Annotated in this window: 114 protein-coding genes and 3 pseudogenes (2 of these 117 running past the window's edge); 47 read left to right on the top strand and 70 right to left on the bottom strand. The window is 65.2% G+C overall.

Annotated elements, in window-relative coordinates; genetic code table 11:
• The 3 genes from U5809_RS19995 to U5809_RS20005 all read right to left on the bottom strand — a co-directional run.
• Positions 1-567, bottom strand: partial view of a hypothetical protein gene (locus U5809_RS19995; RefSeq protein ID WP_322087822.1) — the 5' portion only. It extends 456 nt beyond the left edge of the window; only the first 567 of its 1,023 coding nucleotides appear in the window; its start codon is at positions 565-567; the stop codon falls past the left edge of the window.
• 117 nt (positions 568-684) lie between these two features.
• Positions 685-1,512 (bottom strand): hypothetical protein, encoded by an 828-nt coding sequence (locus tag U5809_RS20000; RefSeq protein ID WP_322087823.1) that lies wholly within the window; start codon positions 1,510-1,512, stop codon positions 685-687.
• Positions 1,513-1,632: 120 nt separating this feature from the next.
• Positions 1,633-2,220: a sel1 repeat family protein gene (locus U5809_RS20005; RefSeq protein WP_322087824.1), complete on the bottom strand. Its 588-nt coding sequence runs from the start codon at positions 2,218-2,220 to the stop codon at positions 1,633-1,635.
• Between the two features lie 359 nt (positions 2,221-2,579).
• On the opposite strand from U5809_RS20005, the gene U5809_RS20010 reads away from it, so the two are divergent.
• Genes U5809_RS20010 through atsR form a run of 3 tightly spaced genes read left to right on the top strand, consistent with a single transcriptional unit; the run spans position 2,580 to position 5,827 of the window.
• On the top strand, positions 2,580-3,452 hold the full coding sequence (locus tag U5809_RS20010; RefSeq protein WP_085038381.1) for a response regulator: 873 nt from the start codon (positions 2,580-2,582) through the stop codon (positions 3,450-3,452).
• Between the two features lie 49 nt (positions 3,453-3,501).
• On the top strand, positions 3,502-4,005 hold the full coding sequence (locus U5809_RS20015) for a molybdopterin-dependent oxidoreductase (RefSeq protein WP_322087825.1): 504 nt from the start codon (positions 3,502-3,504) through the stop codon (positions 4,003-4,005).
• A gap of 1 nt (position 4,006) precedes the next feature.
• Positions 4,007-5,827 carry a hybrid sensor histidine kinase/response regulator AtsR gene (atsR, locus tag U5809_RS20020; RefSeq protein ID WP_322087826.1) on the top strand — a complete coding sequence of 607 codons (1,821 nt, stop codon included), beginning with the start codon at positions 4,007-4,009 and terminating at the stop codon, positions 5,825-5,827.
• A gap of 75 nt (positions 5,828-5,902) precedes the next feature.
• On the opposite strand, the gene U5809_RS20025 is transcribed toward atsR, so the two are convergent.
• A complete protein-coding gene (locus tag U5809_RS20025) occupies positions 5,903-6,322 on the bottom strand; it encodes a secondary thiamine-phosphate synthase enzyme YjbQ (protein WP_282507949.1) in 420 nt (139 codons plus the stop codon).
• A 10-nt stretch (positions 6,323-6,332) separates the two neighbouring features.
• A complete protein-coding gene (locus U5809_RS20030) occupies positions 6,333-6,659 on the bottom strand; it encodes a thioredoxin family protein (RefSeq protein WP_322087827.1) in 327 nt (108 codons plus the stop codon).
• 277 nt (positions 6,660-6,936) lie between these two features.
• Between U5809_RS20030 and U5809_RS20035 the strand changes: the two genes are divergently transcribed.
• The 5 genes and pseudogenes from U5809_RS20035 to U5809_RS20055 all read left to right on the top strand — a co-directional run.
• The gene (locus tag U5809_RS20035) at positions 6,937-7,647 is read left to right on the top strand and encodes a flavin reductase family protein (RefSeq protein WP_322087828.1); all 711 of its coding nucleotides are present in this window, start codon (positions 6,937-6,939) and stop codon (positions 7,645-7,647) included.
• A 53-nt stretch (positions 7,648-7,700) separates the two neighbouring features.
• On the top strand, positions 7,701-8,033 hold the full coding sequence (locus tag U5809_RS20040; protein ID WP_322087829.1) for a DUF2322 family protein: 333 nt from the start codon (positions 7,701-7,703) through the stop codon (positions 8,031-8,033).
• 75 nt (positions 8,034-8,108) lie between these two features.
• Positions 8,109-8,975: a PASTA domain-containing protein gene (locus U5809_RS20045; RefSeq protein ID WP_415877953.1), complete on the top strand. Its 867-nt coding sequence runs from the start codon at positions 8,109-8,111 to the stop codon at positions 8,973-8,975.
• Between the two features lie 209 nt (positions 8,976-9,184).
• Positions 9,185-9,817, top strand: coding sequence for a LysE family translocator (locus U5809_RS20050; RefSeq protein WP_322087831.1), 633 nt, complete (start codon positions 9,185-9,187; stop codon positions 9,815-9,817).
• A 121-nt stretch (positions 9,818-9,938) separates the two neighbouring features.
• Positions 9,939-10,043 (top strand): annotated as a pseudogene (locus tag U5809_RS20055) (transcriptional regulator); the annotation flags it as partial.
• Between the two features lie 42 nt (positions 10,044-10,085).
• Here the strand turns inward: U5809_RS20055 and U5809_RS20060 are convergent.
• The 3 genes from U5809_RS20060 to U5809_RS20070 form a co-directional block, all read right to left on the bottom strand.
• Positions 10,086-10,784, bottom strand: coding sequence for a YebB family permuted papain-like enzyme (locus tag U5809_RS20060; RefSeq protein WP_322087832.1), 699 nt, complete (start codon positions 10,782-10,784; stop codon positions 10,086-10,088).
• Positions 10,785-10,928: 144 nt separating this feature from the next.
• Positions 10,929-11,498 (bottom strand): hypothetical protein, encoded by a 570-nt coding sequence (locus U5809_RS20065; protein WP_282507958.1) that lies wholly within the window; start codon positions 11,496-11,498, stop codon positions 10,929-10,931.
• Positions 11,499-11,725: 227 nt separating this feature from the next.
• Positions 11,726-12,184: an Lrp/AsnC family transcriptional regulator gene (locus U5809_RS20070; protein ID WP_012365188.1), complete on the bottom strand. Its 459-nt coding sequence runs from the start codon at positions 12,182-12,184 to the stop codon at positions 11,726-11,728.
• A gap of 125 nt (positions 12,185-12,309) precedes the next feature.
• Here U5809_RS20070 and U5809_RS20075 point away from each other — a divergent pair, with 125 nt between their 5' ends.
• The 3 genes from U5809_RS20075 (at position 12,310) to surE (ending at position 14,299) form a co-directional block, all read left to right on the top strand.
• Positions 12,310-13,044, top strand: coding sequence for an AzlC family ABC transporter permease (locus tag U5809_RS20075; RefSeq protein ID WP_059696142.1), 735 nt, complete (start codon positions 12,310-12,312; stop codon positions 13,042-13,044).
• The gene (locus tag U5809_RS20080; protein WP_282507959.1) at positions 13,037-13,345 is read left to right on the top strand and encodes an AzlD family protein; all 309 of its coding nucleotides are present in this window, start codon (positions 13,037-13,039) and stop codon (positions 13,343-13,345) included. Before U5809_RS20075 ends, U5809_RS20080 begins: the two co-directional genes overlap by 8 nt.
• Positions 13,346-13,519: 174 nt before the next feature.
• Positions 13,520-14,299 (top strand): 5'/3'-nucleotidase SurE, encoded by a 780-nt coding sequence (surE, locus tag U5809_RS20085; protein WP_322087833.1) that lies wholly within the window; start codon positions 13,520-13,522, stop codon positions 14,297-14,299.
• A 238-nt stretch (positions 14,300-14,537) separates the two neighbouring features.
• Here surE and U5809_RS20090 read toward each other — a convergent pair whose 3' ends face one another.
• Together U5809_RS20090 and U5809_RS20095 are read right to left on the bottom strand one after the other, a co-directional pair.
• On the bottom strand, positions 14,538-15,359 hold the full coding sequence (locus U5809_RS20090; RefSeq protein ID WP_322087834.1) for an SDR family oxidoreductase: 822 nt from the start codon (positions 15,357-15,359) through the stop codon (positions 14,538-14,540).
• 14 nt (positions 15,360-15,373) lie between these two features.
• Positions 15,374-16,615 (bottom strand): MFS transporter, encoded by a 1,242-nt coding sequence (locus U5809_RS20095; protein ID WP_322087835.1) that lies wholly within the window; start codon positions 16,613-16,615, stop codon positions 15,374-15,376.
• 226 nt (positions 16,616-16,841) lie between these two features.
• On the opposite strand from U5809_RS20095, the gene U5809_RS20100 reads away from it, so the two are divergent.
• Positions 16,842-17,516: a metalloregulator ArsR/SmtB family transcription factor gene (locus tag U5809_RS20100; protein ID WP_322087836.1), complete on the top strand. Its 675-nt coding sequence runs from the start codon at positions 16,842-16,844 to the stop codon at positions 17,514-17,516.
• 37 nt (positions 17,517-17,553) lie between these two features.
• Here the strand turns inward: U5809_RS20100 and U5809_RS20105 are convergent, their stop codons facing one another.
• From U5809_RS20105 to U5809_RS20120, 4 genes are all read right to left on the bottom strand, one after another.
• A complete protein-coding gene (locus U5809_RS20105) occupies positions 17,554-20,193 on the bottom strand; it encodes a GH92 family glycosyl hydrolase (RefSeq protein WP_322087837.1) in 2,640 nt (879 codons plus the stop codon).
• A 67-nt stretch (positions 20,194-20,260) separates the two neighbouring features.
• Complete coding sequence (locus U5809_RS20110; RefSeq protein ID WP_322087838.1) at positions 20,261-22,726, bottom strand: GH92 family glycosyl hydrolase; 2,466 nt, start codon at positions 22,724-22,726, stop codon at positions 20,261-20,263.
• 328 nt (positions 22,727-23,054) lie between these two features.
• Complete coding sequence (locus tag U5809_RS20115) at positions 23,055-23,522, bottom strand: cupin domain-containing protein (RefSeq protein ID WP_322087971.1); 468 nt, start codon at positions 23,520-23,522, stop codon at positions 23,055-23,057.
• A 119-nt stretch (positions 23,523-23,641) separates the two neighbouring features.
• A complete protein-coding gene (locus U5809_RS20120) occupies positions 23,642-24,865 on the bottom strand; it encodes a Zn-dependent hydrolase (RefSeq protein ID WP_322087839.1) in 1,224 nt (407 codons plus the stop codon).
• A gap of 144 nt (positions 24,866-25,009) precedes the next feature.
• Between U5809_RS20120 and U5809_RS20125 the strand changes: the two genes are divergently transcribed.
• The gene (locus U5809_RS20125) at positions 25,010-25,927 is read left to right on the top strand and encodes a LysR family transcriptional regulator (protein WP_322087840.1); all 918 of its coding nucleotides are present in this window, start codon (positions 25,010-25,012) and stop codon (positions 25,925-25,927) included.
• Positions 25,928-25,930: 3 nt separating this feature from the next.
• Here the strand turns inward: U5809_RS20125 and U5809_RS20130 are convergent, their stop codons facing one another.
• From U5809_RS20130 to U5809_RS20140, 3 genes are all read right to left on the bottom strand, one after another.
• A complete protein-coding gene (locus tag U5809_RS20130; RefSeq protein ID WP_021160593.1) occupies positions 25,931-27,283 on the bottom strand; it encodes a pyridoxal phosphate-dependent decarboxylase family protein in 1,353 nt (450 codons plus the stop codon).
• 20 nt (positions 27,284-27,303) lie between these two features.
• The gene (locus U5809_RS20135) at positions 27,304-27,603 is read right to left on the bottom strand and encodes an ArsR/SmtB family transcription factor (RefSeq protein ID WP_059523766.1); all 300 of its coding nucleotides are present in this window, start codon (positions 27,601-27,603) and stop codon (positions 27,304-27,306) included.
• Positions 27,604-27,778: 175 nt separating this feature from the next.
• On the bottom strand, positions 27,779-28,666 hold the full coding sequence (locus U5809_RS20140) for a LysR family transcriptional regulator (RefSeq protein ID WP_322087841.1): 888 nt from the start codon (positions 28,664-28,666) through the stop codon (positions 27,779-27,781).
• Positions 28,667-28,799: 133 nt separating this feature from the next.
• Here U5809_RS20140 and U5809_RS20145 point away from each other — a divergent pair, with 133 nt between their 5' ends.
• Positions 28,800-29,837 (top strand): aldo/keto reductase, encoded by a 1,038-nt coding sequence (locus U5809_RS20145; protein WP_322087842.1) that lies wholly within the window; start codon positions 28,800-28,802, stop codon positions 29,835-29,837.
• 50 nt (positions 29,838-29,887) lie between these two features.
• Here U5809_RS20145 and U5809_RS20150 read toward each other — a convergent pair whose 3' ends face one another.
• Positions 29,888-30,064, bottom strand: coding sequence for a hypothetical protein (locus U5809_RS20150; protein WP_322087843.1), 177 nt, complete (start codon positions 30,062-30,064; stop codon positions 29,888-29,890).
• A gap of 178 nt (positions 30,065-30,242) precedes the next feature.
• On the opposite strand from U5809_RS20150, the gene U5809_RS20155 reads away from it, so the two are divergent.
• Positions 30,243-30,719, top strand: coding sequence for a GNAT family N-acetyltransferase (locus tag U5809_RS20155; protein WP_322087844.1), 477 nt, complete (start codon positions 30,243-30,245; stop codon positions 30,717-30,719).
• A gap of 116 nt (positions 30,720-30,835) precedes the next feature.
• Here the strand turns inward: U5809_RS20155 and U5809_RS20160 are convergent, their stop codons facing one another.
• The gene (locus tag U5809_RS20160) at positions 30,836-31,561 is read right to left on the bottom strand and encodes a class I SAM-dependent methyltransferase (protein WP_322087845.1); all 726 of its coding nucleotides are present in this window, start codon (positions 31,559-31,561) and stop codon (positions 30,836-30,838) included.
• A 193-nt stretch (positions 31,562-31,754) separates the two neighbouring features.
• Here U5809_RS20160 and U5809_RS20165 point away from each other — a divergent pair, with 193 nt between their 5' ends.
• Together U5809_RS20165 and U5809_RS20170 are read left to right on the top strand one after the other, a co-directional pair.
• Positions 31,755-32,744 carry a hypothetical protein gene (locus U5809_RS20165; protein ID WP_322087846.1) on the top strand — a complete coding sequence of 330 codons (990 nt, stop codon included), beginning with the start codon at positions 31,755-31,757 and terminating at the stop codon, positions 32,742-32,744.
• 545 nt (positions 32,745-33,289) lie between these two features.
• Positions 33,290-34,099 carry a TlpA disulfide reductase family protein gene (locus U5809_RS20170; protein WP_322087847.1) on the top strand — a complete coding sequence of 270 codons (810 nt, stop codon included), beginning with the start codon at positions 33,290-33,292 and terminating at the stop codon, positions 34,097-34,099.
• Between the two features lie 34 nt (positions 34,100-34,133).
• Here U5809_RS20170 and U5809_RS20175 read toward each other — a convergent pair whose 3' ends face one another.
• Positions 34,134-35,051, bottom strand: coding sequence for a LysR family transcriptional regulator (locus tag U5809_RS20175; protein WP_322087848.1), 918 nt, complete (start codon positions 35,049-35,051; stop codon positions 34,134-34,136).
• Between the two features lie 110 nt (positions 35,052-35,161).
• On the opposite strand from U5809_RS20175, the gene U5809_RS20180 reads away from it, so the two are divergent.
• Positions 35,162-35,761 carry an NAD(P)H-dependent oxidoreductase gene (locus tag U5809_RS20180; RefSeq protein ID WP_322087849.1) on the top strand — a complete coding sequence of 200 codons (600 nt, stop codon included), beginning with the start codon at positions 35,162-35,164 and terminating at the stop codon, positions 35,759-35,761.
• Positions 35,762-35,942: 181 nt separating this feature from the next.
• Positions 35,943-36,104: pseudogene (locus U5809_RS20185) on the top strand (sodium/glutamate symporter); the annotation flags it as partial.
• A gap of 45 nt (positions 36,105-36,149) precedes the next feature.
• Here U5809_RS20185 and arsH read toward each other — a convergent pair.
• From arsH to leuA, 8 genes are all read right to left on the bottom strand, one after another.
• Positions 36,150-36,872 carry an arsenical resistance protein ArsH gene (gene arsH / locus U5809_RS20190; RefSeq protein ID WP_322087850.1) on the bottom strand — a complete coding sequence of 241 codons (723 nt, stop codon included), beginning with the start codon at positions 36,870-36,872 and terminating at the stop codon, positions 36,150-36,152.
• A gap of 71 nt (positions 36,873-36,943) precedes the next feature.
• Positions 36,944-38,014 (bottom strand): ACR3 family arsenite efflux transporter, encoded by a 1,071-nt coding sequence (gene arsB / locus U5809_RS20195; protein ID WP_322087851.1) that lies wholly within the window; start codon positions 38,012-38,014, stop codon positions 36,944-36,946.
• A 70-nt stretch (positions 38,015-38,084) separates the two neighbouring features.
• On the bottom strand, positions 38,085-38,579 hold the full coding sequence (locus tag U5809_RS20200; RefSeq protein ID WP_322087852.1) for an arsenate reductase ArsC: 495 nt from the start codon (positions 38,577-38,579) through the stop codon (positions 38,085-38,087).
• A 22-nt stretch (positions 38,580-38,601) separates the two neighbouring features.
• Positions 38,602-38,937, bottom strand: a complete 336-nt coding sequence (locus tag U5809_RS20205; protein ID WP_282507985.1) for an ArsR/SmtB family transcription factor — start codon at positions 38,935-38,937, stop codon at positions 38,602-38,604.
• Positions 38,938-39,177: 240 nt separating this feature from the next.
• The gene (locus U5809_RS20210; RefSeq protein ID WP_282507986.1) at positions 39,178-39,582 is read right to left on the bottom strand and encodes a peptide ABC transporter ATPase; all 405 of its coding nucleotides are present in this window, start codon (positions 39,580-39,582) and stop codon (positions 39,178-39,180) included.
• Between the two features lie 137 nt (positions 39,583-39,719).
• Complete coding sequence (locus tag U5809_RS20215; protein WP_322087853.1) at positions 39,720-39,884, bottom strand: hypothetical protein; 165 nt, start codon at positions 39,882-39,884, stop codon at positions 39,720-39,722.
• The gene (locus U5809_RS20220; RefSeq protein ID WP_322087854.1) at positions 39,881-41,047 is read right to left on the bottom strand and encodes a Fic family protein; all 1,167 of its coding nucleotides are present in this window, start codon (positions 41,045-41,047) and stop codon (positions 39,881-39,883) included. Before U5809_RS20220 ends, U5809_RS20215 begins: the two co-directional genes overlap by 4 nt.
• Before the next feature lie 242 nt (positions 41,048-41,289).
• Entirely contained in the window at positions 41,290-42,999 is a 1,710-nt protein-coding gene (gene leuA, locus U5809_RS20225) for a 2-isopropylmalate synthase (protein WP_322087972.1), read from the bottom strand.
• 947 nt (positions 43,000-43,946) lie between these two features.
• Here leuA and U5809_RS20230 point away from each other — a divergent pair.
• From U5809_RS20230 to U5809_RS20245, 4 genes are all read left to right on the top strand, one after another.
• The gene (locus U5809_RS20230) at positions 43,947-44,336 is read left to right on the top strand and encodes a fucose-binding lectin II (RefSeq protein ID WP_282507987.1); all 390 of its coding nucleotides are present in this window, start codon (positions 43,947-43,949) and stop codon (positions 44,334-44,336) included.
• A gap of 118 nt (positions 44,337-44,454) precedes the next feature.
• On the top strand, positions 44,455-45,291 hold the full coding sequence (locus tag U5809_RS20235) for a fucose-binding lectin II (protein ID WP_322087855.1): 837 nt from the start codon (positions 44,455-44,457) through the stop codon (positions 45,289-45,291).
• Between the two features lie 152 nt (positions 45,292-45,443).
• Positions 45,444-46,178 (top strand): fucose-binding lectin II, encoded by a 735-nt coding sequence (locus U5809_RS20240; RefSeq protein WP_322087856.1) that lies wholly within the window; start codon positions 45,444-45,446, stop codon positions 46,176-46,178.
• 211 nt (positions 46,179-46,389) lie between these two features.
• Entirely contained in the window at positions 46,390-47,229 is an 840-nt protein-coding gene (locus U5809_RS20245) for an AraC family transcriptional regulator (RefSeq protein WP_322087857.1), read from the top strand.
• A 45-nt stretch (positions 47,230-47,274) separates the two neighbouring features.
• On the opposite strand, the gene U5809_RS20250 is transcribed toward U5809_RS20245, so the two are convergent.
• Positions 47,275-50,574 (bottom strand): autotransporter outer membrane beta-barrel domain-containing protein, encoded by a 3,300-nt coding sequence (locus U5809_RS20250; RefSeq protein ID WP_322087973.1) that lies wholly within the window; start codon positions 50,572-50,574, stop codon positions 47,275-47,277.
• Positions 50,575-51,072: 498 nt separating this feature from the next.
• A pseudogene (locus U5809_RS20255) lies at positions 51,073-51,354 on the bottom strand (M23 family metallopeptidase); the annotation flags it as partial.
• 109 nt (positions 51,355-51,463) lie between these two features.
• Between U5809_RS20255 and U5809_RS20260 the strand changes: the two are divergent.
• From U5809_RS20260 to U5809_RS20275, 4 genes are all read left to right on the top strand, one after another.
• Entirely contained in the window at positions 51,464-52,333 is an 870-nt protein-coding gene (locus U5809_RS20260) for a mechanosensitive ion channel family protein (protein WP_322087858.1), read from the top strand.
• Between the two features lie 543 nt (positions 52,334-52,876).
• Positions 52,877-53,533, top strand: coding sequence for a sigma-70 family RNA polymerase sigma factor (locus tag U5809_RS20265; protein ID WP_322087859.1), 657 nt, complete (start codon positions 52,877-52,879; stop codon positions 53,531-53,533).
• Positions 53,530-54,252, top strand: coding sequence for an anti-sigma factor domain-containing protein (locus U5809_RS20270; RefSeq protein WP_322087860.1), 723 nt, complete (start codon positions 53,530-53,532; stop codon positions 54,250-54,252). The genes U5809_RS20265 and U5809_RS20270 overlap by 4 nt, the downstream gene beginning before the upstream one ends.
• A gap of 208 nt (positions 54,253-54,460) precedes the next feature.
• Positions 54,461-54,964, top strand: a complete 504-nt coding sequence (locus tag U5809_RS20275) for a fasciclin domain-containing protein (RefSeq protein WP_322087974.1) — start codon at positions 54,461-54,463, stop codon at positions 54,962-54,964.
• A gap of 110 nt (positions 54,965-55,074) precedes the next feature.
• Here the strand turns inward: U5809_RS20275 and U5809_RS20280 are convergent, their stop codons facing one another.
• Complete coding sequence (locus tag U5809_RS20280) at positions 55,075-56,217, bottom strand: branched-chain amino acid ABC transporter substrate-binding protein (protein ID WP_322087861.1); 1,143 nt, start codon at positions 56,215-56,217, stop codon at positions 55,075-55,077.
• A 70-nt stretch (positions 56,218-56,287) separates the two neighbouring features.
• A complete protein-coding gene (locus U5809_RS20285) occupies positions 56,288-57,325 on the bottom strand; it encodes a histone deacetylase family protein (protein ID WP_322087862.1) in 1,038 nt (345 codons plus the stop codon).
• Between the two features lie 129 nt (positions 57,326-57,454).
• Between U5809_RS20285 and U5809_RS20290 the strand changes: the two genes are divergently transcribed.
• The 5 genes from U5809_RS20290 (at position 57,455) to dbpA (ending at position 62,368) form a co-directional block, all read left to right on the top strand.
• On the top strand, positions 57,455-57,943 hold the full coding sequence (locus U5809_RS20290) for an Lrp/AsnC family transcriptional regulator (RefSeq protein ID WP_059237927.1): 489 nt from the start codon (positions 57,455-57,457) through the stop codon (positions 57,941-57,943).
• 77 nt (positions 57,944-58,020) lie between these two features.
• Positions 58,021-58,326 (top strand): hypothetical protein, encoded by a 306-nt coding sequence (locus U5809_RS20295; protein WP_322087863.1) that lies wholly within the window; start codon positions 58,021-58,023, stop codon positions 58,324-58,326.
• A 540-nt stretch (positions 58,327-58,866) separates the two neighbouring features.
• Positions 58,867-60,510 carry a malate dehydrogenase (quinone) gene (gene mqo, locus U5809_RS20300; protein WP_415877954.1) on the top strand — a complete coding sequence of 548 codons (1,644 nt, stop codon included), beginning with the start codon at positions 58,867-58,869 and terminating at the stop codon, positions 60,508-60,510.
• 266 nt (positions 60,511-60,776) lie between these two features.
• Positions 60,777-60,974 (top strand): hypothetical protein, encoded by a 198-nt coding sequence (locus tag U5809_RS20305; RefSeq protein WP_282508003.1) that lies wholly within the window; start codon positions 60,777-60,779, stop codon positions 60,972-60,974.
• Positions 60,971-62,368 (top strand): ATP-dependent RNA helicase DbpA, encoded by a 1,398-nt coding sequence (gene dbpA, locus U5809_RS20310; RefSeq protein WP_322087865.1) that lies wholly within the window; start codon positions 60,971-60,973, stop codon positions 62,366-62,368. The genes U5809_RS20305 and dbpA overlap by 4 nt, the downstream gene beginning before the upstream one ends.
• 21 nt (positions 62,369-62,389) lie before the next feature.
• Here the strand turns inward: dbpA and U5809_RS20315 are convergent, their stop codons facing one another.
• Positions 62,390-63,274: a LysR substrate-binding domain-containing protein gene (locus U5809_RS20315; protein WP_322087866.1), complete on the bottom strand. Its 885-nt coding sequence runs from the start codon at positions 63,272-63,274 to the stop codon at positions 62,390-62,392.
• 122 nt (positions 63,275-63,396) lie between these two features.
• On the opposite strand from U5809_RS20315, the gene hndA reads away from it, so the two are divergent.
• The gene (hndA, locus tag U5809_RS20320) at positions 63,397-64,350 is read left to right on the top strand and encodes a 2-hydroxy-1-naphthoic acid nonoxidative decarboxylase (RefSeq protein WP_322087867.1); all 954 of its coding nucleotides are present in this window, start codon (positions 63,397-63,399) and stop codon (positions 64,348-64,350) included.
• Positions 64,351-64,428: 78 nt separating this feature from the next.
• On the opposite strand, the gene U5809_RS20325 is transcribed toward hndA, so the two are convergent.
• From U5809_RS20325 to U5809_RS20405, 17 genes are all read right to left on the bottom strand, one after another.
• Positions 64,429-65,331 (bottom strand): transporter, encoded by a 903-nt coding sequence (locus U5809_RS20325; protein ID WP_322087868.1) that lies wholly within the window; start codon positions 65,329-65,331, stop codon positions 64,429-64,431.
• A 72-nt stretch (positions 65,332-65,403) separates the two neighbouring features.
• The gene (locus U5809_RS20330; protein ID WP_322087869.1) at positions 65,404-66,225 is read right to left on the bottom strand and encodes an alpha/beta fold hydrolase; all 822 of its coding nucleotides are present in this window, start codon (positions 66,223-66,225) and stop codon (positions 65,404-65,406) included.
• A 36-nt stretch (positions 66,226-66,261) separates the two neighbouring features.
• A complete protein-coding gene (locus U5809_RS20335; RefSeq protein WP_059684940.1) occupies positions 66,262-66,453 on the bottom strand; it encodes a 2-hydroxymuconate tautomerase in 192 nt (63 codons plus the stop codon).
• Positions 66,454-66,467: 14 nt separating this feature from the next.
• The gene (gene dmpH / locus U5809_RS20340; protein WP_322087871.1) at positions 66,468-67,256 is read right to left on the bottom strand and encodes a 2-oxo-3-hexenedioate decarboxylase; all 789 of its coding nucleotides are present in this window, start codon (positions 67,254-67,256) and stop codon (positions 66,468-66,470) included.
• The gene (gene dmpG, locus U5809_RS20345) at positions 67,253-68,299 is read right to left on the bottom strand and encodes a 4-hydroxy-2-oxovalerate aldolase (protein ID WP_322087872.1); all 1,047 of its coding nucleotides are present in this window, start codon (positions 68,297-68,299) and stop codon (positions 67,253-67,255) included. Before dmpG ends, dmpH begins: the two co-directional genes overlap by 4 nt.
• Positions 68,300-68,339: 40 nt before the next feature.
• The gene (locus tag U5809_RS20350) at positions 68,340-69,260 is read right to left on the bottom strand and encodes an acetaldehyde dehydrogenase (acetylating) (RefSeq protein ID WP_322087873.1); all 921 of its coding nucleotides are present in this window, start codon (positions 69,258-69,260) and stop codon (positions 68,340-68,342) included.
• A gap of 40 nt (positions 69,261-69,300) precedes the next feature.
• Complete coding sequence (gene dmpE / locus U5809_RS20355) at positions 69,301-70,083, bottom strand: 2-oxopent-4-enoate hydratase (protein ID WP_322087874.1); 783 nt, start codon at positions 70,081-70,083, stop codon at positions 69,301-69,303.
• 27 nt (positions 70,084-70,110) lie between these two features.
• Positions 70,111-71,622, bottom strand: coding sequence for a 2-hydroxymuconic semialdehyde dehydrogenase (locus U5809_RS20360; protein WP_322087875.1), 1,512 nt, complete (start codon positions 71,620-71,622; stop codon positions 70,111-70,113).
• Between the two features lie 68 nt (positions 71,623-71,690).
• A complete protein-coding gene (locus U5809_RS20365) occupies positions 71,691-72,140 on the bottom strand; it encodes a heme-binding protein (RefSeq protein WP_322087876.1) in 450 nt (149 codons plus the stop codon).
• A gap of 21 nt (positions 72,141-72,161) precedes the next feature.
• A complete protein-coding gene (locus tag U5809_RS20370) occupies positions 72,162-73,106 on the bottom strand; it encodes a catechol 2,3-dioxygenase (protein WP_322087877.1) in 945 nt (314 codons plus the stop codon).
• 18 nt (positions 73,107-73,124) lie between these two features.
• Positions 73,125-73,481, bottom strand: a complete 357-nt coding sequence (locus U5809_RS20375; protein ID WP_060358328.1) for a 2Fe-2S iron-sulfur cluster-binding protein — start codon at positions 73,479-73,481, stop codon at positions 73,125-73,127.
• A 1-nt stretch (position 73,482) separates the two neighbouring features.
• Entirely contained in the window at positions 73,483-74,547 is a 1,065-nt protein-coding gene (locus U5809_RS20380) for a phenol 2-monooxygenase domain-containing protein (protein ID WP_322087878.1), read from the bottom strand.
• Positions 74,548-74,572: 25 nt separating this feature from the next.
• Entirely contained in the window at positions 74,573-74,929 is a 357-nt protein-coding gene (locus U5809_RS20385) for a phenol hydroxylase subunit P4 (RefSeq protein WP_322087879.1), read from the bottom strand.
• 69 nt (positions 74,930-74,998) lie between these two features.
• A complete protein-coding gene (locus U5809_RS20390) occupies positions 74,999-76,549 on the bottom strand; it encodes an aromatic/alkene/methane monooxygenase hydroxylase/oxygenase subunit alpha (RefSeq protein WP_322087880.1) in 1,551 nt (516 codons plus the stop codon).
• Between the two features lie 38 nt (positions 76,550-76,587).
• Complete coding sequence (locus tag U5809_RS20395; RefSeq protein ID WP_059684923.1) at positions 76,588-76,857, bottom strand: MmoB/DmpM family protein; 270 nt, start codon at positions 76,855-76,857, stop codon at positions 76,588-76,590.
• A gap of 35 nt (positions 76,858-76,892) precedes the next feature.
• Complete coding sequence (locus U5809_RS20400; protein ID WP_322087881.1) at positions 76,893-77,888, bottom strand: phenol hydroxylase; 996 nt, start codon at positions 77,886-77,888, stop codon at positions 76,893-76,895.
• A 16-nt stretch (positions 77,889-77,904) separates the two neighbouring features.
• Positions 77,905-78,117 carry a phenol hydroxylase subunit gene (locus U5809_RS20405; protein WP_226127088.1) on the bottom strand — a complete coding sequence of 71 codons (213 nt, stop codon included), beginning with the start codon at positions 78,115-78,117 and terminating at the stop codon, positions 77,905-77,907.
• Between the two features lie 304 nt (positions 78,118-78,421).
• Here U5809_RS20405 and U5809_RS20410 point away from each other — a divergent pair, with 304 nt between their 5' ends.
• Both U5809_RS20410 and U5809_RS20415 read left to right on the top strand, forming a co-directional pair.
• A complete protein-coding gene (locus U5809_RS20410; RefSeq protein WP_322087882.1) occupies positions 78,422-80,110 on the top strand; it encodes a sigma 54-interacting transcriptional regulator in 1,689 nt (562 codons plus the stop codon).
• Position 80,111: 1 nt separating this feature from the next.
• A complete protein-coding gene (locus tag U5809_RS20415; protein ID WP_322087883.1) occupies positions 80,112-80,852 on the top strand; it encodes a GntR family transcriptional regulator in 741 nt (246 codons plus the stop codon).
• 24 nt (positions 80,853-80,876) lie between these two features.
• Here the strand turns inward: U5809_RS20415 and U5809_RS20420 are convergent, their stop codons facing one another.
• The gene (locus tag U5809_RS20420) at positions 80,877-81,701 is read right to left on the bottom strand and encodes a phosphate/phosphite/phosphonate ABC transporter substrate-binding protein (RefSeq protein ID WP_322087884.1); all 825 of its coding nucleotides are present in this window, start codon (positions 81,699-81,701) and stop codon (positions 80,877-80,879) included.
• 301 nt (positions 81,702-82,002) lie between these two features.
• On the opposite strand from U5809_RS20420, the gene U5809_RS20425 reads away from it, so the two are divergent.
• Entirely contained in the window at positions 82,003-83,028 is a 1,026-nt protein-coding gene (locus tag U5809_RS20425; RefSeq protein ID WP_322087885.1) for a fatty acid desaturase, read from the top strand.
• Between the two features lie 185 nt (positions 83,029-83,213).
• On the top strand, positions 83,214-84,416 hold the full coding sequence (locus tag U5809_RS20430; protein WP_322087886.1) for a benzoate/H(+) symporter BenE family transporter: 1,203 nt from the start codon (positions 83,214-83,216) through the stop codon (positions 84,414-84,416).
• Positions 84,417-84,450: 34 nt separating this feature from the next.
• On the opposite strand, the gene U5809_RS20435 is transcribed toward U5809_RS20430, so the two are convergent.
• Entirely contained in the window at positions 84,451-85,338 is an 888-nt protein-coding gene (locus U5809_RS20435; RefSeq protein WP_322087887.1) for an NAD(P)H-binding protein, read from the bottom strand.
• A gap of 135 nt (positions 85,339-85,473) precedes the next feature.
• Positions 85,474-86,397 (bottom strand): AraC family transcriptional regulator, encoded by a 924-nt coding sequence (locus U5809_RS20440; RefSeq protein WP_322087888.1) that lies wholly within the window; start codon positions 86,395-86,397, stop codon positions 85,474-85,476.
• Positions 86,398-86,590: 193 nt separating this feature from the next.
• On the opposite strand from U5809_RS20440, the gene U5809_RS20445 reads away from it, so the two are divergent.
• Positions 86,591-86,782: a hypothetical protein gene (locus U5809_RS20445; protein WP_322087889.1), complete on the top strand. Its 192-nt coding sequence runs from the start codon at positions 86,591-86,593 to the stop codon at positions 86,780-86,782.
• Between the two features lie 25 nt (positions 86,783-86,807).
• Here the strand turns inward: U5809_RS20445 and U5809_RS20450 are convergent, their stop codons facing one another.
• Positions 86,808-87,761, bottom strand: a complete 954-nt coding sequence (locus U5809_RS20450) for a LysR family transcriptional regulator (protein WP_126368243.1) — start codon at positions 87,759-87,761, stop codon at positions 86,808-86,810.
• Positions 87,762-87,861: 100 nt separating this feature from the next.
• Between U5809_RS20450 and U5809_RS20455 the strand changes: the two genes are divergently transcribed.
• The 3 genes from U5809_RS20455 (at position 87,862) to U5809_RS20465 (ending at position 90,726) form a co-directional block, all read left to right on the top strand.
• A complete protein-coding gene (locus U5809_RS20455; protein ID WP_322087890.1) occupies positions 87,862-89,220 on the top strand; it encodes an NAD(P)/FAD-dependent oxidoreductase in 1,359 nt (452 codons plus the stop codon).
• Positions 89,221-89,544: 324 nt separating this feature from the next.
• Positions 89,545-89,979 (top strand): phosphatase, encoded by a 435-nt coding sequence (locus U5809_RS20460; RefSeq protein ID WP_322087891.1) that lies wholly within the window; start codon positions 89,545-89,547, stop codon positions 89,977-89,979.
• A 570-nt stretch (positions 89,980-90,549) separates the two neighbouring features.
• Positions 90,550-90,726, top strand: coding sequence for a hypothetical protein (locus U5809_RS20465; RefSeq protein ID WP_322087892.1), 177 nt, complete (start codon positions 90,550-90,552; stop codon positions 90,724-90,726).
• Positions 90,727-90,827: 101 nt separating this feature from the next.
• Here U5809_RS20465 and U5809_RS20470 read toward each other — a convergent pair whose 3' ends face one another.
• Positions 90,828-91,508: an alanyl-tRNA editing protein gene (locus tag U5809_RS20470; protein WP_322087893.1), complete on the bottom strand. Its 681-nt coding sequence runs from the start codon at positions 91,506-91,508 to the stop codon at positions 90,828-90,830.
• 36 nt (positions 91,509-91,544) lie between these two features.
• Positions 91,545-92,579 (bottom strand): sterol desaturase family protein, encoded by a 1,035-nt coding sequence (locus U5809_RS20475; RefSeq protein WP_322087975.1) that lies wholly within the window; start codon positions 92,577-92,579, stop codon positions 91,545-91,547.
• A 94-nt stretch (positions 92,580-92,673) separates the two neighbouring features.
• Between U5809_RS20475 and U5809_RS20480 the strand changes: the two genes are divergently transcribed.
• Both U5809_RS20480 and U5809_RS20485 read left to right on the top strand, forming a co-directional pair.
• Positions 92,674-93,720, top strand: coding sequence for an AraC family transcriptional regulator (locus tag U5809_RS20480; protein ID WP_322087894.1), 1,047 nt, complete (start codon positions 92,674-92,676; stop codon positions 93,718-93,720).
• A 50-nt stretch (positions 93,721-93,770) separates the two neighbouring features.
• Positions 93,771-94,076, top strand: a complete 306-nt coding sequence (locus U5809_RS20485; RefSeq protein WP_322087895.1) for a hypothetical protein — start codon at positions 93,771-93,773, stop codon at positions 94,074-94,076.
• A gap of 436 nt (positions 94,077-94,512) precedes the next feature.
• On the opposite strand, the gene U5809_RS20490 is transcribed toward U5809_RS20485, so the two are convergent.
• Positions 94,513-94,680, bottom strand: coding sequence for a hypothetical protein (locus U5809_RS20490; RefSeq protein WP_322087979.1), 168 nt, complete (start codon positions 94,678-94,680; stop codon positions 94,513-94,515).
• Here U5809_RS20490 and U5809_RS20495 point away from each other — a divergent pair.
• On the top strand, positions 94,607-96,181 hold the full coding sequence (locus U5809_RS20495) for an EAL domain-containing protein (RefSeq protein ID WP_322087896.1): 1,575 nt from the start codon (positions 94,607-94,609) through the stop codon (positions 96,179-96,181). The two genes, U5809_RS20490 and U5809_RS20495, sit on opposite strands and share 74 nt — an antisense overlap.
• A 16-nt stretch (positions 96,182-96,197) precedes the next feature.
• Here U5809_RS20495 and kdgR read toward each other — a convergent pair whose 3' ends face one another.
• The 3 genes from kdgR to kduI are packed head-to-tail and all read right to left on the bottom strand — an operon-like array spanning position 96,198 to position 98,785.
• Positions 96,198-97,079, bottom strand: coding sequence for a DNA-binding transcriptional regulator KdgR (kdgR, locus tag U5809_RS20500; protein WP_322087897.1), 882 nt, complete (start codon positions 97,077-97,079; stop codon positions 96,198-96,200).
• Positions 97,080-97,137: 58 nt separating this feature from the next.
• Entirely contained in the window at positions 97,138-97,944 is an 807-nt protein-coding gene (gene kduD, locus U5809_RS20505) for a 2-dehydro-3-deoxy-D-gluconate 5-dehydrogenase KduD (protein ID WP_322087898.1), read from the bottom strand.
• Between the two features lie 4 nt (positions 97,945-97,948).
• Positions 97,949-98,785, bottom strand: a complete 837-nt coding sequence (gene kduI / locus U5809_RS20510; protein ID WP_322087899.1) for a 5-dehydro-4-deoxy-D-glucuronate isomerase — start codon at positions 98,783-98,785, stop codon at positions 97,949-97,951.
• Positions 98,786-99,065: 280 nt separating this feature from the next.
• Here kduI and kdgT point away from each other — a divergent pair, with 280 nt between their 5' ends.
• Positions 99,066-100,085, top strand: coding sequence for a 2-keto-3-deoxygluconate transporter (gene kdgT / locus U5809_RS20515; protein WP_322087900.1), 1,020 nt, complete (start codon positions 99,066-99,068; stop codon positions 100,083-100,085).
• 143 nt (positions 100,086-100,228) lie between these two features.
• On the opposite strand, the gene U5809_RS20520 is transcribed toward kdgT, so the two are convergent.
• Entirely contained in the window at positions 100,229-100,603 is a 375-nt protein-coding gene (locus U5809_RS20520) for a nuclear transport factor 2 family protein (protein ID WP_322087901.1), read from the bottom strand.
• Positions 100,604-100,705: 102 nt separating this feature from the next.
• On the opposite strand from U5809_RS20520, the gene U5809_RS20525 reads away from it, so the two are divergent.
• Positions 100,706-101,686, top strand: a complete 981-nt coding sequence (locus tag U5809_RS20525; RefSeq protein ID WP_322087902.1) for a LysR family transcriptional regulator — start codon at positions 100,706-100,708, stop codon at positions 101,684-101,686.
• Positions 101,687-101,783: 97 nt separating this feature from the next.
• On the opposite strand, the gene U5809_RS20530 is transcribed toward U5809_RS20525, so the two are convergent.
• The 5 genes from U5809_RS20530 to U5809_RS20550 form a co-directional block, all read right to left on the bottom strand.
• The gene (locus tag U5809_RS20530; protein ID WP_322087903.1) at positions 101,784-102,701 is read right to left on the bottom strand and encodes a hypothetical protein; all 918 of its coding nucleotides are present in this window, start codon (positions 102,699-102,701) and stop codon (positions 101,784-101,786) included.
• Positions 102,702-102,908: 207 nt separating this feature from the next.
• Positions 102,909-103,973, bottom strand: a complete 1,065-nt coding sequence (locus U5809_RS20535) for a sel1 repeat family protein (RefSeq protein WP_322087904.1) — start codon at positions 103,971-103,973, stop codon at positions 102,909-102,911.
• Positions 103,974-104,017: 44 nt separating this feature from the next.
• On the bottom strand, positions 104,018-105,325 hold the full coding sequence (locus U5809_RS20540; protein ID WP_322087976.1) for a sel1 repeat family protein: 1,308 nt from the start codon (positions 105,323-105,325) through the stop codon (positions 104,018-104,020).
• 2 nt (positions 105,326-105,327) lie between these two features.
• Entirely contained in the window at positions 105,328-107,349 is a 2,022-nt protein-coding gene (locus U5809_RS20545; RefSeq protein WP_322087905.1) for a phospholipase D-like domain-containing protein, read from the bottom strand.
• Complete coding sequence (locus tag U5809_RS20550; RefSeq protein WP_322087906.1) at positions 107,346-110,204, bottom strand: type VI secretion system Vgr family protein; 2,859 nt, start codon at positions 110,202-110,204, stop codon at positions 107,346-107,348. The genes U5809_RS20545 and U5809_RS20550 overlap by 4 nt, the downstream gene beginning before the upstream one ends.
• A 184-nt stretch (positions 110,205-110,388) precedes the next feature.
• On the opposite strand from U5809_RS20550, the gene U5809_RS20555 reads away from it, so the two are divergent.
• On the top strand, positions 110,389-110,691 hold the full coding sequence (locus U5809_RS20555) for a hypothetical protein (RefSeq protein WP_322087907.1): 303 nt from the start codon (positions 110,389-110,391) through the stop codon (positions 110,689-110,691).
• Between the two features lie 113 nt (positions 110,692-110,804).
• Here the strand turns inward: U5809_RS20555 and U5809_RS20560 are convergent, their stop codons facing one another.
• The 4 genes in view from U5809_RS20560 to U5809_RS20575 are tightly spaced (at most 47 nt apart) and all read right to left on the bottom strand, a layout consistent with a single transcriptional unit that may run on beyond the window.
• The gene (locus U5809_RS20560) at positions 110,805-111,011 is read right to left on the bottom strand and encodes a hypothetical protein (RefSeq protein WP_322087908.1); all 207 of its coding nucleotides are present in this window, start codon (positions 111,009-111,011) and stop codon (positions 110,805-110,807) included.
• 9 nt (positions 111,012-111,020) lie between these two features.
• Positions 111,021-111,233 carry a 30S ribosomal protein S21 gene (gene rpsU, locus U5809_RS20565; RefSeq protein WP_034189687.1) on the bottom strand — a complete coding sequence of 71 codons (213 nt, stop codon included), beginning with the start codon at positions 111,231-111,233 and terminating at the stop codon, positions 111,021-111,023.
• 40 nt (positions 111,234-111,273) lie between these two features.
• Complete coding sequence (locus U5809_RS20570; RefSeq protein ID WP_322087977.1) at positions 111,274-111,483, bottom strand: hypothetical protein; 210 nt, start codon at positions 111,481-111,483, stop codon at positions 111,274-111,276.
• A gap of 47 nt (positions 111,484-111,530) precedes the next feature.
• Positions 111,531-111,733, bottom strand: partial view of a hypothetical protein gene (locus U5809_RS20575; RefSeq protein WP_322087909.1) — the 3' portion only. The gene runs 82 nt beyond the window's last position; 203 of the gene's 285 nt are visible here — the last part of the coding sequence; the start codon falls outside the window, past its right edge; its stop codon occupies positions 111,531-111,533.

The raw sequence follows: 111,733 nt of genomic DNA on the forward strand, positions 1-111,733 counted from the left end.
GTTCGCCTGCGTGAGGAACGCGTTCGCGTCAGCGGGCAGCCCCGTCGTCGTGTACGAATAGGTGGCCGACGAACCGCCGTCCTTGCGATAGAGATCGCCGTACGTGAGTGGCCCTTCGTAGCGGTAGCCACTCGCCCCTTGCGTATTGGCCGCGTTGACGAAAGACGTCATGTCGGCCGGCGCCGTCTGCAACTGGTATGTATAGGTCTGCGCGGTGCCGTCGTTCACGAAGACGGATTGCGTGCCGCCATTGCCCGCGCTGTAGTAGTAGTCGCCAAGATAACGGTAGCCCTTCGCGCCTTCGCTGTTGACCAGCGTCAGGAAGCTGGCCTTGTCGGCCGCAACGGGCTGCGCCTCGTAGCGCCACGTCAGCGTGCCGCTTCCCGAACCACCCGACCCGCCGCTACCGCCACTTCCCGTCCCGCCGGAACCCGCGCCGCCGGTTCCACCGCTGCCGCCGTTGTTGCTCGTCCCCGATCCGCCGGACGCGGCGGGCGAGGCATTGTCGTCGCCGCCGCAAGCGGTCAGCGCCAGACAGGTCAATGCGATCATTGCAGCGGCTTTCATCTGGGCACCTCGAAGCAAAAAGGATGAACGAAGCCGGTACGCGCGGACGGCGCCGCGCGCACGGACAGTGGATCTATCGGAAATCGGCCGGCGGCATCGCCCGCCGGCCCGGGGACGTCAGTTGACCTGCAGCTGGCCACCGCGGCCGAGGCCGCCCTTGACGTCCTGCGCCTTGTAGCTGCGCAGTGCGACGACCATCTTGTTGTACGCGTCGATGAACGCGACGACGGTCGCCTTGCCTTCCGGCGTCGACGAGAAACCGGCCAGCGCACCGCCCACGCCGCCGCCGAAGCCGCCCAGCGCGGCACCGTAGTTGGTCGCCGTCGAGCTGCCTTCCGACGCGGCGATCTGCACGGCCGAGCGCACGTCGAACAGCGTCAGCGTGACGACCGATGCCTTCGTCTGCAGGTGGCCGGCCACCGCCGCCACCGCGCTGTTGCCGATCAGCCCGCCGATCATGCTGCCGATGCCGCCGATCGGCGAATCGTTGATGACGATCTGCGGTTCCATGTAGTAGTCGGCCGCGACACGCTGGCCCTTCTGCTGCTTCGAGCCCGCGCGGTATTCGCCCGAGTTGCGCTGCAGTTGCGTGATGCGCGACAGGCGCGCATCGCTCTTCTGGTTGCCGATCGACGTGATCACGAAGCAGTTCGACTGCTGGACGGCCAGGCGCAGCAGCGGGTCGATCGTCGTCATCTTGGTCGCGCTGCCGAACGGGCCCCACCAGTCGGCGTTGCGGCCGTCGTCGACGGCGATCGTGCCGAGCGGCGACGTGCAGCGCTGCAGCCCCGAATCAGCGCCGGCGCTCGTGCCGCCCGCGGCGGCACCGGTCACGCCCGCGTTCTGACCGCCGGGCGTCACTACGCCGCCGCAGCCCGCCACGGACGCGCAAAGCGCTGCAACCAGCGCACCTTGAGTGAGACGATGGGAAAGGTTGGTCTTCATGTCGTTGTCGATCGATTAGAGTCGTTGTTCGGCTTATGTGTTCGTGCGAACTTCGATAAGCCCCCCGGCTGGCGCGCGATGGTGGTCTCCCCGCTGCTGCCCCCGTTGCTTCAGGCCCGGTCAGTAGTACCAGTACGTCTGCTGCCAGACGCCGTAGTACGGATAGCCCGAGTACCAGTAGCCGTAATAGACGTCACGCCATTGCGTGCGCCATTTCCAGTCTTCTTCGTCTTCCTTCTTGGCCTTGCGTGCAAGGTCGAGCAGCTTCTTCGATTCCTTGTCGCCGCGGCCGGCCGCGATCGACAGCCACTTCTCCGCTTCGCGCGCGTCGGAGCCCATTTCCTCGAGGCCGAACAGGTAGAAACTGCCGAGCGCCTTCTGCGCCTGCAGGTCGCCCCGCTCGGCGGCCTCGCGCATCCACTTGAGTGCCTGGTAACTGTCCTGGCGCACGCCGTCGCCGCGGAAATAGCGCAGGCCGAGATCGTAGGCGGCCTTCGGCTGGGTCTTCGCGGTTTGCTTCAGCGCGGCGATGCGCGGATCTTCCCGGTCTTCCGAATCGTCCTTTTTTTGATAGGACACCTGATCTTTAGGACGGTCGGAACAACCTGCGTCGTCGCAGATCCGCACCATGTTGCTGGTGGCGGACGGATCCTGCGCGCACGCGGCCAATAGCAACAGCAGCCCCGGTGCGAGTAAACGGCGGTACATTGGTACTTTCCTCAAGTTTTATTGGCGCCGCAATTCTTCGAGCTTTTCACCCCCGTGAGCTCGCACCCGGTGGCGTGCGGCGCAACGGATACAATCCGTCGACGCCGACACGCACTCCAAGGCTCTCTCAGGTCCTCTCTTCGAATCGTTCCGTCACCGCTTCATTGTTGTCGCTTTTCGTTGTACCGGCTGTTGCCGGCTGCGATCTCCAAACATGACGCGACAAACAAAGGTGACGTGGTGAGCAATAATAATGAAGAAAAACGGCATGTCAAGGTGATTCGCTTTTTCAAAGTTTGCGCGTCACGTCAGTTTTGATATGCTCTCCCTCGCCAAAAACCCCTGGAGACCCCATCGAGATGTCCAACAGCGAGCAGGCCAACGTCGATCTCATCACCGCCAACAAGGTGCGCGACCTACTGAACCGGAACGGCATTCCGCCGCGAAGTCACAACACGACGATCGCGAACGTGCTCGGCCTCAGTTTCTCGGTCGTCACGCGCAAGATGAAAGGCCTGATCCCGTGGAACCTGTCGCAGTTGCAGGACATTGCGACGCATTTCGGCGTGCCGCCCGCGATCCTGCTCGACGACAAGGGCACGCAGCCGGCCGCGGCCGAGATGATCGACGCGACGCTCGTGATCGAGTCGCGGCGCTTTCGCTGCCGCGCCGCGATCTCGACCAAGGCGAGCAGCCAGATCGAGACGGACTTCGTCGCGCTGCAGTGGCAGGGCGAATGGCTCATCACCGAGCGTCAGCACGCGCGCGAGGGCCGCACGTATCCGGTCGACGTGATCGAGCTGCGCTCGACCCAGCCGAACGTGTATGCGGCGCGGATTGCCGTGGTCGACGATTCGCAGGACGTCGCCGAAACAGTCTGTGAATATTTCATCGAAAAAGGCGTGAACGCGATCCCGTACTTCGACGGCGCGACGTTCCGCAAGGCACTGGAGGTCGAGGATTTCGACGGCTACATCCTCGACTGGATGCTCGGCGACCAGACCGCCGCCGAACTCGTGCGCGGCATCCGTTCGAGCGAGAACAGCGGCGCGCCGATCTTCCTGCTGACCGGCAAGATCTCGACCGGCGAAGCCAGCGAAGACGAAATCGCGCACATCGTGTCGCACTACAACGCACGCTGCGAGGAAAAGCCGGTGCGCCTGCCGATCCTGTTCGCCGAAGTGGCGCGCGAACTGAAGATCACGCTGCCGGCCGCGGCCGCCGCGAACTGAGACCAGAAACACAACCCACCACACAACACGACAAGACCGAGGGCATGACATGCGAATTCCGACCATCTGGACCAAGAGCCTGCTGACGGCCTGCCTGCTCGGCATGGCCGCCGCGGCCTGGGCCGCTTCGTCGTTCAGTTTCACCGTCGACGGCAAGATCGACAAGCACAACCAGCAGGGCAAGTCGACTTACGTCTTCTCCGAGCAGGCGCTGATGGCGCTGCCCCAGCACACGATCGTCACGTCGACGAGCTGGACGCCGAAGGCGACCTTCACCGGCCCGCGCCTGTCCGACATCCTGAAGACCGTCGGCGCGCACGGCACGCAGATCGAGTTCCGCTGCATCGACGAGTACACGTTCACGATTCCCGTGTCCGACGCCGATCGCTACGGCGTGATCCTCGCGCGGACGATGAACGGCAAGGTGCTCGACAACGACAACTACGGCCCGCTGTGGATCATGTACCCGCGCGACCAGTATCCCGACGAACTGAAGACGCCGCTCGGCGAAGCCAAGTTCGCGTGGCAGATCATCGGCCTGACCGTGAAGTGAAATGAAACGCGGGCGATGGAAAAATAGAAAAATCATCCTGATCCTCGGCTCGCTGTGGATCATGGGGTTCGCCGCGTGGGCGTTCCTGCTGTGGGACCTCCTCGCCACCTCGGTCAACGAGGGCGTACTCGAAGGGCCCCGCGAAGGCGTGTTCTGGACCGCCGCGCAATACCGGAACGTCTATACGCGATTCGACCGGCAACTGATCCTCTACGCGACGCACGAGGACGACGACTTCGATCACGTCCAGATGCAGCTCGACAGCCTGTCGGTGTCGTTCGGCTTTCTGCAGCGGCCGTCGGAAGTGTCGGAATACTGGCTGCGCATCCCGCGCGCGCGCAACGAGATCGACGCACTCGGCGAATTCATGACGCGTCTGAAGCGCGAGGTGCCGTTGCTGCGCGACGCGCCGCAGCACGCACGGCAGGTGATCGACGAAGTGAGCGCGTACTGGCCGAAGGTCAACGGCCTCGCGAACTATTTCCGCGCGATCGAGATGGCGCAGCGCGACTTCACGTTCCATCAGCTGAAGGAAAAGCAGCGCGCGATCCTGATCCTCGGCATCGTGCTCGGCATCATCCTGTGCGCGCTATTCCTGCTGCTGTTCTATACGATGCGCACGCGTGACGACCTGCTCGAACGGCAGGACGCGGCGCTCGACGCGGAACGCAAGGCGTCCGACCGCGCGTTCGAAATGATCGAGGCGAAAAACGCGTTCCTCGGAATGGTCAGCCACGAGTTGCGCACACCGCTGCAGGCGATCTGCGGATCGGTCGAGATCCTCCTCGCGCGCCCGCAGTCGGACGCGAACCTGAAGACGATCCGGCGGCTGCAGAATTCCGCGCTGTCGCTCGAGGCACTCGTCAAGGACCTGACCGATTACATCAAGCTGCGCTCGACGAAGCGCCTCGCCGAACGGGAAACCGTCGGCATGGCGTCGCTGCTCGCCGAGGTGCTCGATCCGCTGCGCGAAAAGATCGCGGCCAAGCGGATCGCGGTCGCGCAACAGGTCGAGCCGAACGATCTGGCGATCCGTTCCGATCGCAAGCTGCTGCGCCAGGTGCTGTCGAACCTGATCGAGAACTCGGTCAAGTACACGCTCGGCGGATCGATCGACGTGTCGATCACGCTCGCCGACGCGCCGGCCGGCCAGCAATTGAGGATCGCCGTGCGCGACACCGGCGCCGGCATCGCGAAACCACACCTGTCGAAGATCTTCGAGCCGTTCTATCGCGCCAACGACGCGGTCGGGCTGCATGTGGACGGAATCGGCATGGGGCTCGCCGTCGTGCGCGAAATCGTGACGACGCTGCGCGGGCATGTGGACGTGCGCAGCACGGTGGGCGAAGGCAGCGAGTTCGTCGTGACGCTGCCAGCCGAAGTGCCCGGCATCGACACCGCCGGCAACGCGGCCGGAGATGCGCCCGCGCTGCCGCACGCGGCCGCGCACCGCGACCGGCGCGCGCTGGTGGTCGACGACGACGACAACGCACGCGAAACGCTCGGCGCGATGCTGTCGGCGCTCGGCATCGACGCCGATCTGTGCAGCACCGGGCAGGAAGGTGTCGCGCGCTTCGGCGCGAGCCGCTACGACATCGTCGTGCTCGATCTCGAGCTGCCGGACCTGAGCGGCTTCGAGGTCGCACGGCGCATTCGCGCAGTCGCGGTACCCGACGACGACGGCCGGCATCCGGCGATCCTCGGCGTCAGCGCGTATGAATCGGCCGCGCTGCGCGAGAACAAACAGGTGTTCGACGAATTCCTGCCGAAGCCCGTCCACCTGCGTGAACTCGGCGCGCTCGTCGAGAAGCTGCTCGCCTGAATCGGTGCGCCGCGCGCAGACGCACACGGCATGGCGCGCCAGCGCGGCATCAGGCGCTTCCTCTCACCTTCCCGTTTATTCGCCGATCAGGTGCAGCACGATATCGCGCCGATGTGCCGCGCGGCGGTGCTCGAACAGGTAGATCCCCTGCCAGGTGCCGAGCACCATGCGCCCTTGTTCGACCGGAATCGACAACTGCACTTGCGTGAGCGCGGTGCGAAGATGCGCCGGCATGTCGTCGGCACCTTCGGTGTCGTGCTCGTAGCGTGTGTCGTCCTCGGGCGCGAGCGTCGCGAAAAAGCGTTCGAGATCGCGCCGCACCGACGGATCCGCGTTCTCCTGGATCAGCAGCGACGCCGACGTATGGCGGCAGAACACGGTGAGCAGGCCCGTGCGGATCGCCTGCTGGTCGACGAACGCACGCACCTGCGGCGTGAATTCGACGAGGCCGCTGCCACGCGTGTCGACGCCGATATGCGTGATGGCCTGTTGCATCGCCTCGACCTCAGGCCAGCGCGGCGAAGCCGTCGGCTTCGATCTGCTTCGCGTCGGCGGGGCGCACGACGCGCGCCACTTCGACGCCGTCGCGCAGGAACACCAGCGTCGGCCACAGCTTCACGCGAAACGAGCGGCCAAGCGGGCGGCCCGGGCCATCCTCGATCTTCAGGTGCCGCACGGCGGGATGCGTGGCGAACGACGCGACGATCGCGGGCTGCGCGGCGGCGCAGATCCCGCACCAGTTTGTGCCGAATTCGATGACGGTGGTGCCGGCGAGTGCATCGACTTCCGCGCGCGTCGGCGCATCCTCGGTATAGCGTTGCGGCGTTTGCATCGGGGCCCTCGTGTGGAATTCTGGAACGTGAGCGCGTCGGGTCGGCGGGCGCGGTCGGCGATGTCCTACTGTAGCGGAAAAGCAGGCGCGATGCCGGCGCACGCGGAAGCCGGCGGTTGCGATAGTCGGCCGTCCGCCCGACACCGCTCGTGTATGACGCGCAGTTCCCGTCCCCTCATCGCGCCGCCGCCGTCCGAATGACACGACAAGATTCGGAGCGCCGCGCTGCCGCGCGAGGATCAGCATGCGGGCTGATCCGTCAACGAAGGCGCCGACCATGAATGCTCCGCATTGCGTCACCGAACCGAACATCCTTTATTTCGGCACGCCCGTCGTGCTGGTCAGCACGCTGAACGAGAACGGCACGGCCAATCTCGCACCGATCTCGTCCGCATTCTGGCTCGGCTGGCGCGGCGTGATCGGTATCGCCGCCAGTTCGCAGACCACCCGCAACCTGCTGCGTACCGGAGAATGCGTGCTGAACCTGCCATCGGCGGCACAGGCGCACGCGGTCGACCGGATCGCGCGCACGACGGGCACGTATCCGGTGCCCGACGGCAAGCGTGCGAAGGGTTATGTGTTCGAACCCGACAAGTTCGGCACGGCAGGGCTTACCGAAGCGGCGTCGCAAACCGTCGCGCCGCCGCGGGCGCTCGAGTGCCCGGTGCACATGGAAGCGGTCGTCGCGGCGACGCACGGGATCGGAGAAGAAGCGCCCGACCTGCGCGGCCACATTCGCGTGTTCGAGGTGCGCATCCAGCGAGTGCACGTGCATCCCGACCTGCTGATGAACGGCCACTCCGACCGCGTCGATCCGGACAAGTGGTCGCCGCTGATCATGAGTTTTCAGAAGTTTTACGGCCTCGCGCAGCAGCAGGTGCACGCGTCGCGACTCGCCGAGATTCCCGAGCGCGCGTATCGCAGCCCGGATATCGAGCGCTCGCGCGACGCGGGCGCACCAGCCGGTGCGCCGAAGCCGATCGGATAAGATACGGCCGGCCACGTTCTGTGGCCCATGACCGAACCGACGGAGTGTTTTCAGTGATTCAACCGACCCCAGTATTCAAGGACAACCTCGCGCAACTGCCGACCATCGACGGCATCGCGCGCATCGATCTCGTCGGCGCGAACGGCGACGTGGTCGCGACGATCGAGAACCAGCCGGGCAAGCAAGGTTCGCTCGCGGTGTACCACTACCTGAAACAGGCGTTCGGTACGCTCGACGCGAATGCCGCCGAGCACGGTCTGGCCGTGTTCGCGGAGCATACCGTCGACGCGCGCAACCGCCCGGGCGCGCATCCGAACGTCGACCGGCTGCTGGCGATCGTCGCGGGTGGCGACGCGCTGCGGATCAACGTCGTTGCGAAGGACTGATTGACCGGCAACGCACAGGCGCGCCGCCGTTCAACCCGTCGGACGCGCATGTTCCTGTCATCCGGAGACGTTCGCGTGCCCCGCTTCATTGCCCTGCCCTTCATCCGCCGCATCGCATCGGTCGCCGCACTTGTTGCGTGCGCCGCGCTGCACGGCACGGCATCGGCCGAACCGCTTCACACCGCGTCGGAGATCGCCGGCGCATCGCTGGTGCCGATCTCCACGCTGCCGCGCTCGCCTGAGAACGGCACGCTCGACGCGTTCTGCACGCAGTATCGCGTGAAGCAAACGACCAGCGCGGCCGGCCGCGAAGTCGCGAAGCTCGGCTGGATCGTCACGTCCGAGGCGCCGCTCGGCCGCTATCAGGTCGTCACGTTCGCGAGCGGCTTCAAGGCGGGCACCAGTGCGATCTGCTTTGCGCGCAACGGCAATGTCGGCGTCTTCGACGGCACGACGCTCGTCGCGCTCGCGTATACGTCGCGCGCCGCCGGCTGGCAGCTCGGCTCGGCCGATCCGCTGGAAAGCGGCGCGCTGTTGCTCTGGGGCGGCGACGGCCCCGCGCCGCCGGTCGCCGAATTGCGCGACGAGCGCGGCACGCTGCGCCTGACCCGCGTCGCCGCCGAACACACGTTCTGCCACGGCCGCACGGCCGTGCCCAACGTGTACGGCAAGCCGCTCGACGCGGCGCGCAAGATCCTGATCGCGCACGGCTGGCAACCGTTGCGGCCGCGCGAGAAGCCGGACCCGATGGACGGCGCCGCGACGCTCGCAAAACACGGCATCGTCGAGGCCGAAGCGTGCTCGGGCACCGGCATGGGGTATTGCGCGCTGCGGTACCGGAATGCGGTTGGCGTGCTCGGTGTGACGACCGTCGGCGGCGAACCGGACAAGCCGGCCAATAACACCGTGATCGACTATCAGGTCGCGTGCCGCCAGCCGTGACGGCCGCACCGGCCGCGCGTGCATGACGCCTCGCCGGAAGCGCCGCGCGCGACCGGCTTCGCAGGCATTCCGCCATCGCAGGCGAAACGGATGCGTCGACGCACGATCGCATCCGAAGCGCGTGCCGCTGCCTCCGCGTCCGATTGACCGGCCTCGTACGCCCTTCTAAACTGATCTTCCTTTACGCCGTTCCGGCGCAAGGGCCTTCCATGATCGATCTCTCCACGCTCGCGCTGTTCTCCGGCGCGTGTCTCGCGCTGACCGCCACGCCGGGCCCCGACATGCTGCTGATCGCGTCCCGCAGCGTAAGCCAGGGGCGACGCGCCGGCTTCGCGACGCTCGCGGGCATTCAGGCCGGCACCTACTGCCACGCGCTCGCGGCGGCGCTCGGGCTGTCGCAGCTCTTTGTCGCGGTGCCGATCGCGTACGATGCCGTGCGCTTCGCCGGTGCCGCGTATCTGCTGTTTCTCGCCTGGAAGACGTTCCGCTCGAATGCGACCGCGCTGTCTCCTGTCGCGTCGCAGCGTCGCCACTCGAGCGCGACGATCTTCCGCCAGGGTCTGACGACCAACCTGCTGAACCCGAAGATGGCGCTGTTCGTGCTCGCGCTGTTCCCGCAGTTCGTGCGGCCCGAGCATGGTTCGATCGCCGTGCAGATCCTCGTGCTCGCGACGGTGCTGAACCTGATCGGGCTCGTCGTCAACGGCGCGGTCATTCTCTCCGCGAGCCGGTTGAGCCAGCGGATCGGCGCACGCCGCCGCCCGTCGAAACTGCCGCAATACCTGCTCGGCACGGTGTTCGTCGGGCTCGCCGCGCGGCTCGCCATCGCGGGACGGAACTGATCCCGCAATCTCCCGAAACCCTCCCGAAGCATCCGGGCAGGCCCGATATCCGTTCGGCCAGCTAGTCGAATTCGGGCCACCGGCAAACAATCCGGCTCGCACTTCAGCGATGACGCACCGGGAGCTCGAACGCGCGCTCGCGACCGGCCAGCACTCGCCGTCGATCGATACGTTGCGCAAGTACGCGGCCGCGTGCGGCAAGAAGCTCGTGATCTCGTTCGCCTGAATCACGTCAGGGCGCGGCGGCGTCGAATCGGCCAGCCGCTCGTCAAGCGACCGACGGCCCGCCTGCCCGCGCATCGCCGTCACGATCGCGCGTATCCGCCACCACGCGCAGTTCCCCGCTCTCCATCAGGCTCGCGGGCGTCACCGTGCGGCGCTGCCACGGAATCCGGCCGAAATACCAGACCTTCCAGAAGCCGAGCGGATGATCGGGATTCCGGCGCAGCAGCGTGTCGAACGTCTCGACGTCGCCAAGCACGATCCGCGTCGCATCGCGCACGACCTCACGCACGAAACGCGAGCAGAACTGCCGGCTCGACGCGAGATTGAAACCCGTGTCGTAGACCACGCCGATCCGGCGCATCGCCGCGTCGACGATCCGACGCCGCTGCCCGGCATCGAGCGGCTGCTTCAGGCGCGCGATCACGCACGCGCCCCGATCGGAACGCGCAAGGAAGCGCGACATCGTCGTCACGCGCGACAGCGGGAACGTGCTCTCCGCAATCAGCACCTCGCCGCCACGTTCGCCGACGACGATCCCCACGTGATTCGTCCACGCGCGTGTCGCACTGGCCACCTCGAGAAACGGCCGCACTGTCACGCGGATAAACACGATGTCGCCGATCCGCGGTTCGACCGGCAGCGACATGCCATGCGGTTCGGGAGAATCGCCGGAGAAGAGACACCGCATGCCCGCGCCAGGCGGGCGGATCATGAGCGGCCGGCAGCCGGTATCGACAACCATACGGACCTCGCGCGAGTGAACTTGGCGCAAGCATGTCAGCAGGCGCCGCACACCGCATCCGCCGCATGCGCGAGGGTGAGAATCCGTGCCGCCGCGTGGCGAATTCCGATACCGGAGAAACGTGCGATGCGCGCCGCCGGGCCGTCAGCGCGTCGCGCCCAGTGCCACGCGCAACTGCTCCATCAGGTGCGTGTAATACCGCAGCACGTCGTCCTTCGGCACGACATTCGCAGTCGCGAAACGGTCGGACCACACCGGCTTCCATTCGTACGAGCCGTGCACGCTGCGGTCGCCGTCGGGCGCCTGGATCAGCGAGCGGATCCGCGCGTCGCGGCCCGGGCCCGTATGCACATCGAACAACGCGTGGATATACGTGTGATACGCGTCGTACACGGCGTCGTCGAACAAGTAGCGATAGATGTGAAACGTGCGGTCGAGCTCGCGCTTCGCGCGGATCACGTCGTCCGGCGAGATGTCCTTCCAGTAGCCGATCCACGTGTAAAAGCACAGCAGCGCATTGAGCTGCGGCGCGACCGCGTCGTACAGCGCGAGGCGTTTCTCGATCAGCCGCTGGTTGGTCCACTGCACGAGTTCGAGCCGTTTCAGCCGGCGCGCGACGAGCCAGCCGAGACACGCGACCGACAACGGCGTCAGCACGCCGAGCACGAGCTTGACGATTTCCAGCGAATTCCACGGATTGTTGAATGGCTGCATGAATGGCCCGACAAGAAGGAACGTACCCGCGCCTGCGCATGACCCGGCGCGCAGCGCCGCCTGCCCGATCGCATCGACATTGACCGTTAGTTGCGCACGCATCGAACGTCGCGCAACAACACAGGCAACATGCCCGAACCGGCGTGATTCATCAGTCTATCGGACGATTGTCACCGAGCCGTGACCGTTCGTCGACCCGTCGTGCGCGACCGCATGTCCGTGCCGCGCTAGGTCGGCAGCGCCGACGTGAGCTTGACCTTCTGCATCGGAATGTCGGTCTTCACGCTCAGCACGCCCGGGATGCGCGTGAGGGTCTCCATCTGGAAGCGCCGGTAGTCGTCGATATCGGCAGCGACAACGCGCAGCAGGAAATCGCAGTCGCCCGCCATCAGGTGGCATTCGACGACTTCCGGCATCTGCTGGACCGCCTCGGCGAAGCGGTTCACCGATTCCGCGTCCTGCCCCTTCAGCCACACGCGCGTGAAGATCGTCAGGCCCTTGCCGACTTTCGCGGGATTCAGCACGGCCACGTATTTCTCGATCACGCCGGCCTCCTCGAGGAGCCGCACGCGCCGCAGGCACGGCGACGGCGACAGCCCGACCTCGTGCGCGAGCTCCACGTTCTGCATGCGGCCGTCGCGCTGGAGCGCGCTCAGGATCCGGCGGTCGATGGCGTCAAGTTTCATTTGGCATCCGATTCCAATAAATTCCAGAATTCTGCGTTCAATGCCAAATTCTCTGAAATTCATGGCCACAACGCAACCCGATTCGAGTCAAAAAAGCAGACAATCCCTCCCCCGAAGGAGGAGTAATGAGCAGTAGCGTTTCAACGTCGTCAGGGCTTCGCGACAAGCCCGCCTATGTCGCCGAGATGGGTCGCGGATTGCGCGCGGCGCTGCCCGTCATGCTGGGCTTCGTGCCGTTCGCGCTCGTGCTGGGCGCGCAGGCCGCGCAGAAAGGGCTGAGCCTGTTCGAAGTGCCGATGATGACCGGCATGAACTTCGGCGGCGGTTCCGAATTCGCGGCGATCCATCTGTGGACGTCGCCGCCGCACATCGCGCTGATCGTCGCGATGTCGTTCCTCGTGAATTCGCGCCACATCCTGATGGGCGCCGCATTCGAGCCGTATATCCGCCGCCTGCCCCGCCGCCGCGCGTTCTTCGCGCTGTTCTTCATGTGCGACGAAAGCTGGGCGATGTCGCTCGCCGACGCCCGGGCGCGTTCGGCCACGCACATCAGCGTGCCCTATTACGCCGGCATCTGCGTGGGGCTCTACCTGACGTGGATCTCGATGACCACGCTCGGCGCGGCGGTCGGCCCGACGATCGGCAACGTCGAGCAGTACGGCTTCGACATGGCGTTCACGGCCGTCTTCCTGGTGCTGTTGCGCGGGATGTGGAAAGGGATGCGCGCGAGCCGCCCGTGGTTCGTGAGCCTCGTCGTCGCGGCTGCCACGCACCTGGCCGTGCCCGGCGCATGGTACGTCGCGGCCGGCGCCTGCGCGGGGCTGATCGCCGCGCTGCTGTGGGAGCCGCGCGATGCCTGATTTCCCGGATCTCAACACGGTCGTGACGATCGTGTTGATGGCGTCGACGACTTACCTGTCGCGCATCCTCGGCTACGTGCTGCTGCGCAACCGCACGCTGAGCCCGCGCATGGCGTCGGTGATGGAGAACGTGCCCGGCTGCGTGCTGATCTCGGTGATCGCGCCGGCCTTCGTGTCGACGCGCCCGGCCGACCTGCTCGCGCTGGCCGTTACGCTTATTGCGGCGACGCGCCTGTCGATCCTGCCGACCGTCATCGTCGGCGTCGTGTCGGCCGGCGTGCTGCGGCACCTGCTCGGCTGAGCGGTTCCGACCCGCCGCGCACGCGGCACGGCCACCGACGAACGGGCGCGTGATGCGCCCGTTTTCACATCCGCGCCGACCGCGCGACACGACGATTCTCGCGCGGGAATGCTAGCCTTGTGGCTTGCGCCACGCTGCTCCCTCTCCTTACCCATCTCCGCGAGGATCGCTCCGATGCAAGAAAACCGCCCGCTGTTCGATCGTGTGCTGCTCACCAACGACGACGGATTCGACGCCCCCGGCCTTGACGTGCTCGAACAGGTCGCCACGCAACTGGCGCGCGAAGTGTGGATCGTCGCGCCGGCGGAAGACCAGAGCGGCACGTCGCATTCGCTGAGCCTGCACGAACCGCTGCGCGTGCATCGCAAGGGCGAACGCCGCTTCGCGGTGCGCGGCACGCCCGGCGATTGCGTCGCGATCGCAGTCAGCCATCTGATGAAGGATGCGCGGCCCGACGTCGTGCTGTCCGGCGTGAATCGCGGCGCGAATCTCGGCACCGAAACGGTGTTCTCCGGCACGGTCGGCGCCGCGATGACGAGCATGCTGGTCGGTGTGCCGGCCATCGCGCTGAGCCAGGCCTTCACCGACCGCAATGCGGTGCCGTGGGGCACTGCGCTGGCGCTCGCGCCGGACGTCATTCGCCGGCTCGTCGCCGCCGGCTGGGACAGCGATGCGTGCCTCAACGTGAATTTCCCCGCACGGCCAGCCGAGGACGTGCACGGCCTGAAGGTGACGAACCAGGGTGCCGGCACACTGCAGGGCGTCGAGATCGTGTCGGGGCGCGACCCGCGCGAGATCGACTATCACTGGCTGAAACTGGCCCGTGCGCCGCGCGAGGACGATCCGGATTCGGAGACGGTCGCACTCGACGAAGGGTATGTCGCCGTCACGCCGCTGAAGTTCGAACGCACGCACGACCACGCGCTCGCGCAACTACGGTCGCGCCTCGGCTGATCGGCGGACACAGGCAGGAAAGCGCTCGCGCAACTACGGTCGCGCCTCGGCTGATCGGCGGACACAGGCAGGAAAGCGGTCGCGGCAATCGCGTGCAGTACAACTGCGCGCGGCTGTTCGGCCGCGACACTGCAACACTTCAACACTGCATTACGACATCACCGCATCGCCACAACACCGCGACGCTGCATCACCGCATCGCCGCATCGCCGCATCACCGCATCGCCACATCACCGCATCACGTCAAGTTCATTCCCCCATCAAGCATCACGATCTCGCCCGTCACGTAATCGGACGCGACGAGCATCGCGACCGTCTGCGCGATGTCGTCCGGCGTCGCCGCGCGACGCATCGGCGCGCGCTCGCGCCAGAGCTGCTGCGCTTCCGTCCAGTCGGCCGTGAGCGGCGTATCGACGAGCCCCGGCGCGACCGCATTGACGCGAATCGCCGGCGCGAGCGTGCGCGCCAGCAGCCGTGTCGTGTGATTGAGCGCGGCCTTCGCCGCCGCATAGGGAATCGACGCACCCTTCGGCCGCACGCCCGCATGCGAGCTAACGTTCACGACACAACCGGCCCGCCCGCGCGACGCCGCTTCGAGCAGCGCGGGCTGCGCTTCGGCAACGAGCCGGAACGGCGCGATCACGTTGATCTCGTGCATCTCGCGCCACACGTCGGGCGTGGCCGCGGCGAGATCGTCATGCGGAATCACGCGACTGACGCCCGCGTTGTTGACGAGGACGTCGAGCCGCCCGTGCACGGCCAGTGCGTCGCGGATCAGCCGCACGCGTTCGGCGTCGTCGGCGAGATCGGCCTGCACATAGGCCGCGCCGAGTTCGCGCGCCATCGCGCGCCCTGCGTCGGCCGAACTGCGCGAATGCAGGATCACCGCATAGCCGTCCGCCGCCAGGCGGCGCGCGATGGCCGCGCCGATGCCCGAAGTCGATCCGGTGACGAGCGCGACCGGCCGATGCAGGCGCGCCGCGCGCGGCTCGGCGACGGTTTCGGTTTCAGGTTCCGTTTCGGGAATCGGGGCAGAGATCGGCGGAAGCGGCGCGTCCATGTCGGGGAACCCTGTCAGTGGCGTTCCCGCATCATAATCGCGACGACGCCTCCGGACGCGAACGTCACGGCGGCCACCACGAGGATCGCAGCGGCGAAACCGAAGCGGTCGGCCATCAGGCCGGCCGACAACGCGCCGATCGCATAGCCGAGATCGCGCCAGAACCGGTACACGCTCAGCGAGCGCGCGCGCCAGCCGGGCTCGGACGCATCGGACACGGCCGCGATCAGGCTCGGATAGACCATCGCCGTGCCGAGGCCGAGCAATACGCTCGCCACGAGCCACCAGCGGAACTGCCCGGTGAGCGCGGTCAGCGCAAGCCCGGCCGCCTGCACCCACATACCGGCGACGATCAGTCCCTTGCGGCCCCACCGGTCGCTCAGCGGCCCGGTGACGATCTGGCAACTGCCCCATACGACCGGATAAACGGCCTTCAGGATGCCGATTCGCTCGATGCCGAGCCCGAGCGTCGTGAAGAACAACGGGAAGATGCCCCAGCTCATCCCGTCGTTGAGGTTGTTGATCATGCCGGCCTGCGATGCCGCGAACAGGTTCCGGTTGCGAAACGACGTCAGCATGAAGACTTCGCGAAACGACAGCGCGCACGCACCGGTCGGCTGGCCGCTTTCCAGCCGCACATGCTCGCGCGTGTCGCGCACGACGAGAATCGACAGCAGCAGGCCAGCGAACGCGTAGAACACGCCGAGGTAGATCGGCGCCGGCCGCAGCCCGTAGCGGCTCGCGAGATAGCCGGTCGCGAATGCGGTCGCGCCCACCGCGAAATAGCCGGCGAATTCGTTCAGGCCGACCGCGAGCCCACGGCTTTTCGGGCCGACGAGGTCGACCTTCATGATCACGGTCATCGACCACGCGAACCCCTGGCTCAGCCCGAGCAACACGTTCGCGGCGATCACCCATTCCCAGTTCGGCGCCGCAATGATCATGAACGGCACGGGCAGACCGAGCAGCCAGCCGGCGACCAGCACGCGCTTGCGCCCCCACGTGTCGGCAAGCTGGCCCGACACGAGGTTCGCGAATGCCTTGACCAGCCCGAAGCTGACGATGAACGACGTGATCAGCGCGGTCGATTCGAGATGGAACTGCTCGGCGCCGATCAGCGGCACGACCGTGCGCTCGATGCCGACCATCCCGCCGACGAACGCGTTAACCAGCACGAGCAGCGCGAATTGCCGCCAGTTCTCGCGCAGGCCGAGCGTCACCGCGCGCCCGCCTGGCGCGACCGCTACATTTGCCATCGCATCAGCCCCCTGCCGCCTCGCGACCCGCGTTGACCGCGTGCCATCGCGCGGCGGCCCACGATGCGAACGGCACACCGCCCACCTTGCCACCGCAACCGGACAGAGGTGAAATGCGTCCCGTATCGGGATGCCGGAATGGTCTGAGGATCATCGGATTGTCTCCGTTCCGCGAATACGCTAACATTCAATCAATTTGATGAATGATTGATCGAGGAGCGGCCACGTGTCAAGCGCGGGACCCAAGCAAGCGATTTACGCCAGCCTCGCCGAGGTGGCGCAGGCGATCGGCCACCCGAACCGCCTGGAATTGCTCGAGCATCTCGCCCAGCGCGAGCGGTCGGTCGAGGAACTGACGGCCCTGTCCGGGATGACGTTCGCGAACACGTCGCGGCACCTGCAGATCCTGCGGCGCGCGCGCCTGGTCGATACCGAGCGGCGCGGCAAGCACATCGTGTATCGCCTCGCCGGCGACGGCGAGGTCGTCGTGCTGATGAAGGCGCTCGGTCGCGTGGGCGAGCGCAATGTCGCCGAGGTCAACAAGGTGATGGGCGACTACTTCCACGCGCGCGATGCGCTGGAGCCCGTGTCGCGCGACGAACTGACCGCGCGGCTCGCGGATGGTCTCGTCACGCTGCTGGACGTCCGTCCGCAAGACGAATTCGCGCAGGGGCACCTGCCGGGCGCGCTGAACATCCCGCTGTCCGAACTCGATGCGCGCGTGGGCGAATTGCCGGCCGGGACGGAGATCGTCGCCTACTGTCGCGGCCCGTACTGTGTGTTTGCGGTCGAGGCGGTCGCGGCATTGCGCGCGCGCGGCTTCACGGCCGTGCGGCTGGAAGACGGGTTTCCGGAGTGGAAGGCGGCCGGCCTCGCGGTAGAGACCGGCGCCGCTGGATGAAGGAACGTGGCCCGCGTCGAAGCGGGCCGTTTGCCGATTACTTGACGGCCAGCGCCAGCGACGGCGCGAGCGCGCTGTTCGGATCCTGCCCGTTCCAGGTGCCGACCCATGCGTCGTTCGGCGCCGAACCCATCACGAAGTCGAGCGTGCCGCCGGCCTTCATCTCGTCGTAGGTGATGTAGGGCCGATGCAGCGGCGTGCCGTTCAGGCTGACCGACTGGACATAGCGATTCACCGATGACGGTGCGCCCCCGCCGGCCGTGTGCGCGGTCACGGTGAAGCGCCGCGACTTGCCGAACTTCAACGCACCGCCGCCCGCGCCTCCCGATGCGACTGGAATGTCGATCGTCGCTTCCTCGAACAGCGGCGTGCCGAGGTAGAACACGCCGCCCACCGGGTTCAGCGAATAGATGCCGAGCGCGGACAGCACGTACCACGCGGACAACTGCCCGCAATCGTCGTTGCCGGGAATAGCCGAATCGCGCACGCGGCGCGGGTCGGTCAGCGCGGCCTTCAGGCTGTCGCCGCTCAAGAGCGCGCGATCGCCGGCCGTCAGCGTCAGCGAATACATGTCGTCCATCACCGTACGCACGCGATCCTGCGTCTTCGACGGCATGCCCGCGACCGCGTACAGATACGGCAGGTGGTTCGCCGGCTCGTTGCCCGCGAAGAATTGCCCGCTGCGCCCGGTCAGGTCCGGAAAGCCCTGGTTGTTGAGGAAGGTCAGCGGGTTGGCCGGATCGAACGTGCGGTCAAGCTGCGCGATGAACTGGCTCTTGCCGCCCAGCAACGCAACGAGGCCGGGGAAGTCATGGAAGATGTTCCATGTATCGACCCACGAATTCGATTCGGAGAAGTCCGTCTTCTCGGCCGCCGTCGGGTCGAAGCCCGCCACCCAGTTCCCCTGAGCATCCTTCGGCTGCGAGAACTTCCGGCCGTTGTTCAGCACCGGGTTGAACACGTTCCGGTAGTTCTGGCTGCGCTGCAGGTAGGGCCGGTAGTCGGCCGTGCTCTTGCCCGCCGCCTTGCCGACCGCGGCCGTCGCCCAGTCGTCGAACGCATAGTCCTGCGTCGTCGACACCGAGGCGTTGTCGCCGGCATACACGTAGCCGCTCTGCCGGTACTGGTCGAAACCGTGCGCACTCGCGCTCTGCGTGGTCGTCAGCGCGGTCCAGATGTCGTCGATGCCCGCGCTCGTCAGGTGTTTCAGGTACGCATCGGCGATCAGCGGGATCGACGGGTGGCCGGCCATCGTGAAGGTTTCCGTCTGCGCGAGCGGCCACACCGGCAGTTCGCCCTTGCCGTTCTGTTTGAATTGCGTCAGCAACGACTTGACCCAGCCATCGACACGCTCGGGCTGCACCAGCGTCATCAGCGGCGACTCGGCGCGGAAGGTGTCCCACAGCGAGAACGTCGACGAATAGTCGAAGCCTGGATTCGCATGCTTGCTCGTCGTCGGCGGCGACGTCGTGCCGTCGTTGGTCGAATCGGTGCCGACGTAGCTGCCGTCCGCATTGTTGTAGACGGTCGGCGCGAGCATCGTGCGATACAGCGACGTGTAGAACATCGTCCGCTGGTCGGTGCTGCCGCCCTTGATCCGGATCCGGTCGAGCGCGTCGGCCCACACGCGTTCGGCCGCGCCGCGCACCTGGTCGAACGACTTCGCACCGACTTCCGACGCGAGATTGGCCTGCGCATCCGCGATGCTCGACGGCGAGATGCCGACCTTCACCGTGACCGCGCCGCCGCCGTCGTTGCCGTCGGCGAACGTCAGGTAGGCCTTGAAGCCGTCGGCGCTGAACGCGACGTGCGTCGTATCGAACGGCTTCGAGAAACGCGCGACGAAATACGTCGGCTTGTTGTTCGCCCAGTTGTTGGTGATCTCCCAGCCGGCGATCGTCTGCGCGTCGATGACCTGGATCTTGCCGCTCGCGGTCGAGCCGCCGATCGGGTTGTCGATGCTGACGATCATGCTGCGCTTCTGCGCGGCCGCGCTCGGGAAATACGTGTAGCGATGCACGCCCGCATGCGTGGTGGCCGTCATCTCGGCGACGATCTTCGCGCCCTTGACGTTCCACGGCGTATTGCCGCTGCCGACCGGCGCCATCTTCACGCGGTAGTAGCCGGGGCTCGCGGTTTCGTCGTCATGGCTGAACGATGCGTTGTAGGTGATCGACGCATCGGCGGCCACCTTGGCCAGCGTCGCAGTATCGACCGGCGCCAGCGTCGGCAGGAATCGCACTTCGCCGCCCGAGCCGATGCCGGTGCCCGACAGGTGCGTATGCGTGAAGCCGGTGATGAGCGGATCGTCGTACTGGTAGCCCGACGTGCGATCCCAGTTCCACGGCAGCGTGTGCGCGCCGCCGGTCGTGTCCGGCCCGAGCTGCACCATCCCGAACGGCACGGTCGCGCCCGGATACACGTGGCCGTGACCGCGCACGCCGCTGCTCCAGTCCGCGTTGATGTCGAGGTTCGCGGTGCCGATCATCGGGTCGACACTGTGCAGCACCGACCGCTTGCTTGCGCCACCGTTGCCGTTCTGATCGCCTTGATCGTTCTGGTTGCCCTGCGCGTTCGACATCTGCGCGAGCACGCTCGCATCCGTCGAACCCTGATCGCCCCCACACCCCGACAACACGGCAAGGCACCCGATACCCACCACATGACGTAGCTTCATCCGTTCGTCCCTCCCTCTCTCTGCGTCGATCCTGTTGGCAAGAACCGCTCGTTGATCTTCTCGACCGTTACGGCGCGCTGGCCACCTGCGGGAACGACGGCATCGCGGATGCGTCGGTGCCCCACGTCGTGGCGCTCGCGTCGGCCGTCATCGAGTACGACAGCTTTCCGCCCTTCGCGATGTGCTCGAACGGCAGCCATGCGGTCGAATAAGGCGCACCGTTCAGCTTCAGCGACTTCACGTAGAACGACGCGTTATCGCCCGAGCCGGCCCCCGGCGCGACGATGTGCAGCAGGCGGTAGCTGCCGTCCTTCTGCCCGACGCGCACTGCGATCTTCTCGAACTGCGGGCTCGACAGCGCGACGCCACTCACGCCCGGCACGACCGGGTAGAGGCCGAGCGCGGCCCACACGTACCAGCCCGAGACCGCACCGAGATCGTCGTTGCCGGGCAGCCCGGCCGCACCGGTGCCGAACTCATTCGCGAGCGACGCGTGCAGCACGCGCTGCGTATGGGACGGCGCGCCGGCCCACGCATAGACCCACGGCACGGCCATCGTCACTTCGTTGCCGACGTAGAAATACGGCTGCACGGTGCCGATGTTCAGGTGCGTGAAGAACGTGTCGAGCCGCTTGACGACCGATGCGGCGCCGCCTGCCTGCGCGACCACACCGCCGAGATCGTGCGGCACGTACCACGTGTATTGCTCCGAGTTGCCTTCCATGAAGCCGGTGCCGTCGGTGACCCAGGCGCCCGCCGATGTCTTCGGCTGAATCGCGTTCCTGTAGAACAGGTTCTGCCAGTTGCCGCTCGACTTCAGAAGCGTGCCGGCCGTCGCCGTATCGCCAAGCGCCATCGCGAAGCGCGACACCGCGAAGTCGCGCACCGCATATTCGAGCGTGTTCGATGCAGTCTGGTTGTCGCCCGAGCCCGACGACGGCACGTAGCCGAGCCGGTCGTAGTCCGCGCGGCTGCCCATCACCGGCGTGCCGGCGCACGCGGCGCCCGGCGCCGTGCTGGTCTTCATGATCGACAGCGCGGCCTGCGTGTCGAAGTTCGTCGCGCCGAACGCATGCGCGTTCGCGACGATGATCGAGCCCGCGTCGCCCGGCATCACGGCCGTCTCGGTATTGAAGTACGCCCAGCGCGGGAACGCGCCGCACGCCTTCGCATCGAGCACGAGCGACTGCACGATGTCGCTGGTCCGCACCGGATCGAGCAGCGCCTGCAACTGGATGAACGAGCGGTCGATGTCCCAGCCGGAGAAGTTCGCGTACATCGCGCGGCCTTTCTCGACCTGACGTGTCGGCGCGGCCGATGTGCCGTTCGACGTATAGAAGTCCGGATACTGGCCGTTCACGTCGTTGAACACGTTCGGATGCAGCGACGCGTGATACAGCGCGGTGTAGAACCTGGTCTTGTCGGCATCGCTGCCTCCCGTGACCTGGATCGCGTTCAGGCGCGCGTTCCATGCATCGCTCGCCGCGCGGCGCACCTTGTCGAAGCGCCAGCCCGCGCCGCCCTGCGCTTCGTCACCCGGATTTTCCGCATCGAGATTCGCCTTCGCATTCGCTTCGCTGACGAACGAGATCCCGAGCTTCATCATCACTGCCGGGTGCTGCTTGTCGACCGCGAACGTCACGGTGAGCGGGCTGTTCGCGGCCAGCGACGGCTTCGCCGCGAACGGCTGGCTGAACTCCGCGTAGTAGTAGAGCGGCACCGCGTGCCCGGCCCAGCAGAAACCGCTGCCCGCGATCGTGCCGGACAGCGCGCGATCGCCAACCTGCTTCACCGTATCCGCGGTCGTGCCCTGCGAGCGGTTGTTCTGCACGGTCGGATCGATCGCGATGGTCGCCTGCTGCCCCTTCGCGAGCGCCGGATACGTGAAGCGCGCGAAGCCGGTGCGCTCCGTCGTCGTCAGCTCGGCCTTGATGCCGTTGCCGAGCGTGACGCCGTAATAACCGGCCTGCGCGGTTTCGTTCGCGTGGCTGAAGCTGGCCGGCGTACCGGCGTCGCCGGGCGCGAGCTGCGGCATCACGTTCAGGTAGCCGCCGTTCGCCCAGCAGCCAGTGCCGCTCAGGTGCAGGATGCTGAATGCGTTGATCGACGTGTCGCCGTACCAGTAGCCGCCGGAGAAGCCGGAGCCGTCGCCTTTGCGGCTGTCGTATTGCGCGGTGGGCGTCATCGGGCTCCACTGCATCATCCCGAACGGAACCGTCGGCCCCGGGAACGTCCCGCCGCCAAGACCCGAACCGACCGGGTCGGCCGGCTGGTCGGTCGCGTAGTCGGTGCCGATCAGCGGATTGACGTACTGAACGACGCGAATGTCGGCGTTCTTTTTCGCTGCTTCGTTGCCGTTGTCGCGTCCATTGCCGTTGTCGTTGCCGCCATTGCCGTCTTCGTTGCCCTGCGACTGCGCCGCGGCCGACAGATTCGAAGCGGCTGCCGACGGCGAGTCGCCATCGCCGCCGCACGCAGCCAAGCCAACGCACAGCGCCAGCAGCGCCGCTCCCAACCCCAAGTTCCTCGACATCGCCTGTCTCCGCTTCGTTCTTGAATCAAGCTTTTGGTTCGAACTACTGATCTTTAAATCAGGAGTCTTTCCGTGACTTGTCGCGCACGCGGTCAATCGGTCGAAACTGCCGGACGCGTGTATTTATTTCCGTATTCTGGTGCCTGAAAAAGGCGCGCCGGCAGGTCGAAATGCCGGCACCCGGGAATGGACAATGCACACAAGCGTGCCCAAATAAACGCGGTTTCTCTACCCCGTATTTTTACGAATTTTTATTTTGTTTATCTAAACAAGAGGCAATCGATTCAGTTTTTTATATGGAATTCGACATTGCGAATGCGATTGGCAATCACGGCTGTTTCGGCAGCTCGACATAGTCTTCAAGCTCGCCGGCGATATAAAGCCGCTTGCCGCTACGCGGGTATTCGCAGACATCGTGTTCGAGCCGCTGCCCGCCGACGAGCAGCTCCAGCGGCACTTCACCGGTGTTCTGCACCGTATGCGCTTCGCCGCCGCGCGGAAAGCCCAGAAAATCGCCGGGTCCGATTTCACTGACGCGTTCACCGATCGTGACCGAGCCCGTGCCGGACAGCACGTAGACGAATTCTTCTTCGTACAGGTGACGGTGATATTCGGCCGATTCGTGACCGGGCATCAGCGTGAGCAGGTGAATACCGAATTGAGTCAGCCCGGTCAGGTCGCTGAGTTGTCGCTTGAGTCGGACGGCATTGGGATTCAGCGAATGCACCGCGCGCGTCGGTTCCATCTTCGCAATATCGGCGGCCTTCAGCAGTTCCCGGGGAAAGGGAGTCGACATGGGGATCTCGCAAGCGTGAATGCTTCGGTTGAACGCTGCGCCGGCGCGGCGCGCGCAGCGGCTATTGTCCGATATTTTCACGCCGGCAGATGTGGCATCCACACCGCCGTCGCACGCGGCTAACGCGCGCAATCGGCCAGCAGGTTCGCCAGCACCGACGCGCCTTGCGCGAGATGCACCGGATCGGCATCTTCCGCTTCGTTATGGCTCAAGCCGGCCTTGCACGGCACGAACACCATCGCGGACGGCGCGACGTACGACAGGTTCACCGCGTCGTGCCCCGCACCGCTGCACATCTCCAGGTACGGATAACCGGCGGCGACCGTTGCCTGCCGCACGCGCGCGACGCAGTCCGCATCGAACACCACCGGCTCGTATTCGGCGATCGTCTCCACCTGCACGCTCGCGCCGCGCAGCGCGGTGCGCTGCGAGCAGATCGCTTCGATGTCGGCAACCAGTTGCTGCAGCGCCGTTCGCGACGGATGGCGCACGTCGACGCTGAAGCGCACCTTGCCCGGAATCGTGCTCGGCGAATTCGGCTGGCACGCGACATGGCCGACCGTCACGCGCGCATCGGCGTCGAACGCATGGCCGTGCTCGATGATCGCGGCGATCATCGCGGCCGCCGCACCCATCGCGTCACGGCGCACGCTCATCGGCGTCGTGCCCGCATGCGACTCGAAGCCGGTCACCGTGACGTCGAGTTCGTAGATGCCCTGCACGCCCGTCACGACGCCGATCGGCAAGCCGGCCTGCTCCAGTACCGGCCCCTGTTCGATATGCGCTTCGAAATATGCCTTCGGCATCTGGCGCTCGCGCGCGGGGCCGGCGAAACCGGTGCGCTCGAGTTCGTCGCGCAGCAGCGCGCCCGTCTGCATGCATGGGCGATCGAGTGCGTAGCCGAGGTCCAGCGTGCCCGCATAGACGGCCGAGCCCATCATGCCCGGCGTGAAGCGCGAGCCCTCTTCATTGGTCCACGCGACGACGTCGATCGGATGCCGCGTCACGATGCCATGCTCGTTCAGCGTACGAATCGCCTCGAGGCCCGCGAGCACCCCATACACGCCATCGAAGCGGCCGCCGAGCGGTTGCGTGTCGAGATGGCTGCCGCACGACACGGCCGGCAAGCCGGGTTCCGTGCCCGGCCGGCGCGCGAACACGTTGCCGATCGGATCGATGCGGATCTCGCAACCGGCTTCCTCGCACCACGCGATGAAGCGGCGCCGGCCCCGCGCGTCGTCGTCGCTCAGCGCGAGCCGGCAGCTGCCGCCCTGCGCGGTTGCGCCGATCGTCGCCATCTCCATCAGCGAATCCCACAGCCTTTGCTGGTTAACGAGAATCATCGTGACCGCTCCTGAAAAGCACCGAGCATATACACTCGATCCAATAAGAAAAATCCAAGATTTCGTTGTGGACGATAAATTTTCCTTGTCACCCGGGGTTCCGTCCGGAACCCCGTGCCTGCTTCGCATCCGGATCGCTCACTCATGAAGCTCAAGCAGCTCGATGCGTTTCTCGCGGTCGCCGAGCATCGCACCATTCGCGGTGCGGCACGCGCGCTCGGCGTCACGCAACCGGCCATCAGCAGTATCGTGCGCGAACTCGAACAGGAGCTGGGCGTGCCGCTCGTCGTGCGCAGCGTCAAGGGAATCGCACTCACCGATTACGGCAGCGCGTTCGCGATTCGCGCGCGGCTGATCGTCGAGGAAATCCAGCGCACGCGCGACGAAATCGAACAGTTGCGGCTGGGTACGACGGGGTCGGTGTCGATCGCGGTCAGTCCGACGGTTGCGCTGACGATCCTGCCGCGCGCGTTTGCCGCGTTCACGCGCGACCTGCCCGGCGCGACGCTGAACGTCGACGACGCGTTGACCGCGACGGATCTCGCGCGGCTGCGCGACGGCTCGCTCGATTTCATCGTCACGCATCAATTGGCCAACGCCCTGCCGGACCCCGACGAATTCGCGAGCATTCCGTTGTTTCGGACGGCGTTCGCGGTCGTCGCGAAAAACCGGCATCGGCTCGCGCGCGCCCGTTCGTTGCGCGAGCTCGCCGATGCGCAATGGTGCGTGCCGCGCTACGGCGAAGGCGGGGACGACCTGATCCGCTCGATCTTCGTGCCGTTCGGCATCGACGTGCCGAAGCGCGTGGTCCACTGCCCGTCGTTTGCGGCGACGCTCGGGCTCGTGTCGCAGACGAATGCGCTCGGCGTATTCGCGCGACCGCTCGCCGATGTCGAGCGCAAGTCGCGCGGCATCGTCGTACTGGATCTCGCCGAGCCGATGCCGGCGTTGACGGTCGCGATCGTGATGCGGCGGCATGCGTTGCTGACGCCGGCCGCGCTGCACTTCATCGAATGCCTGAAGGTGGCGTCCGCCGCCGTGAAGGGCACGGACGCCGCATGACGCTCAGCGCACGTGCACGCCGCGCAGCGCCGTCAGCAACGCGATGAGCCGATCGATGTGCGCATCTTCCGTGCGCCACGACGACACGCTGATCCGGAACGCCGGCCGCCCCTGCCACACGGTCGCGCCGAACCACACGTCGCCCGATGCCTGCGCGGCTTCGAGGATCGCCGCGGTTTCGTCGTCGGTGCCGGCGCGCACGAGCACCTGGTTCAGCACGACGCGGTTCAGCACGTCGTAGCCGGCCGCACGCAGGCCGTCCGCGACCCGCGCCGCCTGTGCGCAATGCCGCTCGACCATCGTCGCCACGCCCGCGCGGCCGAGCGCACGCAACGCAGCCCACACGGGAATGCCGCGCGCCCGCCGCGAGAATTCGAGGTTCAGATTCTTCTGCGCATCCTGTGCGCCGCTCAGGTAGACGGCATCGCTGTTCATCGCGGTGGCGAGCGCGGCCGCGTCGCGGCAGATCACCATCGCACCGTCGTACGGCGTGTTGAGCCACTTGTGGCCGTCGGTCGTCCAGCTGTCCGCGCCGTCGATGCCGTCCGTCAGCGCGCGCTTCGACGAGGCGCGCGCCCACAGGCCGAACGCGCCGTCCACGTGCACCCATGCGCCGGCCGCCTTCGCGGGCGGGATCAGCGCCGCGAACGGATCGAATTCGCCGGTGTTCACTTCGCCGGCCTGCACGCAGAGGATCGTCATGTCGTCGAGCGGCGGCAGCTGGGCCGGGTCGATACGGCCGTGCGCGTCGACCGGCGCGACGACGATGCGCTTCATCCCGAAGCCGAGCACGCGCAGCGCCTTCTTCACCGTGATGTGCGCGAGCGCGGAGATCACGACCTTCACTTCGGGCGCACCGATCAGCCCGTCCTCGTCGATATCCCAGCCCTTGCGCGCGAGCAGCGCGCGCCGCGCGGCCACCAGCGCGACGAGCGTGCAGGCCGTCGCGCTCGTACCGAACCCGACCGCACTGCCTTCGGGCAACGCGAGCGCATCGACGACCCAGCGCGCGGCCTGGCGCTCGATCGTCGCCGCGACCGGCGAATTCGCGTACGACGACGCGCACTGGTCCCACGCAAGCATCAATCGCTCGGCAGCAGCGGCAGCCGGGAGCGCCGCGCCGATCACGAAGCCGAAGTAGTTCGGGCCGTTCGACGCCACCGTCGCGGGCGTGCCGTGCTCGTCGAGCAGGCGCAGCACGTCGTCGGCCGGGCGGCCCGCGTCGGGCAGCGGCTCGTCGAATGCGGCGAGGCCGGCCAGTGCGGCCGCGTCGGGAAACGCGCGTCGCTCGCCGGTTGCGGCCAGATACGCATGCGCGCGCCGGTCGGCGTCGGCCAGCAGTGCAAGTTCGTCCATGTCGGTTGCCTCGGTGGGAATCAGAGTTGCGAGAGATCGTGGCCGAGCTGCTGCAGCGCGCCGTCGATCCGCTTGTAGTACGTGAACTTGCCGACGCGGGTCGCCCGCACGAGCCCGGCATCCGCGAGGATGCGCATGTGGCGCGTGGTCGTGGCCGGCGCGATGCCGAGCTTCTCGGTGATGTACGTGCAGCACACGCCAAGCTCGTCGAAGTCGCCGTGCGGCTGCGGCGGGAAATGCTTGCGCGGCTGCTTGAGCCAGCGCATCACGGCCAGACGGCTTTCGTTGGCCAAAGCGCTGATACGGGTAACGTCGTCCATGGGGATGCGGGTTCGTTTAACGTTTTGAATATTAGCTAAATGACGAAATGTGGGCAATCGGTTTGACGGACGATTTCAGCTGGTGATGGGGCGTGCACCGATGCCGCATCGACACGCGATGCAAGCGCAACGGAATCGCTGCTTCAACGTTGCGCGGCAGCCTGGATAGCCTGCGTTACGCCGCAGTCAGCGCCTGCACGAGCCTGTCGATCAACGCGCGCACGCGCGTCGGCTGCGCGGCACTGCCCGGATAGACGATCTGCAAGTCGACGTCGCCCGGCGAGAAGTCGCGAAGGATCTCGACGAGCGCGCCGGACGCCAGATCCTGCTCGACATCGACCAGCGACTTCAGCGCGACACCATGCCCCGCGATGCACCACGCGCGCACGAGCGCACCGTCGTTGGCCACGCGGCGGCCGCGCACCATCACGCGCTTCGGTTCGCCATCGATGCTGAACGGCCAGTCGGCATACAGGTCCGGCCCGAAACGCATCACGATGCAGTCGTGAGAAGCGAGATCGTCCGGATGCGCTGGCGTGCCGTGCGCGGCGAGATACGCGGGCGACGCGCACACCACGCGCCGTGCGCGGCCGAGCGAACGGCTGCGCAGCGAACTGTCCGCGAGCGTGCCGCGGCGAATCGCGAAATCGAGCCCCTGCCCGACGAGATCGACGTAACCGTCGCCGAGATGCAGGTCGACCGTCACCCCCGGGTGCTCGGCCAGGAACGCATCGACGACAGGCACGACGCGCTCGCGCCCGAGATCGGCCGGGGCGCTCAGTCGCACGGGCCCCGACAGCGTTTGCACGCCCAGCCGCACACGGCTTTCGAGTTCGTCGGCTTCGGCCAGCAGGCGCCGCGCGCCGTCGACGAGCGTGCGGCCCTCGTCGGTCAGGCTGATCGCGCGCGTCGTGCGCGTGAGCAGCGCCGCGCCGTAGTGGCGCTCGAGCGCCGTCAGCCGCTCGGATACCGTGGCCGGCGACAGCCCGACCTCGCGGCCCGCCGCGGCCAGCCCGCCCTTCTCCACGATGCGCAGGAACAGCGCGAGGTTGTCGAGCAGCATTGTTCGCCCCTTCCGAAGGATATTTTCGAAATCTGACCAATTATCCGAAATATCCGCAAGCGATACAGTGTGGCAACGCTCGGCGTCACGGCCGCTCGCCCCGGGCACTACGATCATTCAAAGGAAACCCGCCATGGAATACCGCACCCTCGGCCGCTCCGGCCTCAAGGTTCCCGTCCTGAGCTTCGGCGCCGGCACGTTCGGCGGCACCGGCCCGCTGTTCAGCGCATGGGGCAACACGGGCGTCGACGAAGCGCGCCGCCTGATCGACATCTGCCTCGAAGCCGGCGTGAACCTGTTCGACACGGCCGACGTGTATTCGGACGGCGAATCCGAGCGCGTGCTCGGCGCCGCGATCAAGGGGCGTCGCGACCAGGTGCTGATCTCGACGAAGGCGGGCCTGCCGACCGGCGACGGCCCGAACGATGCGGGCACGTCGCGCGCGCGGCTGGTCCGCGCCGTCGACGACGCGCTGCGTCGCCTCGACACCGACTACATCGACCTGCTGCAACTTCACGCGTTCGACGCGGGCACGCCGGTCGAGGAAGTGATGTCGACGCTCGACGATCTCGTGCGCGCGGGCAAGCTGCGCTACATCGGCGTGTCGAACTTCGCGGGGTGGCAGATCATGAAATCGCTGGCGGTGGCCGACCGGCACGGCTGGTCGCGTTACGTGGCGAACCAGGTGTACTACTCGCTCGTCGGCCGCGACTACGAATGGGACCTGATGCCGCTCGGTGCCGACCAGGGCCTCGGCGCACTCGTGTGGAGCCCGCTCGGCTGGGGCCGGCTCACCGGCAAGATCCGGCGCAACGCGCCGCTGCCCGAAGGCAGCCGCCTGCATGAAACGGCCAGCTACGGGCCGCCGGTCGACGACGAGCGCCTGTACGACGTGGTCGACGTGCTCGACGCGATCGCGGAGGAAACCGGCAAGACGGTGCCGCAGATCGCGCTGAACTGGCTGCTGCAGCGGCCGACCGTGTCGTCGGTCATCATCGGCGCGCGCAACGAGGAACAGTTGCGGCAGAACCTCGGCGCGGCAGGCTGGGCGCTGACCGATGCGCAGGTCGCGAAGCTCGATGCGGCGAGCGCCGTGGAAGCGCCTTATCCGTACTTCCCGTATCGCCGGCAGGCAGCGTTTGCGCGGCTCAATCCGCCGATGCGCGGGTAAAAAGCGGCCGCGGCGACGCGGCTGCGTGGCTGCGTGGCCGCGTACCTGCGTCAGGCCGGCACGCCTGCGTGGCCGAGCCGCACGACCTTGTCGGCCGCGCCGATGATCGAGCACCGATGGGTGATCGCGATCACCGTGACGTCGCGGGCGAGCAGCCGCACGTGCTCCATGATGTCGTGCTCAGTCGCTTCATCGAGCGCGGAACTCGCCTCGTCGAGAAACAGCACGGTCGGGTTGCCGCATCATCACGATCCTGTTGCGCGGCTGCTCGACCGTTGGCCGTGGCACCATGAAATGCAGTCGTCATGGGCCTACCCGTGGTGCCGCGAACTTCCTATCGTAGAGACCTGCGACGCGCCGACCGGATCGGCAGCGCGCGCCCTTCTCATCGAAAGGTCTGCCCACATGAACGCCAACAACACAGGACTGACCGTACGCGCGGTCACGGAAAACGACTACGAGCAGTGGCTGCCGCTGTGGGACGGCTACAACCGCTTCTACGGCCGCTTCAACGACACGGCCCTGCCACTGCGCATCACCCAACTCACGTGGTCGCGCTTCTTCGACGGCTACGAGCCCGTTCATGCTTTCGTCGCGGAACGTGACGGCAAGCTCGTCGGGCTCGTGCATTTTCTCTATCACCGCAGCACGACGCACGCCGGACCGACCTGCTACCTGCAAGACCTGTTCACGCTCGACAGCGAACGCGGCAAAGGCGTCGGGCGCGCGCTGATCGAGGCCGTGTACGACGCCGCGCGTACGCACCGCGCCGAACGCGTGTACTGGCAGACACACGAGACGAACCACACGGCAATGCGGCTCTACGACACCGTCGCGGACAAGCCGGGGGCCGTGCTCTACCGGAAGGAGCTGTCGCGCTGAGCTGAGCGGCGAGCCGTGCCTAAGCGCCACGGCTCGTTCGCCCCGCCCGATTGACGGCCATGATCCCTCCCGGGAACGGCCGCTTCGGCAAACTTGGTAGCCCCGGGGCTACCGATTCACCCCACCGGCCGCGCCTTGATCCACAGAAACAGCGGCACGCGCGCCCACTGCTTCAACTGGTCCGTATCGGCCTGGTCGGGCGGCGGCTCGCGCAGCGACACGATCGCGAACCCGGCTGCTTCCAGTGCCTCCATGTACGCCTGCAGCGGCAGCGACCAGCCTGCGAAATGCATCGACAGCCCGTCGCGCGTTTCCACGTCGTCGAAGTGCTCGCGCCCGAAATAGCTTCCCTTCAGCACGAACGGTGCATCGGGTTGCGGCCCCGCAAAGCCACCCCGATCGCGGAACGGATGCACGAGCGAGACGAACAGCAGCCCGCCCGGCTTCAGCACGCGGCGCGCCTCGTTCAATGCGCGCTGCATGTCGTCGAGATCCATCAGCACGTTGTACGCCATCACGAGATCGAAGCTGGCCGCGTCGAATGGCAGCGACGCCGCGTCGGCCAGCTCGTAGCGATGCGCGGAATCCGCGTGACGCGCGGCGTCGAGCATCGCGGGCACCACGTCGCTCGCGGTCACGTCGTAGCCGAGCGCCTTCAGCTCGCGGCTCACGCGGCCTTCGCCGCAGCCGATCTCCAGCGCGCGGCCGGTGTCGCGGCCGATATAGGCCGCGAGCCCCGCGCGGTATTTCCAGAACGCATCGTGCCCGGGCTTGCCGGCCCAGTCGATCCATTGGCCGGCGACCTGCGCCCAGTGTTCGGTGATGGCTTTCGTGTCGGTCATGCGCGCTCCCGCCCGGTGTGCGTCGTTGGCTCAGGATGCGCATGGTAAGCCGAAGCGGCGAAACACGTGAGCAAGTCGCGCCGCGTCGCCGGTTTCCGTTTCCGGCGGCGACGTTCTACAGTGACATAAAACAATCCGCGCATCCGTGCGTCGTTCCCGCCCGGCGATGCGCACCCGATTCCGAGGACATCCCATGCCGAGCATCCTGGCCGCGCCCGCCAACCTGCCCCCGAGCCCCGTCGCGGCGCAAACGCGCATGGTGCACGACGTCGCGACGCTGAAGCCGTCCGACTACCGTTCGGCGGACGGTGCGTCGTGGGTCATCTCCACCCTCACCCCGGCCGCGGACAGCGGCGCAAACGTGACCGGCACGACGTACTTCGACACCGCGAAAGGGCAGACCGTCCCGGTGCCCGATGCGCGCCGCCGCTATGCGAATCGCGGCACGTGGCAGGTCGTCGCGAGTTCGAGCCCCGCCGTGCCCGCCACCGGCCGCTACGACTGGCTGACGCTCGCCTGGCTGCCGATCAACCGGCGGCCGCTGCCGCAAACGCCCGAACACCTGTATTCGCCGTTCATTGGCGGCGGCACGATCGTGTATCGATGGAATCCGGCGGCGGAAGGCGGCGAGCAGTTCGGCAACGTGCGGATGATCTTTCCGGAATGGACCCGGCAGGTGGCCGATGCGTTGCGGTCTGCGCCGGCAGCGATGCCATCTGGCGCGCCTGCCCTCGACCGACTGAAAACGGACCGCAACCCGATGACCGCCGTGCTCGATTTCGGCGATGCGCTGCGCGAAGAGCCGGTCGAACGGATCGACACGCGGCTGCCTGCGTTGCTGCAGGTAAATGATCTGCATGAGCTGTCGGCGCTCGTGTTCCTGTGCCTGTCGGGATCGCGCGCCGAAGACCGGCCGCGCCTCGTCGAAACGATCGACGCAGCCATCGCAGGCACCGATGACCAGGCGCGCCTGCTGGCAATCGCGTACGGTGCGTTCGCCGCAGGGCGGGCGCAGCCGGTACCGTTCCGCGACCAGACGCTGACCGTATTCATCAACGACGTGTTCGGCGTGCTGAAACGTCGTACGGCGGCACTCGGCGTACCTGCCGGGGAAGGGACGCCGTGGTATGAGTTCTTTACGGCGTACCGACTAGGTGAATCGGCATCCGGCAACGGCCAGTAATCGCCCGTCAATAGACGTCACCGCGAAAGTAACAGCGAATCTCCAGCGCCATTCATCACTCGCCGCGCATTGTCTCGGCGATTCATCGGTGTACAAACACCGCGACGCATAAACACCGAAGCGATTTTCGATCGATTGGACGATATGCATCGGAGCGCGGCCGCAACCACCGACCGCCACAAGGCATTCCCCCCCCCCCCGCACGCATGACGCTAAAAAAGCGGCCGCTCGCGGGGGAGCGGCCGTCAAGGAGAGATCCCTGTTCGGGATACCGGCGGACACCACTCCGAGCCGGTGTATCTATTGTTGTGGAAGCATCCGCGACCGACCATCAGCCCAGTCTGATTCGCGTTTCGTCTGCATGAACGTCGCGCAGTCTCGAACCCAGCGCGCGCATCCGAATCCGCAATACGCCGTTACGTTCTCAAAGGGAACCCGCATTCGCGGCAGCCAGTCGAAACGCCGCACGCCTGTCGACGGCTTCGTCGCCACGGCGGACAATCCCTCCATCTGCCCCGCACCGTTACATCCAACCTGATCCCTTCATGCTGAGCATCGGTCCCTTCTCGATCCGCGTCGTCGCGGTAGCCGTCGCCGCGTTGCTGGCGTGGCTCGTCGCGCGTGTCATCCAGCGCCGCCCGCCCGACGGCCATCACAAGACCGCATCGAGCCTGATCCTCGACGTGCTGCTGCTCGGGCTGCTCGCCGCGCGCATCGGCTATGTCGCGCAATGGTGGCGCGACTACGCGGCCGCGCCGCGCTCGATCGTCGCGCTCGGCGACGGCGGCTTCGACTGGCGCATCGGCATCGCAGCCGCACTCGTGTTCGCGGGCTGGCGCCTGCGCCACCTGCCAGCACTGCGTCGCCCGGTGATGGGCGGCATGCTCGCGGGCCTCGCCGCATGGGGCTTCGCGCAGGGCACGCTCGCAACGTTGCAGCACAGCGCGCCGCCGCTTGCCGCGTTGCAGCTCGAAGCGCTCGACGCCACGCCGGTGCCGGTGCAACGCTTCGCGGGCAAACCCGTCGTCGTGAACCTGTGGGCCACGTGGTGTCCGCCGTGCCAGCGCGAAATGCCGATCCTCGCGCAAGCGCAGCAGGATCATCCGGGGATGACGGTGCTGATGGTCAACCAGGGGGAAGACGCGCAAGCGGTGCGCGCGTTCCTCGAACAGAAAGGGCTGCGGTTCGATCACGTGCTGCTCGACCGCACGCTGCACGCGATGCAGGCCTACGGTTCGCGCGGGCTGCCGACGACGCTCTTCTTCGATGCGAAAGGCAATCTCGTCGAATCGCACATGGGCGAGATCACCGCCGCGCGGCTGAAGGACGCCGTGGCGGACCGCTTCGGCCAGTAACGCACGTCGGCCGAAAGGCAACCGCATCACTTCGTCACATCCGCGCCTCGACCGCGGCGAGCCGGGCCGGGAGATGTTCCAGCAGCGCATCGACGGCGGCCCGCACTTTCAGCGGAAGATGCAGCGTGTACGGCCATACCGCGTGAATCGGAAAGATCACGCCCGCCCGATCGGGCAGCAGCTCCCGCAACGTGCCGCCGCGCAGCGCATCGCGCACCAGCCAGTACGGCAGCCACGCAACGCCGAGATCGGCAACGGCCGCATCCATCAGTGCGCTCAGGTCGTCGGACAGCAGGCGAACGGCGGGCTGCAATTCGACGCGCTGGCCGTCGACGATGACGGGCCAGCGATGCACCTGGCCGAAACGCGTATAGGCCAGCGCCTTGTGCCGTTCGAGTTCTTCGTAGGTCGCGGGTTCACCGCAGCGGCTCAGGTACGCCGGCGACGCGCAGAACGCCATCCGGTGCTCGCCCAGCGGACGCGCCACCAGGCCGCTGCTGTTCGGCAACTTACCGACGCGCACCGCCAGATCGAAACGCTCTTCGACCAGGTCGACGGAGCGATCGCTGAACGACAGGTCGAGATCGAGCTCGGGATGCGCCTTCGCCAGTTCGATCAGGATCGGTGCCACGCAAAGATGACCGAAGAGCGTCGGCATCGACACGCGCAAGCGCCCCTTCATCTGCCATTTGCCGGTTTCGAGCAACGCTTCGCCCGCCTGGATCTGCTCCATCGCGCGCAGGCAATGGTCGTAGAACATCGCCCCTTCATCGGTCAGGCTCTGGCTGCGCGTCGTCCGCTGAAACAGCACGACGCCCAGCCGCTCCTCGAGACGCGCGATGCTCTTGCCGACCGCGGACCGCGTGATGTGCAGCTTGTCGGCGGCCTGCGCGAAGCTGCTCGCTTCCGCCACGGCGACGAAGACGTCGAGGCCCTTCAGGTTGTTTCGCATGCGATTGAGGACAAATACGCTACACAGTGCGTCGATCTTATCGCTTTTGGCGATAAAAAGTGAATGATAGGATCGATTCCAGTCTTTACTTTCGCAATGGAGCCCCCCGCATGGCCCGGATCCTCGTCCTCAAATCCAGCATCAACGGCAGTCAGTCGCAAACTGGTGCGCTGATCGACACGTTTCTGGCCGAGCGCCAGGCCAATGGCCATGCCGACGACGTGATCGTGCGCAATCTCGTCGACACCGACCTGCCGATGCTCGACAGCGAACTGTTTCACGCGCTGCGCGGCGCGGCCAACCCGAGCGAGCGCGCGCAACGCGCCATCGTGTTGTCCGACGAACTGATTGCCGAGCTCAAAGGCAGCGACCTGCTGCTGATCGGCGCGCCGATGTACAACCTGAACGTGCCGACGCAGTTGAAGAACTGGTTCGATCTCGTCGCACGCGCACGCGTGACGTTCCGCTACACGGAGACTTACCCGGTGGGCCTCGTCGAAGGCGTCGGCGCGATCGTGTTCAGTTCACGCGGCGGCGTGCACGTCGGCCAGGATACGGATGCGGTCACGCCGTACCTGCGGGCCGTGCTCGGCCTGATGGGCATCACCGATGTGGAATTCGTCTATGCGGAAGGGCTCGACGTGAAGCCGCACGGTGTCGAAGCCGGACTGCAAAACGCGCGCCGGCAGATGGAAGCACTGCACGCGTAACGCGTCAGTCGCGGCCGGCAGGAAGCGCGACACCGGAATCCGACACATCCGATAGGCCCGGCAAAGCACCGTCCGTACACTCGGACGCATGATTTCAGCCATCCAGACCTCCTAAGACGCGGTGCGCGATGCCGTCACGCAGTGTGCGCGGCGCCCTTCGTTTCTTCGCAGGCTCGACGTCGCGGTGCTCGCGCTGCCGATCTTCCTGCTGCTCGTGTCGCAGACGGTGCTGATGGTCGCGTACGCGGTGTTCGTCACGTACCGGCTGCCGGGGCGCAACTACGACGCGGCCGTGCTAGCCGCCGGCCATTGCGGCTTCGGGCTCGGTGCAACACCAGTGGCCGGCGACTCACCGCGAACCGCCGGGAGGCCCCTGCACCGTCGTACGTCAGATACTCCGCTGATTCACCCGCTTCGACAGCGCCTCCGCGCTCTCCTTGCGCTCGCTGTACCGGTCGACCAGATAAGGCCCGACATCGCGCGTGAGCAACGTGAACTTGACCAGTTCTTCCAGCACATCGACCACGCGATCGAAATAAGCCGACGGCTTCATTCGCCCAGCCTCGTCGAATTCCGCGAACGCCTTCGCCACCGACGACTGGTTCGGGATGGTCAGCATGCGCATCCAGCGCCCCAGCACGCGCATCTGGTTCACCGCATTGAACGACTGCGACCCGCCGCTGACCTGCATCACCGCGAGGGTCTTGCCCTGCGTCGGCCGAACCGCACCGATCGACAGCGGAATCCAGTCGATCTGCGCCTTCATGATCCCGGTCATCGCGCCATGCCGTTCCGGCGAGCACCACACCATGCCTTCCGACCATTGCACCAGCTCGCGCAACTCGACGACCTTCGGGTGGCTCTCCGGTGCATCGTCGGGCAGCGGCAGGCCGCTCGGATTGAACACGCGCACCTCGGCACCCATCGCCGTGAGCAGGCGCGCGGCTTCCTCGGTCAGCAAACGGCTGAACGATCGCTCGCGCAGCGAGCCGTACAACAACAGGAACCGCGGCGGATGCGTGGACGGCGACGCTGGCCGCAACTGGCCGGCATCCGGCACGCGGAACGATTCGGTGTCGAGTTGCGGCAGCTCGTTCGGATAATCAGACATGCTTGTGTTCCGTTTGATTGCGATGAATCGCGGTGTCGGTCTTACTCATGCGAATGGGCTTTCCCGTTTTTTCAAGCACACTCGTACCAGCCTTTCGACCGGTTCACGACGCGCACCACCAGCAGCATCACCGGCACTTCGATCAGCACACCGACGACGGTCGCCAGCGCCGCGCCCGAATGAAAACCGAACAGGCTGATCGCGGCCGCGACGGCCAGCTCGAAGAAATTGGACGCGCCGATCAGCGCCGACGGGCACGCAATGTTGTGCTTCTCACCCACCGCGCGATTGAGCCAGTAGGCAAGCGCCGAATTGAAGAACACCTGGATCAGGATCGGCACCGCGAGCAGCGCAATCACCAGCGGCTGCTTGAGAATCGCTTCGCCCTGGAATGCGAACAGCAGCACGAGCGTCGCGAGCAATGCGGCGATCGACCACGGGCCGATCTTCGCCATCGCGGCGTCGAATGCGGCCGGCCCCTTGACGAGCAGCCGCTTGCGCAACACCTGCGCGATGATCACCGGAATGACGATATAGAGCACGACCGACGTAAGCAGCGTCGCCCACGGCACTGTGATCGCGGACATGCCGAGCAGCAACCCGACCAGCGGCGCGAACGCGATCACCATGATGCTGTCGTTCAACGCGACCTGCGACAGCGTGAACAGCGGATCGCCGCCCGTCAGCCGGCTCCACACGAACACCATCGCCGTACACGGTGCGGCGGCCAGCAGAATCAGTCCGGCAATGTAGCTGTCGATTTGCCCGGCCGGCAGCATCGGTGCGAACAGATGCCGGATGAACAGCCAGCCGAGGAAGGCCATCGAGAACGGCTTGACGAGCCAGTTCACGACGAGCGTGACGCCGATGCCTTTCACGTGCTGACGCACTTCGTGCAATGCGCCGAAATCGACCTTCACGAGCATCGGGATGATCATCACCCAGATCAACAGTCCGACCGGCAGGTTGACCTGTGCATATTCCATCCGGCCGATTTGCTGGAACACGCCCGGCAGCAACTGGCCGAGCGCGATGCCGGCGACGATGCACAACGCTACCCAGACGGTCAGGTAGCGTTCGAAGAAATTGATGGACGGCTTGGCGACAAGCTTGGCTGCCGGAGTGGCGTCGGACGTGTTCATGGGACGGATATCAATCTTGAAATCGCAGTCGGCGCGCTTGCGCTTCGGCAGGCCGCCGCCATGCGAATGATCAGTTTCGCGAAATGTCGATCAGCGCCGCCTGGAGTTCGGCATCGCTCATGCGATCGAGCGGCAGCGCCAGCAATTGCAGCATCCGGTAGCCGATCGCCTCGCGCGTGAGTTCGAACGCGACGCGCTTCCCGTCGTCGTCGCCCAACGCATTCGACGGATCGGCATAACCCCAATGCACTTTCACGGGGCTGCCGGGCCAGTACGGGCAGGTCTCCGCTGCGGCGCTGTCGCACACCGTGATGACGACGCGCATTTCAGGCGCGCCGTCGCCGACGAACTCGTCCCAGCTCTTGCTGCGGTAGCCGTTCACGTCGATACCGGCGTTCGTCAGCGCTTCCAGCGCGAACGGATTGAGCCTGCCGCTCGGCGCGCTGCCGGCGCTGTATGCGCGCACATCCTTGCCGAGCTTCGCGGCCCAGTGATTGAGCATCCCTTCGGACAGCACGCTGCGCGCGGAGTTGTGGGTGCAGAGGATCAGTACGTTGGTGGTCATGGGCGAGGTGCGCGAACGCGCGTCAACAGGATTGCGTACCCGACGTCGAACACGCGGACATCGGCGAGCACGGATTGCCGCCACAGCAGTTCTCCGTGAGATAGGCCAGCAGGCCGTTCATCGTCGCGAAGTTCGCGCTGTAGATGACGAAGCGGCCTTCCTGCCGGCTCGTAACGAGCTCGGCATGGGCCAGTTCCTTCAGATGAAAGGACAGCGATGACGGGGGCACATCCAGCAGCGTGGCGATCTGCCCCGCGGGCAGGCCCGGTGGCCCGGCCTGCACGAGCGTGCGGAACACGGCGAGGCGGGATTCGTGCGCGAGTGCCGACAGCGCGGCGACGGTCTGATTCGTTTCCATATTTCGATAATAATCGAAATATGGAAGAATAAAAAGCCGCTTCGACATGAAGCGGCGAGCACGCAATGACCCACGAACGGGGAGCGAACCCAAACGGCTGCGTCAGCCGATGAACCCTTCCCACGCCGGCAGTCGCGCGCTCAACGACGCGTCGCGTACTCCGCGATGCGCGATGCAGCGCCTACGCGGCCAACAGAACGGCATCGAACCCGAAGCACGACCTGCCGCACGACACGCGGCTCACGGCCGCGAAAACACCATCACGCGCCCGTTGACACGCTGGAGCTTGAGCCAGCCCATGTCGGCCGTGAAACGCAGCTGCTGCAGCGTGAAATCGAACGACGCGTGCTCGGCGGCGCTCACGACCGCGTTGGCGATCCAGCGAATCAGCGCCTTCCCTTCCTCGGTCGTCACGCTGCCGTTCTGGACACCGTAGAAATAGCGATTCCCGGCGTTGACCTCGTTCTGCAACTGCATCCAGTGCCCCGGCAATCCCGGCAAGGTCCTGAACAGGTCGGCGACGCGCTGCGTCGTGAGACCGCGCGCCCACAGCGCGCCGTTCGCGGCCGGCCGCGCCAGGTTGTGGCGGTCCGCCGTCTGGGCCTGCCCCTTGATATCGCCCCGCAGGGCATCGTCCTTCGACATGACGCATTCCTCATGGTGATGGGCGCGGGAAAACGGGCCCCGCGCGCGCCGCTTGCACGATACGCCCGTTAGGCGAAGTCATCGCCTGTCAGGTTTATCAGGCTCGCGTCACGCCGGCTCGCTCATCACCGCGCAGCTTACGCGACGGCCTTCACGGCACGCGCCACGTCGAAGAACGTCGCCTGCGCCGCGTCGTCCGCGCGCGCATACGCGCGGTTGACGCCGCTGATCACCGCGCAAAAGCAGGCGGTGACGCGCAGCGCCGTCGCACCGCTGGCTTGCGCAACGGTTTGACGTATCAATGTCGCGAAACGCCAGAAAGCTGATCGGAAACAAAGCCGTTATCGGCAAGCGCCTGCAATACACCCCGAAGCAGAAAGCTGTTCGTGAAGCCGGCCATATACGTGCGTGCGCCCTCGGCAAGCGGCTGAAGCATCTGGCGCTCAACGAGCTTCTTGATTTGATACGTCCGTTGAGTAGAAGACATGCCCGGCAATGCGTCAGCGAGATCCGCCGACTTTACTTCACCGAGCTTCACCGCTTTCAGCAACACGCCATACTCCAATGGCGTGATTAGACGACGCTCGCGAGCATAAGCAAGGGCCGGTTCCAGGATATAGCGGGTCAGGTAGTCAAAATCCGCCAACCGGTCCACCTTCCTGAGTTCATCCAAAATGCCCTCGAGAACGTAAACGCACCATACCTCGAGTCCCTCGTTCGTTCCCGCGTCCGCCTCCGCAAGCATGGCGTAGTAACGCTCGCGGTCATTGCAGAAGACCGCTGTCGGATTGAGGATACGATCACCTCCGGAGTGAACTCGAAACCCGTACTTGATCAGCATTGCGTGCGTCAATAACCGCACGACTCGACCGTTACCATTCGAGAACGGATGTATCCAGCCAAAACGATGATGTGCAAGCGCGACCTTCATCAAGTCATATTTGGGCGGATCGTCACCATTGATGAAATCGACGAGCTCGTCGATGTACTCCGATACAGCGATATGTTCGGGCGGAATATGGTTCGACTTGCTGATGCGTACTGGCCCTGTCCGAAATGCGCCTGGTGTGCGATCGCCTTCTCGCTCAAGATCCGAGACCGCAATGTGATGCAACTCGCGAATAAAAGAGGCCGTGATGGGTGTCTCGCGATTCACGGCATCCTCGGCGAATGCCATCGCCCTCTCGATGTTGGCGATTTCTTTCAGGTGATCACTGGCACTTGCCGTACCTTCGATCCGACTCTCGACGTAGTCCGCGAGCGTCGTGTTGTTCCCCTCGATCCGTGCCGACCCCAGGCTCTCCATGATGTGGAAGATGCTCTTCATCTGGTAGTACAGCGCTGGGGGCGTCGTGCCCGATATCTGCAACCTTCTGAGATGCTCCAGTTCGGTCAACACGTCAACCAACGGGGAATCGAAACCAGGGTTCAGCACTCGCAGATCATGGTGGACAAATGTAAGCATGATTCACTTTACGTTATCTAGACTTCACGTGATAAGGAAGTGTATCACCTGCCCGCAAACGCCCGCCCAGCAAGGACCAAAACAATTGGGGCCAGCAAATTATATTGAATCGCCCTTCGCGCCCTTGTGCAAATTCGAGCGCCACGATCGGAAGCCGCCTTGTGGCAACGCGGGCCACGTAGCGACAACATCGATGCCCGCGGCCGCGCCGAACTCCGCCAGCGCGACCGTCACCGCCTCGCTTACGCGACGGCCTTCACCGCAGGCTGCGCGGCAAAAAAAGTCGCCTGCGCCGCGTCGTCCGCGCGCGCATACGCGCGATTGACGCCGCTGATCACCGCACGGATCGACGCGGTCGTCAGGTTCGCGTCGATGCCGACGCCGAACGCGCTGCCGCGCACGCCCGCGCCGGCCAGTTCGGCGATCGCGATCGCCTTCGCATCGGCGCCCTGAGACAACGCGCGTTCCTCGTAGTGCTGGATCCGCAGCGGCGTCCGCAACGCGTGCATCAGCGCGTCGAGCGGACCGTTGCCTTCGCCGCGCAGCACACGGCGCTCGCCGTGCACATCCGCGGTCAGCACGATCGTCTCGCGGCCGTCGCGCTCGGTCAGCTCGTGGCCGACGTAACGCAGCGGCTCATCGCCTTCGACATATTCCTGCTGGAACAGCGACCAGATCTGCGCGCTCGTCACCTCGTGCCCGCTGTCGTCGGTCAGGCGCTGAACGGCCGCGCTGAAGTCGACCTGCAGGCGGCGCGGCAGCACGACGCCGTAACTCTGCTCGAGCAGGTACGCAATGCCGCCCTTGCCCGACTGGCTGTTCACGCGAATGATCGAGTCGTAAGTGCGGCCGACATCGCTCGGATCGATCGGCAGATACGGCATTTCCCAAACGGCGTCGGGTTTTTGCACGGCGAAGCCCTTCTTGATCGCATCCTGATGCGAGCCGGAGAACGCGGTAAACACCAAGTCGCCGACATACGGATGGCGCGGGTGGATCGGCAACTGCGTGCATTCCTCGGACGTGCGCGCGACTTCGTTGATCTGCGAGAAATCGAGACCCGGATCGACGCCCTGCGAGTAGAGGTTCAGCGCGAGCGTGACGAGATCGACGTTACCCGTGCGTTCGCCGTTGCCGAACAGGCAGCCTTCGATGCGGTCTGCGCCGGCCATCACCGCGAGTTCGGCTGCCGCGACTGCCGTACCGCGGTCGTTGTGCGGATGCACGGACACGATCAGCGCATCGCGGCGCGCGAGGTTGCGGTGCATCCATTCGATCTGGTCCGCGTAGAAGTTCGGTGTGCCGACTTCGACCGTAGCAGGCAGGTTCACGATCGCCTTGCGCTCCGGCGTCGGCTGCCAGACGTCGAACACGGCGTCGCAGACTTCCTTTGCGAAATCGAGTTCGGTCGACGTAAAGGTTTCCGGGCTGTATTGCAGCGTGAAATGCGTGCCGGTCGCGGCGTCGGCGAAGCGCTTGATCGTGCGCGCGGCGTTCACCGCGAGTGCCTTCACGCCGTCGCGGTCGAGGCCGAACACGATCTTGCGGAATTCCGGCGCGGTCGCGTTGTACAGGTGCACGATCGCGCGCTTCGCGCCGCGCAACGACTCGAACGTGCGCTCGATCAGGTCGTCGCGCGCCTGCGTAAGCACCTCGATCGTCACGTCGTCGGGAATGTGCCCGCCTTCGATCAGTTCGCGCACGAAGTTGAAGTCGGTCTCGGACGCCGACGGGAACGCGACCTCGATCTCCTTGAAGCCGATCGCGACCAGCATCTTGAACATCCGCATCTTGCGCGCGGCGTCCATCGGCTCGAACAGCGACTGGTTGCCGTCGCGCAGGTCGGTGCTCATCCAGATCGGCGCCTGCGTGATCGTGCGCGTCGGCCACGTGCGGTTCGGCAGGTTGACGGGCGTAAACGGTCGGTACTTCGTCGCGGGGTTCTTCAGCATCATGGTGTTCGGTCCTCGGTCGGTTTGTCGGGAAACCGCGTCGCGGCGGCCTTCAGCGGGAGAGGCCGGCTGCGCGCGCAGCGGTGACAGCGATGAAACGGCACAACGGCAAAGCGGTACGGCGAACGACGGCATTGGCGGTTGAGCGACCGGGACGGAGCGGAGCGATACGGAAAAAAGACGAACTCAGGCGCCGGTCGACAACCGGGGCCAGGTCGGTGATACGGGGGAAATCTGGCGCTTCAGGAAAGAAGCAGATGGAAAGCGCGCAGCCGCAGACCCAGCCCGGAGAAACGGGCTAGTAGTCGTAGCGAGAAGAGGGACTGGGCGGCTTGCATGGCCGGAATCAAATCACAGGGTGCACGCTGCTGTCAACCTGGCCCGCGGGAATCGTGCGGCGCGGTGGCGCGCAAAATCAGTCCTGTCCGATAGGCGGGGCCGTGTCCCCTCGATATGCTGCACGGGTGTAGCACCGGTGAGGTCCTGTTCAAGTTCGGCATGAGTCGGCCCATCCTCTTCGCCGGTCGCAGCCCCCCTTCCCCTTGCAATCGGGCTTCGGTGTGGGCGTTCGACGGTGGCCGGTGGGCGCGGCCACGACCGAGATGCTGATGTTGAAACGACAACGCTGCCATATGCGAACGCCGAGCGTCTGCTCCGAAGCCCAATTGTCCTCCGCCCCCCCGCCTCTCTCCCCTCAGGTACGACCACGCATCGTTCAAGAAAACGATACGCGCATCGATATAATTTCCCGAATACGTCGAAAATCAATTAATTAACCATACTTCATTAAATCGATTAACCTTGATTTTCGATTTACTGAACAATAACGATTCCCGTTCGAATATTTTTTTATTTATTTTTCGCCATGCTTGGTACGTCGCGTTTCAAACGGCAAACGTTTGCGCGACAAGGCTCACGCCTTATCCAACACTCCTCAGGAGGCAAGCATGGCCGACTCTCAAACGTCTTCCAACCGTGCCGGCGAATTTTCGATTCCGCCGAATACCGATTTCCGCGCGATTTTCTTCGCGAATGCCGCCGAGCAGCAACACATCAAGCTGTTTATCGGCGACAGCAAGGAACCGGCCGCCTATCACAAGCTGACGACGCGCGACGGCACGCGCGAAGTCACGCTCAATTCCGGCAACGGCAAGCTCCGCTTCGAAGTGTCGGTGAACGGCAAGCCGTCGGCCACCGACGCGCGCCTCGCGCCGATCAACGGCAAGAAGTCGGACGGTTCGCCGTACACGGTCAACTTCGGGATCGTCGTGTCGGAAGACGGCCACGACAGCGACTACAACGACGGCATCGTCGTGCTGCAGTGGCCGATCGGTTAAGTCGCCACCTCACGGACTGACCGACGACCGCCGGGCCGCGCGTACATGGCGTCCCGGCGGCAATGCATCACATCGCGAAGCATTCCGTTCAAAGCCGTTTCGCTTTCAGGAGACCACCATGCCTATCCTTTCGGCATCGATCAACAGCGCGCCCGTCGTCACATCCGAAACCTACGTCGACATCCCGGGCCTGTATCTCGACCTCGCGAAGGAAAACATTCGCGACGGCAAGCTGCTCGTCACGCTCAACGTACCGACGCCGTACGCAACCGGCAACAACTTCCCCGGCATCTATTTCGTCATTACGACCAACAAGGGAATCGTCGCGGACGGCGCATTCTCGTACTTCTCCAAGGTGCCGGAGAATCCCAGCCGCATTCCGTTCACGCTCGTCGTCGCGATCGACGTTGCCGACGGTCACACGTTCGTGAAAGGCCAGTGGAAAAGCGTACGCGGCAGTGCAATGCATATCGATTCGTTCGCGAGCCTTTCCGCGATCGGTGACCCGGCCGGGCAATCGTCGTCGCACGACAGCGGGAATCAGGGTACCGAAACCGGCAGCGGCAACACGGGCACCGGCGGCGCCGGCAACATCGGCGGCAGCGGCGAACGCGACGGCACGTTCAACCTCCCGCCGAACATCAAGTTCGGCGTCACCGCACTCACCAACGCGGCGAACGACCAGACGATCGACATCTACATCGACGACAACCCGAAACCGGCCGCCACGTTCAAGGGCGCCGGCGTACAGGACCAGAACCTCGGCACGAAGGTGCTCGACTCCGGCAAGGGGCGCGTGCGCGTGATCGTGACGGCGAACGGCAAGCCATCGCGGCTCGGTTCGCGGCAGGTCGACATCTTCAAGAAATCGTACTTCGGGATCGTCGGGTCGGAAGACGGCACGGATGACGACTACAACGACGGCATCGTATTCCTGAACTGGCCGCTCGGCTGATCGATCGGCAATCACGACACATCGCAATGGCGACGGGGCCATCCACACATTGCGAATCGTTCCAGCAGTCCCATGCTTTGCTCCGCGCGCAGCACGATGACCACCACTCACCGGCAGCGCGACGCGAGATATTCCATTCAGACGAGGACGACATGTCACAACCGTTTACCCATGACGATCTGTATGCGCTGCTGCAACTCGCCGGCAACGACGCCACCGCCGTACAAGCCAACGGCGACCAGGCCGTGCTCGACCGGATGCGTCAATTCATGACCGCGCAACTGGTCGAGAAACTGCAGCAGTACGACGTTTTCGTCGATATCGCGACAATCCCGTACAGCTTCGATGTCGGCAGTTGGCAGAACAAGGTAAAAACCGATGCGGCAGGACAAGTCGTCGCCTGCACGGTAACGTGGGCCGGCGCACCCGGCGTGCTGCCCGGCGCGGCGGCAAAGTTCGGTGTCGGCGCGGTGGTCAACTATTTCTCGAAAGCGACGCCGCAACCCGCGCAGCCGGATCCCACGACGACCGGCGGCGGCGAACGCGACGGCATCTTCAACCTGCCGCCGAACATCGCGTTCGGCGTGACCGCGCTGGTCAATTCATCTGCACAGCAGACGATCGAGGTCTTCGTCGACGACAACACGAAGCCGGCCGCGACGTTCCAGGGCGCCGGCACGCAGGACGCGAACCTGAACACGCAGATCGTGAACTCGGGCAAGGGGAAGGTGCGCGTGGTCGTGACCGCGAACGGCAAGCCGTCGAAGATCGGCTCGCGTCAGGTCGACATCTTCAAGAAGACCTACTTCGGGCTCGTCGGGTCGGAGGACGGTGGCGACGGGGATTACAACGACGGCATCGCGATTCTGAACTGGCCGCTCGGTTAAGTCGCAGAACCTGTTGATCATCGCCACGCCGTCTGGCGTGGCGATGGGCGTTGGCACGGCGCAACCGCCTGTCCCGATGCATCCCGCTGCCGTGACGCAGCGAAGCCGTCGATCCCGTGCGGCAAGCCCGCAACGCTTGCACGCGCAAGAACGATCAAATGCGCAGGCCACCGATACCATATAGTCCGCCCGACACCCTCATTGGCATGCCATGAACCCGGTAGGAAAAGCACTCTGGTTGATCGAAACCGAACTGGACAGGGAACTGACGCTCGACAGGATTTCCGCCGGTTGCGACATGTCGCGCTTCGGCTTCTCGCGCCTGTTCTCGATGAATACCGGCTGGCCGGTGATGCGCTATGTGCGGTCGCGGCGGCTGACGCGTGCGGCACGCGCGCTGGCGCAAGGCGCGCCGGACATCCTGCACGTGGCGCTCGATGCCGGCTATGGCTCCCATGAGGCGTTCACGCGCGCCTTCCGTGATCTCTTCGGCATGACACCCGAGGACGTGCGGACACGGCGCACTCTCGACGGGTTGTCTCTGGTGGAGCCGCTTCGCATGAAAGAACTGAAGATCATCGACGTGATGCCGTCACGCTTCGAAACCGCCGGCAAGAAGTTGATTGCCGGCATGAGCGACCGCTATACGTTTGAAACCAACGAAGGGATTCCGGCGCTCTGGCAAGCGTTCATCCCATACATCGGCACCCTTCCCGGCCAGGTCGGCGACGTGACGTACGGCGTGTGCTGCAACCCCGATGCGGACGGCAGCTTCGAATACATCGCGGGCGTGGAAGTCACGAGCCGCGACCGGCTACTCGCGCCGTTTCGCTGGGTCGAACTGGCGCCGCAGCGGTATGCGGTGTTCGAACACGCCGGGCATATCTCGACGTTGCACCAGACCTTCTACAGCATCTGGAACGGCTGGCTGCCGACGTCGGGATTCAAGGCGGTGGACGCGCCCGAGTTCGAGCGCTACAGCGGCGACTACGATCCGGCAACGGGCGTCGGCGTGCTGGAAATCTGGTTGCCGGTCGAACCTGTGGCGTGAGTGACATGCGCTGACCGGCCGGTCAACGCATCCCTGCCCTTTCAATCACCACGCCCACCGCACGCCCGCATTCCCGGTGATCGTGCGCTGGTGCTCGCCGCCGAGATTCGTCAGGTAGCTGACCGTCGCATATACGCTGCCACGCTTCGTCAACTGCGCGACGAGTCCCGCGCCGATCTGCCCGGCCGTCTGCCCGACCTGCGTGCCGATCGTCGTCGCGCCGCCGAACGTCGTCTTGTCGTCACTGCCGAACGAACGCAGCACGTTCACGCGCAGGTACGGCTTCCAGCTCACGCCGTTCGAATCGAACGCATATTGCAGGCGAGCGCCGATCCGGCCGAGGAACGTGCTGCCGTTGTTCCACGTGACATCCGACACGCCGTCGTTGAACTTGTCCAGCGACAGGTACTGCCACACCAGTTGCGCCTGCGGCTCCAGCGTCAGCCCGTAACCGAGCGCGATCGGGAAGCCCGCTTCGACCGAGCCGGTGAACGCGTTGCCGTTCGTCGAGCCGCTCACGTTGTCGCTCGAATGCGTGCGCACCGTGAGTGCACTGCCCATCACGACCGCATCCGTGTACCAGCCGCCCGGGCCGATATGCGTCCAGTAGCCGCCGAGGTTGTACGCATTGACCTGCAGCGAGCCGACGCCCATGTCCTGCTGCGCGAGCGCGAAGCCGCTCACGTCGCCGACTGCGCGTGAGAAGCCGAGGAAGAAGCCGTAGTGGTTGCGATGGCCGCCGGCAGACGTATCGGCGTAGAGATCCTGGCCGACCTGCATCCCCCATAACGTGCCGTCGAACGACGGCGTCACGTCGCCCTTCTGCTTGATGTTGCTGTTGCCGCCCCACACGCGAGCCCATGACGCCGGTATCGAACCGTTCTCGGCCAGCAGGCCCTGTTCGCCCTGCCGGTCATGGAACGTGTCGATCTGCAGCAGGCCGAGCTGGCGCGCGACGGCCGGCGCTTCCGCGTACAACGGCACTTCGGGGCGATAGACCGGTTCCGGATTGCCGCCCGAACCCGCGTGGTCGACCGCATCGACGATCGATTCCGGCGTGCCTTCGGCCGGCGTGATCGGCGGTTCGGTCGGCGGCGTCGGCTGGCCGGGCTCGACCACGGGCGGCTGCGGTTTCGGTGGCACCGTGTTGCGCAGGTACCAGCTGTCGCCGGTGCCGTTCGCCGCACCACCTTTCGCGAGGAAGTACGTATAGGCGCCCGCGCTCACCGTCCCGCCGGTCAGCGAGAACGCGCCCGCACTCGTGGTCGCGCCATTTGTCGCCTGCACGACCTGGATGCCGTCGCCTGTCGTCTGCGCGCCTGGGCCGCCGACGTTCGTCACCTTCAGCGTGCTCGATCCGCTTGCGGTGCCGCCCCTGACAACCAGTTTGTCGGATGCCGCGCCGTCGCCACCCAGGAACGTGTTCATCGCGATCGTCGCGTTCTGGCCGACGTAGTTGCCTGCGACCGTTAGCGTGTTGCCGATGCCGCTGCCGCCGAGTTGCACGAGCCCCGCGTTGGTCAAGTTGCCGTTGATCTGGAAATTGCCGGTTGTGCCGCTCGCGAGGCTCGCCAGTGCGTTGGCCACCGAGATCGTGCCGTTGTTGGTCACGTTGCCCGTCACGCTGCCGTAGCCGCCGAGCGTCGCGCCCGATGCAACCGTTACCGGCCCGCCGCCGCCCAGCGCGGCCGAGGCGCTCGTGCCGTTGCCGACGATCACGGTGCCCGCATTGACGTTCGTGCCGCCCGCATAGCTGTTCGCCCCGTTCAGCGTCAGCGTGCCGCTACCGAGCTTCGTCAGCGATCCCGCACCCGTGATGCCTTGCGTCAGCGTCGAGTTGAAGCTCTGCGTGTCGATCGTGCCGTTGTTCGCTGTGATCGACACCGCGCGGCTCGATGCGAGGTTGAATGCACTGCCGATCTGCAGCGTGCCGCCGTTGAACGTCAGGCTTCCCGACGATGCGCCGAGCGCGTTGTCGGCCGCGGCCGACAGCGTGCCCTGCGTGATCGTCGTGCCGCCCGAATACGTGTTGCCGCCGGCCGCTGAAGGCGTGACCGTCAGCGTGCCCGCGCCGGTTTTCTCCACCGCGCCCGAACCGCTGATCGTGCCCGTGTACGTACCCGCGCTGTCCTGCTGAAACCGCACGAGCCCGTTGTCGGTGACGGATAGCGGCAGGTTCGACGCATTCGCCTGCAGCGTCGCGCCCGCGTTGACCGTGGCGACGACCGACGCAGTCGTCGTGCCGAGCGTGCCGGTGAGGTTCAACGTGCCGCTCTGCACGAGCGCGGTCGAGAACGTCCCGGTGCCGGCCCACGTCCAGTCGGTGCCGGCCATCGTCAGGCTCTGGAAGTTCGTGAACGCATTCGACGCCGTGCCCGTGCCTTGCAGCGTCACCGTGTTGGTGCCCGCGCCGCCGTTCGCGGTGCCGACGATCTGCGAACCCGTCTGCAGGATCAGCGTCACGTTGCCGTTGCCGCCCTGGATCGCGGTGCCGCCGCCGCCCTGAATCAGCCCGGCGTTGGTGATCGTGGTCGCGCCATTGGTCGAGCGCACGCCGATCCCGTTGTTGCTGATGATCTTGCCGCCGGCCTGGTTCGTGATCGTCGCGGTGAACGAGCTGCCGAGCGTGTTCGACACGACCGCGTCGACGCTGCCGCCGCTCGTCGCGGTGCCGGTCGTCTGGATCGTGCCGCTGTTGACCAGTGTGTCGTTGTTGCCCTGCATGTAGACGGCCGGCGCATCGCGGCCGTTCGACGTCAGCGTGCCGCTGTTGGTGATCGTGCCGTTGCCGCCGAGCAGCGACGCCGCGCGCGCATTGTTGCCGGACGTCGTCACGGTGCCCGTGTTGACGATCTGGTTGCCCGACGCGCCGGGGTTGCTCTGCCCCCATGCGGCCGTCATCCCGTAGGAATTGTTGCCGGTGGTCGTGATCGAGCCGTTGTTGACGAGCGTGTTGTTGTTGCCGTTCGCGGCCATCCCGTCGTTGTACTGGCCCGTCGTCGAAATCACGCCGGTCGCACCGTTGGTGAGCGTGTTGCCGCTGTTCACGCCGAGCAGCACCGCGCCTCGGTTTGCGACGCCCGTGCCGTTGCCGGACATCGACAGGTTGCCGTTGTTGGTAATCGCGCTCGACGTATCGACGGAGAACGGTGTCGGTGTGGACGTCAGCACATAGCTGCCCGTGACGGTCGAATCGAGATTGATCGTCACATTGGTGCTGCCGGCCGCGGCCACGACCGACGGCGCATTCGCGCCGGAACACGTGACCGTCGTCCCGCTGCCCGGCGCGGTGGCCGAGCATGCCGCATAGGCGCCCACCGGCATCGCGCCGGTCAGGATCGCCATCCCACCCAAACCCAGGTTCCGCGTCTTTCTTTTCATCGTTCCGCTCGCTTTTATTGGTGACGTTATTGCAGCAAACCGGTGCGTGAAACGGGTTATATCACCTGCCTTGAAATAATCGCAAGATCCGATGGCGTGATATCGGCAATCACGCCTTGATTAATTTCGGAGCGGGAAATAAAGAAAGCGGAGTTTCCGCTGTGCAGCATATGAAGGCGTGGCGAGCGCCACAGCCGGATCAACCGAATTGCCGGTTGAAATTGCCGGATTTGCCCAACGCGTTGAAGGGGATCGCGCCGCATTCCGAAGCAATCGGAAAATTTGACGCAATTCGATGGATAGTTGGCAGCGCACATGCCTCGCGCCATTCAGTGATGTTGCTTCGCACGATGACCTGTCATTCAAACGCACGCGCATTCCGGATAGCAACGCGGCAGCGACAGACAACGAGTGTGCTCGATAACGCAATGCCGGCCGTGAAAACCGGCGTCCGGGTAACGATCAGCCCGCATGCGACGCTGAAGGCTTCGACATCGCAACCGGTTGTGTCCACGTGGCCGAAGCGAGCTGCGTGCGCGCCTCTCGCGCCACGCGGTTGAAAGCGACACACTGCTCGCCCTTCAGCTTCGCCATCTTGGCCGTCTGCACCAGCGCGATCGGATCCACGAGGCGGGCATGCCTGCGTACCTCGACGTGCAGATGCGGGCCAGTGGCCGTCCCGGTGCTACCGACGGCGCCGACTCGCTGACCGCGCACGACCCGCATGCATGCATTCGTGCGAACCATCGCATGACGTTTGCAGTCGAAGGCTGCCTGCGCGCGAACCCGTGCCTGCCCGAACGCGGCGGGACCGCCGCGTATCGCGCAACCTGTCACCCAACCGGAATCCCGTATGTTTCTCGATCAACTGCACCCGGAACGCTGGACGTTCCTGTGGAACGCGCTGTCCACCCTTTCCCTCAGGCTGTGCGCCGCACTGGCGCTGCTCGTCGCCGGCTGGTGGCTGTCGAAGCGTATCGGCAACTGGCTGAACCGGCTGCTCGCGAACAAGGAGCGTGTCGACGACACGCTGCGGCCGATCCTCTGCGACGTCGCCGTGTGGGGCATCCGGATCGTCGCGATCGTCGGCGCGCTGTCGCAGCTCGGCATCGAAACCGCGAGCCTCATCGCGGTGCTCGGCGCAGCCGGTCTTGCGATCGGGCTTGCGCTGCAGGGCACGATGCAGAACATCGCGGCCGGCATCATGCTCCTGCTGCTGCGGCCGTTCAAGGTCGGCGATTACATCGACGGCGGCACCGGCGTCGCGGGCACCGTCGACGAGGTCGGGCTCTTCATGACGCGGCTCACGAAGCCGGACGGCATCTGCGAGTACGTGCCGAACAGTGCGCTGTGGGGCAGCTCGCTGCGCAACTACACGCGCAATCCGACGCGCCGCCTCGATCTCGAAGTGGAAGTGTCGGTGCACGACGATATCGATCGCGCGCTCGACGCGCTGCGGGCGCTGGCCGTGGCCGACCCCGACGTGCTGCAGGATCCCGCACCGGACGTGATGGTGATGCGCTTCGACGACAGCACGGCCATCGCGAACATGCGCGTTTGGACGCACACCGACAAGTTCTGGGCGATGCGCTGGCGCCTTGCGCGCCAAGTACGCAAAGCGCTCGCCGATGCGAACTGCGTGTTGCCAATCCGCACCCGCGAGCTGCATATCGTGCACGATGCGGAGTCGCAACGTAGCGGCTCGCGCGTGCATACATCGTAAGACGTCCGGGCGTGGCGCCGCACATCACGCGCGGCGCGCCCGAAAACAGTAACCGGCCGGCAGCGGACGCGCCCGGCCTTCAACGCCAGCACGGCCGCGACATCGAACGCCACGCCGCGGCACACATGGGTTCCGCTCCGATTTCCTGCCCGGTCCGCCTGCAAATCAGACCCGTCTGATTCACTGCGCGATGTCACGTCGCGACAATGGTCATGCCGGACGAAACGGTCATCCCCTCCCGCACCCTGTAGCGAACCTCTCCGCTCCCTGCCGCCCTTCGAGGGCGGCGTTTTTTTGCCTGCTGCCTCGACGCGTCGGCATCCAACCAGGAAACCGAAATGAACGCACGCGCGACCGTCCTCTGCCGACGCGGCGACCAGATCCTTCTGGTCCACTGGAAGCAGCGCGACGCCAAGCCGCGAGCTCGCATATTTTTTTCGCCATTCACGCATCCGGATACTCGCCAGGCACGTAAATGCTGAATCGGCGGGCCCCGAGATCGTGGCCGCGTGCCCGCCCCAACGCGAAAGGGATCAGGATACGATGGCTCACGCATCAGATATCACCCCGGATTCTTCAGACAACCGACTTGGGGACACCGTGCACACGAGAGGCAACCCTGCGTTCGACGGCAGTCGGCCGACCGGCGAATCCGAGCGCCGTCGCCGCGAGGAACTGAACCAGTTCCTTCTCGACGTCGCCGCCGGCGATCAGGACGCGTTCGGCATCCTTTACCGCCGGACCTCCGCGAAGCTGTTCGGCATATGCCTGACGATCCTGCGAGATCGCGGTGAAGCCGAGGAGGTGCTGCAGGACGTCTATGTCACGGTATGGCGCCGGGCGGCGACGTTCGATCCAGCGCTGGCCAGCGCGATCACCTGGCTCGGGGCCATCGCGCGCAACCGGGCGATCGACCGGCTGCGGCGCCATCGTGAAGTCCCGGTCGACGAGTCGACGATGGAAGAGACCGCCGACGAGCAGCCGTCGCCCGCCGCGGTCGCCGAGCACAGCGAGGCGAGGCGCCGGCTGGAGTTCTGTCTGGAAAACCTGCCGGCCGCACAGGGTAGCGTCGTGCGCGAAGCGTTCTTCGCGGGGGCGACCTATGCGGAACTGGCCGAACACCTGCGCGTGCCGCTCGGCACCCTGAAAAGCTGGATTCGGCGCAGTTTGATCCAACTCAAGGCATGCCTCGAACGATGAATACCCCACTCTCCAGCCCGAACGACATCCGTTGTGCCGAATACGTGCTGGGCGTACTCGACGGCACGGAGCGCAGGCGAATCGAGCAGGCGATGCAACTCGATCCGCAACTGGCCGCGAGCGTCCTGCGCTGGCAAAACCACCTGATGCCGCTGAACGACGACATCGTCGCGATCGAGCCCGCGCCGCACGTCTGGAAGCGCATCCAGTCCGACCTGGGATTCGTGCTCGCCATGCCGTCCCGGCCGCGCATCAGCTTCTGGAACAACCTGAGCGGGTGGCGCTGGATCGGTATCGGTTCGAGCGTCGCGGCGCTTGCGCTCGCCGTGCTGGCCGTTCTGCCCGTCCGCGAGCAAACCGCCGCCGGGCCCGGCCAGGACGCGTACAAGGTGGCAAGCCTCGTACGGAACGGCGGCGGCGCCGGTTGGACCGTGACCGTCGACGTCGAGCGCGCGCGCATGGTGATCGTGCCGTCGAGCGATACGCCGGTCGCGGCCGATCGCTCGACGGAACTGTGGCTGATTACGCCGGATGGACGGCCCGCGTCCCTCGGCCTGATCGCCGCCGACCGGCCGACCGTCGTGCCGTTGCCGCGCGCGGCGCTCTTCTCGCTGAACGCTCGCGCGGTACTCGCCGTGTCGCTGGAACCGCATGGCGGTTCGCCGACCGGGCAACCGACCGGGCCGGTGCTGGCAAAGGGCGCCGTCGGCGGCGCATGAGCGGGTCTGCCGGGCGAGCCGCCGTCGCGGCTCGAAGTATCTCTGTCACGGATGCATCCGCCGCCCCGTTCCACGCGTATCTCCGTTTGCTTCCAGCCGGAAGCATCGATCTTTCGGGAGAACGCAAATGGAATTCCGCAACAAGTCGAGCATGGCCGCCACGCTGCTTGCCCTCGCGATCGCGCTAGGCGCCACCGCGCCCGCCGCGATGGCAGATTCGATGTCCGGCGACAAAACCGTGGAGGTCGGCGGCGCCGCCATGTATCCGTCGAAGAACATCATCGAGAACGCGGTGAACTCGAATGATCACACGACGCTGGTCGCGGCCGTGAAGGCCGGCGGGCTCGTCGATACGCTGTCGGGCAAGGGGCCGTTCACGGTCTTCGCACCGACCAACGAGGCATTCGCCGCGCTGCCGTCCGGCACGGTGCAAACCTTGCTGAAGCCGGAGAACAAGGCAACGCTGGTCAAGGTGCTGACCTATCACGTCGTCCCCGGACGCATCACCGCGCACGATCTGGCGATGGCGGTCGACCAGGGCGGCGGCAAAGCGACGCTGAAGACGGTCGAGGGCGATCCGCTGATAGTCAGCAAGGACGCACGGGGCTGGGCCATCACCGACGACAAGGGAAATGTCGCGCACGTGACGATCGGCGACGTCATGCAATCCAATGGCGTCATCCACGTGGTCGACACCGTGCTGTTGCCCTGACGCCAGACGGCAGGCCGGGAACGGCACGCGACGCGACACGACGTGAATCCGTCACGCGCCTGCCGTACCGTTCCCGATGCGGGTCGCCCGCGTGCGTCGCGCCACATCGGTCACATCTTCACAATATCCAGCAGCGCCTTCTTTCCGCTCTTGTACGTGAACACCGAGATCGCGCCGTGCTTCAGGTCGCCCTGCGGCGTGAAGCTGGTTTCGCCGATCACGCCGCGATAGTCGGTGGCCGGCATCGCGGCCAGCACCTTCGCCGGGTCGGTCGAATTCGCGCGCTTCATCGCGTCGACGATGATGTAAACCGCGTCGTACGAGAACGGCGCATACACCTGCATCGGCTGGTGATAACGCGCTTCATAGCGTTTCGCGAACGCCGCGCCGCCCGGCATCTTCTCGAGCGCGATGCCGGCCTCGGAGCACACGACGTTGTCCGACGCTGGGCCCGCTAGCTTCGGCAGGTCGGTCGAGCACACGCCGTCGCCCGCGAGGATCTTGGCGCGCATGCCGAGCTGGCGCGCCTGCTTCGCGAGCGGGCCGCCCGTCGCGTCCATTCCACCGTACATGATCGCGTCAGGGTTCTCGCCCTTGATCTTCGTGAGGATCGCGCGGAAATCGATCGCCTTGTCGTTCGTCGCGTCGCGCGACACGACCTTCATCCCGGCCGATTTCGCAGCCTTCTCGAACTCGGTCGCGAGGCCCTGGCCGTACGCGGTCGAATCGTCGACCACGGCGACCGTCCTGATGCCCATGTTCTTCGCCGCATACATCGCGAGCGCCGGACCCTGCTGCGCATCGGTCGCGACGACGCGATAGGTCGTCTTGAAGCCCTGCTGCGTGTACGTCGGGTTGGTCGCGGCCTGCGAAATCTGCACGACGCCGCCATCGCGATACACGCGCGACGCCGGAATCGACGTGCCCGAGTTGTGATGGCCGACGACGCCGACGACCTTGTCGTCGACGAGCCGCTGCGCGACCTGCGTCGCGGTGCGCGGATCGCCCGCGTCGTCCTGAGCGTCGAGCTGCAGCGTGACCTTCTTGCCGCCGATCGTCAGCCCCTTCGCGTTGATTTCCTCGACCGCGAGGCGCGCGCCGTTCTCGCTGTCCTTGCCGAGGTGCGCGATCGCGCCGGTCAGCGGTGCGACGTGGCCGATGCGCACGACCTCGTCAGCGTGCGCCGGCAATGCGGACAGCACACTGGTCAGTGCGGCCGCTGTGGCAAGTGTCGTTTTCTGATATCGATTCATGGTTGTCTCCTTCCTTGTCGCGCTTCGTTCGTGTTCGGATACGTCGTTCGTTGAAGGTCATGCGACGCGCTCACGCGCGCCCTTCGAAACCCAGCAGTACGTTCACCGCGTTGATGCCGATCTCGTCGACCATGTAGCCGCCCTCCATCACGAACAGCGTCGGCAGGTTCAGGCGCGCGAGCGATTCGCCGATCCGCAGGTAGTCGGGCGAACGCAGCTTGAAATGGCTGATGGGGTCGTGCTCGAACGTGTCGACACCAAGCGACACGACGAGCAGGTCGGGCGCGTGCTTCGCGATCGCGGCCGTGGCCTGGCCGAGCGCCGCCGAGTAGGTGTCCCACAGCGTGCCCTTCGGCAGCGGCAGGTTCAGGTTGAAGCCTTCACCGGCCCCCGCGCCGCGTTCGTCCGCATAGCCGGAGAAGTATGGATACGACACCACCGGCTCGCCGTGCAGCGACGCGAACAGCACGTCCGGCCGCTCGTAGAAAATGTCCTGCGTGCCGTTGCCGTGGTGGAAATCGACGTCGAGCACCGCAACTCGCGCGGCACCGCTTGCAATGCCGTGCTGCGCCGCGATCGCCGCGTTGTTCAGGTAGCAGTAGCCGCCCATGTACTCGCGGCCCGCGTGATGGCCGGGCGGGCGGCACAGCGCGAACGCCGCGCGCGCACCGCCGCCCGACAGCAGGTCGGCGCCCGTGAGCGCCGAGTTCGCGCTCGCGCTGACCGCGTCCCACGTGCCGGCGTTGATCGGCGCGCCGGCATCCATCGCGAAGAAGCCGAGCTTGCCGTCGATGAAGTCGGGCAGCGCGGCCGAGGCCGGCATCGCGCGCACCGGCCACACGAGCGGCAGCGCCTGGCAGGTGCGGCCGGTCGCCGTCCATTCGTCCCACGCGCCGGCAAGAAAGTCGACGTAGCGCCGGCTGTGCGCGCCCGCGTAGCTCGCGCGGTCGAACGCACGCGGCGCGATCACGTCGCCGAGGCCGGCCGCGCGGACCTGCGCCAGCACCGTTTCGGCGCGAAGGGGGTTTTCGAACGACTCGGTGATCGCGCCGTCCTTCAGTTCGACGCCGCGATGCAGGTGGTGATCGCTGCTGTAGACCGTGAGCATGGTTGACCGTTGCAGGGATGACTAGGGGAAAGGGGTGGCAACAGTTTATTGACGCCAGCCGGCAATAACTTTGCTTTCCACCTCTTCGTTTCGTACAATTTTGAGAAATCTGTCTACAGGACACCGGATATGAGCAAAAATCGCGCTTCAGTTGAACTGGACGGTGTCGACCGCGCGATGCTCCGCCTGCTGCAGGAAGACGGCGCGCTGTCGAACGCGACGCTCGGCGAGAAGCTGTCGCTGAGCGTCACGCCGTGCTGGCGCCGCCGCAAGCGGCTCGAGGACGAGCACGTGATCACCGGCTACCAGGCGAACCTCGACCGGCGCGCGCTTGGCATGAACGTGTTCGCGTTCGTGCAGGTCACGTTCAACATGCATTCGGACCAGGACTCGGATCACTTCGAGGAGGTGATGCGGCGTCACGACGAGGTCACGTCGTGCCACAAGATCACCGGCGCGGCCGACTACATCCTGCAGGTCGTCGCGGCCGATCTCGATGCGTATGCGGAATTCGTCGAGCGCGTGCTGAGAAAGCAGGCCGGCGTGTCGTCGATCCAGTCGAGCCTCGCGTTGCGCGAGGTGAAGTTCTCGTCGCGCGTACCGGTGCCGGACGCGTGATCGTTCTTGAGTTCGCGAGTTCATGCGCCCGCGCACGGGCATCCGCTGTCGTTCGTCATCCCATGGAGCGCTACCCGATGAAACCTTACCTTCCCTCCGCGTCGTTCGCCGCCGCGATCGCTTGTGCATTCGCGTTGAGCGCCTGTGCGGCGCAATCGTCCGCACCGGCCAATGCGCCGGCCCCGGCCGATACCTCCGCGCAAGCGGCCCCGCCGATGGTCGGCGGCGATCGCGATGCACACGGCTGCATCGGCTCGGCCGGCTACGCATGGTGCGAACGCACGCAGCAATGCGAGCGTCCGTGGGAACTCGCGAAAGCGCATGGCTTCGCGAATTCGGCGCAGGTCTACGAGCAGTTCTGCCGAAACGGCGGAGCGAAGTAAAGTGATTTGATGTGAACGGGTCGCGGTGCAACGCCGCGACGCCATGACCTACCGGCGCGGTGCGCGGTGTGCCCACCGTGCACGTTTCGCCGCGCTGACTCCCGCCGGTTTTCCCGCGCCGCGCACCACCATTCCGGAAACCCGGACACTCAAAAAACCCCACGAAAACAGGGACATTCGGCGTCTGCGACACGTTGTCCGAGTTCGGTTATATTACGCGCCCCTTGCCACCCCGCCCCCGCAAAAACGCGTCGCGCGCGGCTCCTTTCCACGCATCCTGAAGCGCTTTCCGCCGAGGCTTGCCACAAGGGCCCGGGCGCGTTGCGCACCCACGCGACGCAGGCGCTTGCCTGCCTGCGGGAGGCCGATCCGAAGGTGTCCTTCCGAACGGCTTCGCGTGCGCAAATGCAACGGCGCACAGCACCGATCCGGAATTCCGGATTCGCGGTCCGGATCTCCGGATCCGTGTTTCGGCGCAATGGAAACGCACGCCGGGCGGCATGGCAAACCGATGCATCCAAGTTGAAAAAGGGATCTGCTGTGATCAAAACGTTACGGGTAATACTGTCGGCGCTCGCGCTGTGCGTCGCGACATCGTCCGCGCACGCCGCCGATACGAAGAAAGTCGACGTCCTGCTGGTGGGCGGCGGCATCATGAGCTCGACGCTCGGCGTCTGGCTGCACGAGCTCCAGCCCGACTGGTCGATGACGATGGTCGAACGCCTCGACGGCGTCGCGCTCGAAAGCTCGAACGGCTGGAACAACGCCGGCACCGGCCATTCGGCGCTCGCCGAACTGAACTACACGCCGGAGAAGGCGGACGGCAAGATCGACATCTCCAAGGCGATCGAGATCAACGAGTCGTTCCAGATCTCGCGCCAGTTCTGGGCATGGCAGGTCAAGCAGGGCGTGCTGAAGAACCCGCATTCGTTCATCAACTCGACGCCGCACATGAGCTTCGTATGGGGCGACGACAACGTCCGCTTCCTGAAGAAGCGCTATGAAGCGCTGCAGGCGAGCCCGCTGTTCCGCGGGATGCAGTATTCGGAAGACTACGACCAGATCAAGCAGTGGGTGCCGCTGATGATGGAAGGCCGCGACCGCAACCAGAAGGTCGCGGCGACGTGGACGCCGATCGGCACCGACGTGAACTTCGGCGAGATCACGCGCCAGTTCGTCGGCTACCTGAAGACGCAGCCGAACTTCACGTTGTCGCTGTCGAGCGAAGTGCGCGAGATCACGCGCAATGCCGACGGCACGTGGCACGTGTCGTGGGTCAAGCTGCACTCGGATGAACCACCGCAATCCGTCGACGCGAAGTTCGTGTTCATCGGCGCGGGCGGCGGTGCGCTGCACCTGCTGCAGGCATCGGGCATCCCCGAAGCGAAGGACTACGGCGCGTTCCCGGTCGGCGGCTCGTTCCTCGTGACCGACAACCCCGACGTCGTGAAGCAGCACCTCGCGAAGGCGTACGGCAAGGCGTCGGTCGGCTCGCCGCCGATGTCGGTGCCGCACCTCGACACGCGGATCATCGACGGCAAGAAGATCATCCTGTTCGGGCCGTTCGCGACGTTCTCGACCAAGTTCCTGAAGAACGGTTCGTACTTCGACCTCGCCAAGAGCACCAACCTGCACAACGTCGCGCCGATGATGCGTGTGGGCGTCGACGAATTCCCGCTGGTCCAGTACCTCGCCGGCCAGCTGATGCTATCGGACGACGATCGCTTCAACGCGCTGAAGGAATACTTCCCGAACGCGAAGAAGGAAGACTGGCGCCTGTGGCAGGCCGGCCAGCGCGTGCAGATCATCAAGCGCGACCCGGTCAAGGGCGGCGTGCTGAAGCTCGGCACCGAGATCGTCAGCTCGCAGGACGGCAGCATCGCGGGCCTGCTCGGCGCATCGCCGGGCGCGTCGACGGCCGCGCCGATCATGCTGAACCTGATGAAGAAGGTGTTCAAGGACAAGGTCGCGACGCCCGAGTGGCAGCAGAAGATCCGCCAGATCGTGCCGAGCTACGGCACGAAGCTGAACGACAGCCCGGCGAAGGTCGTCGAGGAATGGACCTACACGAGCGACGTGCTGCAACTGTCGCCGCCGCCGAAGATCGACGTCAGCGTGCCGTCGCAGCCGACCGGCAACGCGCCGGCCCGCCCGGCGAAGGCATCGGCCGACATGGCGCTGTAACGCAGCGAACGCCGTTTCGCCGCACGACACGGCCGCCCTCAGGGGCGGCCGTTTTTCTTGGCGGGTACCGGCGGCGGCGCCCAGCCGCCCGCCCGCATCCGCTAGAATTGCGGGCACGCGCGACGCCGTCGCCACCGATCCACCATCCGCATCGACGCCATCCAAGCGACGGCCGGTGCGGCCCGCGCCCGAGCCGCGCGAGCGCCGCCCGCCGTTGCCGCGCCCGCCCGGGCGCGCCATCAACCGAATTCAGCTGGAGAAAGACCGTGTTTACTTGCCGAAACCAGAGCTGCGGCACGCAGTGGGAAACGTCCGACGTCGTCATCAAGGACGAGGGCCAGGGGCTGCTGTTCCGCTGTCCGCTGTGCGGCGCGCGCAACTACCTCGAGCGCTTCGAGGACGATGAAGGCAACGTCGCCTACGAACAGCTGGAAGGCAAGCCTTACCTCGGAGACCTCGAATGACGCAACCGACCGCCACGCCCTTCAGCGCGCTGCCGCTGACACCCGCCGCGCTCGCCAACCTCGCGCAGCTCGGCTATGTCGACATGACGCCGATCCAGGCCGCGAGCCTGCCGATCGCGCTGGCCGGCCAGGACCTGATCGCGCAGGCGAAGACGGGCAGCGGCAAGACCGCCGCGTTCTCGCTCGCGCTGCTGGCGCGCCTCGACACGCGCCGCTTCGACGTGCAGGCGATGATCCTGTGCCCGACGCGCGAACTCGCCGACCAGGTCGCGCAGGAAGTGCGCCGCCTCGCGCGCGCCGAGGAGAACGTGAAGGTGCTGACGCTGTGCGGCGGCACGCCGATGCGCCCGCAGGCGCAGAGCCTCGAACACGGCGCGCACATCGTCGTCGGCACGCCGGGCCGCATCATGGATCACCTCGACCGCGGCAACCTGAAGCTCGACGCGCTGAGCACGCTGGTGCTCGACGAAGCCGACCGGATGCTCGACATGGGCTTCTTCGACGACATCGCGAAGGTCGCGCGGATGTGCCCGACGACGCGCCAGACGCTGCTGTTCTCCGCGACCTATCCGGACGGCATCGCGAAGCTGAGCCAGCAGTTCCTGCGCAACCCGAAGGAAATCAAGCTCCAGGAGCGCCATGACGACAGCAAGATCCGCCAGCGCTTCTATGAAGTGACCGAGAATGAGCGGCTGCACGCGGTCGGCCAGTTGCTGAACCACTTCCGGCCGGTGAGCACGATCGCGTTCTGCAACACGAAGCAGCAGTGCCGCGACCTGCTCGACGTGCTGCACGCGCAGGGCTTCCACGCACTCGCGCTGCACGGCGAGCTGGACCAGCGCGAACGCGACCAGGTACTGATCCAGTTCGCGAACCGCAGCTGCTCGGTGCTGGTGGCGACCGACGTCGCCGCGCGCGGGCTCGACATCGCGCAGCTCGAAGCCGTGATCAACGTCGACGTGACGCCCGACCCCGAAGTACACGTGCACCGCATCGGCCGCACCGGACGCGCGGACCAGGACGGCTGGGCGCTGAGCCTCGCGAGCATGGACGAGATGGGCCGCGTCGGCGGGATCGAACAGGCGCAGAAGCGCGAAGTCGAATGGCATCCGCTCGCCGAGCTGACGCCGGCCGGCAACGACACGCTGCTGCCGCCGATGGAAACGCTGCAGATCCTCGGCGGGCGCAAGGACAAGATCCGCCCGGGCGACGTGCTCGGCGCGCTGACCGGCGACGCCGGGTTCGACGGCAAGCAGATCGGCAAGATCAACGTGACCGAGTTCTCGACCTATGTCGCGATCGAGCGCGGCGTCGCGCACGACGCGCTGCGCAAGCTCAATGCAGGGAAGATCAAGGGCAAGCGGGTCAAGGTCCGGTTGATGGACGAAGAGTAAGCCCCGCGCGCGCCGCCACGTCTACGCGGCGCGCTCGCCCAGCATCGCCAGGTACTGCTGTACCGCCCCCCATTCCGCGCCGATCCGGCTAAGCGCGACGAGTTCCGATCGCGGTGTATCGCCAGCCAGTTTCCGGTAAACGACGTTCGGCGCCGCGATCCGGCTGAGCGGCGCCGGCACGATCGACACGCCCAGGCCCGCACCCGTCAGCGCCAGCACCGACAGCGTGCTGCTCACCTGGTGTGCGATGCGCGGCTCACGCCCGAGCACCTGGCGCAGGATCGCCAGTTGCCCTTCGTCATCGCCGTCGGCCGCATACAGGATGAACGGTTCGTCCGCGAGCGCGGCAACGCTCACCGAGCGCCGCTTCGCGAACGGATGCCGATCGCTCATCACGACCTCCCACGACCAGCTGCCGACCGTCCGCACGGCCAGTTTCGCGCCGAAGGCCACGCCGAACGCCGGGCAATAGCCGATGTCGAGCCGGCCCGCGAGAATCGCGTCCTGCTGCGCGGCCGGCGCCATTTCGTACAGGTCGAGCACCACGCCCGGCCAGGTCGCATGAAACTCGGTCAGATCATGGGACAGCCGCCCCGTCGCGACCGCATTTCCGACGAAACCGATCCGCACGATGCCCGTCTCGCCACGCGCCGCGCGCTGGACCAGCGTCTTCGCGCGCTCGGCCTGCTCGAGCGTGCGCTGCGCCTCGATCACCAGCAGCCGGCCGGCATCCGTCAGCGCGACCTTGCGCGTGCTGCGCTCGAACAGCGGCGTGCCCAGTTCCTCCTCGAGTGCGCGGATCTGCTGGCTCAACGCGGGCTGCACGATATGCAGCCGCTCCGCCGCGCGACCGAAATGCCCTTCCTCGGCAACCGCGAGGAAGTAGCGCAAATGACGAAGATCCATGGGGTCGATTAATCACTCAAAACGATCAATCTCGAAATTTAATCTATTGGATTGAAAAATCAAGCGCGCGCATCCTGACGATCAGACGCTGCACCGCAGCGCACTTTCACAGGAGCCGCATCATGTCGTCCAACCGCAACCGCATCGATGTTCACCAGCATGTCGTCCCGCCGTTCTGGGCCGACGCCCTGCCCGCCCACGGCGGCGACCCGTCCGGCTGGGGCAGCCCCACCTGGAGCCCGGAAAGCGCCATCGCGTTCATGGATTCGCTGGAGATCCAGACCGGCGTGCTGTCGTTGACCGCGCCGGGTGTACAGGGCTGGAACGGCCAGGCCAAGCGTGACATGGCGCGCCAGGTGAACGAATACGTCGCCAGCCTCGTCGCGAAATGGCCGACCCGCTTCGGCAACTTCGCGACGCTGCCGCTGCCCGACGTCGACGGCACGCTCGCCGAAATCGACCACGCGTTCGACACGCTGAAAGCCGACGGCGTCGTGCTGCTCAGCAACTATGGCGGCACGTATCTCGGCGATTCGGCCTTCGAAGCCGTCTGGGCGGAACTCGATCGCCGTCACGCCGTGGTGTTCATCCACCCGGCCAAGCCCGCGATCGACGTGCTGCCCGGCATGCCCGGCCCGCTGCTCGACTACCCGTTCGACACGACGCGCACGGCGCTGCAGCTCGTGCTCAACGGCGTGATGACGCGCTACCCGAACGTGCGCATCATCCTGTCGCATGCCGGCGGTTTCCTGCCGTACGCCGCGTACCGCTTCGCGGAACTCGCGCCGGGCGTGCGCAATGACGTGCCGAATCGCGACGGGCTGCTCGACCTGCTGCGCTCGTTCTACTTCGATACCGCGCTGTCGTCGCCGTCGGCGCTGCCGAGCCTCACCGCGTTCGCGCAACCCGATCGCGTGCTGTACGGCAGCGACTTCCCGTACGCGCCGCCGTCGGTCAGCACGTCGTTCACTCATGCGCAGGATGCGTATGCGGCGCTGAGCGCCGACCGGCATGCCGCGCTCAACCATGCGAACGCGCTGCCGCTGTTCCCGCGCCTCGCCGCGCAGGTACGGTAACGCACGATGAAAAACCGCGTGACGCGCCGCGATGGCGGCGTCACGCGTACAACCGACGACCGGCGCCACGCCGGCAGGTCAGAACGGAATAACGGCCTTCGCCCATACGGCCTCGCCAGCCGGCCGGTTGCGGACAAAAAACTCCTTCACGACGCGCGCTTCCACGCTGATCTTGCTGAACTGATAGCGAACCCCCGGCCCGATCGCGAACGCCTGCCCGCGAAACCCGTCGCCTGCGACCGGCTGGCCGTTCTGCATGTCGTCGGTGGTCTGCTTCACGAAATAGCCGGACAACCCGACCCGCACTTTCGGTGTCACCGCATAGCTCGCCGAGTAGTCGAAGTGAAACAGGTTCCCCGAGTGGTAATGCGTGTCGTTGTTCGGCGAGTTGAAGCTGTACGTGATCTTCGCGGATACCTCCACCTTGTCGTTCGGCAGCCACGACACGCCGAATACCGGCCGCGCGGTGTAGTAGTTCTTGCCGGTGTTCAGCGCAGATTGCGCGTCGTACTGCCCGGTCGGGAACACGAACTCGACTGCCGCAACGGTGCGCAACGCGCCCGAACCCCATGCGATCAGCGCGGGGCTGACGATCAGGTCGCCGAAGTTGGTACGGTCGAACGACGCGCCGCCCGCATCGAGCGCCAGATGCTGCATCGGTAGCACCGCATACGCACCGAAACGCCCGCCGAGCACCGACAGGTTCGACATCCAGACCACGCGCGGAATCAGCACGTCCGCATCGAGCTTGAAGCCCGGTACCGAGCCATTGCCATGCGAATCGTTGAAGCGCGACGCATGGTAGTGCGTGTAGTACAGCAATGCGTACAGCCCGGCCGGCGGCAGCGCGCCGGCGAAGAACGCTTCCGCGCCCTCGCCGATCGTGTCGCCGCCGCCCTCCGTCGCGCGGGCGCCAGTGCTCAGCGCCATGCCCGCGCAAGCCGCGAGCGAGATCAGTCCGAATGCAGCCTTTCGTTTCATCGATGTCTCCAATCTTCGTTCTACTGATTTGATTTCTTGTGGTTATCCTGCGTTTCCAGCCCTGCCGATGCGTTATTCGTTGAAGTGGTCGATCACGAGCCGGTTGAAGCGCGCCGCATGTTCGATCTGCGTCCAGTGCCCGCAGCGGCCGAACACGTGCAGCTGTGCGTTCGGCAGCCATTCCGTCAGCGTCAGCGAACTCTCGAGCGGAATCACTCGGTCCTCGCGGCCGTGCACGATCAGCGTGTCGTGCGTCAGCGCGCGCAGCTTCGTCTCGTCGCTCGCGAGCGCATCGACCCAGCGCTGGCGTGGCGCGGGAAACATGTTCGCGAACGCCTCCTGGTAGCCGGGCCGCACGCTGGCGTCGTAGCGCAGCTTCGCGAGTTCGTCGTTCACGAGCGTGCGATCGAACGCGAAGATGTCCAGCAGCGCGCGCATGTTCGCGATCGACGGCGTATAGCCCCACACCGCGTCGAGCCCTTCGGTCAGTGCGAAGCGCGTGCCGGCGGCGCCCATCAGCACGAGCTTGCCGACCCGCTCCGGCGCACGGATCGCGAGCGCCAGCGCGAGCGCGCCGCCGAACGAATTGCCGACCACGTGCGCGCGCTCGACGTCGAGCGCATCGAGCAAGCCCAGCGCATGGTCGACCCAGTGCTCCATCGAATAGCGGTACCCGGCCGGGCGTTCGGTTTCGCCGAAGCCGGCCATGTCCGGCGCGATCACGCGGAACTGCCGCGCAAGCGCGGGCATCGTGAGCCGCCAGTTCGCATAGGCCGTGACACCGGGCCCCGAGCCATGGATCAGCAGCACGGGCGGGCCGTCGCCAACGTCGTGATAGTTCGTGTCGATGCCGCCGGCAACGATCCGGCGGCCGATTTCAGGATTGGATGACATGACGCTCCCCCAGTCGATTCATGTAGACGCGGCGCATCAGCGCCCGCGTTGCTTCGCGCTCTGCCCGCCGATCCCGAAATGCGCCTTCGGCATCTCGGTGATGATCACGCGCACCGATTCGACCGGTGCGTCGAGCGAGCGATGGATGGCTTCGGTAACCTCGGCGATCAAGCGTTCCTTCTTGTCGTCGCTGCGGCCTTCCAGGATGTACAGATGAGCAACCGGCACGATCGGCCTCCCCGTCAGATGAAACGCAGGCCGACCGACCCGACGTCCTGCACGCGCAGCGTCACGCTGTCACCGGCCGCGACGGCTACCGCCTCGGTGATGCCGCCCGACAGGATCAGGCTGCCCGCCGGAATCGATTCGCCGCGCGCGCCGAGATGGTTCGCGAGCATCGCGACCGCGGCGGCCGGATGCCCGAGCACGGCCGCGCCCGCACCGAACGCGACCGGCAGCCCGTTCTTCTCGAGCACGATGCCGAGCGTGCGCAGATCGACGCCGTCCACCGGCAGCGGGCGGCCGCCCGCGACGAAGCGCGCGGCCGACGTGTTGTCGGCCACCACGCTCTTCAGGTCGAATTTGAAGTCGCGGTAGCGGCTGTCGATCACCTCGATGCCGGCGATGACGAAATCCGTCGCGGCGAGCACCGCGCCGATATGGCAGCCGGGGCCTTTCAGCTCGGCCTTCGTCACGAACGCGATCTCGGGCTCCACCTTCGGGTGGATCAGCGCGGACGTATCGCACTCGCCGCCGTCGGGCTGGTCGTAGAGATCCGTGAGGAACCCGAACACGGGCGTGTCGACGCCCATCTGGCGCATCTTCGCGTGCGACGTCAGGCCGGCCTTGTAGCCGACGATCCGCGCGCCGCGCGCGAGCTGCCGGCGGCGGATCGCATCCTGGACCGCGTACGCGTCGTCCCAGTCCATCTCCGGATGGCGGTCGGTAATCTTCGGCGTGTCGCGCGCTTCGCGCATGCAGTCGTCGAGATGCGCGGCGAGCGATTCGACGAGGTCGGTGGTCAGGTTCATGCGGCCTCCCGCTTCGCCTGCGCCGCGCGCGCCTTCGCGAGCGTCAGCGCGGTGTCCTCGATCATGTCTTCCTGGCCGCCGACCATCCCGCGCCGGCCCAGCTCGACGAGGATGTCGCGCGCCGGGATCCCGTACTTGTCGCCCGCGCGCTTCGCGAACAGCAGGAACGACCCGTACACGCCGGCATAGCCGAGCGTCAGCGCATCGCGATCGACGCGGATCGGGAAATCCATCATCGGCACGACGAGATCCTCGGCGACGTCCTGGATCTTCCACACGTCGACGCCAGTCTCGATGCCCATCCGCTCGCACACGGCGACGAACACTTCGAGCGGCGTGTTGCCCGCGCCGGCGCCGAGGCCGGCCGCCGCGCCGTCAATCCGGTTCGCGCCGGCCTCGATCGCCGCGATCGAGTTCGCGATGCCCATTGCGAGGTTGTGGTGGCCGTGAAAGCCGAGTTCGGTATCCGGCTGCAGCGCATCGCGCACCGCGGCGAGGCGCGCCTTCACGTCGTCGGGCAGCATGTAGCCGGCCGAATCGGTGATGTAGATGCAGTTCGCGCCGTACGACTCCATCAGCTTCGCCTGCTTCACGAGCCCTTCAGGGCTGTTCATGTGGCTCATCATCAGGAAGCCGACGGTATCCATGCCGAGCTTGCGCGCCATCGCGATGTGCTGCTCCGACACATCGGCCTCGGTGCAGTGCGTCGCAACGCGGATCGTCTGCACGCCGAGCGCATGCGCCTCCTTCAGATGATCGACGGTGCCGATGCCCGGCAGCAGCAGCGCCGACACCTTCGCGCGCTTCAGCAGCGGGATCACCGCGCCGAGGTATTCGGCGTCGGTGTGTGCGGGGAAACCGTAGTTGACCGACGAGCCGCCGAGCCCGTCGCCGTGCGTGACTTCGATCAGCGGCACGCCGGCCGCATCGAGCCCGGTCGCGACCGCGCGCATCTGGTCGAGCGTCATCTGGTGACGCTTCGGGTGCATGCCGTCACGCAGCGTCATGTCGTGGACGGTGATTCGCTTGCCTTTGAGGTTCATTGCCATTTCCTTGTTCGTCCGGTCATGGGAGAAGCGCGCGTCAGGCTGCCTGCGCGGCCGGCTGGAGCGCGAGGCGGCCGGCCAGCAGTTCCTCGGCAAACATCTCGGCGGTACGCGCGGCGGCGGCCGTCATGATGTCGAGGTTGCCCGCGTATTTCGGCAGGTAGTCGCCGAGGCCTTCGACCTCGAGGTAGATCGACACGCGGGTGCCGTCGAACACCGGCCCGTTGACGAGCCGGTAGCCGGGCACGTAGCGCTGCACGTCGGCGATCATCGCGTGCACCGATTCGACGATGCGCGCTTCGTCGGGCGCGCTTTCCGTCAGGCAATGCACGGTGTCGCGCATGATCAGCGGCGGGTCGGCCGGATTGATCACGATGATCGCCTTGCCGGCCTGCGCGCCGCCAACCTGCGCGACCGCCGCCGCCGTCGTGCGCGTGAACTCGTCGATGTTCTTGCGCGTGCCGGGGCCGACCGAGCGCGACGACACGGTCGCGACGATCTCGCCGTACGCGACCGGCTGCACGCGGGACACCGCGCGCACCATCGGGATAGTCGCCTGGCCGCCGCACGTGACCATGTTCACGTTCATCTCGCCGGAGCCGATGTGATCCTTCAGGTTCACGGGCGGCACGCAGTACGGGCCGATCGCGGCCGGCGTCAGGTCGATCATCAGCACGCCGAGCGCGTTGAGCTTGCGGCTGTTCTCCGCGTGCACGTAGGCACTCGTCGCGTCGAAGGCGATCTGTACGCCGTCGGCCTGCACGTGCGGCAGCAGGCCGTCGACGCCTTCCGCGGTCGTCTTCAGCCCGAGTTCGCGCGCACGCTTCAGGCCGTCGGAATCGGGATCGATGCCGACCATCCAGACGGGTTCGAGCACGGGGCTGCGCATGAGTTTGGCGAGCAGGTCGGTGCCGATGTTGCCGGGGCCGATCAGCGCGCAACGGATCTTTCGGGTCATGGGGATGTCCTCGTTTGCGATTGAATGGGAACGGCGCCGCTCACGCGAACCGCACCGAACACGCGCCGATCCCGCCGATCGACACGCGAAAGTTGTCACCGGGCCCGGCCGGCGCCATCGCGGCCAGCGCGCCGGACAGGATCACCTCGCCGGCCTTCAGCGGAATGCCGAGGCGGCCAAGCGTATTGGCGAGCCACGCGATGGCGTTCACCGGTGAGCCGAGCGCGGCTGCGCCGGCGCCGGTGCCGATCACGTCGCCGTTCTTCTCGAGCACCATCCCGCAGGTCGAGAGATCGACGCGGCGCGTGCTGACCGCTTGGTCGCCGAGCACGAACACGCCGCACGACGCGTTGTCGGCCACCGTGTCGCCGATGCGGATCTTCCAGTCGCGAATGCGCGAATCGACGATCTCGAAGCACGGCATCACGCATTCGGTCGCGGCCAGCACCATCGCGTTCGTCACGCCAGGGCCGAGCAGGTCGCGCTTCAGCACGAACGCGATCTCGCCTTCGGCCTTCGGCTGGATCAGCGTGTCGAGCGCAATGCACGCGCCATCGCCAACCACCATGCCCGACAGCAGGTAGCCGAAATCGGGTTGGTACACGCCGAGCATGTCCATCACGGCTTTCGACGTGACGCCGATCTTCTTGCCGATGACGGTCTCGCCGGCGTCCAGGCGGCGCTGCACGAAGCGCTGCTGGATCCGGTACGCGTCGTCGACCGACAGGTCCTCGTGCTGGGACGTCAACGGCGCGACGGGCGCGCGCGACAACATCGCGTCGTACAGCCGGTCGCCCAACGTGGTAATCAATGTGGAGTCCATAAGCGTTTTCCGGTCGGTAACAGGGGATCAAAGCTTGATGCAGACGTTGCGGAGTTCCGTGTAGAACTCGAGCGAATGCACGCCGCCTTCGCGGCCGATACCCGATTGCTTCGCGCCGCCGAACGCGGTGCGCAGGTCGCGCAGGAACCACGAGTTGACCCACGCGATGCCGACGTCGATCGACGCGGCGACGCGATGCGCGCGGGCCAGGTTGGTCGTCCAGATGGCGGTCGACAGCCCGTACACGTTTGCGTTCGCGCGGCCGATCACCTCGGCTTCGGAGTCGAACGGCATCACGAGCGTGCACGGGCCGAAGATTTCCTCGCGCGCGATCGGCGAATCGTCGCCGAGACCGGTCCAGATCGTCGGCTGCACCCATGCACCGCCGCGCAGATCGTCCGGCAGGTCGGGCACGCCGCCGCCCGTCACGACCGTCGCGCCAAGTTCGGTCGCCTTGCGGTAGTACGACAGCACCTTGTCGCGATGCGCCTGGCTGATCAGCGGGCCGATGCCGGTCGTGTCCGCTTCCGGGCGGCCCGGCCGCAGCGCTTCGGCGCCAGCTTTCAGCGCGGCGACGAAACGCTCGAACAGCGGGCGCTCGACGTACACGCGCTCGGTGCCGAGACACACCTGCCCGGCATTCGCGAAACACGAGCGCAACGTGCCCTCGACGGCCGCGTCGAAGTCGCAATCGGCGAACACGATCGCCGCGTTCTTGCCGCCCATCTCGAGGCTGACGGGCCGCGCGCCGTCGGCGGCCGCCTTCATGATCGCCGCGCCGGTGCGCGTCTCGCCGGTGAACGTGATCGCGTTCACGCCGGGATGGGTCGTCAGGAATTCGCCGGCCGAGTCGGGCCCGAAACCGTGCACGACGTTGTAGACGCCGCGCGGCACGCCCGCCGCGTTCATCACTTCGCCGAGCAGCGCAGCCGTCTGCGGCGTTTCCTCCGACGGCTTCACGACCACCGTGTTGCCGCACGCGAGTGCCGGCCCGACCTTCCACGTCATCAGCAGCAGCGGCAGGTTCCACGGGCAGATCACGCCGACCACGCCGACCGGGCGGCGAATCGCGTAGTTGAGCGCGCCCGCGCCGTCCGGCGTCGCCATTTCGAAGCTTTCGCCCGGCACGTTCTTCACGATGTCGGCGAACACCTTGAAGTTCGCGGCGCCGCGCGGGATGTCGATATGGCTCGCGAGGCTCACCGGCTTGCCGGTGTCGGCCACTTCGGCTTCGAGAAAATCGTCGAAGCGGCGCGTGATGCCATCGGCCACCGCGTACAGGATCTCGACGCGCTGTGCGACCGTGAGGCCGCCCCACGGCCCCGACAGCGCGGCGCGCGCCGCGTGGACGGCCGCGTCGACGTCGGCACGGCTCGCTTCGGCCACGCGCGCGATCACCGCGTCGTCGAGCGGCGAGCGCTTGTCGAACCAGCGTTCTCCGGCGCGATAGCTGCCGTCGATGAAATTGCGGACGAGCCGCACGTCCGGCTGCCCGCCGGCGGGGCCGCGTGTCGCGGCGATGGGTTCGGTGTCGTACATGATGTGTCTGCCGAGTGTCTTGAATCCGTGATCCGGTTGGTTCGTTTCGCGTGTTCGCGTGCCGTGCGTCATTGCGCGCCGAAGCCGGCGGCGGCGAGGCCCGCGTGCGCGCACTGTTCGTCCTGTGCCTCGCTGCCGCCCGACACGCCGATGCCGCCGATCCGCGTGCCGTCGTCGACGATCGGCAGGCCGCCGCCGAACGCGACGAAGCGTGCGCGCAATACGAGCCCCTGCCGCACCGCGTCCGAATGCGTGGCCAGCGCGTCGTGCCAGGCGCCGGTCGGCGCACCGAAGCTCGCGGCCGTGTACGCCTTGTCGATCGCGATGTCGATCGAATGCAGCGGCGCGCCGGGCATCCGCACGAAGGCCGCGAGCAGCCCCGCCGCATCGACGACCGCGACGTTCACGCGCACGCCGAGCCGTTCGGCCGCTTCTGCCGCCGCGTGCGCGGCGCGCGCGGCGTGCGGCCAGTCGATCGTGCGCATCTCGACGCTGCGGGTCGAATCATTCCGTGCCATGACGCAGTGCTCCTTCGCGGGTCAGGTGTAGACGGTCGTGAACGCTTCGTTCAGCTCGCCGGAGTGGAAGAAGATCCCACGCCCGAGTTCGTCCTCGGTCCAGGTCGTGACCGGGCGATCGGGTTGCGCGAGATAGCCGAGCCCCGCGAAGGTTTCGTTGCGGTTGCCGCTCGGATCGAAGAAGTAGATGGTCGTGCCGCGCGTGATGCCGTGCCGCGTCGGTGCGACGTCGATCTTCACCTTGTTCTTCGCCATCACGTCGGCCGACTTCAGCACGTCGGCCCAGTCGTCGAGGAAGAACGCGATGTGATGCAGGCCGTTGCGCGGGCCGCCGACGAACGCGATGTCGTGCGGCGTCGAGCTGCGGAACATCCACGTCGCGGCGCGAATCGTGTTGCCCGGGCCGACCATCACCTGCTCGGCCAGATGGAAGTCGAGGCACTCGGCCATGAAGCGCGTGTTCTCCTCGACGCGGTTCACGCCAGTCTCGGGATTCAACTCGCACATCAGCAGGCAATGATCGAGCCAGTGCACGGCCGACCCCGGAATGTCGTCGGGCCACGGATCGGGATTCAGCGAACCGACGGCCGTGCCGACCTGCTCCTTCTGCGCGAACAGGCGCAGTTCATGCCCGCTCGGCAGCAGGAACCGCAGCTGGCGGCCCACGGCCGGCAGCGCGCCTTCCGGCAGCATCTCGGTCTTGATCCCGTACGCGTCGATGCGCTGCCGCAACGTGTCCAGGTCGGCATCGTGCTCGACCTTGTAGGCCGCATGCTTGAGCCCGGCCTGGTCGGACGGCGACAGGATCAGCGAATAGCGGTCCCATTCGTCCCAGCATTTCAGGTAGACGTTGCCAGCCGCGTCGCGCATCGTCTCCTGCATGCCGAGCACGCGTATGTAATGACGCAGCGCCGCTTCCATGTCCATCACCTTCAGATTGACATGACCAATACGCATCACACCCATGGTGAGTCTCCTCCTTGGTTACTTGTTGAGTTCCGGCGTCCCGGCACAGGCCGAGCCGCAGAAAAACGGCTTCTTCAGCCGGCCGGCCACTTCCAGTTCGACGTCGCCGTCGGCCGTCACGCGGCACGCAAGCGCGTAGCCGTCGCCCTCCTCCTCGGCACTCACGTGCGCGCGGCTGACCGGTCCGAGCTTGCGCACCGCGCCGCGCAGCACGCGCACCTTGCACACGCCGCACCCGCCGTTCAGGCAGCCGACCGGGATGCCGCGCCGGCCGAGCTTCGCCATGCCGGCCAGCAACGATTCGCCGGCTCCGCACGCGTAGCGCTCGTCGGTCTGCGCGATCGTCACCGTCGCGCACACGCGGCCCGCATCCATGTCACACCCGCCGGAACAGCGGGCTGCGCGTCTGTTGCGCGTCGGCCGCCGAAATGAACTTCTCGTGATAGATGTCGCGCTCGAACAGGCGCCCCTGCATAAGCGCGGTGATGCACGCGTCGATCATCGCGGGCGGTCCGCACAGGTAGGCTTGATGTCCGGAAAAATCGCCGTCGAAATGCGCCTTCGCGACGTCGTGCACGAAACCGCTCGCGACGCCGTTACCCGCGTCCGATGCGCCTTCCGACAGCGCCGGCACGTAGGTGAAGTTCGGGTGACGTTCGGCCAGCGCGCGGAATTCGTCGTGGTAATAGAGCTCCTTCGCGTTGCGCTGGCCGTAGACCAGCGTGATTGGCGCGGTGACGCCGCTCGCGAGCAGGTCGGCGATCATCGAGCGCGGGCTCGACAGCCCGGAGCCGCCGGCCATGAAGATCATCGGCAACGCGGCCGAGCGGCGCACGAAGAAGCGGCCGTACGGACCCGACAGCCGCACGCGCTCGCCGGTCGCCAGCTGCTCGTGCAGGTAGCCGGTGCCCAGGCCGCCCGGCACCTGCCGCACGTTCAGCTCGATCTCGCCGGTGGCGGCCACATCGGCCGGTGCGTTCGCGATCGAGAACGCGCGGCTCTGCCCGAGCCCGGGGATTTCAAGCTGCACGTACTGGCCCGCCTGGAAATGGATCGGCTGCGACAGCTTCAGGCGGATCGACTTGATGGTCGGCGTGAGCTGCTCGATGCGCGTGACGTCGGCCGCGAAGTCCTTGACCGGGATGATCTCCGCGTCGGGTTCCTCGTCGACGTCGGCCTCGATCACGGTGTCGGCCTGCAGCGTCGCGCAGCACGCGAGCGCCTTGCCTTCCTCTCGCTCGAAGTCCATCAGCGCGAACGGGTTCGCGTCGCCGAGATCGGTGTCGCCGTCGAGCACCGCGACCTTGCAGGTGCCGCACAGGCCGTGACAGCATGCGTGCGGAATGTAGATGCCCTGGCGCAGCGCCGCGTCGAGCATCGTCTGTCCTTCCTCGACCTCGATCGTGACGCCCAGCGGCTCGATGGTAAGTTGGTGGCTCATGATGGTTCGCTCATCCGCGTGGCGGTCAGAAGCTCGCGCCGCCGAGGCCGTCGAGGCCCGGTGTGCGGAAGCTGATCAGGTCCTTGTGCCCGAGGCCGTTGCCGGCGAGGCTCTTCGCTGCATCCGGCGCCCACGGCTCGCCGGAGCGAAACCACTCGACGCGATCCCAGTCGATCTTCGCGAAGTCCGGGTGGTAGCCGTAGATGGGCGGCAGCACGTCGCGCGCGAGCGCGCCGAACGGCAGGTCGGGCGGCAGCGGCAGGCAGAACGGCGCCGGGAACATCAGGTGGTCTTCCCAGCACACGTAGAGCAGCGGTGCCTGAAACTTCCCGACCGCGTCCTTGATCGGGAAGTCGTAGGGTTTGAGCGCGATGACGGCCATGCTTGTCTCCTGTCGGCCGGCGTTCGCGCCTTCGCGCGTGCGCCGGTCTCGTTCAAGGTTGCGGATTGATCAGTTGCTCGTGGCCTGGCCACGCCATGCCGCGAAGTTCTTCTGGTCTTCCGAGCCGTCGAAATCGAGGTTGTCGCGGCCCATGCCCACCGCGTAGTAATCGAGTACGGCGGCAAGCGGATCGAAGCCTTCCGCAGTCGGATCCGTATCGGGCGGGAAGCAGTTGCCCTGATGGATCTGGTGCACCGGCAGCCACGCCTGCACGTACTTCTGCGGCTCGTGATCGAAGATTTCCTTGCAGTGGTCGCTGCAGAAATGGAACTTGTTGCCGAGGTAGTCCGATTCGCGCGCGCCGATCTTCGTCGGGTTGCCGGGCTCGGTGAACAGCATCGGGATCTGGCAGGTCTGGCACAGCATCGGCAGCGTCTTCATGTAGAAGCGGTTGCCGGCCTTCGCCTGCTCGCCCCAGTAATCGAAGCGCGGGCGGTAGTAGCGGTCGAACGAATCCGGATACTTCGCGGACAGCCATGCCATCTCGTCTTCGCCCGGCACCCACGTATGGAATGCGGACGCCGCGTTGAAGCCGTAGAACGTCGACCACGCCTGGTGGCTGATGTGGTCCTTGCCTTCGCATGCGTCCTGCCAGCCCTTCGGCTCGCGGATCCCGTAGCGCGCGAGATCCTTGAACAGCGCGCCGCCGTTCTGCTCCGCGTACATCTCCCACGATTCGCGCCAGCTCATCACACGCTTCGGCTGCATGTAGTCCATCATCATCGCGACGAGCGTCAGCAGCCGGTAGCCGCGCCAGAACCACTTGTCGATCCAGCGCTGCACGATCGGCACGTTGTCGGGATCCTGTTCGAGCAGGAACTTGATGCACTCGATGCCGAGCGTCATGTGGCGCGATTCGTCCGATTGTGCGGAGAAGCCGAACGTGACGGTCGACATGTCGCCGTTGTACGCGGCGCCCGACATGAACGGCACGAACAGCAGGTTCGTCAGCACGTATTCGAACGAGAAACTCACGGCGGTCAGGAATTCGAACGGCCCCGACGAATACGCATCTTCGAAGAACGACTTCGGCACCGACAGGTACCAGACGCGATCGAACCAGTGGTTCGAGTGATGGAAGCCGTTGAAGAACTTGTTGTACGTCGACATCGCGTGCGTTTCGGTCTGGTAGTGCCGTAATTCGTCGATCGACTGCATCTGGCACGCGATGCGCGCGCCCTCGCCGGTGAAGTGCCGGCCGACGTGCGCGAAGCCGCGGTGCGCGAGGTATTCGAGCGGCGTCACGCCCTGGATGAACAGCTTCAGCGCGTTGATGTAGCGCGCGTCCGTCACGCCGAGGAATGCGTTGTTCTGCGTGAACGCGTCGATCACCGCGTACAGCTTCTTTTCCTTCTCGCCCTGGTATTTCCAGTACGCGTCCATCGTCAGGCGGAACGGGTCGACCCACTTGTCCCAGTCGTGGATCTTGATGCCTTCGTAGCGGTCGTACGGGAAGACCTTGTCCATCGGCTGGTAGGTCGTTTCCCAGCCGAGGCCGCGCGTCATCGCCGCGTAGCGGTCCTTCAGGCCGAGCTTTTTCTTGAGCGTAGGCGTATCCATTCGTGTCTCCGGTGTTGTTGGTGTGCAGTGCGCGGCGTTCAGTGCGACCAGCTCAGCGTGAACTGGTCGTCGTCCTCGTCGATGTGGCCGGACAGCGTGATCAGGTTCACCTGCAGTTGCTGCAGGTCGAAGCGCGTGCCGGTCAGTTCCTCGATCGTTTCGCGGCGGATCGTCAGCCGGTCGGGCGAATCGATCTTGACCATGCCTGGCGACTCGACCACTGTCGCGAGCGGGTTGTCCGCGACGATCGCCTCGACGATCGGTCTGGACTCCTCATTTGCCTGGAAGGCGATGAATACATTGGACATGCTGGTTTCCCTGTTTGAGTGAGTGACGCCTGTCGTCAGAACCCGATGCCGAGCTTCGCGATGCGTGCCTGGAACAGCTCGCGCACTTCGTCGAGCGCCGCACGGCCGTCGTCCCGCAACGCCAGCGCCGCCACCGGCTCGAGCGCCGCATCGGCCCGTGCGGACCAGTCGCGCGTCCAGCGCGCAAGCAGTGCGCGGTTGTCGTCCGATTCGGCCGCCATCGTCTTCACGACCGCGTCGATCCAGCGGGTCGATTCCGTGTGCCATTCGGGCATGAACGCGGTCAGCATCGCGACGGCCGAGCCACCCGCGAGCGCGATCCGTTCGTCGACGAAGCGGTCGTATATGAGCGGATAAAGCAGCCCGTCGAGCGCGAGGTTCTGCGCGACGAACAGTTCGACCGGATCGGCGACGACCAGCGTGTCCTCGACGTAGCGGCGCAGCGGCTGCCACGCGGCGCCGGTCAGCCATGCCGCCTTGGCCGTGTCGAGCACGTCCGGCTCGGCCATCGCAAGCGCGAGACGCGTGAGGTACTGCGCGACGCCAAGGTTGTCCATCGCATGGAACATCGCGGGCGCGGTGAACGCGGTGCCGTAGCCGAGCGCACAGACCTGCGCGTTGTTCATGTTCGCGCCCCACGCCGCGTGGCGCAGCGGCACCAGCACGTCGAGTGCGTGCGCGGCGACGTCGTCGCGCATCAGGCCGATCATCCGGCGCGATTCGACGAACTCGAAATTCGCTTCCATCGTGTCCTGCTGGCGCGCCCGCGCGGTCGCCCACGACGCGTAGTAGAACTGGCGCGGATCCTTCAGCGCATACCAGTTCGCCATCCGGATCGCCGAGCGCGACGCGTCGAAGATTTCGTGATCGGGGTCCCACGTCGGCCGGTAATGGAAGTTCGCCTGGGGCTGCGCGCCCATCATGCCTTCCTGGTAGCGCGTCGCCGTCTTGTCGCCGCCGATGTGCTGCGCGACGTGCGCAAAGGTGTGCCGGAGCGGCTTGATGTCGACTGTCTTCAGCTCGATGGTCACTTCTTGCTCCTCAAGGTCATGGGTTCGCTTCGACGTCCAGCCGCGTGACCTGCTGTTCGCGGCAGAACGCGTCGAAGGCGGCAGGAGGCAACGTCAGCTCGACGCACAGCTCCGGCGCACCGCCGATCGACAGCTCGAATTCGACGAAGCCGCGCGAGTTCGTGCCGGTCACGCGGACGCACTTGCGGCCCGGGTCGAGCGGGGAAAGATCGGTGTCGGGTGGATTCATGTTCGGTGTCGCCTCCATGCCGTCCTTCAATGCAGCATCCGTGCCACACACGACCGGCCTGGCAAAAAATCTCGATAATTCAGGGAAAGCCCTGACGCAAAGTTCGAATTCGCGATCCACAATGGCGGTTAACCAGAATGCAATCCGCGCCCGAACAATCGCGCCACAGCCCAGATCAGGCGGACTTCTTCATCATTTGATCAATCCGGTTCCGCGCATTTGATCAAATGATCAAACCGTCATGCACCCCGGGGCGCCGATTGTGGAAATTTCGAAAATCACGAGAAATCTCGACGGAGGAGACATGACACGGCCCAGCCTGCCCCCCTTGCCGCCGGACACCGACCTGCGCAAGCTGATCCATTTTTCGGCAAGCGACGGCCGCATCTGGCTCGCCGGCCAGCGGATGGTGCTGCTGCATGCCGGGGCACTGGCGACGCTGCGCCAGGAGCTGATGGAAAGCGTCGGGCCGGCGCAGACGCGGCGATTCTTTACCCGCGTCGGCTTCGCCGCCGGCGAACGGGACGCCGCGCTCGCGCGCGAGATTCGCAGCGGCGCGTCGCTGTTCGACATGTTTCATGTCGGCCCGCAGTTGCACATGCTCGAAGGGGCGGTGCAGGTCACGCCGCTGCGTTTCGAAGCGGACCCTGCGACCGGTGCGTTCTATTGCGAGTACCGGTGGGAGCACTCATGGGAAGCCGACGTGCACCGCCGCACATTCGGCCCGCAGCCCGAGCCCGTGTGCTGGATGCTTATCGGCTATGCGACCGGCTATACGAGCGCGTTCATCGGCCGGACCATCCTGTTCAAGGAAACGTCCTGTGTCGGCATGCACGATCCGCACTGCACGATCGTCGGCAAGCCGGCCGACGAATGGCCCGATGCAGAGGAAATTTCATCGTGGTTCAAGGCCGATTCGCTGATCAATACGATTCGCGACCTGCAGACCGAGGTCGAATCGCTGCGCCTCGAGATCGCGCCCGACGACAGCCGGACGCGACTCGTCGGGCGCTCGGATGCGTTTCGCGCCGCGTACGCGCTGCTCGAGACGGCCGCGCCGACCAAGGTCGCCGTGCTGCTCACCGGCGAGACGGGCGTCGGCAAGGAGCGGTTCGCCCGCGCACTGCACAGCCTCAGCCCGCGCGCCGCGAAACCGTTCGTCGCGATCAACTGCGCGGCGATTCCGCACGCGCTGATCGAATCGGAACTGTTCGGCGCGGAGAAAGGCGCGTTCACGGGCTCGCAGGCCGCCCGCGCCGGGCGCTTCGAGCGTGCGAACGGCGGCACGCTGTTCCTGGACGAAATCGGCGAACTGCCGCTCGACGTGCAGGCCAAGCTGCTGCGCGTGCTTCAGGAGGGCGAAGTCGAGCGGCTCGGCGCGACGGAAGGCAGGAAGGTCGACGTGCGTGTCGTCGCGGCGACCAACCGCGACCTCGAACAGGCCGTGCGCGACGGCACCTTTCGCGCGGATCTCTACTACCGGATCAACGTCTACCCCGTACTGATTCCGCCGCTGCGCGACCGGCAGGACGACATCGCGCTGCTCGCCGACGCGATGCTGGAACGCTTCGCGTCGCTGCACGGCAAGCCGGCGCCCACGCTGACCGACTATGCGTATGACGCGCTGCGCGGCTACCGGTGGCCCGGCAACGTGCGCGAGCTCGAGAACCTGATCGAACGCGCGGTGATCCTGTCGCGCCCCAACCGGCCGGTCGACGCGAAGGACCTGTTCCCCGGCGTCGGGCTGCCCGGCGGCGCGACGGTCGACCGTGCGGGGCAGATCCGGCCGCCGGCCGCACTGTCGATCGACTGCACGACGCTCCTCGACCAGCTGCAGGGCGGCGGCGGGCTCGACGGCCTCGAACGCGCGCTGCTGCATGAAGCCGTCGACCGCGCGAACGGCAACCTGTCGGCTGCCGCCCGCCTGCTCGGCCTGACGCGCGCGCAGCTCAGCTATCGCCTCAACCGCAAACAGGATCAGGAGGACGCGTAACATGAACACCATCCTGCCCGCACACCCTTTCGCCGACACGCTGCCCGACGACACGTCGGCAACCGACGATACCGTCGAGCCGCATGCACGCACGCTCAGCGAGCATGCCTACCATCAGCTGCGCCAGCACATCATCGAAGGCCACTACCCGCCCGGCGCGAAGCTGCGCGTCGAGCATCTGAAGAACGTGTACGGCGTCGGTGCCGGCACGCTGCGCGAGGCGCTCACGCGGCTCGTCAGTGATGCGCTGGTCGTCGCCGAAGGGCAGCGCGGCTTTCGCGTGACGCCGATGTCGGTCGACGATCTCGAAGCGATCACGCGGCTGCGCATCCACATCGAGGTCGATGCATTGCGCGAATCCGTGCGACGCGGCGACGACGCATGGGAACAGCGCGTGCGCCACAGCTTCGAGATGCTGTCTGCATGGGAGCAACCGGTGTCGATCGCGCACCGGACCGCGTGGGAAGCCTGCAACCGGCGCTTTCACGAAGCGCTGATCTCGGCCGCCGCGACGCCCTGGACCTACCTGATCCTGCGGATGCTGTCGCAGCAAAGCGAACGGTACCGGCGCGTGTGCATCGGGCTCGGCGATTCGAAGCGCGACGTGCATGCGGAACACACGTGCCTGTTCGAAGCCGCAATGCGGCGCGCGGATGCCCGCGCGGCACTCGCGCTCGAGGACCATATCGGCACGACGCTCGCGGTGGTGCGCAACGCCCCGCCCGGCACGCTGCCGTTCTAGCGCTTCACGACGCGCTCGGGGCGCTCAGGCCAGCTCGGGATAGCCGCGCGCGGCCGCGTCCTGCGCGAACCATGCGATCGTGTCGTAGTCGGCCGGTAGCAGCCGTTCGAATCCCTTCAGCCTCAGCACGCGCGCTCGTTCCGCGTCGGCGGCCACTACTCGATCGAGCGCGTCCCGCAACGCACCGACCTGTATTTCCGGCAGCGCGCGCGATGCGATGAACGGCAATCCCGGCGCGCAAGCCGTCGCGCCGATGATCCGGATGTCCTTCAGCAGATCGGGCAACGCGTCGCGGATATAAGCAAACGTCACGCAGTCGATCGACGCACAATCGGCTTCACCCGACGCCAGCGCACGCAGCACGTTCACGTGCGAGCCGAACGACGTGACCGATCCGAAGAAATGCCCGTCGTGCGCATGCGGCGCGACCGCGTGCCGGAATGCGTTCATCCCGCTGTGTGAATCCTCGCCGTTGAATGCGGCCCGCAGCCCGCGACAGGCGGCGAGCGTCGTCGCGCCGCCCGCATGCACGCGGGCCGACACGACCAGCACGCTGCTGTAGCGCGCCCCATCGCAACCGTCCACGTCAAAAGCGGGCGTCGCGATCAAACGCACGGCGTCGTGCAAACCGAGCATCCGGTACGGGTAGCCGCAGGTCTGCGACAGCAGCAGATCGTCGCGCCGCCACAGCGCATGCAGGTCGTCGAACGGCGCGTCGGGCAGCGCGACGCCGGCAGGGCCACCGGCATTCGCGAACGCATCCAGCGCATCGCGCAGCAGCGCCCGCCACAGCGCGGCGTGACGCGGCGTCACGTTGTACATCGGCAGGGCGGCGATCCATTGGCTCATGCGGGCATTCTACGCAGCGACGGCGGCACAGCGGAAGCCGGTTCGATCGCGCCGGAACGGGGGCACGACCGTCATGCCGCGCCCGAAGCTTATCGGCCGCGTGGCGATAAGCAAATGCGAATCGATTGGTTTGCCGTGCCGCGCGACCCCGGTACCGTCGTGGTGCCTGTCCGAGCATCGCCATCGTGCGCGATGCCGGGGCAGGCCGACCGTGATCCGCGAGACACCTGCGCACCCGGGCCGAGCGCCCCGGTTCTACCGCTCGTTCCCCGCACTGCCCGATCCATCCCGCCTCAACGCCATGGCCGAATACTTCGACGTCGATCACGCGCGCGCCATTGCCGCGCTCGACGCCCGCTTCACCGCCCGCACCGAGTGGCCGACCTGGCTGCTGGTCGCCGTCATCTACGGCGGCTGGCTGGCCGTGCTGCTGCTCGTGCGCGACGGGCACCTGTCGCTCGCGGCCGCGACGCCGCCGCTGATCCTGCTCGGCGCGTGGCATATGTCGCTGCAGCACGAGTTGCTGCACGGCCATCCGACGCGTTCCGCGTTCGTGAACAAGCTGCTCGGCTATCCGCCGCTGACGGTCTGGTATCCGTACACGCTGTATCGCGACACGCACCTCGACCATCATCGCGACGAAGACCTGACCGTGCCGGGCATCGATCCGGAAACGAACTACGTGACGCGCGAACGCTGGGCGCGGCTGCCGCGCTGGCGCCGTGCGCTGACGGTCGCACGCAAGACTTTCATCGGACGAATCGTCGTCGGTCCGCCGCTCGCCATCATCGCGACGGTCGCCGATTCGGTCGCCGCGTTCCGGCGCGGCGACTTCCGCTATCTGCCAATGTGGATGACGCACGTTGCCTGCGTGGTCGTACTGCTCGCCTGGTTGCAATGGGCGATCGGCGTGCCGTGGTGGTACTACCTGCTGGCCGTCACGTGGCCCGCGCTGTCGCTCGCGATGATCCGCTCGCTGTACGAGCACCGCGCCGCGCGGCACCCGAAGGCACGCATCACGATCAACGAGGCCGGCTTCGCGATGCGACTGCTGTACCTGAACAACAACTACCACCTCGTTCATCACGACCTGCCGAAGCTGCCGTGGTACGACCTGCCACGTGCGTACCGGATGCGACGCGACGCATATCTGAAGAAATGCGGCGGCTTCGTGATCCGCGGCGGGTATCGCGAGTTGCTCGCACGCCATGCGTGGACGCCGACCGATACGCCCGTGCATCCATTCGACGAAGGCACGGCATCGCTGTCGACGGGGAGCGGCGTGAAGGTGGCCGTGGTCGACACGGTGCTGCAGATCAGTACGTGACGCCCGGCAGGGCCATCGGTCCACCGACGTTGGCGCCAATCCTTACGAAATGCCGACAATATCGTTCTTCGCCGGCGAATTGCCAATTGCGCCGGCAATGCCCAGAATGACGGCTCATCCGGGGCTTCCAACAATCATTCGCCCCGGCTCTGCCTCGCGGCCGCGCGCCGCATTCCCCGACGACGATGCAACCGAACTCCCCGCCCGGCACGATCCGAACGATCGGCAACGACTGGTCCGTTTCCGCGATCACCGCGGGCTTTCTCGCTGTACTGATTTCCTACGCGGGCCCGCTCGCGATCTTCTTCCAGGCGTCGCAGGCCGCGCACGTGTCCAATGAAATGGTGTCGTCGTGGGTCTGGGCGATCTCGATCGGCGCGGGCGTATCGGGCCTGTTCGCGAGCTGGAAGATGAAGGTGCCGATCATCACCGCGTGGTCGGCGCCCGGCACCGCGCTGCTCGTCGGCCTGTTTCCGCAACTGACGCTCAACCAGGCCGTCGGCGCGTACATCACGGCCGCGCTGATCATCCTGCTGATCGGCGTGACGGGCTATTTCGACCGGCTCGTGCGCCACATTCCGCGTGGCATCGCGTGCGGGATGATGGCAGGCATCCTGCTGCCGTTCGGCATGCATGCGTTCTCCGCCGCGTCGGATCAGCCCGTGCTCGCCTTCGGGATGATCGCGGCCTACGTGCTCTTCAGGCGCCTGCTGCCGCGCTACAGCATCGTGCTCGTGCTGCTGACGGGCGCCGCGCTCGCGACGCTGCTCGGGATGACGCATCTCGGCAACGTGTCGCCGAGCATCGCGCGCCCGCTCTTCATCGCGCCCGAATGGACGCTCGGCACGACGCTCAGCCTCGCGTTGCCGCTCGTCGTCGTGAGCCTCACCGGCCAATTCCTGCCGGGGATGACCATCCTGCGCGTGTCCGGCTACCACACACCGGCGCGCCCGATCATCACCGCGACCAGCGTGATGTCGCTCGTCGTCGCCTGCTTCGGCGGAATCACGATCGTCGTTGCCGCGATCACCGCGGCGCTGTGCACCGGCAAGGACGCGCACGAGGATCCGGACCGGCGCTACATCGCCGGCCTCGCGAACGGCGCGTTCTACCTGATCGGCGGGCTCTTCGCGGGCACGATCGTTACGGTGTTCTTCGCGCTGCCGAAGGCGTTCGTCGCGATCCTCGCGGGGCTCGCACTGATCGGTGCGATCAGCGCGAACGTGCACGGGATCTTCGAGGACGAGAACCACCGCGAAGCGTCGGTGATCACGTTCCTCGCGACCGCATCGGGGATGACGTGGCTCGGCCTCGGCTCCGCGTTCTGGGGGATCGTGATCGGGTCGCTGTCGTATGCGGTGCTGAACAAGGTGCGGCCGGCGGCGTGACGTCCGTCACGTACACCACGCGCTGCCGCTTCGATCAGCGTGCGTGCTGGCGCACCAGTTGCGAGAGCGCATCTGCCGGCGGCGTCGTCCCGTAAGCGCGTTCCGACACGCCCGCCTCGACGTCGATCTCCCCGGCGTTGTGCACGTCGTACAGATCGACGATCAGCTGTGCATGTCGTTCGCTGAGCCCGGCGCGCAGCAGCGTCGCATTCCACGTGTCGCGCGGCAGCTCATGCGCGACGATCGAGCGGCCGGCCGCCGCGCCGAGCGTATCCGCGATTGCCGTCACGCTCACCCGCCGCGGCCCTTCCACGCTGACGATACGCGGTCCGTTGCCACCTTCCGGTGCATCGAGCAGCAGCCGCGCCGAGACGACACCCACGTCGGGCGCCCAGACCGTCGGAAATACCTTGTCGACCGGATGGTGGAAGCTCGGCAGCACGCCCGTGCCGAGCGCGACCGGCAGCACGCGCGCCCAGTTCTGCAGATGCTCGGCCGACCGCAGCAACGTCAGCTGCGTCGGGATCGTCTTCAGCCGTTCCTCGAAATGATGAAACAGGCGGGTGATGCCGGTATTGCCGTCGCGCTCCGCGCCGTAGTCCGATAGCGCGAGCAGTGCCGGCGGCGGGTTCGCGGCGAGCGCGGCGGCGGCCACATCGATCGTTCGCGTCATCGTCGCGGCGGGATCGGGGTCGGCGACCGGCACCGGGCACAGGATCTGCACGGCCTGTGCGTCATCGATTGCTGCGGCGATTGCATTCGCATCCGTCAGCTCCGCGATCGCGACATCGCAGCCGAGTTGTGCGAAACGGTCACGATGGTGTGCGTCGTGCAACACCGCGCGTACGGAATGGCCTGCGTTGCGCAAGGTCGTCACGGTCGACAGGCCGACGTTGCCTGATGCTCCGAAGATCACGAACACGGTTCGCTCCTGGGGGGATGAAGGTGCGGTGATTGTCGGCATGCGCGGTCGGGACGGCGCGCAGGGAGGGATGAATCGAGCAGGAAAGGATGACTGGATGCGAAGGCGCGCACGGCCCGCACATCCGCCGGAGCGCTATCGACGCGCAGGCTTCGCGCCTTCCCCGCCGTCATAAGCCAGCCGCAACCCGCCCCGTGCGCCCGACCGAGCAATCTCCGTCGGCGTCGCACCCAGCACGCGATTCATCCAGTTCGCCATGTGACTCTGGTGTGCAAACCCGGCTTCCAGCGCAATCTGGCTGATACTGAGCCGGCCTTCAAGCAGCAACGCCTTCGCCCGCTCCACCCGGCGCCGCACGACGTACTGGTGCACGGGCATCCCGAGCGTTTCGCGGAACAGCACCTTGAAATGTGGCACGCTGATCGACACGAGCGCCGCGAGTTCGGCCAGCGTCATGCGTCGGTCGAGGTTCGCTTCGACGTAGTCGATCACACGCGCGGCCGCCTTCGGTGCAAGCGTGCGCCTGCGTTCGCGGAACGCAGGCTGGCCGTCGACCAGCCGGGCGACGAGCGCCGTGCACAGGCTTTCCGCGTAGAGCGGATCCGACGCGTCGTCCGCTTCGAGTTCGGCGGCCATCGCCCATGCGATGTGCTGCAGGCGCGGGTCGCGCACCTGCAGTCGACGGCGGATCTGCGCCTGGGACGGCTTCAGTTCGAGTTGTTCGACGGTGCGCCGCACGAACGTGTCGCTGAGCATGATGTGCAGGATCCGGCAGTCAGCGCTGTCGGTCCACTGGCCGGGCAGGCCGGCCGGAATCACGTCGACGTCGCCGTGCGCCTGGATGCGCGACACGCGTTCGCCGTCGCACACGCAATCCGCGCGAACGGGCGACCCGATATGCACGCCGATCCGGTGATGCTCGGCCGCTGGAATCCGGTAGGTGCCCGCGCGGATTTCGAGCAGCGACGCGCCAAAGCCCTGCCAGCCGAGCCCGCGGCTGGAGCGCAGGCTGACCGGGACGCCGTTGTCCGCCGGCGCCGCGAGAATCGCATCGCTCATGGCCTTCCTCCCGTGGATGGGGATGTCGAACGCGCATTGTGACGCGTTTTCAGCCCGCCTGCCGGGCTGCCGGCGGCGCAACCGGGTCAAGCAGAAAAAGATCATCCGTTTCTGCTCGGGGCCATCCTTGCGTGCGCGCCGGCCGGCGCCACGGCGCTTACGATGGCCCCATCCGACACCTACGGAGACCGTCATGCCCCATTACTGCCCGCAACGCGCGGCGTTCATCGCGCGCTCGCCTTCCGCCGCCACCCGTCCGTTGTCCGGCCCCAGCGCCAACCGCACGGCCATCGTCATGTGGTGCCTGCGCCTCGTCGGCTGGTACCGGCTTGAACGGCTGCTCGCGTCGATCCCCGACAGCAACGACGATTTCGGGCTCGTCTGACCGGCCGCACGGCCGCATCGCCCGCCTACTTGCGCCGCCGCTCGTGCGACGCCACCGTCGCACCGTCGATCACCGGCGCACCCTGCTTGATCAGGAAATCGCGGAACAGCCCCGTCACCTGCGAGATTCGCCGGTCGGCGAGCGTGACCACATACCATTCGCGTTCGATCGGGTTGCCGGGGAACGGCAACTGCCCGAGCAGCCCGGTGCGCAGTTCGAGTGCACACGCGTGCAACGACAGGAACGCAACGCCGAGCCCGGCTTCGGCCATCTGCTTGATGGCCTCGTTGCTCGACAGTTCGGAGCCCACATGGAAGCGGTGGCCCGCGTTCTTGAACAGGCTCTCGACGGTCGAGCGCGTGCCGGCACCGCGTTCGCGCACGAGCAGATGCGCGGATTCGAGATCCTTCAGCGCGACGCGCTTGCGCTGCATCAGCGGATGGCCGGGCGCCGCGACGAACACCATTGGATGCTTCGCGAACTCGACCGCATGCGTACGCAGCTCCTTCGGCGCGCTGCCCATCACCGCGAGATCGATTTCATGCGTCGCGAGCATGCGGATGATGTCGTCGCGATTTCCAACCTTGAAATAAGTCTTCACATGCGGACGCGTCGCCGTGAATTTCACGAGCAGCGGCGGGATCAGGTACTCGGCCGTCGTGATCGCGCCGATCCGCAGCGTGCCGCCGAGGTCGCCCGTCAACGCGGCCACTTCATCGCCGGCCTCGCTCCACAGATGCAGGATCTCGCGCGCATAGCGCGACACGATCTCGCCGGCCGCGGTCAGCTGCACACCGCGCCCCACCCGCTGCAGCAACGCGGCGCCCACGGCCTCCTCGAGCAGGCGAACCTGCAGCGACACGGCCGGCTGCGTCAGGTTCAGCTCCTCGGCCGCGCGCGACACGCTGCCGAGCCGCGCAATCATGTCCAGCGCCTTCAGCTGCCGGAACGTCGCGGTCTTTCCTATAAGTGAATACATATGAGTCGCTTATAAACATTAAATTGTTCGAGTGGGTTCGAAACTATATCGTCGGTTCTTGAGCAATGTCATCCGAATCGTCATTCAGCGGGAGCCCAACATGGACAACACCACGCCCAACCTTGCAACGGACTGCGCACCGCGCCTGCCGCGCATCGTGATCGTCGGCGGCGGCGCCGGCGGCCTGCAGCTCGCAACGCGTCTCGGCGACACGATCGGACGTCGCGGCCAGGCCGACATCGTGCTCGTCGACCGCTACCCGACGCACTTCTGGAAGCCGCTGCTGCACGAAGCCGCATCGGGCCATCGCGATCCGGCCTCGCACACGATCGAATACGCGGCGCAGGCCAAGCGCCACGGCTTCCGTTTCGTGCAGGGCGCGCTGCAGCAGGTCGACCGCGCCGCGCGCACCGCGACGATCGCGGCCGTGCACGATGCGGACGGCACCGAAGTCCTGCCGCAGCGCGAACTCGGCTACGACGATCTCGTGCTCGCCGTCGGCAGCGTGACGAACTTCTTCAACGTGCCGGGCGCCGCGCGCCATGCGCTGCCGCTCGAGAACCTCGACCAGGCCGAGGATTTCCGCCGCAAGTTCCTCGCGGCCTGCACGAAGGCGAATCACGCCGCCGAGCAGCAACCGGCGCGGCGCGCGGCGCCGATCTGCATCAACGTGATCGGCGCGGGCGCGACGGGCGTCGAACTGGCGGCCGCACTGCGGCACGCGGTCCAGCAACTGACGACGTACCGCTTCAAGGCGCTGGTGTCGGCACGTGACGTGCACATCCGGCTGATCGAAGGCGGCCCGCGTATCCTGCCGGCGCTCGACGCGCGGCTGTCCGGCAAGATGCACGCGCAGTTGCGCGCGCTGAACGTCGACGTGCTGACCGATACGCGGGTGGCGGAAGTCGGTGCGGATGCGGTGACGACCGCCACCGGCGAGCGGCTCGCGAGCGACATCACGATCTGGGCGGCCGGCGTCGCCGGCCCCGCGATCCTGCGGGACATCGGCGAGCTCGCGCTCAACCGATCGAACCAGGTGATCGTGACCGACACGCTGCAGACGCCCGACGATCCTCACGTGTATGCCTTCGGCGACTGCGCGGCATGCCCGTCGACCGGTGCGAGCGGATTCCTGCCGCCGCGCGCGCAGGTCGCGCACCAGCAGGCCGTGTATCTGGTCAACGCATTCGCGCGGCGCATCGCCGGCAAGCCGGTGGCCGGCTTCACGTTCCACGATGCGGGCACCGTCGTGTCGCTCGGGCATGCGGGCGCCGTGTACCAGGCGGACATCAGCGTGCGTTCGCGCTCGCTGATCGTCGACGGGCTGGCGGCGATCGGACTGTACAAGTTCCTGTATCGCAAGCACCTGTTCAGCGTGGTCGGTGTGAAGCGCGCGCTGTTCCAGTCGCTGAGCCACTGGCTGCAAAGCCGCAACCAGCCGTCGATCAAGCTGCACTGAGCGACGACTCGCACGCAGCATCGCACAACGGCATATCGGGCGGCCACCGCTCGATATGCCGTTTTTTTATATGCATATGACGGTTGCATCCACAACGTGCGCGAGTTTGGTGCATCACATCGAAGGCGGTCGATGCGATGCATGTGGCACGAAAAATGTCGCGCGACACGCATCCCGCGCCGGTTCTGGCTCGCAACCCGATTCATTAGTTGAATCGTATGAGTCGGATATAAATATTAATTGGTCGCGCTTTCCGCATCCCCGCTAAGGTGTGTGGCATTCCCGTCGGCGAACGGATCATCACGTCTCTGAAGAGGAATCACCGTGGTTATCGAAGCCATCGTCACCCGTCTCGACGCAGCATTCGCACAGATCGAAGCAACACCGGATTCACGCGAATCGCGCCATCAGCGCGACGCGATCATCCAGTGGCTCGACCAGGCATCGGAAGAAGGATATCGGCTCGGTCTCGTCACGACGCTGCCAGCCGCGCGGCTCAGCGACATGTTCGAAGGCCAGTTCGGCCGTGCGAACCTCGACCGCTTCTCGGTCGTCGTCTCCGATGCCAATCAGCAGGACTCCGGATCAAATCAGCATCCTTTCGACGTCGCACTGCAAGCGCTCGGCGTGCCGCCCGAACGCGCGGTCGCGATCGCGAGCAGCGAACCGGAGCGCCGCGAAGCCGAGCATTTCGGTCTGTCGCGCTGCATGGACATCACCGACACCGTGCGCTCGATCGCATCGGCCGGGCTGCACTGATCGGGCGTTTTCCGCAAAGACGGCATCGTGCAGCCACCTGCGTGACTGCACGCGCTCCCGCCTGATAGACCCGGGATCGAACCGTCGAGATTGATGCACCTCTCGCGCAGTGTGCTCGCCAATATGCGCCAACGTATCGATCTTCGCCTGGAAGGCGACGGTCTGAGCGGGTAAACGCCGCAAGGATTCCTTTCTCGCCATCCCCTCGTCGCATCCCGGATCGACAGAACGGTGCACGTGCTGCGACCGATATGGGCGTACCAGTCGGCGCGCACGTCGATCACGATATCGCACGACGAGAGCGTGGCTCATCGGCTTACGTTGAACCGACGATTGCCTCCACCATACTGGGTTTATATTTTTCTCAAAAAGATCACCGATAGTGATCTTTTTTAACCTCATCCAAACCATTCTCAGCTTGGCGAAGGTTTGGAAAAAGTGTATTTTGATCACCACGAGTGCTTAAAATACCGGAAAATTGAACTCCCTGTTAGCCGATCTGAACGACACGAGTCTGGTGTCGAGCCGCTAGCTGCGGAGTCACGGCTACTCCAACAGCCTCGCAAGGGTATGACGGCCGAACCCGTTGAAGCCGATGTCTTGCTGGACATCCATACGCATCTGTTGTCGCGTGTAGCCGGGTGGCTGGATGAGCCCTCGTGTGCGTTCCTCCGATCCATCGAGAACGAGCAGCCGGAATTCGATCTGATAGGACTTCCGAACGCGGCCGATTTGCCGGCCATCTGACCCGACGTTCCGACGCCAAGCGTGCAGCGGATCGGAAACTGTTGGAGGAAACGCTGATGCGAATTACCGGTGCCAGACGATGATGTGGCGCCGGATGCGGGTCACGCAGCCCATACACTTCGATGCCCGCCCGCCACCTGCGGTTCAAGCAGCATCACCTCGATCCGTTCCTTGCCCTTCCCGGTGTTCTTGCGCTTGAGCGTCAGCATGCCGATCTCGCCGGTCGTCGCAGGATGCGTGCCGCCGCACGCCATCGTCGCAAAACCGTCGACCGTCCAGAAGCGGCGTTGCGCGTCGACATCGCTGAAGTCGGTCACGATGCGCAGGTCGCGCTTCGACAGGTCGGCCGCAGCCGACTCGATCTCCGGAAACAACGGCGACAGGCTCGTGTCGCTCGCGAAGTCGATGCGTGCCTTGTCCTGCGCGATATGCGCGCCGATGCGCTCGATACCGGGCCTGAGCCGGTAGACCAGTTGCAGCACCATTTCGGCCGCGAAGTGCAGGCGCATCAGCCGGTACCGGCGCGCCCAGTCGATGCGCCAGGTGACCGGATCCCCGACCCGCAGCGCATGGTCGTGCGGGAGCGTATAGGCGATGTCGAGGCCCTGCTTCTCGGCCCGGATGACCGGATAGTCGCCCAGCGATCCCGCATCGCTTTCCTGGCCGCCTGAAAACGCGAAGAAAATGGTCGCATCCACCCGCACACGTTCGCCGTCGACATGCGTGACGACGGTATCGAGCGTGGTCCGGTAGGGATCGTCCCAGAATACTTTCCTTGTCATCGCCCGCCACGCCTTTCGCCGAGGAAAGCCCCCAGCTTAGCCCGGGCGCGTCCCGGTTGCTTGTACGATCTTGCGCCCGGATCCCGTCGCGCCGCCGGCTGGCCCGGCACGCGGTGCCATTGCGCCTTCCTCGCCTTCCTCGTCTTCCTCGCCCTTGCGCTCGACGCTCCACGTATGGATCGGCCGATGCCCCGGCCGCTCCCACTCGGGCGGCATCCACAGGTGTTTCAACCGCTGCGGAACCGGCCCGGGTGCGAGCACGTCGCGCCACATGTCGACGAACTCGTGCACGTTCAGAATCAGGAAGTTATACGAACGAATCTGCTGCGTGATCCCGTAGTCGACCGGTTCCGTTTCCTCGACATACGTGCCGAACATGCGATCGAAAATGATCAGCACGCCGCCATAGTTCCTGTCGATATAACGCGGATTGCGGCCGTGATGCGCACGATGGTTCGACGGCGTGTCGAACACGTACTCGAACCAGCGCGGCAGCCGCCCGATCGCTTCGGTATGCACGAAGTACTGGTACGCGAGATCGACCGCGAGCAGGAACAGCACGACGGCCGGCGGAATGCCGAGCCACACGGGCGGCAGATAGAACACGAACACGCCGACGAACGCGTTCAGCAGGGACTGCCGCATCGCCGTCGTGAAGTTCATCACTTCGCCGCTGTGATGCGGCACGTGCGCGGACCAGAACCAGCGCACGCGGTGCGACGTACGATGAAACCAGTAGTAGCAGAATTCCACGAGGACGAAGATCGGCACGATCGTGAAGCCGTTCACCGGCACGTCGAACAGCCGGTGCCGATAGACCCACGCGAAGATCGCGCCCGTGAACAGGAGCCCCATCACGGTCTCGGCCACCTGATAGCCGGCGCCGAGCGACAGGTTCGCGACGATCTCCTTCCAGCGAAACGGTTCGCGGCGCCCGCGCCCGGTCATCACCGCATACTCGATCGCGAACGCGATCAGGAACACCGGCGTCATGCCGATCAGCAACACCTGCTTCCAGTCCACGTCGTTACCCAGGAACGCATGGAGCCACGTCATCAACTCGGTCGGCATGTCGGCAGCCTCGATCAGGAACTGCCGCGCAGTATGGTCGCGCACGGGTCAGCCCGCGTTGACACTTGCCGACGATTACTTGACACTTTCCGCCATGCCCGCCGCCTCTCCGCTCGCGACCCAGCGCGTCTACTACTCGAGCACCTACGTGCGGCTGCTGTTCGACTATCTGTCCGAGCAAGGCCAGGATGCAGCGCGCGTGCTCGGCGAGGCGCGACCGCCCGAGGACGATCGCGGGCTGACGCTGTATGCGAGCGCGCATTGGCGCGGCCTGCTCGAACGCGCGGTCGACGCGCTCGACGATCCGCTGCTCGGCCTGCACGTCGGCCAACGGATCACGCCCGCGCATCTCGGCGCACTCGGCTATGCGTTGCATGCGTGCCGCGACGCCGGCGCCGCGCTCGCGCGCTGGCAGCAATACGAACACCTGATCGCGAACGTCGCGCGCATGGAAGTGCGCGTCGAGGCGGCGTCGGTCGCGATCGAATGGCACGATGCGCCCGAACCGCTCGGCCCGCTCGTCGATGAAGTGGCGCTGACCGCGATCGTCCAGTTCGCGCGCAACATCACCGGCACGCGCAATGGGCCCGACGAAGTCTGCTTCGTGCATCCGTCACCGGGTGACGCACAGCCGTATGTCGACTACTTCGGCTGCCCGGTGCGGTTCGGCCAGCCGGTGAACCGGCTCGCGTTTCCATTGCACCTGCTCACGCAGCCGCTGCAACAGCCGGACGACGCGCTGCGGCACATGATGGAACGCCAGGCGAGCGCGCTGCTCGCCGAGCTGCGGCAGACCGACGACCTCGAACAGTCGGTGCGCGAAGCCGTCGCGCGCTTGTTGACGCAAGGCGAAGCCAGCATCGAGCAGATCGCGTCCGACCTGCATGTGTCGTCGCGCACGCTGCATCGCCGGCTGGCCGAACTCGGGCTGAACTACCGGATCCTGCGCGAGGACACGCGGCGGCGGCTCGCGATCGACCACTTGAACGACCCGCGGCTGACGCTGGCGGAAGTCGCCTGGCTGCTCGGCTATTCGGAGCACAGCGCATTCACGCGCGCCTTCCGGCGCTGGACCGGCGAATCGCCGCAGCAGTGGCGCAGCCGGCAGCCGGCGCGGCCGGCAAGCGTCGCACGCGGCTGACGAACTCGCGCCGGCTGGCGCGGTCGAACGAGCATCGCCGGAGAATCCTCATGAAACGCGTTGCCACTGCTGCTGTCCTGACCCTGCTCGCCGCCGTCAGCTTGTCGGCAACCGCTGGCGCACCGTCCGGCGCCACCGCGCCGGCTCCCGTTCAGGCGCCCGCGAAAAACTGCGTCCCGTCACGGGAGGCCATGCAGGACGTCCGCTCGCCGTCGAAGGCCCCGCCGATCCGCATCTGCGTCGGCGATTCCGATACGCAACTGAACCTGCCGTGGTTCCTGGCCGATGTCCTCACCGCGGTCGACACGCGCCAGTCACCCGGCGCCCTGCTTCACAAGATGCGCAACGATTTCTGAATCGCGGCGGGCGCCACCTGCCGCGCACCGCGCCTGCATCGCTCGTTCCGCGTCAGCAGCACCCACTCCTTTCGCTATCCTTTCGGATGTGCATGCGCCGGCACGTCGCCTAGAACGGCATTTCGCGGTAATGTTTCTTTTTGAGATTCAATCACAAAACTGCACCAATTTTTAATCAACAATATTTCGTAATAGCGCGTCACATCTTATACTTGCCGCGCACCATCCTCGTGCCAAGAGACGGTGTCTTTCGACCCGGCCGCATGACCATGCGGTCGGGGTTTTTTTCGGTGTGCCACGTCAATATAGATGCGCGGAATGCACTTGTTATTGACGCGCGCCGCCGGACCGCATGACCGATCTTGACGGAGCTGCCGCCGATGCCCGTCACGATCGTTGAACCGGCTTGCATCGCGATACCAATGCACGAGCCGGATCACCCGGACCGGGCATGACACGTGCGCGCCGCATGTGCACTCACCGGTTCGACTTGCCTCTCAATGCGTACAACATCAAAGGCAACCGCGGGAATGTCGGCGCTCATACCAGGCTCGAAGTCCGTTTTCCAGCGCAGCGGCGCGTGGCCGCGGATCGCCTTTTTCATCGCCGTAATCGTTTGCGTGCTCGTGCCCGCCTGCGCGATCGTGCTTGCAGACCGCTACGCGCGCGATACCGTCACCGCGCAGGAACGTGTCGTCGCGAACGACATCGTGGCCAAGGTGGACCGCATCCTCGACGGCGCTCGCCTGCGGCATGCGGACGAATTGAACGCGCTCGTCGGACGCCCCTGCGCGACGGTATTCCGGACGCTTGCCGAAGTGAGCACCCGCCTGCGCTACCTGCGCGCCGTCGGGCTGGTGAACGACGGTCGCGTCATGTGCTCGTCGGCCCTCGGCGCCATCGACCTGCCGCTCGACGCGTACACGCGTGAGCCCGAACCGGGCTCGACGATCGTCACGCTGCTGCGCCAGACGCCGTTTCAGCACGGCATCCCGGTGCTGGCCGTGTATCGCGCCACCGCGCATGGCGCGGGTGTCCTGTACCTGATCGAAGGCGACTACGTGGTCGACGCGCTCGCACCGAGCGCCCGCAACGGGACGGAAACCGCCACGCTGTCGATCGCCGGGTCGGGCCGTCTCGACCAGCAAGGAAAGTTCACGCCGGAATCGGGCGCGGGCCCCGCCGGCGGCACCGCGATTGCATCGCAACGCTGGCCGTTCACGGTGTCGGTTGGCGCGTCGGTTCAGTACGCATCGCACGTCCAGGGCCACTACCGGTTGATCGCCATGACGATCGTCCTGCTCGCCGACGGTCTCGTGATGGCCGCCTACCTGCTGGCGATGGCGCCGCGACGGCTGTTGCTGAAAGCCGTTCGCCACGCACTCAGTCACAACGAGTTTCATGTCGTGTACCAGCCGATCGTCGATGTGCAGACACGCAGGACGGTCGGCGTTGAAGCGTTGCTGCGCTGGCAGCATCCGAAGTGGGGGGCCATCAGCCCGTCCGTGTTCATCCCGCAGGTGGAAGCGAGCACGGTGCTGCCGAAGGTGACCGAATTCGTGCTGCGAACGGCCGTGTCCGAACTCACCGCGCTGACGCCGTCCGCGCCGCTGCGCATCGCGGTGAACATCGCGCCGAAGGATCTCGAGCGCGCGCGGTTCGTGGCCGTCGTCGAGGAGGCGATCCACGCGCTGCCGCCCGGCTTCACGCTGGTGCTCGAAGTGACCGAACGCATCCTGCTCGAAAAGAATGCGCGGACCACCGAAATATTCCATGCACTGCGGTCGAAAGGCGCGAAGTTCGCGATCGACGATTTCGGCACGCATCACAGCAATCTCGACATGCTGTCGCGCTTCCCGTTCGACTACGTGAAGATCGACCGGCAGTTCGTCGCGCAGCTGAACGGCGGCGGTGCAGGGCTGATCGAGGGAATCGCGGCCGTCGCGCATCACTACGACCTGAAGATCATCGCGGAAGGCGTGGAGACGGAGGCGCAGCATCGCGCGCTGCGCACGGTCGGGATTCAGTATGCGCAGGGCTTTCTGTATCGGCGGCCGCAGCGCGCGGAAAGCCTGAAACGCGATTTCGGGTGGGCGTCGGCATAGCGGCGACGCCGCACGCTCAATCCTGCGCGACCGTCGCCGGCTCGACACCGGCCGCTTGCGGACGATACCCGAGCCGCGCGGAAATTGCCTGACCGGCTTCCTTCAGCAGTGCGACGTAATGCGCTTTCGTGTCCGCGCCGCAACGCATCGTCGGGAACGACAGCGACAACCCCGCGATCACGCGATCGAAACGGTCGAACACGGGCACTGCGAGACACAGCAGGCCGTCTTCCTGTTCCTCGTTGTCTTCGCCGTAGCCCTGCTGCCGTACGTGCGGCAGGATGCTCATCACCGCATCCGCCGACGCGAGCGTCTTCGCGGTCGACTTCCTGAACTCGATGCCTGCCAGCACCGCACGCGCTTCGTCGGGCGTCATCCACGCGAGCAGCACCTTGCCGATCGCCGTGCTGTACAGCGGATTGCGCCGGCCGATCCGCGACTGCATGCGCAGCCCGTAATCGGCGTCGATCTTGTGGATGTAGATGATCGCGTCCTCGTCGAACGCGCCGAGATGCACGGCTTCGCGCGTCAGCTGCCCGATACGGCGCATCTCGAGATCGGCCTCGCGCACGAGGTCCACGCTTTCCAGCGCCTTGCTGCCCAGCTCGAACAGCCGGATCGTCAACCGGTAGCGGTCGGTCTCGCCTTCTTGCGCGACGTAGCCGAGCGCCTTCAGCGTCTGCAGGAAGCGATGAACCGTCGTCTTCGACATGCCGAGATGCTGCGACAGCTCGCTGATGCCGATCTCGCGGCGATCGCCGAGCGCGGCGAGGATCGTGAAGACCTTGCCGACGGCCGCGACCGAATCGGCCTTTTCGGCGCCCCCTGCCGCCGACGTGTCGGCTTCGGCTCCCTGGTTCGCCTGATCGCCTTTGCGCTGCCTGGGCGTTGCTGTCATGTCCGTGAATCCGTGAGTGCGAATCGGGAGAGCATAACGCGTCCGCCGCGCGGCACGGTCAGCGCGCGAGCCACCCGCCGTCGACGGCGAGCGTGTGACCGTGCACGTAGTCCGACGCACGTGACGCGAGAAACACGGCCGCGCCCGCGAGATCGTCGGGCACGCCCCAGCGGCCGGCCGGGATGCGGCCGAGGATTTCGTCGCTGCGCCGGCTGTCCTCGCGCAATTGCGCGGTGTTGTCGGTTTCCATATAGCCGGGCGCGATCGCGTTCACGTTGATCCCGCGCGCGGCCCATTCGTTCGCGAGCAGACGCGTCAGCCCCAGCACGCCGCTTTTCGACGCCGTGTACGACGGCACGCGGATACCACCCTGGAACGACAGCATCGACGCGACGTTCACGATCTTGCCGCCGCGCCCCTGCCGCACCATCTGCCGCGCGACGGCCTGCGACAGGAAGAACACGCTCTTCAGGTTCACGTCGATCACGGCGTCCCAGTCGGCTTCGGTGAATTCGAGTGCATCGCAACGGCGGATCATGCCCGCGTTGTTGACGAGGATGTCGACGTGGCCAAACGCATCGACCGCGCCGCCGACGATCCGCTCGACCGGTTCGAGCGTCGACAGATCGGCGCGCACGTCGACGAAGCGCCGGCCGGCCGCCTCGACGCGCGCCGATGTCTCGGCAGGCGCCGAACGGTTCGCGCCGACTATGTCGCACCCGGCCGACGCGAGCGCGACGGCCATCGCCGCGCCGAGCCCCGTGTTGCAGCCGGTGACGATCGCGACCTTGCCGGTCAGGTCGAACAGGCCGGCGAGCGCGGTGCGCGCGTCGGTGGCAGGAAGCTCGGGCGTATCGCGTTTCATGATGTCAGCGCAGGTCGGCAACGGCGATGTGATCCATGTCCTTGAACACCTGGTTCTCGCCGACCATCCCCCAGATGAACGTGTACGCCTTCGTGCCGACGCCCGAATGGATCGACCAGCTCGGCGAGATCACCGCCTGCTCGTTGTGCACGACGACGTGGCGCGTTTCCTGCGGCTCGCCGAGCATGTGGAACACGGCCGCGTCGTCGGCGAGGTTGAAGTAGAAATACACCTCCATCCGGCGCTCGTGCGTGTGGCACGGCATCGTGTTCCACAGGCTGCCGGGCTCGAGTTTGGTCATCCCCATCGACAACTGGCAGGTGGGCAGCACGTCGGGCACGATGAACTTGTAGATCGTGCGGCGATTGCTCGTGGCCGCATCGCCGAGCGTTTCGGGCGACGCCTGCGCGAGCGTGATCGTGCGTGTCGGATAGGCCGTGTGCGCGGGCGCGCAGTTCAGGTAGAACTTCGCGGGATGCGTGCGATCGTCGCTGCCGAACACGACGCCCTGCCCGCCTTGCCCGATGTAGATCGCCTCTTCGGTGCCCACCGCGTGACGCTGCCCGTCGACCTCGACCCAGCCGGGCCCGCCGATGTTGATCGCGCCCAGTTCGCGCCGCTCCAGCAGATGGCTCACGCCCATCGCCGCACCGAGCGACGCGGGCACCTCGACCGGCCGCGTGGCAGGCCACGCGCCGCCGACGATGATCCGGTCGATGTGGCTGTAGGTGAGCGACAGCGCGTCCGGCGCGAATACGTTCTCCACCAGGAAATGCCGGCGCAGGCCGGCCGTATCGAGCGTCTTCGCGTGTTCGCCGTGTATGCCCTGTCGCACTTCCATGCCGGTTCTCCGTGGGGATTGAATGTGCCGCCAGCCTCCGCAACGGCGGCGGTCATACGATGAATTGAAGCACAGATTCCACAAATACGGAACGTCGATCCGAAAACAAAGCGCGGCGCAAAACCCCTTAAATTTCCTTTTTTATCAGCAATTTATGCCGATACGGGTATACGACTACCCATCAATTTATCAAAATCGGACCATCGTTCCGAATCATGTTCTATAGTCAGTCAGCAGACATCATTCGACAACGGGACGCATCGACGTCCACGGAGGAGACGTGAAGCTGAAACAGGCCATCGACCGCATTCCTGGCGGGCTCATGCTGGTCCCGATGCTGCTCGGCGCGTGCGTGCACACGTTCGCGCCGAACGCCGGGAAGTACTTCGGCTCGTTCACCAACGGCCTGATCGCGGGCACGGTGCCGATCCTCGCCGTCTGGTTCTTCTGCATGGGCGCGACGATCAACCTGCGCGCGACCGGTGTCGTGCTGCGCAAATCCGGCACGCTGCTCGCGACGAAGATCGTGGTCGCCTGGCTTGCGACCGTGATCGCCGCGCAGTTCATCCCCGACGAAGGCATCCGCACGGGCCTCTTCGCGGGCCTGTCGCTGCTCGCGATCACGACGTCGATGGACATGACCAACGGCGGCCTCTATGCGGCCGTGATGCAGCAGTACGGCAGCAAGGAAGAAGCCGGCGCGTTCGTGCTGATGTCGATCGAATCGGGGCCGCTCGTCAGCATGCTGATCCTCGGCGCGGCCGGTGTCGCGGTGTTCGAGACGCGGCTGTTCGTCGGCGCGGTGCTGCCGTTCCTGATCGGCTTCACGCTCGGCAACCTCGATGAAGACCTGCGTGAGCTGTTCGGGCGCTGCGTGCATCCGCTGATCCCGTTCTTCGGCTTCGCGCTCGGCAACGGCATCGATCTCAACGTGATCGCGAAGAGCGGACTGCCGGGCATCGCGCTCGGGCTCGCGGTGATCGTCGTGACGGGTGTGCCGCTGATTCTGGCGGACAAGTTGCTTGGCGGCGGTAACGGAACCGCCGGGCTTGCCGCGTCGTCGACGGCCGGCGCCGCGGTCGCAAACCCGGCGATCATCGGCGAGATGATTCCGAAGTTCAAACCGATGGTGCCGGCCGCGACGGCGATCGTCGCGACGGCTTGCCTCGTGACGGCGATTCTCGTACCGATCTTGACGGCGATATGGGCGAAGCGGGCTGCGAGATTGTCAGGGATACCGATTATCGTTTCGGCGCGGGCGGGGCATGGCGCACCGATCGAACATGAGGGGCATGTTTGACGAGGACGGTTCGAGCCTGCGTTTCAGGCGCCCGCTTCGGCGCCGATCAATGTTCGATTGCACAAAAAACCCGGGAAATCGATGCGTTTCCCGGGTTTTTTGTTCGTTGATGTTTGCGCGGACTCTGTCGCATCCGCGGCGCGTCAGTCGAACGTACGCACGATGGCGGACGCCTTGTTTGCAATCAGCCAACTGCCTTCCACCTTGTGTATGGCGAAGTGATCGTTGAACAGCCTGTTTCCGATCCGCACTCGTACCGTGGCCGTTGAAAGGCTGTCCGAAATGTTCTCCATCGAGAGGATCGCCTCGTCTCTTGGTGCGCCGGTTGAGCGGGGACTCGGCCTCCCGTTGATGAGCGCCGCATACTCCGACGATGACAGGGTGCGCAGCCGGCCTTCATCCAGCCACTGAATCAGGCAGCTCGGGTGAAAGACCTTGTTGAATTCACGGCTCTGCGGCTCATAAGCCAAATTGAAATAATCCTCGATCAAGGCGACGACGGCTTGGGTCTGGGTCATGACTGGCTTTCCTCGGTAGTGAACGGCTCGTATAGTGAGCGATCGTCCTCGCCTCGGATACGGCGGCCCGGTTATCGCTGCCATTACAGGAACACATCGATCATGGAAGACCTCGACGGAGGGCTGGTCAGCGGCTTGCTTGTCCTCGCGGCCGTTGCCGAATCCGGGAGCTTTGGGCGCGCCGCCTCTCGTCTGGGCAAGACTCAGCCTGCAGTCAGTCGCGCCATTCAGCGACTGGAGGATCGCCTGCACGCGAAGCTCGTGCATCGCACCAGCCGGCACGTCGAAGTGACGGACGCGGGCCACGAGCTGTTGTCAAAGGTACTGCCGTTGCTCCAGGGAATCGAAGAGGCGACCGCCGGCGCTTCCGACCGGACCTCGGTCGTCAGCGGAACGCTCCGTGTGGCGTGCGATGCCGCGTTCGCCCGCCTGGTGCTGGCGCCGGAGTTGGCCCAGTTCATGAAGGATTACCCCGCTCTACATCTGAAGCTGGAAACCAGGAACGACCTGACGGACCTGGTAAGCGACGGATTCGATCTCGCCATCCGGTTTGGATCGCCAACCGTTTCAACCCTGGTCTGCCGCAGGCTGTACAGTCCGCGGGTCCTGACCGTGGCAGCGCCGAGCTACCTGCAGCAACGCGGTCGGCCGAGGTCGCCGCAGGATCTGGTCGATGACGGCCACGAATGCATCCTGGCCATCGATCCGGCTACCGGTCGGCCCTTCGACTGGGAGTTCTGGCGCGACGACGAGAAAGTGAAAGTGGCCGTCAACGGCAACCTGACCGTCACGGACGCAGGAACGAAAATCGGCGCGTGCGTTGCCGGCTTCGGGATCGCTCAGATAATCGACCTCGGAATCGATGCGCACCTGCGTGCCGGCACATTGGAGCCGATTCTGACGGACTGGCCCGACGAGACGTTCCCTCTTTATGTCTACTATCCCAGTCGAAATCACGTTCCGGCCAAGGTGAGAGCATTCATCGACTTTGTCGTCGGGATGATGCCCGGGCTGCAGTCGAAGGGCGATGGCGCTAGCCAGCGGCCGTCATCGGCCGTGCTCGAAACGTTGCATCGCGAATAGTCCTCTTTCCGACGCACCTCCAGCCAATGGCCCCGAGAAGTCGGCACGCCAGTCGGCCCGCGCGGGATCGCGCATCGCCCTCACCTGCGTTCGGTTTCTACGGCGAAGGCATCCCGCGAGGCGTTTCGACAGTGCCGCGGCTCACCGGAGCGTAGAACACGCGGAACCACACCCAATGAGCAACGAAGGCCCCGCCGAGAAGAACGATCGCCATCATCCCGGACAACACGGCCATTCCACGTACGCCGCCAAGCAACTGCAACGCCAGATAGAACAGAACCGCGGTGGATGCCATTGCCGCAAGCGACGCGCCCAGCCAACGCCAGCCGTGCAGTCGAACGAGATCGCGAGACAGGCCGAGCCTCGCGCCCGCAAAGATCAGCGCCGCGGGAACCACCAACGCGCCAACGTAGCTGAACATCACGCGCATGAGGTCGTCGTCGAAGGTGTCGAGCAGCATCGGCACTGTCTGCGTCATCAAAAGCAGCCATATGCTTGCGAACAGCCAGGCCGCGAGGCCTGCGATGTACCGCGTTGCGTGACCGCGGGGCGCATCGGGTAACGCGTCGTTGCGAAACACGCGCGTGACGAACCACCACGCAAGCCAGGCCACGATTGCATACAGGGCGGCACTCACCGGCGGGATGAGCGGCAAGATGGCCGTCAGATGCGTGCCGTTGCCGGCCAGGCTCACCACGACCATCTGGATGATGAATATCTGCGCGATCTGCCAGATCAGCAGGCATAACGCGTAGGCCGCCAGCAGCCGTGCAGGGCGGCGGAACGCAAGCTGATCGCGTTGCTCGCCGTGCCAGCGAACGATCAGATAAACCAGACCGGTTCGAGACACCAGGTTCTGGATGAAACTGGTCAGTCGCACAGCCACCATCTGCGAGTCCAGCGAGAACCTCGTCAACTGCACGTAAAGGCTGGATAGAAACAGCACGGTGATGATGAACGCGGCGACGAGAGCCGCCGCGCCGGGTAGCGAGACGGGCCGGGTGGGTGAATTCATGTGGACTCCGGGGGCAAGGAGGTTGTCAGTTGTACGGCGCCGGGCCAATCGGGTGAGAGACGATAACGCGTCGCGCTTGTGAAACCGGTGTGGTCCGTCGTCAAGCTCGCCGGTTCCTGGTTTCGTGTGTCAGCTTGCGAGCAAGTTTGGTCGGTACATGGCCGTATCCTGCGGCAAGCAGGATGCGATGTTTTCTGGTTGGTCAGTCTATGAAGACTTGTCTGCCGATCCCGGAAGCGGCAGCCCCGTCGCGGGATCGAGATGCTTGGATTTCGCCATCTTGTTGATCAGTTCGTCCGAGGGCTTCTGCGGTGGCGTGGCTGCATTCTGTTCTTTTTGCCATTGGAAGGTGCCGTCCCAAGGGGGAAGCTTTGCGGGGGGTAGGGGAACGATCTTGTCGAGATCGGGAACCTTGGGATTGCGGCCGTCATTGGCTCGAAGAAATTTTCCGATAACGTTGTATCGGTGAACACGCTCAGGATCGGCGTGAACGTCGAGATTGGTTACCGGGTCGCGCCCACCATTTACATCAAAGGCACACTCAAGTATAAGCGCCGATTGACTGCTTCCTTCCTCGACGCTCATCTGAAACGCTTTGGCAGCATCACTGAATTTATTGTCGGTCTGAAGGCTCACGCCAAGGTAGTTCGCCGCATCGGCATGACCCTGCTCCGCTGCGCATCGAAACATCTGAAGAGCGATGTCCGGCGCGGCGTCGGCCGGATCAAGCAAATTTGCCACGTAATACTGAGCATCTGCGTTACCCAGATCGGCCGCCTTACGAATGTACCGGCGTGCGGCATCTTCACCACCCTGGAGGCCGTAACCATTCAGCAGGTAGTGGCCAATGTCGTAATAGCCGCTAGCGACGCCTGCCTTGATCAGCTGCTCGGCGAGATCCACACTCTCCTTTTCGCCATCAGGTGATGGTGCTGCCCCGGACGAAATCAGAATTTGCAGATTGTGGTTGGCTTTGTAATGCCCGAGAGCCGCCGCGATACGGTAGTAGCGAGCGACATCGTCGAAATTTTTCGGGCCGTCTTTTTTCTCGAGATACCGACCATATTGAAATAATTTATCCGCTTCCGGGTCAAGAGGCAGCAGATGATCGACCTCATGCACGCAGGTGAAGGCGAGATTCAAACGTACCGCACTTACGTCAGGCAACGGGCTGACAGCATTTTCGCTCTTCGAGCAAGCTGCCAGCAGGCAAGAAATCAGCAGGACGGCGGGCGTTCTACGCATGATAAATCGAGCCTGCTTCGTGGCCATGATCGAGCGAGCGATTGGCCACGAAGCGTTGCTGAATGAGTCGATCAAGCCTGATCAAGGTACGCAACGAGTTCCCACGCAACTTGTTCAACGTGCTGGCGCGTACCCATCATGCTATCGAGCATCGCCAGCTTTCTCGGTTCATGCACGACGACAGACGGCAAAGCATCGCCCTTGAGAAACCGACGCTGCGTGTCGCCAACCTGGCCGGTCGAAAGTTTCGCGCACCATACGCCGTCTTCCGGGCAGGATTGCCCCGTGTGAGCGACTGTGCCCAACGGCAGGCGAGACGCGACGTTTTCAGGTTGCTCCGCCTGTGACGTCTTGTCTGTCGATTCCGGGAGCGGCAACCCAGTCGCGGGATCGAGATGCTTGGCCTTCGCCATCTCGTTGATAAGTTCGTCCGACGGCTTCTGGGGCGACGTTACTGCAACCTGCTCCTTTTGCCACTCGAACGTACCGTCCCACGGCGGCAGCTTTGCGGGCGGCAGCGGAACGATCTTGTCGATGTCCGGGACCTTGGGATTTCGGCCGTCGTTGTCTCTCAGAAACACTCCAATAAGGTCGTAACGCCGGCTTCGTTCCGCGTCCGGCTGTTCGCCCAGGGCATATAGCGGATTCCTCCCTGACTTCGCGTCGAACGACTCTTCAAGGAGCAGTGCAGACTGACTACTTCCCGCCTTGACGCTTTTCTGAAATGCCTGAGCAGCTTCCAGGAAATTTTTATCATTCTGGAAAGTCACCCCAAGATAGTTCGCGGATTCCGCATGACCTTGATCCGCCGCACATTGAAACATTTGACGAGCAATATCCGGCGCGGCGTCCGCGGGATCAAGCAAGTTTGCCACGTAATACTGCGCATCAGCATTCCCCAGATCTGCAGCTTTTCGAATATACCGTCGCCCCGCATCTTCATCATGCTGAAGGCCGTATCCATTCAACAAGTAGTGACCAATGTCGTAGTATCCGCTCGGCACACCAGCCTTGATAAGTTGCTCCGCCAGATCAACGCTCTCCTTTTCTGGGTTAGGTGATGATGCGGCTCCAGACGAAATCAGGATTTGCAAATTGTGATTAGCTTTGTAGTGTCCATGCGCTGCAGCGATCCGATAGTAGCGCGCGATATCACTAAAATCCTTTCCTCCCTCCTTTTTCTGAAGGTATCGTCCATACTGAAACAGCTTGTCCGCTTCCGGATCGAGAGGGGGCAAATGATCAGCTTCATGCGTGCAAGTGAAGGCCAGATTCAGACGCACCGCATTCATGTCAGGTAAAGAATTCATAGCACTCTCATTCTTCGAGCAGGCTGCCAGTAGGCATGAAATCAGTAAGGTGATAGAAATTCTTCGCATACTTAATCGAGCGCGCTTCGCGTTGTCGTCGCGGTCTGAAAATTGACAATTGAAGAAAATGGCGCCTGCTTCTTTGAATTCAGAAAAGTCTGATTTTTTGAAAGAATCATCTTCCAAGTATCATAAACTCGCCCAAAATCATCGCCAATTGAATCACTCAAAATGTCACCGGCATCCTTTATTCCCTGAACTGGACTCAACTTCGTATGAATCGTCCACAGCCTTTTCCGAAGAGCCTTCGTTATATCGCCATTTTCGTGCGCGATGTTCAGCTCGCTATCCACCTCCATGCTGCGCGTGTTAACGTTCGCAGACCCATGAGTCGTGAACACATCGTCGATCAGCATGATCTTGCTATGAACATACGTATTCATCCAATTTCCAGCCGGGGAATCGGGCGCAACCAACGTACATATTAGCGTCTTGAGTCCAGGAATGTCTCCAGGGATAATTTTTCCCCGCTTGTTGTCATCAATCTTGGCATTCAATTCATTTAATTGCTGCTGCAACTTCTTTTTCTGCGCATCCATTTTTGCGTAGTACGACGCCATCTGTTCCGGCGTCCCTGCACCATACACCTTCGCGTTCTGAATGGCGCTGTCCACCCCGTCGATCCGAGTCTGCAAGTCCCAGCGTTGCTGCTGCATCACATCATCGCGCTCCATTCTCGTCACGTTGGGCATCGTGTCCGCATGGCCCAGCGACTCCATCATCCGGTACGTCGATACCTGTCCGTGGTCCAATGCATCATCGCTGGAATTGGTCACCACAAACAGGTAAAGCGGTCCGTGCTTGCCGATGTCTCGACCACCGCCGGTCTGCCGGTTGATTGCGGTTTTGATGTGATCGACCAGCGGCGGCCAACGGAAATACTGGTTCTCGATATAGATGTAGCGTGTCGCATTATCTGTCGTCTGCTTGTACATCGACCGGATATCGCGACGGTTTTCCGCTGCCTGCGATTGGGTCCGCAGAATTTGCGCCCGCAAGGGCGTCCCTCGATTCTTGTCGACAACGAGGCGTTTGGCGAGTGACCGTCGCGGCGTCGTCAAATCCATGTTGGTCGTGTGTTGCCACGCACGACAGAAATTCACATTCAGATGCTCGAGGATTGGCCCGGTCACCATCGCGGACATGTCCTGCCTCGGCGTTGCGCCATTGCGACCGGCGCGCGCATGCATCCGCGCAAACGAATGTTGATCGTCGTCCCAGTATGCGTCCAGCGTGTTGTGGCCCATTACGAAGCCAACCGCATGCTCCGGCCATTCATAGTCGACCATCACGGATTTTTGGTGATGCGAAGGCTCGCTGCTAAAGCCGACCGTAACGGCCTCCTCGTTCAAGCTCTTGTCGTCCCGGAACATCATCTCGCGATGGATGATTTCCCAGCGATCCTTCAACGAGAAATCGCGCGTCGCCATCTCGATGCAGGGCAGCCCCGGAATGCCGAGAATCTTGTCTCCTGGCTGTGGCGGAGGCAAACCCGCCGCATGCCGCGCACGCAATTTTGCGGCGATCTCTTCTTTGAAGTCGTCGCGATATAGCGATGGAGAGACCTTGCGTGCTTCCTTGTACCAGGCGCGGTCGTATTCTCTCTCCGCGTCGTTCTCGTTCTGAAACGCGCGACTTCTTAGCCAGTTCAATCCAGGCGTCGAATTCTCACTGAACTGGGCAACTGCCAAAGAGTCGGCCCAGCACAGAATCCGAACTCGAACGCCTTGCAGCCCCTTCGTAACGAGCAGCTCACCAATGTTCATCGATGCGACCCCAAGCTCGCGCTTGAAGTACATCGACGGCTGGAACCCCCAGCAGATGATGTCGACGCTGTACTTCGCCGCCAAGATGGCGTCATACACGGCCCCGAACGCTTCCCGACCGTTTACGAGCGGCCTGTATGAGCAATCAACCGGATGAAACTCGACGCCCTTTTTCTCGTCGTTGATGTCCACGAACCACGGAAAGGTCGGCGATGCGGTCGAAGTATGGTTGAGCGCCATAGGCGTCGTTATCGTCTTGTCTGTCATGCATCGTCTCCCGACCCTGTACCGAGCAGATTACTGTATCGCGTTCTGTTCAAAGCTCGATCACCCGGCGGCTCGATATCCGTGGCAGTACTGCTCTCGTGATACTGAAACCCCTGATTCGCAAGCGCACCATTCGCCGCATCCCGATACTCCCCCGGCACCGGAATCTCGTGCTTCACGCCATTGGCCATCTCCAGCGTGTACTTCTGCGTGGTGACCTGATGATCGATCGGCAACTGCCCTGACTTGTCGAACACGCCCTGCTTGACCAGCGCCCCGTCCGCGTAAAGCTTGTACGGCATACCCACCGGAACGACACCAGTGGCAGACGGTGACGCCATCGTATTCAGCATCAACCGCCGCGTCGGCAGATCCTTGAACGCGGGGTTGGTGACATCCATGCTCGTCGGACCACTGAACGCATGCTGCGCCCCCTTCACGTCGATCTTGCCCGGCGCATGAATCTCGATGTCGCCGCCTTTGAGCCGGATGTACGCACCGCCCGACGTCAACAAAATCTCCTGTTGCGCCGAGGCTTGAACCTTCTCGGTAACAGACGCCAGCAACAGCGATTTCTGCGCCGTCACTTCGACATTATCCGCATGGGTTTGAACCTCGATCTTCCCCTTCGCCGCAAACAGCTTCATCCCGGCGTTCTGCACGAACAGGCTCAGTTTCTCCGTAATGCTGGCAACGAGCGACTTGCCGGTCGCAACGTGCGTGCTTTGCCCGCTGACGATATTGACGTGCTGATCGGCTGCAACGTGCGTCGACTTCTGCGTCGACAGGCCGATGCCCGCAGGCGCGGCAACCAGGATCACGGGCTGCTTGAACGCGCCGGCGTCGCCCGTCCCTCCTCCGGCTGTCACACCGCCACCGCCCACCGCCCCTGATTCGTTGTGCTGCGCCGCATCGGCAAAGGCCTTGAACGTGTCGTGCCCATCCTTCAGGCTTTCCGCCTTCGACGTTTCGCTCGCCTGCGACAGGCCATCGAGGATACTCATCGAGCCGTTCAATTGACGCGTCGCCAACGTGGTATCGAGCGGCTGACTGGCGACCGGGTGCGTCGTCACGAACAACCCTCGCCCGGCCCGCAGCGCACCGTAGGCCTCCGAACTCAGATCGAAGCCCTTGCCCAGGTAACTGCCGCGCGTGTTGTCGGTCTGGTCGATCAGGTAGCCCAGGTGCAACGCCGCGTTCGTACTGCTGCTGTACAGGTGTACGCGGTTCTGGCCCGTCGAATCGTCCATCACCATCTGGTTGTAGCCGCTCCCCGAGAATTCCTGGGACCGGTAACCCGACAGCAGGGCGTTCGAATGCCATCGCGGCTTTGCGCCCCCGTTGTACACCCGGTGCAGCGCAATCGGACGATCGATGTCGTTCCCGATATGGCCAATCAGCAGTTCCTCTCCCGCGCGCGGCATGTGAACGCCGCCATACCCGTCGCCGGTATCGGATTGCGCGACACGCACCCAGCACGAAGCCCGCTCGTCGCCTTCATTGTGCCGGTCCCAGATGAACAGCACCTTGATCCGGTTCAGGTCGTCGGTATACGCCTGCTCCCCCTTCGGACCGGCAACGATGGCCGATTCGAGCTTTGCTTCGGGCTTTTTGTGCTCGAGGGGGCTGTGATACGGGACCGACGTGCGCTGCGCTTCGATGGCCACTCGATAGAAACCCGTCGAGCCATCGGCATGCGACACGGAGAACCGCTTGTCCGTGTCGTCCGCATCGGCCTGCTTCACTGCCTGATAGAGGCTATGCGGGTAATTCGCTTCGTGTCCGGAAAGCGGAACGTTGTTGACGATGATCCACTCGACCTCGATCACCGCGAATTCCCGGTGATCAGCCGCGTCCTGATCATGCTCGGGATGTCCGGTCAGCGTGAACCGCCGCCCCGCATCGATGCGGCGCACCCCACCGACACCGTCGTAGCGCTTGGCCTGCGACTCCCATTCCTCCATGCGGATCTTGCTGAGATGGTCGCCACGCTCCTGTTCGGGGTACGTATAGCCGCCCGTGTATTCATACACCTCGGCCTGCGACGGGAGATCACCCTGATTGGCCATCGTGGGAACCGACGTCGCCTTCGGATTGGCTGGCGTGGCGGGATTCTTGTAGTCGAACGTTCGCGTCGACAGCAGGACAGACTGCAGCGTCCGGGTTCCTGCCCACTGCGTAAAAGCGTCCACTTCACCATGAACGCTCGCATGGGAAAAATCGACCGTTGCCGGCTCAAGCGGCTCGAGCGTCTGAAGACGATCGGTGATCACCAGCGTATGTGACTTTCCGTCCTGCGCCTGTTTCCAGACGCCGTACAGGCCCTCGGATTCGAGCAGCCGGTGTACGAAATTCCAGTCGGTTTCGTCCTGACGGCAGTAGGATCGTGAAGGCAGCGGTTGCGACAATTCAAAGCGATACATTCCGCGTGCCTGCGGATGATCATTGAATACATCGGTAATGATTGCGTCGACGCTTTTATCTTGCCAGTGGCGCTGGTCGCGACGGAATTTCAGGAAATGCAGCCACGACGAGAAACTGAGCTGATAACACGCGAGGCCGCCGTCCACACCGAGTTTTCTCGCGGTATGAACGTAGCCGTGATGAGGCAGATAGGTCTTGTCGGTCTGCTGAATCCACAGCGTGACGGGCTGCGAAATCAGTGTCTTGAGCTGGACATCGTTCGACGTCGACACGCAGTCGATCATGAACAGGTAATCTCGACCGATGCGGGACTGCCCGAACACCCGGTGCGGGATCAGCACGTTACTGCCAAGCGGTGTATCGAGCTTGAGAAGTCGTTCTTGCTGAACCAGCCCTCCCGTGAGTGTCCCGATCATGCTGTGCGCATCCATAGCGCCTCTCTCAGAATTATGTTGTTCTTGACTGACGATTCTACGAATGACGATTCTGTGACGTCAATCGGGGGCAATTCAAATAATTGAAAACTGTAATCGCTCATTCATCCATATGAATGGATTTAGTAATTTCGCGATACTGCTCCGCACACCCCATTCGCACCGGTATGCCGGCGGCGCCGTGACGCTTGGCCGTGACGCACCGCGCAACGCGAAGCCGCAGCCCGCCGAGATCGAGTTCGCGGACGGAGCGGGCGCCACCGCTACGCCTTCTCACATCGTCGACGACACGCTCGAACTCGCCATCGACAAATACGTCACGCAAAAGCGCCACAAGGTCACCGCGCGCCGCCGGCTGCCGCGGCCCGCCGACACCACGCGTGGCGTGTTACCAAAAAACTGCCGGTCACCTGATATTCCCGCGCGAAAGCCTCCAGCCCTTGCACGACAGTGCCTGTCCGTCATCGCCCATCCGACCGCATGACACCCGCGCTACGATCCCTGCCCCTTACGCCCTAATGACGCCGATCGACGTATTGGCGTCGGGATATGCATCGCCCATCAATTCGTTAACGACGCTACGAATCGCCGCTCGCCTCATCCCTGGACGCTGAGCGCCTTCTCGATCGCGGCAATCAGCTTGAACGCATCATCCCGCGCGATCAAAAAACCACGAGGGGTGTACTCGCATCCGAACGCATAGAAGCTCGGCAGAAGTGTCACCATGTCTTTCTGCCGATCGAGATCGACTTCGCATTTCGTCAACGGGAAGAACGTGGGCGCCTCGGCCGGCATGTTGTACACGATGTTCTCCTAGTACATTTTGCGCGGCGGCAGCATGCGCTTTGCCCGCAGTCGCTGCCTGGCCACGGCGCTGGCCTTTTTCCGCTTGCGTTCCGTCGTGGGCTTTTCATAGCCGGTACGACTGCGCAGTTCGCGGATCAGCCCGGTTTTCTCGATGCCGCGCCGGAATCGCCGCAGCGCGACATCGATCGGTTCGTTGACTTTGAGTGTAATGGTTGTCATCAGGATCCTGTTTCAGGGAAAGGGAAGGGTGAACGGAAAACTAGCCAAGCCGTGTCATGACGGCACTCGCGATCCCGTCGGACTCGAATTCCGAATATCCGGCTCCGATCGACAGTGCGCGTACCGCCGCGAACATGTGCAATTCCTGCTGATGGCGCAGCGCCGAATCGGCGATTCCCGCGGGCACGACCGTGCCCGTCCAGGTCACCTCGCGCCGTTCTATCAATCCGAGCAGCTCATCGACAATCATTTCGTTCTCCGAATTCATGACGCATTGCACAGCCCGCGCACGCCACATCAAAGCGAGGCGGCGAAGAAATCCTGTTTGTCGTGATTGCTGTCGATGATGTTCTCGGCATAGCTCAGTGAGGCGCGACGTGCGTCACCGGCATTGTCGAACGGGCGACGCTCACGCAACATGAAAGTCTGGCTGCGGGTCAGCGTATCGTCGGTGCCGCGAAGGCAGATCTTGACCGCCGCGTCGAAACCGGCGTCGTAGT

Origin of the sequence: Burkholderia sp. BCC1999, assembly GCF_905339975.1 — a bacterium.
GTDB lineage: Bacteria > Pseudomonadota > Gammaproteobacteria > Burkholderiales > Burkholderiaceae > Burkholderia.

Bases quoted from the DNA above. Each gene is read 5' to 3' on its own strand.
- U5809_RS20000 (WP_322087823.1), bottom strand. From the start codon at position 1,512: ATGAAGACCAACCTTTCCCATCGTCTCACTCAAGGTGCGCTGGTTGCA.
- U5809_RS20005 (WP_322087824.1), bottom strand. From the start codon at position 2,220: ATGTACCGCCGTTTACTCGCACCGGGGCTGCTGTTGCTATTGGCCGCG.
- U5809_RS20010 (WP_085038381.1), top strand. From the start codon at position 2,580: ATGTCCAACAGCGAGCAGGCCAACGTCGATCTCATCACCGCCAACAAG.
- U5809_RS20015 (WP_322087825.1), top strand. From the start codon at position 3,502: ATGCGAATTCCGACCATCTGGACCAAGAGCCTGCTGACGGCCTGCCTG.
- atsR (WP_322087826.1), top strand. From the start codon at position 4,007: ATGAAACGCGGGCGATGGAAAAATAGAAAAATCATCCTGATCCTCGGC.
- U5809_RS20025 (WP_282507949.1), bottom strand. From the start codon at position 6,322: ATGCAACAGGCCATCACGCATATCGGCGTCGACACGCGTGGCAGCGGC.
- U5809_RS20030 (WP_322087827.1), bottom strand. From the start codon at position 6,659: ATGCAAACGCCGCAACGCTATACCGAGGATGCGCCGACGCGCGCGGAA.
- U5809_RS20035 (WP_322087828.1), top strand. From the start codon at position 6,937: ATGAATGCTCCGCATTGCGTCACCGAACCGAACATCCTTTATTTCGGC.
- U5809_RS20050 (WP_322087831.1), top strand. From the start codon at position 9,185: ATGATCGATCTCTCCACGCTCGCGCTGTTCTCCGGCGCGTGTCTCGCG.
- U5809_RS20060 (WP_322087832.1), bottom strand. From the start codon at position 10,784: ATGGTTGTCGATACCGGCTGCCGGCCGCTCATGATCCGCCCGCCTGGC.
- U5809_RS20065 (WP_282507958.1), bottom strand. From the start codon at position 11,498: ATGCAGCCATTCAACAATCCGTGGAATTCGCTGGAAATCGTCAAGCTC.
- U5809_RS20070 (WP_012365188.1), bottom strand. From the start codon at position 12,184: ATGAAACTTGACGCCATCGACCGCCGGATCCTGAGCGCGCTCCAGCGC.
- U5809_RS20075 (WP_059696142.1), top strand. From the start codon at position 12,310: ATGAGCAGTAGCGTTTCAACGTCGTCAGGGCTTCGCGACAAGCCCGCC.
- U5809_RS20080 (WP_282507959.1), top strand. From the start codon at position 13,037: ATGCCTGATTTCCCGGATCTCAACACGGTCGTGACGATCGTGTTGATG.
- surE (WP_322087833.1), top strand. From the start codon at position 13,520: ATGCAAGAAAACCGCCCGCTGTTCGATCGTGTGCTGCTCACCAACGAC.
- U5809_RS20090 (WP_322087834.1), bottom strand. From the start codon at position 15,359: ATGGACGCGCCGCTTCCGCCGATCTCTGCCCCGATTCCCGAAACGGAA.
- U5809_RS20095 (WP_322087835.1), bottom strand. From the start codon at position 16,615: ATGGCAAATGTAGCGGTCGCGCCAGGCGGGCGCGCGGTGACGCTCGGC.
- U5809_RS20105 (WP_322087837.1), bottom strand. From the start codon at position 20,193: ATGAAGCTACGTCATGTGGTGGGTATCGGGTGCCTTGCCGTGTTGTCG.
- U5809_RS20110 (WP_322087838.1), bottom strand. From the start codon at position 22,726: ATGTCGAGGAACTTGGGGTTGGGAGCGGCGCTGCTGGCGCTGTGCGTT.
- U5809_RS20115 (WP_322087971.1), bottom strand. From the start codon at position 23,522: ATGTCGACTCCCTTTCCCCGGGAACTGCTGAAGGCCGCCGATATTGCG.
- U5809_RS20120 (WP_322087839.1), bottom strand. From the start codon at position 24,865: ATGATTCTCGTTAACCAGCAAAGGCTGTGGGATTCGCTGATGGAGATG.
- U5809_RS20125 (WP_322087840.1), top strand. From the start codon at position 25,010: ATGAAGCTCAAGCAGCTCGATGCGTTTCTCGCGGTCGCCGAGCATCGC.
- U5809_RS20130 (WP_021160593.1), bottom strand. From the start codon at position 27,283: ATGGACGAACTTGCACTGCTGGCCGACGCCGACCGGCGCGCGCATGCG.
- U5809_RS20135 (WP_059523766.1), bottom strand. From the start codon at position 27,603: ATGGACGACGTTACCCGTATCAGCGCTTTGGCCAACGAAAGCCGTCTG.
- U5809_RS20140 (WP_322087841.1), bottom strand. From the start codon at position 28,666: ATGCTGCTCGACAACCTCGCGCTGTTCCTGCGCATCGTGGAGAAGGGC.
- U5809_RS20145 (WP_322087842.1), top strand. From the start codon at position 28,800: ATGGAATACCGCACCCTCGGCCGCTCCGGCCTCAAGGTTCCCGTCCTG.
- U5809_RS20155 (WP_322087844.1), top strand. From the start codon at position 30,243: ATGAACGCCAACAACACAGGACTGACCGTACGCGCGGTCACGGAAAAC.
- U5809_RS20160 (WP_322087845.1), bottom strand. From the start codon at position 31,561: ATGACCGACACGAAAGCCATCACCGAACACTGGGCGCAGGTCGCCGGC.
- U5809_RS20165 (WP_322087846.1), top strand. From the start codon at position 31,755: ATGCCGAGCATCCTGGCCGCGCCCGCCAACCTGCCCCCGAGCCCCGTC.
- U5809_RS20170 (WP_322087847.1), top strand. From the start codon at position 33,290: ATGCTGAGCATCGGTCCCTTCTCGATCCGCGTCGTCGCGGTAGCCGTC.
- U5809_RS20175 (WP_322087848.1), bottom strand. From the start codon at position 35,051: ATGCGAAACAACCTGAAGGGCCTCGACGTCTTCGTCGCCGTGGCGGAA.
- U5809_RS20180 (WP_322087849.1), top strand. From the start codon at position 35,162: ATGGCCCGGATCCTCGTCCTCAAATCCAGCATCAACGGCAGTCAGTCG.
- arsH (WP_322087850.1), bottom strand. From the start codon at position 36,872: ATGTCTGATTATCCGAACGAGCTGCCGCAACTCGACACCGAATCGTTC.
- arsB (WP_322087851.1), bottom strand. From the start codon at position 38,014: ATGAACACGTCCGACGCCACTCCGGCAGCCAAGCTTGTCGCCAAGCCG.
- U5809_RS20200 (WP_322087852.1), bottom strand. From the start codon at position 38,579: ATGACCACCAACGTACTGATCCTCTGCACCCACAACTCCGCGCGCAGC.
- U5809_RS20205 (WP_282507985.1), bottom strand. From the start codon at position 38,937: ATGGAAACGAATCAGACCGTCGCCGCGCTGTCGGCACTCGCGCACGAA.
- U5809_RS20210 (WP_282507986.1), bottom strand. From the start codon at position 39,582: ATGTCGAAGGACGATGCCCTGCGGGGCGATATCAAGGGGCAGGCCCAG.
- U5809_RS20220 (WP_322087854.1), bottom strand. From the start codon at position 41,047: ATGCTTACATTTGTCCACCATGATCTGCGAGTGCTGAACCCTGGTTTC.
- leuA (WP_322087972.1), bottom strand. From the start codon at position 42,999: ATGCTGAAGAACCCCGCGACGAAGTACCGACCGTTTACGCCCGTCAAC.
- U5809_RS20230 (WP_282507987.1), top strand. From the start codon at position 43,947: ATGGCCGACTCTCAAACGTCTTCCAACCGTGCCGGCGAATTTTCGATT.
- U5809_RS20235 (WP_322087855.1), top strand. From the start codon at position 44,455: ATGCCTATCCTTTCGGCATCGATCAACAGCGCGCCCGTCGTCACATCC.
- U5809_RS20240 (WP_322087856.1), top strand. From the start codon at position 45,444: ATGTCACAACCGTTTACCCATGACGATCTGTATGCGCTGCTGCAACTC.
- U5809_RS20245 (WP_322087857.1), top strand. From the start codon at position 46,390: ATGAACCCGGTAGGAAAAGCACTCTGGTTGATCGAAACCGAACTGGAC.
- U5809_RS20250 (WP_322087973.1), bottom strand. From the start codon at position 50,574: ATGGCGATCCTGACCGGCGCGATGCCGGTGGGCGCCTATGCGGCATGC.
- U5809_RS20260 (WP_322087858.1), top strand. From the start codon at position 51,464: ATGTTTCTCGATCAACTGCACCCGGAACGCTGGACGTTCCTGTGGAAC.
- U5809_RS20265 (WP_322087859.1), top strand. From the start codon at position 52,877: ATGGCTCACGCATCAGATATCACCCCGGATTCTTCAGACAACCGACTT.
- U5809_RS20270 (WP_322087860.1), top strand. From the start codon at position 53,530: ATGAATACCCCACTCTCCAGCCCGAACGACATCCGTTGTGCCGAATAC.
- U5809_RS20275 (WP_322087974.1), top strand. From the start codon at position 54,461: ATGGCAGATTCGATGTCCGGCGACAAAACCGTGGAGGTCGGCGGCGCC.
- U5809_RS20280 (WP_322087861.1), bottom strand. From the start codon at position 56,217: ATGAATCGATATCAGAAAACGACACTTGCCACAGCGGCCGCACTGACC.
- U5809_RS20285 (WP_322087862.1), bottom strand. From the start codon at position 57,325: ATGCTCACGGTCTACAGCAGCGATCACCACCTGCATCGCGGCGTCGAA.
- U5809_RS20290 (WP_059237927.1), top strand. From the start codon at position 57,455: ATGAGCAAAAATCGCGCTTCAGTTGAACTGGACGGTGTCGACCGCGCG.
- U5809_RS20295 (WP_322087863.1), top strand. From the start codon at position 58,021: ATGAAACCTTACCTTCCCTCCGCGTCGTTCGCCGCCGCGATCGCTTGT.
- dbpA (WP_322087865.1), top strand. From the start codon at position 60,971: ATGACGCAACCGACCGCCACGCCCTTCAGCGCGCTGCCGCTGACACCC.
- U5809_RS20315 (WP_322087866.1), bottom strand. From the start codon at position 63,274: ATGGATCTTCGTCATTTGCGCTACTTCCTCGCGGTTGCCGAGGAAGGG.
- hndA (WP_322087867.1), top strand. From the start codon at position 63,397: ATGTCGTCCAACCGCAACCGCATCGATGTTCACCAGCATGTCGTCCCG.
- U5809_RS20325 (WP_322087868.1), bottom strand. From the start codon at position 65,331: ATGAAACGAAAGGCTGCATTCGGACTGATCTCGCTCGCGGCTTGCGCG.
- U5809_RS20330 (WP_322087869.1), bottom strand. From the start codon at position 66,225: ATGTCATCCAATCCTGAAATCGGCCGCCGGATCGTTGCCGGCGGCATC.
- dmpH (WP_322087871.1), bottom strand. From the start codon at position 67,256: ATGAACCTGACCACCGACCTCGTCGAATCGCTCGCCGCGCATCTCGAC.
- dmpG (WP_322087872.1), bottom strand. From the start codon at position 68,299: ATGAACCTCAAAGGCAAGCGAATCACCGTCCACGACATGACGCTGCGT.
- U5809_RS20350 (WP_322087873.1), bottom strand. From the start codon at position 69,260: ATGACCCGAAAGATCCGTTGCGCGCTGATCGGCCCCGGCAACATCGGC.
- dmpE (WP_322087874.1), bottom strand. From the start codon at position 70,083: ATGGACTCCACATTGATTACCACGTTGGGCGACCGGCTGTACGACGCG.
- U5809_RS20360 (WP_322087875.1), bottom strand. From the start codon at position 71,622: ATGTACGACACCGAACCCATCGCCGCGACACGCGGCCCCGCCGGCGGG.
- U5809_RS20365 (WP_322087876.1), bottom strand. From the start codon at position 72,140: ATGGCACGGAATGATTCGACCCGCAGCGTCGAGATGCGCACGATCGAC.
- U5809_RS20370 (WP_322087877.1), bottom strand. From the start codon at position 73,106: ATGGGTGTGATGCGTATTGGTCATGTCAATCTGAAGGTGATGGACATG.
- U5809_RS20375 (WP_060358328.1), bottom strand. From the start codon at position 73,481: ATGGATGCGGGCCGCGTGTGCGCGACGGTGACGATCGCGCAGACCGAC.
- U5809_RS20380 (WP_322087878.1), bottom strand. From the start codon at position 74,547: ATGAGCCACCAACTTACCATCGAGCCGCTGGGCGTCACGATCGAGGTC.
- U5809_RS20385 (WP_322087879.1), bottom strand. From the start codon at position 74,929: ATGGCCGTCATCGCGCTCAAACCCTACGACTTCCCGATCAAGGACGCG.
- U5809_RS20390 (WP_322087880.1), bottom strand. From the start codon at position 76,549: ATGGATACGCCTACGCTCAAGAAAAAGCTCGGCCTGAAGGACCGCTAC.
- U5809_RS20395 (WP_059684923.1), bottom strand. From the start codon at position 76,857: ATGTCCAATGTATTCATCGCCTTCCAGGCAAATGAGGAGTCCAGACCG.
- U5809_RS20405 (WP_226127088.1), bottom strand. From the start codon at position 78,117: ATGAATCCACCCGACACCGATCTTTCCCCGCTCGACCCGGGCCGCAAG.
- U5809_RS20410 (WP_322087882.1), top strand. From the start codon at position 78,422: ATGACACGGCCCAGCCTGCCCCCCTTGCCGCCGGACACCGACCTGCGC.
- U5809_RS20415 (WP_322087883.1), top strand. From the start codon at position 80,112: ATGAACACCATCCTGCCCGCACACCCTTTCGCCGACACGCTGCCCGAC.
- U5809_RS20420 (WP_322087884.1), bottom strand. From the start codon at position 81,701: ATGAGCCAATGGATCGCCGCCCTGCCGATGTACAACGTGACGCCGCGT.
- U5809_RS20425 (WP_322087885.1), top strand. From the start codon at position 82,003: ATGGCCGAATACTTCGACGTCGATCACGCGCGCGCCATTGCCGCGCTC.
- U5809_RS20430 (WP_322087886.1), top strand. From the start codon at position 83,214: ATGCAACCGAACTCCCCGCCCGGCACGATCCGAACGATCGGCAACGAC.
- U5809_RS20440 (WP_322087888.1), bottom strand. From the start codon at position 86,397: ATGAGCGATGCGATTCTCGCGGCGCCGGCGGACAACGGCGTCCCGGTC.
- U5809_RS20445 (WP_322087889.1), top strand. From the start codon at position 86,591: ATGCCCCATTACTGCCCGCAACGCGCGGCGTTCATCGCGCGCTCGCCT.
- U5809_RS20450 (WP_126368243.1), bottom strand. From the start codon at position 87,761: ATGTATTCACTTATAGGAAAGACCGCGACGTTCCGGCAGCTGAAGGCG.
- U5809_RS20455 (WP_322087890.1), top strand. From the start codon at position 87,862: ATGGACAACACCACGCCCAACCTTGCAACGGACTGCGCACCGCGCCTG.
- U5809_RS20465 (WP_322087892.1), top strand. From the start codon at position 90,550: ATGACGGCCGAACCCGTTGAAGCCGATGTCTTGCTGGACATCCATACG.
- U5809_RS20470 (WP_322087893.1), bottom strand. From the start codon at position 91,508: ATGACAAGGAAAGTATTCTGGGACGATCCCTACCGGACCACGCTCGAT.
- U5809_RS20475 (WP_322087975.1), bottom strand. From the start codon at position 92,579: ATGCCGACCGAGTTGATGACGTGGCTCCATGCGTTCCTGGGTAACGAC.
- U5809_RS20480 (WP_322087894.1), top strand. From the start codon at position 92,674: ATGCCCGCCGCCTCTCCGCTCGCGACCCAGCGCGTCTACTACTCGAGC.
- U5809_RS20485 (WP_322087895.1), top strand. From the start codon at position 93,771: ATGAAACGCGTTGCCACTGCTGCTGTCCTGACCCTGCTCGCCGCCGTC.
- U5809_RS20495 (WP_322087896.1), top strand. From the start codon at position 94,607: ATGTCGGCGCTCATACCAGGCTCGAAGTCCGTTTTCCAGCGCAGCGGC.
- U5809_RS20490 (WP_322087979.1), bottom strand. From the start codon at position 94,680: ATGAAAAAGGCGATCCGCGGCCACGCGCCGCTGCGCTGGAAAACGGAC.
- kdgR (WP_322087897.1), bottom strand. From the start codon at position 97,079: ATGACAGCAACGCCCAGGCAGCGCAAAGGCGATCAGGCGAACCAGGGA.
- kduD (WP_322087898.1), bottom strand. From the start codon at position 97,944: ATGAAACGCGATACGCCCGAGCTTCCTGCCACCGACGCGCGCACCGCG.
- kduI (WP_322087899.1), bottom strand. From the start codon at position 98,785: ATGGAAGTGCGACAGGGCATACACGGCGAACACGCGAAGACGCTCGAT.
- U5809_RS20520 (WP_322087901.1), bottom strand. From the start codon at position 100,603: ATGACCCAGACCCAAGCCGTCGTCGCCTTGATCGAGGATTATTTCAAT.
- U5809_RS20525 (WP_322087902.1), top strand. From the start codon at position 100,706: ATGGAAGACCTCGACGGAGGGCTGGTCAGCGGCTTGCTTGTCCTCGCG.
- U5809_RS20530 (WP_322087903.1), bottom strand. From the start codon at position 102,701: ATGAATTCACCCACCCGGCCCGTCTCGCTACCCGGCGCGGCGGCTCTC.
- U5809_RS20535 (WP_322087904.1), bottom strand. From the start codon at position 103,973: ATGGCCACGAAGCAGGCTCGATTTATCATGCGTAGAACGCCCGCCGTC.
- U5809_RS20540 (WP_322087976.1), bottom strand. From the start codon at position 105,325: ATGCGAAGAATTTCTATCACCTTACTGATTTCATGCCTACTGGCAGCC.
- U5809_RS20545 (WP_322087905.1), bottom strand. From the start codon at position 107,349: ATGACAGACAAGACGATAACGACGCCTATGGCGCTCAACCATACTTCG.
- U5809_RS20550 (WP_322087906.1), bottom strand. From the start codon at position 110,204: ATGGATGCGCACAGCATGATCGGGACACTCACGGGAGGGCTGGTTCAG.
- rpsU (WP_034189687.1), bottom strand. From the start codon at position 111,233: ATGACAACCATTACACTCAAAGTCAACGAACCGATCGATGTCGCGCTG.
- U5809_RS20570 (WP_322087977.1), bottom strand. From the start codon at position 111,483: ATGATTGTCGATGAGCTGCTCGGATTGATAGAACGGCGCGAGGTGACC.